Origin of the sequence: Arsukibacterium sp., assembly GCF_018402695.1 — a bacterium.
Lineage (GTDB): Bacteria > Pseudomonadota > Gammaproteobacteria > Enterobacterales > Alteromonadaceae > Alishewanella.
The window spans coordinates 1-112,143 of sequence record NZ_JAGYIM010000023.1 but is presented as its reverse complement, the minus strand read 5'-3'; the positions used below and the strand labels follow the sequence as shown (position 1 = coordinate 112,143).

Here is a 112,143-nt window from a genome sequence, read left to right as displayed (position 1 = left end):
CTCATTACTGGCACCGGCATATAACGAGGCGCGTGAGATAAACCCCAGCCGCCATGCCGCCATGCAGTTAGTCAGTGCTGTAAAGCCGCTGCTGGATAAAGTGTTGCCTGAGCAACAGGGCCGCTACAATGACGCTTATTCAATCCGCTCCTTTGGGGATACTTTCTCGAAGATGGGGATTAGCACGGTACTGGTGGAAGCGGGTGGTCAGTTTAACGACCCATTCCGCCAGCAGGCCCGGCAGATAAATGTGCAGTTGTATCTAAGCTGGCTCGATCTGATAAGTACTGGCCGTTACCGCGAATATGATTTAAGCGGCTACAACAGCATTCCGATGAATAACAGCGGCGGCATGAAAGATTTAATTATCAGTAATATCAACCTGCCAAAGGCTGATGGCAATGGCGTACTGGCAAAGGTAGATTTAGCCTTTACCGCCGGTGGTAATGGCCGGGGCCAGGTGGTGCTGGATGAAATAGGCGATGCCAGTATTTATGGTGGCTATTACACCCTGGATGCCAGCGGCATGCGCTACAGCGCTGGTAAAGCCTACCCGCTAACCGGACCGCTGACCTTAACGGCAGAGCGTTATGTTCAGCTGCTGGCCGATGGCTACAGCCATTTCAGCGGCGAAGCCGGTTTACTGAACAATAGTTCCGGCATGCCAGTGGCGGTAAACCCGCGAGGAGTGAATAAGCCCTGGCCACAACGCCGGTTAACCACCACTTTTCTGCTGAGTAAAGACAACGCGGTACAACTGGCCGTAGTAAATGGCCGGCTGATCAGGCTGGCCGATGCCAGCTTGCTTGATGCCTTTAGCGGTAATTAAGCCGCAATGGCAGCTTTAACCTTTACCAGCACAGAGCCGCTGCTGCCAGGCCAGCAGCGCGGCCAGTAATTTACGCACATTAGCCTGAATTTTCTCATCGGTTAAATCGCCGTCTGTATCGAAGGCGCCACTGAAGGCGTTGGCAAAAACTTCGGGCTGATTCAGCGGGTGCAGGTTCAGATAAACACAGACCTGGCGTAAGTGATACTGGGCCCGGCTGGAGCCCATACCGGCGGCTGAGCCCATAATAGCGACCGGTTTACCGCTTAGTAAATGATTGTCAGGTTCACGCGAGGCCCAGTCCAGCGCATTTTTTAACGCGGGCGCCAGTGAATAGTTATACTCCGGGCAAGCCAATAGTATTGCATCTGCTTCAGCCATTTGTTGCAGCAAGGTTTCTACTGCCGGCGGTTTGGCACCCAGGTCGGCATTGTAAAACGGCACCTCCATTAAATCGGCCAGGTGAATTTTCATACCCTCAGGGCAGTGAGCCATGGCGTAACGCACCAGCCCGCGGTTGGTGGATTTCGCCCGCAGGCTGCCACAAATTGCTAAAACATTAATGCTCATTTTAACTCCTTTTCGTTCAGACCGGTTTTCAGTGTAGTTCATTTGCGCCAGATGTCGTGCTCGATCCTGATTCGGATTAGCCGCCTGGGTTCAGCGCCGGTAAAGTTGGCGGGGCGACAATAGCCGTTATACTGTAGCCTGCTATTCTGATTACTATTTACGCTTCGGAGCCCACTATGCGTTACTCACTCAGCCTGCCTGGCAGCACCTTGTTTGTCAAAACGTTATCCACAGCAGGGTGCACAGCACTTGCTATGGTTTTACTAAGCGGCTGCCTGCCGGAATCGGCCCGTCCGACGGATGAGCCGGTGCAGCAACAGTCACCCACCCCGGCTGATACCAGCCAGAATGCGCTGGACTGGCCCGGCAGCTATCAGGGCGTGCTGCCCTGCGCCGACTGCCCGGGTATTAAAATGACTTTGCAACTGGATGCCAACCAACGGTACCGGTTGACTCGTTACTATCAGGAGCGGGCCGATGAGCCTGAGCAGACGGAAGGCGAATTTCGCTGGAGCAGCGATGGCCGGCAGATCCAGCTGGACGATGCGACCAATAGCCAGTTTCTGGTCGGTGAAAACCGGGTGTTACTACTTAGCCCGCAGGGTGAGCGGATAACAGGTGAGCTGGCAGATCAGTACTGGCTGGATAAACAGCAAGATGACACGCTGCAGGCGGTAGAGGAGGAATTAAATATTGCCGGTAGATGGCAACTGACCGAATTACTGCAAAAAAGTGTCGATGCCGACAACAACGTGTATTTGCAGTTTGACCAGGCGGGCCGGGTTAGCGGCTTTACCGGCTGTAACAGCCTGACTGGCGGTTATCAGTTGCAGGGACCACGGCTGAGCTTTACCCCGCTGGCCACCACCCGCAAAGCTTGCCTGCAAGACAACTTAGAGCCGCAATTGCTGGATGTATTAAGCAAGGTTGATAATATCAGTGTCGCTGGTGACGAGCTTAGCCTGAACCGGGCCAGGATGGCGCCGTTAGCCCGGTTTAGCAGAGTCATTGCCGCAGAGGATAAGTAACTGAGCTTAACGCCGGGACTTATAAACGCCCGACGCCAAGTTGTAGAGCAGGTGGTAAATCTAGTTGTAAATTAAATAGGGTTGGCGCTGCGCAGCGAAAGCCTGCAACGCGCTTTGCCAACTGGCGCGGATTTGCTGCTCGGTTAAGCCTTGTTCGATTTGCTGACGCAAGGTAGCGCTGCCGGCCAGTTTATCCATAAATTCCGGTGAGGTAAAAAAAGTGGCATTGTGTTCAGCAAATAACTGCTGCCAGTTGATTAAATAGCTTAAATCTAAACCGCCGGCCTTAATCTGGCGCAAGTCCTGGCCTTTGCTGGGGGTGTCTTTTAATGGCGGATTAAGCGCTGCGCCGGGTGTTGCCACCGGGGTAAAACTAAAATCTGCCAAACTAAATTTGTCATATCCGAGCACCTGAAACGGAAAGGGCGTGCCGCGGCCGACGCTTAACGGCGTTGCTTCAAAAAAGCCCAGCGACGGATACAGGGCAATAGCCTGGTCATTGGGTAAATTCGGGCTTGGCGGTACTGGCAGACTATAGGACATATCGCGCTGGTAATTTGCTACCGGTATAACGGTAAGATCAAGCTCTGCGGCCTGATTTATCCAACGCTCACCTTTGATCATTTGCGCCAGCTCGCCCACAGTCATGCCATGCAGCAGCGGGATAGGGTGCATACCAACAAAGGACTGAAAGGCTAAATCCAGTACCGGGCCATCCAGATAACGGCCATTCGGATTAGGGCGGTCCAGCACCAGCATCGCCACATTATGCTCAGCGGCGGCCTGCATCAGATAATGCATAGAACTGATGTAAGTATAGTACCGCACGCCCACATCCTGAATATCGAAAATAACCAGATCCAAAGCCTGCATTTGCTCAGCACTGGGTGCCTTACTGGCGCCATACAGGGACAACAGCGGGAGGCCGGTTTTACTGTCAACGCCGGAGCTGACGTTAGCGCCGGCATCATGGTCGCCTCTGAAGCCATGCTCCGGGGCAAAAATACTAACGATATTGACCTGGTTTGCCAGCAGCACATCTACCAGGTGCTGGTCGTCTACCAGTGAGGTCTGGTTGACCAGCAGGCCAACCCTTTTACCTTTAAGTCGCGGCAGATAGGCAGCCAGCTGTGCTGCACCCGGGGTAATTTGCGCCGGACTAACGGCTTGCGGCGAAGCAATTTGTTTACTGCATCCTGTCAGACCCGCCAGCCACAGCACAGTTAGTACACTCAACAGCAGCTTCATTGTCCGGCCTCCAGTGCTTTACTGACAAAACCTTTGCTATCGGCCAGTGCCTGCTGACAACTGGCCAGGTCCTGTCCGGTCAGTACCAGTAAAATGGCCAGCTTAGCGTTCATGTTAGCCTGGAGTAAGGCGGCGTTGGCGGTAACACTGTCGCAGTCAGTTGCCTGCATCACTATCCGCACCGCGCGTGCTTCCAGTTTCTGATTACTGGCGTGTAAATCGACCATCAGGTTCTGGTATACCTTGCCACTTCGCACCATAGCCGCAGTGCTGAGCATATTCAGCAGCATTTTCTGGGCAGTGCCGGCTTTCAGCCGGGTTGAACCGGTCAGAATTTCCGGGCCGGTTTCAGCGCAGATAGCAATATCGGCAGCGGTCAGAATAGGGCCGCTGGCATTGCAACTAATAGCGACAGTAGTGGCGCCCAGCTGACGCCCATAGGCCAGAGCACCTAAAACATAGGGTGTGCGACCACTGGCGGCAATGCCCACCAGCACATCGTCCGGACCGAAGTTGATGGCGCTCAGCTCTGCCACGGCCAGCTCCGGGCTGTCTTCAGCGCCTTCCACGGCCTGTTGAATCGCTTTGCTGCCGCCGGCAATTAATGCTACCACCTGACTGGCTGGTACGCTGAACGTCGGCGGGCACTCGGCGGCATCTAAAATACCGAGCCGGCCGCTGGTGCCAGCACCGAGGTATATTAAGCGGCCGCCACATTCAAAGGCCTGAACAATAGCATCGACGGCCTGAGCCACGTTGGGCAGACAAGGCGTAATGGCGGCGGCAACCGTGTGATCGGCCTGATTAATCAGACTGACAATGGCCAGGCTATTTAGCTGATCCAGTTTGGCAGAGGCTGGGTTTCGTGCCTCTGTGCTCATTCCGGCCAGCTGTTGCAGTAATTCAGATTGACTCATCAGACGCTCACTCCGTAAATTCAGGGTTATACATCAAGCTGTGCTGGTGCGGGCCAGTTGCCTGGCAGCCAGGATCAGGCCGCCATCCAGGGCATCACCGCGGGGGGCTTGTAACAGCTGGCTGATGTCATCGCTCAACAGGGGCTGGCTGCTGGCCGCCAGGCCGCCGAGTAACACCACCGGCAACTCGCGTTGGCCGCGGCAACAGTGAATAAGTTCAGCGATAGCAGCGGCTTGCTGGCGCAAAATCTGTTGGGCTAATGGGCAGTTGCTGTGGCTGAATACCAATGGTGCCAGTGCGGCAAAGTCGGTGGCGCTGGCTTGCTTTAACCAGGGCAGCACCGTGCTGACATGATCGCCGCAGTGCTGGCCCAGCGCCCGGGTTAGCGGGCTGGTCAGGCCCTCGTCACTGTCCAGTTGCCACAGCAACTGGCGTACGGCCAGCTTCCCCAGCCAGGCCCCACCCCCTTCATCGCCAATATTAAAACCCCAGCCACCGGTTTGCTGCTCGGTACCATCAGCAGACAAGCGCATTGCCACTGAGCCAGTGCCCAGCGCCACCATCACCACAGGCTGACCATTGTTCGCACCATACAGAGAAGTACGGGCATCGGTAGTCAGTTGCCAGGCAGCAAAATTAAGCTGCAGTTGCTGACAAAACGCACTGTACAATTGGGGGTTACCGGCACCAGCCAAACCAATACAGGCCATTACCTCATTCAGGCCAATACCGGCTTGCTGGCATAGTTGCAAACTCAGTTGGCGCACCGTGTTAATTGCCTGCTCCAGATTATTAGACAGCTGGGCGGGGCCACCTGCTACCTGCCATTGCCGGCCACTGACCACGTGCTGTAGTCGGGCCAGGGTTTTACTGCCTCCACCATCAACAGCCAGTAAATACATTTAATTCTCCAGATTGTTTGCTGCCGGCCCAGGTGCTACCAGCTGGGCTTCCGGCCGGGGCTTGCCTGTCAGGCAGACTAACCAGGCAACCAGCGTACCCAGACATAATTGCCAGGTAAAACCCAAATCCCAGCTGGCCAGGGTCGGGCTGATTAATTGCAGCAAATAGGGCTGCAGCAGTAAGGTGACAGTAAAACCTGCCAGCAGCGCCGCGGTAACGCTGGTGCTGTTGCCTCTTTGACTAAACAGCGCAGTAAAAAATACCCCCAGCAAACCGCTATATGAAAATACCATTACGCTTAGCGCAAAGGCCAGTAACGGCATATCAGAATATTGTTGCCAGTAAAAACACAGTACGGCCATGCCGGACAAGGTAACCGCTGTTAATAACATCGCCCACTGGCCCGCCCGGACATAGTGCCGGTCACTGGTCGCCGCCTTACGCCGCTGGCGCCAGGGTTGATATATATCGGCAACCAGCACTGACGCCATCGAATTTAAGCCAGAGGTAATGGTTGATAACGCCGCAGCAATAACACCGACCACCACCAGGCCACGCAAGCCTGATGGCATTTCATTTAAAACATAATACATAAAGACGGTAATTTGTTCACCGTTAAAGCTGCTGCTGTAGCTGGCATCGTTACTGAATACGTCGGGCCGCTGGTAGTAGATATACAATAATAAGCCAATCACTATAAACACCAGCATCACCGGAATTACCAGCAAGGCTGATGATAGCAGGGCTTTGGCGCCGCCGGCCGCTGTTTTGCAGGTCAGCACCCGCTGCGTCATGTCCTGATCGAGACCGAACGCCGCAATGTTCAGCAATACAAAGCCCGTTAACGCGGACCAGACAGTAAATACGCCACTGCTACTGAAGTCGGCCCGGAAATCAAACAGCTGTAACTTAGTGCTGCCGTCAGCCAGCGGTTCACTTAATACAGCGTATAAGCTGGCCAGATCCAGTTGCAGACTGCTGTACAGATAGCCCAGCACCACCAATGCCGCCGTAACGTAAACTGCGCATTGCATAGCGTCGGTGTAAATAACCGAGCGAATGCCGCCGGCCATGGTGCAGGCCAGACCGATAATGGCCAGCAATATAATAGCGGTGACCACGCTCCCCGCTTCAATATTACTGAATAACAACATGGCAACGGCCAGCGCGGCCATGTACAAGCGGGCACCACTGGCAAACACCCGGCCAAATAAATACATTTTACCGGCATGGTTTTTGGCTGTGGCATTAAAACGGCTTTCCAGCAGTTCGTATACTGTGGTGACTTTCAGCTGATAGTAGCGCGGGATCAGCCATTTAATGACCAGCAAGGTGGCGATAATGGCGCCGATGTTGCTGGCCAGATAGGTTAGATTGCCGCGAAAGCCCATGTCAGGGCCACCGAGGAAGGTGGCTGCTGACTGCGATGTCGCCAGTACCGATATCGCAACCAGAAAGGGCGGCATAGTGTTACCACCGAGAAAATAGTCACTGCTGTTATTCGCCTTGCGCCGGTTAACCCAGACGGCCAGCGCAGCCGAGTAGCAGGAAATAACTGAAAAATACCGTCCAGTCTAAAAACGTCAGTTGCATGGCAGCGTTCCCGAAGCGTGGTTTTACTGTTAATTTTTATTTAGCGGCGCGCCGGCACTGGCGGGCGTGGCTTTTTTTTGTTTTACTGCTGGCTGTTCTATAACAAAGGTTACTTTACCAAACGTTACCTTAACATAAGCGGAGTAAACAGTGTGTCGGATCAGAAAAATTGCTGGCGACGGTTGTTGCTGGGAAGTGGTATGTTGGCTGTTGCGCTGTCAGGCGGTTTGGCGATGAGTAATCAGACGCAACCTGAGCCGGCGCACACTCAACCGGAAGCTACTGGTCCCCAAGCCGCTTTAACCACAGCCAGTGTCCGGCAGATGCTGGGCCAGAAACTGATGCTTGACCTGCGTTACTACTGTCAGGAAGCCACTCCGGTTGGCCGCTGTCGCACCCCGTTAACCAGTCTGCCGCCAGAGCTGGCGCAGCTTATCAGTAAATATGATATTGGCGGGGTCATTTTATTTGCCGAAAACCTGGAAGACAGCCAGCAAATTATCGCGCTGAACCGGCAGTTGCAGCAAGCTGCAGCAAATTCTGAATTAAAGCTGCCACTGTTTATCGGTATTGATCAGGAAGGCGGGCGGGTGGCGCGCTTACCACGCCAGCTGGCTACGTCATTCAGTGGTAATATGGCAATTGGCGCGACTTATCCGCAACATGGAACCCATTTTGCAGAACTCACCGGTACCATCCTGGCCGATGAGCTGCTGGCATTGGGAATTAATGTCAATTTTGCGCCGACGGTGGATGTTAATGTTAATCCGGATAACCCGGTAATCAATGTCCGGGCCTTTGCAGAAGACCCGGCCACAGTGGCAGAACTTGGTGGCGCCATGACCGCGGCGATGCAACAGCGCGGCGTTATTGCGGCGCTGAAACATTTTCCGGGCCATGGGGATACCCACGTCGATAGTCATCTGGGCTTACCGCAGGTAGCGCATAGCCGCGAGCAGATTGATCAGGTTGATTTATTGCCGTTCAGCACCATTATTACCAAGCAACAGCCGGGTATGATCATGACCGCGCATATTCAGTATCCGGCGCTGGACAGCAGTACCTTTAGCGCCAAAGACGGCCAGCAGATGGTGAAGCCGGCCACCTTGTCGCGGGCAATACTGCATGATTTGCTGCGCCAGCAACTGGGTTATCAAGGTTTGATCGTCACTGATGCGCTGGATATGGCCGGCATCAGCCACTTTTTCAGTCCACATGATGCCGTTATTGCCACCTTCGCGGCAGGCGCCGATATTGCATTGATGCCGGTAAAGCTGCAGAGTCCGGCCGAACTGGCTGACTTAGCGGCTTTACTGACCACTCTGGAGCAGGCTGTGGTCAATGGCGAGCTTAAGCGCAATGAGTTGCAGGCGTCTTATCAGCGGATCATTAAGCTGAAGCAACAGTATCCGCTGATGCCAGAGACCACTGCAGCGGCACAGCTGGCAAAAGCCGATGCGTTGCTGGGCAGTCCGGCTCATCGCCAGGCTGAGCTGGCACTGGCTCAGGCGGCCATTACCCGGATCCCGGCAACGGAAAGCGATACTGCCGAAACGCTACCGGAACTTACCGGTAAACGGCTGCTGCTGATTATGCCTGATAGCAATAAAGCCGCGGCACTGAGCCTGGCATTGCAGCAACAAAGCCGCCAACCCCTTGATATTCAGAGCCTGAGTTTATTACAGGACGATCTGAGCAGCGCTACAGCACTGCTGGCTGCAGCCGATGTGGTGATCAGTGGCTTTATTACCCCGATGCCGTCACTGGCAGAAATTGGCGGCATGGATGATGTCAGTGCCCTGGGCCCGCTGGCTGCCCGTTATCAGCGCCAGCAGCAGGATTTTCTGAGCCTGCTGCGTCAGGTAGCGCAGTTACAACTTCCGCATGTATTTATCAGTCTGCGCGCGCCTTATGATGCTGCTGTTTATGGCCAGTACGCTGATTTGTCGCTGGCCAGTTATGCCTACAACAGCGAAGATAAGGCAATTGCCGCTGGCGACCCCGGTGCAACCTATACGGCGCTGGCCCGGGTGTTGCTGGGACTGGCCGAGCCAACCGGACGTTTACCGGTAACGGTAAAACCTGCCCCGGCTGAGAGCCCGGGGCAGACTACATTACAGAAGCCACAGCAGGCACCTTGATGCTGAGATGGCTGAAAGCCCATTGTGATGCCATTCTGGCAACCCTGCCAGCACAACGGTTGCTGGCACTGGATGCATTGCGCGGCTTAACCATTACCGCGATGATTCTGGTGAACAACCCGGGTAGCTGGAGTCATGTCTATGGGCCGCTACGCCATGCCGAGTGGCATGGCTGGACAGTGACTGATCTGATATTCCCTTTTTTATTGTTATTGTCGGCCTGTCGTTGCAATTCAGCCTGCGCCAGCAGCGCAGTCAGGCTAAAAGCAGTCAGGCCAACCGCCAGCTTATTCGCCATGCAGCAGTACGCAGCTTAAAGCTGTTTGGCCTGGGGCTGTTTCTGGCGCTGTTTTACTATAATTTTGCCGACCCGGCTTACAGTTACATTGAGCAGAAGCTGCAGACCCTGCGCTGGCTGGGAGTGTTGCAGCGCATTGGCCTGGTGTACTTCGCTACGGTATTGATAGTACTGTACTGCGGCACCCGCGGCCGGATAGCCTGGCTAACCGGGCTTTGTGCGGTGTACCTGTTGGGTATGTTGTACCTGCCTTATCAGGACAGTCAGGGCAATACCTTCAGTGGTTTGTTGTTATTCGGCAACAGCTTTGCAGCCTGGCTCGACCATACGCTGCTTGGTGCCAACACACTTATATTACCGCGAGGCTACGCCCTTTGCTTTTGACCCTGAAGGGATCTGGTCGACGCTGCCGGCCACGGCCAGTTGTTTAAGCGGTGTGCTGCTGGCACAGTGGTTACAAACCGAGCATAGCCTGGCCCACAAGCTTCGTGGCCTGCTGCTGACAGGCGTAATAGCCGTGTGGCTGGCCGAGTTATGGCATTTTAGTCTGCCAATTAATAAAAGCCTGTGGACCCCAAGCTTTGTGCTGTTAAGCACTGGCTACTGTGCTATCGCTTTAGCGGCCTGTACCTGGTTAAGTGATATCAAACGCTGGCGGCGCTGGAGTGCACCTTTTGTAGTATTTGGTGCCAATGCGATATTGTTTTATATGTTGGCCGGCATAGTGGCGCGGGCACTGGTGATGGTCCCGGTTGGCGACGGTTTACTGAAAGGCTGGTTGTTCAGCCAGATTTTTCAGCCGCTGTTTGGCGATCTGAATGGCTCACTGGCCTTTGCGCTGGTTTTTCTGGGGCTTTCTTATCTTTTCATGCACTGGTGTTACCGAAAAGGCTACATTTTTAAAGTTTAGTGGTGCAGCCAGGGGGCAGCATTTGCATTTTGAGCACCCTGCAGTAAGCTCAATAACAGAATAATAACTAAGTGACGTGTTTATGCGCCGTATTACCCTGCTAGTGGCATGGCTGTTGTTAACTGCCAAAGGGTTACTTTTTTTTGCCGCCGTGGCCAACGAGGCTAACTTGCCGGCCAACCGGCAACTGGTAGTGGGAATTTACCAGAACCCTCCAAAAATCTTGGTGAATGCTGATGGCACGCCGACCGGCATTTTTGGCGACTTGTTAACCCGCTTGCGCAACAGCAGAACTGGCAACTGAAACCGGTAAGTTGTGACTGGGCATACTGTCTGGAGCTGTTGGCAAGTGGTGACATTGATATCCTGCCTGATGTGGCGCACAGCCCGGACGCGGGCGCAGGACATGAGTTTCCATCAAACCCCTGTGTTATACAGCTGGTCAAGATTATACAGTCTGGCAGATCACAACATTAACGGCTTATCAGAACTAGCTGGCCGCCAGGTTGCCGTATTGGAGAACAGTTCACAGTATCATTTTCTACAGCAATACAGTCAGCAGCAGCAACTGGATATCGGGTTACAGCAGGTAAAATCGCTACAGGCAGCTTTTAATCTGGTGGCAGCCGGTGGCGCTGATTTTGCTGTGGCAAATCATCTGTTTGGTAATAGCCGGGCAGCAGAGTTTCAGCTGCAGGTAAATCCACTGCGGTTTGACCCGGTTGAGCTGTTTTATGCCACAGCTGCAGGCCGGAACCCGCAAATATTAAACGCTATCGAACGTCAGCTACAGCAATGGCAGGCTGATCCGCAGTCCTATTACTTTCAGACCATCAACCGCTGGAGTGAGCCGGGCTCTGCCGATAGAAATAGTGTGTCCTGGCTGCTGATCTGGTCGGCATTCAGCAGCCTGCTGTTGCTGCTAAGTGCAGCGGCATTACTTTGGTATCACAGGCGCAGCAAACGCCAGCTCAGTCAGCTGCAGCTAAGCCAGGACCGGCTGACCACGATCCTGAACAGTGTTGACGCCCATATTTATATTAAAGATAAGCGCTCGCGCTATCAGTACGTTAACCATAAGGTAGCAGAGCTGTTTGGCCGGCCACCAGCACAAATTATTGGTCATACTGACAGCCTGTTTTTTGATGCCAAAACGGTTAGCCAGCTGCAGGTTAATGACCAACGGGTGCTGGTGGATGGCGAGCGGATTGTCGAGGAAGAAATAAATACCACTGCTGACGGCAGCCAGGAGCACGTTTATTTGTCGGTAAAGCTGCCACTGCGCCATGCCAACGGTGAAATATATGCGCTATGCGGTATTTCAACCGATGTGACTGAGCATAAGCAAAATCAGGCTGCTATTCACCAGCTGGCGTTTTACGACTCACTGACGTCGCTGCCCAACCGCCGCTTATTGCTGGAGCGGCTGGAGCAGGCCTGGAGTCTGGCTGGCCGTATTCCCTGCCAGGGCGCGGTACTGTTTATTGACCTGGACCATTTCAAAGATTTAAATGACACCCTCGGCCATGCTGTCGGGGATGAGCTGTTGAGCCAGGTCGCCGGGCGGCTGGGCGAGCAACTGCGTAAAAGTGATACCCTGGCCCGCTTTGGCGGCGATGAATTTGTCGTGTTGTTAGCCGAACTGCAGCCACGGCCAGATTTAGCCGGTCAGCGGGTAGAGCTGCTGGCGATGAAGCTGATGGATATTCTCAACCAGCCGTTTCAGCTGGCAGAGCGTACTTATACAATTAGTGCCAGTATTGGTATTGCCATGTTCAGCGATGCAGACAATATTGATGAATTGCTGCAACGGGCTGATTTAGCCATGTACGATGCGAAAAACCGCGGCCGAAATCGTTACTGTTTTTACGACAGTAAACTACAGGCAAAAGTGTTGGCCCGCTCTGCACTGCATACCGGTTTGCGCCACGCGTTAAGTCAGCAGCAGTTTAGTCTGTATTTTCAACCGCAGTATCATAGCAATGGCCAGGTGCTGGGTGCTGAGGTGTTATTGCGCTGGTTTGATGCCGAACTGGGCCCGGTTTCGCCGGCCGAATTTATTCCCCTGGCCGAGGACAGCGGCTTAATTTTGCCAATCGGTGCCTGGGTATTGCAACAAAGTTGTCTGCAGCTGGCTGACTGGCAACATGACTCACAGAAGTCATACTGGCATCTGGCGGTTAACTTAAGTGTCCGCCAGCTGCATGATCCTAAATTTGTTGAGCTGGTGCGTAATACATTGCAGCAAAGTGGCGCTAATCCGGAAAATTTAGTGCTTGAGCTGACCGAAACTCAGTTGCTGGAAGATATAGAAGCGGTTATTGAAAAAATGCAGCAGCTTGGTCGGATGGGTGTACGCTTTTCGCTGGACGATTTTGGAACCGGCTATTCGTCACTTAGTTACCTAAAGCGCTTGCCGCTTAACCAGCTGAAAATTGATGGCAGCTTTGTCCGCGATTTACTGGACGACCCCAGTGATGAAGCCATTATCCGGACCATTCTGGCACTGGGTAATAGCCTGGAGCTAGCGGTTATTGCTGAAGGTGTGGAAACAGTAGAACAATACCTGGCCTTGCGACAGCTGGGTTGTCAGCAATTTCAGGGCTATCTGCTGGGACGGCCGGCGCCGGTTGACGAGTTAAGTACAGTGTCTAAAAGGCCGGGGCTGGAGCAATGAACGGGCGGTATCGCTAAACTCAGGGCATTAAGACCACAGCGCCAGCCGGCCCAGAAACAACTGGCCATGTTGCGACAATAACCAAATCAGTAAAATGCCATTGCCGATAATGACCAGTAAAAATTCTCTTTGAAACAAAAATTTACGTTTTTTGTGTGACAGTTTCTTCTGGGCCAGTAACGCGCCGGGCCAGCCCCCTATTAAGCTGAATAATTGCAGGCTCTGCTCAGGCAAACGCTGGCGCTGACGGGCTATCGCTGCCGCTTTGTCAGCCCGGTACAGCCAGTAAGTGAACAGACTGGCTTCTATATATAAAATAGGCAGCACATAAGGCAGGGTGCCAAACAGCAGGGCAATAACCACCAATACCAGAAAGGCACAACGGAAATACAAGGCAACATCCTGGGTGTAATCGAGATCAATGACCTCTGACTCAGGCGTGGGTGCAACTTTAGCGGGGGAGGCGATAACCTTGAGTTGGGTAGCAATAGGCCGGTCCTGCTTATCTTTCCCCAGGCTGAATTGCAGGCGGCAGCCTTCCGCCGGGCGGATTTTACTGTCAGTGAAATCACGGATATGGAAAAATAATTGCCGGCTGTTGTTATCCGGGGCAACGGGAACCGCTGTTTCGTTATCCGGCACAAACCTGTCCGGCACAACAAAACCGAAACCTTTATCGTCGCGCCAGTGCACCACTTTTCCGGTCAACTGTACTGGTTCTGTCAGCTGCATTGACTGTTACCAAATTGACTATAACCAAACAACCGCTGTTGCGATGGCCTGAGTGTATCAGAAGTTAACTGAACAGTGGTTTAACTAGTTAGGAAATACTCAGCCGCATAGATAAGTCGATAGCCTGAACATGCTTGGTCAGGGCACCGCTTGAGATAAAATCGACGCCGGTTGCGGCCAATTCTGTCAGGCGTTCAGCGGTAATGTTGCCCGATACTTCCAGCTTTGCCTGACCATTATTCAGTTTTACTGCTGCCCTGATATCGTTCATGCTGAAATTATCCAGCATGATAATGTCGGCGCCTGCCAGCAAAGCCTGCTGTACTTCGGCAAGATTCTCCGTTTCCACTTCGACCGGTTTACCCGGAAAGTTCTGTCGTGCCTGGGCCACTGCCGCCTGAATAGAGCCTGCGGCGGCAATATGATTTTCTTTAATCAAAAACGCATCAAACAAACCAAAACGGTGGTTTAAGCCACCGCCGCAGTGCACCGCATATTTCTGGGCAAATCGCAAACCCGGCAGGGTTTTTCGGGTATCCAGCAGCCGGGTATCGCTGCCGGCCAGCAACGTGGTATAACTGGCGGTTACCGTTGCGGTGCCGCTTAGCAACTGCAAAAAATTCAGGCCACTGCGCTCGCCAGTCAACAACAAACGGGCCGGGCCTGTCAGCCGGCATAGCAGACTGTCGGCAGCAACCTTGTCACCATCTTTCACCTGCCAAATGACAGTAACCTGACCACTGGCGGATAATTGGTTAAGCTGCCTGAAAACCTCATCTACCCAGGCAGTGCCGCAGACCACACAGGCTTCGCGGCTGATAATAGTGGCACTGGCCTGCTGGCTTGCCGGAATTAAGCTGGCAGTAATGTCGCCGTCCGTCAGCGGCAGAAAGCCTAAATCTTCGGCCAGCGCGCTTTGCACACTACGGCTTATTTCCTGAGCCAGAAAAGGATGATGGGGTGCTGCAGTGACTTGCTCTGTCATATTAATTTCGCTGAATTAGGGTCAGTTGGTTACCTTGCTGGCGGAATTCTAACTGGTTTAACGCACTCATGCCTAACAAAATCTCGGTACCTCCTAAATTGGGTACCACACTGGCGCTTACCTGTTGCAGCACGATATCGCCTAACTGTAATGACTCGATCTGGCTTAAATAGGCGGTAGTAATACCGTTGGCAGTAGCCACCTGAATTTGCCGGCCGCGGGGCAGACCGAGTTTTTCAGCGGTGCGCTGGGCAATGGCGACAGTGGTGGCGCCGGTATCGAGCATAAAGTCAACCGGCTGGCCGTTAAGCAATGCGGTACCAATATAATGACCCGCCCGGTTACGGATTAATACCGTGCTGATTTCGCCGCCACTGCCCTGAATGCTTTGCAGCTGCTGGTTCGGGTTATGCTTGCCGGTCAGGTAATCCTGAAAAAACAGAAACAACATAACCAGCAGCAGTAGCCAGGCTAACCAGCTAAAAGCGCTGGCAAAAGGCGTTCGTTGCTCGGGTGCTTGCATTCATTGGCCTCAACCTTGACAATAGTGCTCTAGCTTAATCACAGTAAGGGCTAAAGGCAAAAATTCCGATGAAAACTGCTACGCAGCCAAGGTGTCCACCGATCCTGCAACGGCCTTGCACGCACTTTGATGAGCGACCGGCCGGCGAGCCGGTAAGTTTACTGGTTATCCATAATATCAGCTTGCCAGCCGGCAACTTTGCCAATGCGCCCCAGCAGGGCAGCTATGTTGACCAGCTGTTTTGCGGCACGCTTGATTGGACTACTCAGCCCGATTTTGCCTCATTGCAAGGGGTCAGAGTCGCCGCGCACTGCGTGATTTGGCGTGATGGCCGTATTTTTCAGTATGTGCCTTTTGCCAAACGAGCCTGGCACGCTGGCAAAAGTGAGTTTGCTGGTCGGGCCAACTGTAACGATTATTCGATAGGTATAGAGTTAGAAGGCTGCGATAATATACCGTATACTGAGCAGCAGTATCAGAGCCTGATAGCCTTAAGCCATTACTTGCTGGCAAGCTATAAGCAGATTAGCCCACAGCGGATTGTCGGCCATTGTGATATCGCGCCCGGGCGTAAAACCGATCCGGGGCCGGCGTTTGACTGGGCGTATTACCGGGCCGCAATTCGGGCAGCAATAAAGGAGAGCAGGGAATGACGTTAATCAGTATGTTGCTGGCATTAATTATTGAGCGGCTGGCGGTGCGCAGCGACGCCTGGCAGGCTCAGCGTTATGTCAGGGCTTATTTGCGTTTTAGTCTTAGAACACCACTGGCCGGGTTGGCCCGAAATTCACTGGGGCAGTATTTATGGTTGCTTTTACCGGGTGCCGTGGTAGCGCTGGTGCTGTGTCTGGTAGACAACCGCCTGCTTACCCTGATAGTTAATACTCTGGTACTGCTGGTCGGTATTGGTTGCTGGCACTATCGGCAACTGTATAAACAATATCTGAATGCCCAAGAGCGTGGTGATGCCGAGGCTGCTCATCTGGCAATGCAGCAAATACGGACGGAAAGTGGCAGCAGTTTCGAGCAAAACAGCTATGGCCAGACCTTAATCTGGCTGAATTTCCGCTATTACGCGGCCACGGCATTTTGGTTTTTATTGTTGGGTGCTTTCGGGGTTATAACATATGCATTGCTGCGCCAGCTGCAGGAGCCGGTAACAGTGGCAGCGACGGAAACGGCAGCCACGGATGAGGCAGTGGTGTCAGCTTATGCCGAATTGCAGCCAGATAGCAGCGGCCCGGATGCTGTTCATTATATGACGTTCTGGGCGCAGTGGTTGCCAACCCGATTATTCGGCCTGGGCTTTGCTTTAGTAGGCTATTTTTCGCGGGCATCAAATGCCTTACTGGCTTACTTTATGGATTTTACCACCGACAACGAACAAGTGCTGACCGAGGTTGCAGTTGCTGCTGAGCCACTGGAGCAGGAACAAATTAACACCCTTGATGAGAGCAGCGCCATGGTGCAATTAGGTAAACGCAATATGCTGTTCTTTCTGGCCCTGGTCGCCGTGTTAACCCTAAGCGGCTGGTTACCCTGAGATGGCGCAGTCTGCAGAACAATTACTTCCTTACATCGCGGCAACCTTTGATCAAATGCCGTTCAACCGTTTGCTGGGGTTACAGGTAAGCCGGTTTGCCGATGACGAAGTTGAAGTACGTTTCCCCTGGGCTGAACAGCTGGTGGGTAATCCTATTCAAAAAATTTTACATGGTGGGGTGATTGCCACCGTGTTGGATGTCGCCGGCGGCATGATGGCCGTGGCCAGTGCCCTGGGCCGGTTCAGCGACATAGATCAAAGTGAGCTGGTGCAGCGATTTGGCAAAATGAGCACCATTGATATTCGCACTGACTACCTGCGGCCAGGCCGGGGAGAAACCTTTATTGCCACTGCCAGAGTGATCCGTGCAGGTAACAAAGTGGCAGTGTGCCGGATGGAACTGCATAACGAACAAGGCGTGCATATTGCACTGGGTACCGGTACTTATCTGGTTGGCTAAAGGCCAATTCTCTGAGGTTGCACAATGTCGTTAAGCAGGGAACAGAAGCTTGGTGGTGCTTTCGCCGCCAGCGCTTATACCCTTTGGGGCATCGCCCCATTATATTTTAAACAAATAGATTTTATTGCCGCCACAGAAATTCTGGTGCACCGGATTGTCTGGTCGTGCCTGCTATTATTGCTGGTGTTATTGGCGCTGAAGCAGGGCGCTCAGCTTATCCGGTTAATGCGCCAGCCAAAACTGATGCTCTGGCTATTGTTTACCGCGCTCATCCTGGGAGCCAACTGGGGGCTGTTTATCTGGGCGGTTAACAGCGATCATATGCTGGAAGCCAGCCTGGGCTACTATATTAACCCGCTGCTCAATGTTTTATTGGGCATGTTATTTCTGGGCGAACGGCTGAGAACTTTGCAGTGGCTGGCCCTTGGGCTGGCAGCAACAGGTGTGGTGATTCAGGTGGTTATCTTTGGCTCTATACCCTGGGTTGCGCTGGCGCTGGCCGGCTCTTTTGCCATCTACGGCTTACTACGTAAAAAACTGGCGGTAGAGGCGATAACCGGGCTGTTTGTTGAGTCTTTACTATTGCTGCCGCTGGCCTTATTTTACTGGTGCTATTATGCCGATAGCAGTGCGGTAAATATGTTGAATAACCCGCTTGGCCTCAATGTGTTATTGGTAGCTGCGGCCTTTGTGACGACTATTCCGTTACTGTGTTTTATTGCCGGTGCCAGACGCCTGCAATTGTCGACCATGGGCTTTTTTCAGTATATCGGGCCCAGCCTGATGTTTGTGTTTGGGGTCTGGTTGTATCATGAGCCCCTGCGACCGGCCAGTTTAATTACCTTTGGTTTTATCTGGCTTGCCTTGCTGATATACAGTTGGGATGCGTGGCGCCATCTGCGGCACCAGCGCAATATATTACGCAGCGCAGTATGTTAAACCAGACTGCAGAATAAGCTTGTTTAAGTAACAGGAGCATCTTATGCCTGGCCCGTTAGACTTAATTGCAGTTATCTGGTTTTTTATACTATGGATAGGCTACACCCTGTTTGCTAAACGTAAGGCCAAGGTGGTCAGTTGTTTATCGTTTGAGCTGCGCCGCAAGCGCACTGACTGGATGCAGAAAATGCTGACCCGCGACAACAAGATGGCTGATGTCGGATTAATCTCCACCCTGGAGCGCAATGTCACGTTTTTTGCCTCCAGTTCGCTGCTTATTTTAGCGGGTTTACTGACAGCCATGTCATCGGCTGAAAAGCTTAGTCTGATGTTGTCAAATTTGGTGCCTTGGGCTGACTATACCGAAGGCTCCGTCCAGCTGAAATTGCTGTTAATGACCTTTATCTTCGTTTTTGCCTTTTTTCAGTTTACCTGGTCATTACGTCAGTACGGTTTTTGTGGCGTGTTGATTGGTGCAGCGCCGGATGGCCGTGATTTAACAACAGATGATCAGGCCTTATATGCCAACCGGGCAGCCAAGGTTATTGACCAGGCCGGCCACTCGTTCAATTATGGTTTGCGCGCCATTTATTTCTCGTTGTCTGCCCTGTCGTGGTTTATTGACCCCATCTTGTTTATGATCAGCTCGGTGGTGGTGATGATAGTGATGAAACAGCGGGAATTTCACTCTAAGGTGCTGAAAGCTTTGCAAGAATGTTAAGCAGTGTCAGTCGTTCTGATCAGGCTAAGGACAGGTGATCAGGCTAAGGACAGGCACAGTGAGCAGATTGTTGACAGGCACAACTAGCAGATGGACAGGCACTGAGTAATTGTGGACAGGCACAACTAGCAAGAATAGGGCAAACGAGCTGTTCATTAGTTTACATGCAGGGCAATGCGGCCAAAGTCTCAGCAGCCAGTACTCGTTTGGTCAATACCTGCGCCTGATGCGAATTTTTCGCTCTTTTCAGCCATAACGTTCCCTGGGCTTCAGGTTGATGGCCGGTAAGATATGCGTTGCTGAGGTAATTGGTAATTGGTCAGGCGGTGTCGCGGTGGGCGCGTCGGCTAAAGTGTGTATTGTAGCGCGCTTCGAATTGGGTAGCCCGTGTCAGCCAGTCTTGCTGACTGAGATTAAGGCGTTGCAGGATGGGGGGTAGCGGTTTGGTTGTGCTACCGGGTTGGCTTGGCCGGATAGCGCGGCTGGTATAGTCCAGAAGCTCAAGATAGTCGTGCAGGCTGAACTGAATACCTTGTTGCGGTTGGTCAACTAGCGCCCCCTCGAAACGCAGCAAGGGCTTGAGGGCGTGGCTGAAGTGTTGCAGGCTGCCTTGCCGGGTTTGTTCAGCAATAGCGTGTGCTAAATCGAATGTGGGCGTCAGTCGCTCTTTGATGCTGGTGTAGTCTGAGCGCTCTGGTGTCTCGGCCATGTCGGCGCGAACCGGGTTCAGGTCGACATAAGCCATACAGGATAGCAGAGCCTCTTCGGTGAGCAGTGCCTGAGATTTGAATCTGGCCTCCCAGAAGTGGCCGGTGCAGCCATCTTCCTGATTGGCCTGACGGGCAATGGGCTCGTTGAGACATTTCATAAACCAACTGAGGCTGGTCAGGCGCTGGCGATAGACCTCGACACAACTGTTTACGGTGTCCAGCTCGGCGGCACTGAGAGCACTGCCGGCCAGATAACGTTGCACCAGCAGAGTTCCCTTAAAAGACTGGTCCAGCGCAACAGCACGTCTTGAGTCTTCCAGTCCTTTGCCTGCTCTGGCTGGAGTTTAACCACGATGTGCAAATGGTTAGACATAATGGCGTACGCACAAATGTCGATAGCAAACAGTGAGGCCAGCAGGCGAATGCGCTGTTCAATCCAGGCCCGGCGGTGTTCGTAATTTTCACCCGTCTCACTGTCAGTACCGCACAAAAAAGACCTGCGCACGCAGCGGGAGACGACATGGTAGTAAGGTGTTTCCTCGACGGCGATGAGGGCTTTGCGGGGTCTGGGCATACCGCACCTGATAACTGTTTAAATATACAGTAAAACTAGTTGTCGATTACCTGGCTGTCAAGATTTGGTGAGGGGAATGGTCTGAAGTCTGGATGGCTTGCTCTGTTATGTGCCTGTCCAGGTATAAGTTTTAACTCGGAGGCCGTACAAGGCCAATTAGGCTAGATGATTATCAGAGTGAATAATTTATTCACTCTGACCCTTTTTGCTGAGGGATTAGCGCCGTTCAAAGGCTTTTATTACCCGGGAGACACCGTCAACATTGCGGGCAATGTCTACCGCTTTATCTGCCTCAGGGCCTTGTACTAACCCCATTAAAAATACTTCGGCATTCTCGGTAACCACTTTAATATTCAGGCCAGCGACATCATCATCGGCCAGGAGCTTGGTTTTTACCTTGGTGGTGATCCAGCTGTCGCGGGTGCGGGTGGTTAACGACGTGCTGTTGCCAAGCCGGATCTGATTATGAATATCCCGTACCCCAGGGGTATCTTTTATCAGCAATTCTGCCTGTTGTTTAATCGTACTGTTGCTGACCTGGCCGGTCAGTAAAATAACGCCGTTGTAACTGGTAACATTGATGTTGCTGCCATCAGGGATGCTGTCTGCGGTACCTATTGCCCGTCTGGCCCGGATTACAATACTATTGTCGTCCAGTTGTGAGCCCAGGGTGCGCCGGTCATTTGCTGCGCTTGCCGCAGTTGCACCGCCGGCGACGACAGCGGCGGCACAGCCCTGCAATAAAACAATGGCGACAGTCAGTGCGATAAGTTTGCTGATGTTCATAGTTCTCCCTGCTGTGGAAACAGCGTAGTGTCAATTAGTTCGCAAATGCAATGCAGTAAAAAGGTGTAGCATTCAAATACCCGGGCCGATCGGTGCGCCGGTACTTTTAGTTCGACATCCTGTTGGTTCAGCAGGCCAGCAAGGTCGCTGTCGTTATCAATAGTTAGTGCCACCACTTTCATATCACTGGTGACCGCTGCTTCGACCGCTTTAATTAAGCTTTGTTCGGAGCCGGTAAGTGAAATAACCAGTAATACATCAGTCGGGCCGCCCAGTGCTCTTACCTGGCGGGCCAGATAGTCCTGATTAATATGGTTATTAGGGTGCAGGCTGGACACGTCATTTTGCAGAGCAAGTGCTGGCAAACAAGGACGTTCAGTTTCAAACTGGTCCAGTAGCAATTGAGCGAAATGACCAGCCAGGCCGTGACTGGCGCCGGCACCACAACAAAGCACCTTGCCGCCATTGATCAGGCTGTTAACGATAACCAGTGCACTGTTTTCAATCGGCTCGGCCAAGGCTTCGCTGGTGGCAATCATGGTCTGAATGTTTTCGCTGAAAAGCTGGCGAATATGTTCCTGCATTACCCTGTCCTTTTAACTGAACGCATTTTGCAGCCAGTTGTAATGAAAGGGCTCGCGCCCTTCAATTGCTAATACATCAATCCGGCATGGCTGACTCTGGCCGCCATGTTGCTGTAAATACCAGCGTACGGCCCGCAATAGTTTTTGCTGCTTGCTGTGCGTTACTGCTGCCAGCGCCCCGCCGAATGCCGCGCTGGCCCGGTATTTTACTTCAACAAACACCAGGTACTGCTCCTGGCGCATGATTAAATCAATTTCGCCGGCTTTGCACTGATAATTACGGCACACCAGGCTTAACCCCTGCTGCTGTAAATAGTCCAGCGCCAGTTGCTCGTAGTATTCCCCTTTGTTGTTCATCGTCAGCTATTCTTGCTCAGGGTTCCTGCACGGCAATTAACCGGTTATTACGATAGCGGGCCCAGCTTAAACGGCGTACCACACTGCCATCTTTATCCAGACTTAGCTGCCCGGTGAGGCCGGAAAATACCAGCGCCGGCAGATGCTGTTGCTGCTTCAGGCGGGCGATGAGCTGATAGGCATCGTGGCCCATTGCATACAAGCGCTGCAGTATTTCATCCTGATCAGTAAACAGCTGCTGATATTGCTCGCGCAGTTGCACACTGCTTTGCTCACCCAGCATCCAGGGCATTTCGGTAAAAGTCAGGCCATTTAAATCGCGTTGCTCATTGCGATCGAGGCTGGCGCTGAAACTGCGTGAACTCGCATAGACCGGCAGCCGCGGAGCGGTCTGATTTACCGACACATCGATATAAGGTTTGAATAACCGGGTTTGCATCGGATCCGCCAGCAGGTAAATGGCGTCGATGTCTAACCGGCTATGTGGCTCAGCTTCTAATTTAGTGTTAGCACTGACCAGGCTGCTGATACTGCGGATCCGGTCCTGGCTGCTATCGGTTTCCAGCAAGCTGCTGACAATCGCTTCCAGCTCTGCTTTGGCGCTGAACTGGTAGAGCTCTGGTGTCGGGTGGCCTAAGGCCTGCCACTGACTGGCGAAATGCTGCTGCATCCGCTGGCTGATATTATTACGGGCGCTAATCAGCACCGGCCGCTGGTAATTTTTCTGTTGAAACAGCGCCGCCATCTGGGCAGCTTCATCTTCCAGGCTTAACGCATAAAAAAAGTGATTATCTCTTTTTGGCTGGTCCGGATCGCGGCTGTTTAAAAACAAAGTAGGCCAGGGCCAGTCTTGTTGCTGGCTAATCAGATCAACCTGGTCCCGCAGCAGCGGGCCAATTACAAAATCTACCAGCTGTTGTTTTAAGGCGGCAGTGATGAGTTCCGGGCTTTGCTGGCTGTCGATAAAAATAAGCTGTGGGGCAGTTTCCTGTTCGCTGGCTGCGCTGATTAAGCCATATTGCAGGGCTTTGGCATGAGCGCGGAAATTGCCGGTTAACGGCAACAGCACGCCAATTCGTTGTGGCTGATATGGGGTTAAGCTAAGTAGTTGCTGCAGTGCCTGCGGCAACGCGTCCGGGCCCGGCATAAACGGATAACGCTGATGCCAGTCGGTCAGGGCCTGTTGCAGTGCCTGTTGCTGGCCAATATTAGCCCGGCTGAGCTCAGCCAGATTTAACCAGGCGATATTCCGGTTAGTGGCATTAGTACGCAGCGTGGCCAGGTTGCTCTGATTTAACGCAGTTAGTTGTTGCCACAATAAATTCCATAGTTCAGGGTAGTTGTCGGTGTTTTGTTGCTGCTGGTCCAATTGCAACAGCCAGCGGCTGGCTGCCAGGCTGCGTTGCTGTTTGGCATAAAACTGTGCTCCCTGCCACAGGTACTCACTGATATCGGCTTCTGGCAGGGTATCAAGGTTAGTGTTTTCCAGTAGGGCACTGGCGCGCTCCAGCTCATTATTCGCCAGATACGCTTGCAGCAACAACAAAATATTGCGCTGGCGTACCAGGGAATACTCGCTGTTTGCCAGGGTATGGGTTATGGCCAATGCCAACGGATACTGTTGCTGTTCCAGTGCCGCCCGGGCGGCGCGCAGCAGATGAATTTGCCGGGCCTCGCCCTGATAATCACGGGCTTTCTGATAAAGCTCAGTAGCATCTTCAACAATCGTTACCGGCAGTTCCTGCTCAGTGCTCAGCGCCGGGCGTTCCGGCTCAGGTTTTGGTTGCTGGGCGCAGCTGGCTAACAGGCCGCACAGGCTTAAAAATAGCAGTGGCTTTAATTTGCTGGAATTCACGTTGCACAGTACCATTAGGCTTTTAATAGGGCTATCTTACTTAGACTGCCCGCCAAGCTCAATTAAATAGCGAAATATGACCAAACAAACCGGATCTTTGTATGTTGTTGCCACACCTATCGGTAATTTAGCTGATATTAGCGAGCGCGCAATTGCTACGTTAAAGCAGGTTAGCTGTATCGCCGCTGAAGATACCCGCCATACCGGCAAATTGCTGGCACATCTGGGCGTGCAAACCCGAACCCTGGCGCTGCACGATCACAATGAAAAGCAGCGGGCAGCCAGTATTATTGAGCGCTGCCTGGCCGGAGAGGATCTGGCGCTGGTTTCCGATGCCGGGACGCCGCTGATCAGCGACCCGGGCTATAATCTGGTGCGGCAGTGTCGGGCCGCCGGGGTCAGAGTCGTGCCAATACCGGGCCCCAGTGCGGTTATTACGGCGCTGTGTGCTGCGGGCTTACCGACCGACAAATTTTTATTTATTGGTTTTCTGGCAGCAAAAAGCAGTCAGCGTCAGGCGCAACTGGCGGCATTGCCAGTCGATGTTGGCACTGTAGTGTGTTACGAAACCGCGCGGCGGATTCAGGCCTGTCTGGACGATGTAGCACTGGTGCTGGGTGCTGAGCGGGAACTGGTACTGGCCAAAGAGCTGACCAAAACCTTTGAAGCTTTTTGTCATGGCACGCCGGCGCAAATTCAGGCCTGGCTGAACGAGGACCCGCAGCGCTGTCAGGGTGAAATGGTACTGATGATTGCCTCCGAGCCCGCCAGAGCCGCCAGCGACATCAGCGAACAGGCGCAGCAAACCTTAAAAATTCTGCTGGCCGAACTGCCGGTAAAGCAGGCCGCAGCGTTAACGGCGCAAATTCATAACGAAAAGAAAAATGCCCTGTATAAGCTGGCCCTAGAATGGGCTGGCAGTTAACGTCGTTTCACGTATAATGCGCGCTGAGTTGGCCAAGACAATCGCTGCTTGCGTAAGCAAGGGGAGGAAAGTCCGGGCTCCACAGGGCAGGGTGCCAGGTAACGCCTGGGGGGCGTGAGCCTACGACCAGTGCAACAGAGAGCAAACCGCCGATGGCCCGCGCAAGTGGGATCAGGTAAGGGTGAAAGGGTGCGGTAAGAGCGCACCGCGCGACTGGTAACAGTTCGTGGCACGGTAAACTCCACCCGGAGCAAGATCAAATAGGCCCTCTATGGCGCGGCCCGCGTTGAGGGCGGGTAGATTGCTTGAGGCTCAGGGTGACCTGAGCCCTAGAGGAATGATTGTCACTCTGGCAACAGAGCACAGAACCCGGCTTAATGGCTAACTCACCTATTTAACAGATAACCGCGCCAAGGCTGATGCCTGGCGCGGTTTTTTTATGCCTGTCGATTGGCCTGAGTTTTTGGCCAGAAAAAAGCCCGCACAAGGCGGGCAAAAGGTACCAGGAACAACATGGGATCAGAAGTCGATACCAACTGAGAACTGAATTCTACGTGGCAGGTAGAAACTGCGGGCCTGACCGTAGTTTGCCTGATAGTCGTAGGGGTTCACGTTGTAGCCAGTCTGGCGGTCAAACAGGTTAAAGATATCAATCTGAAACTTCATGTTCAGCTTGTCAGTAACGGCAAAGTTCTGGGTGTAGTTTAAATCCAGTTGCCAGTGACTTGAGGTTCTGCGACTACCGGCTTTTTCAGCATAAGCGCTGGCCGCATAGTAAGCACTGGTAGGTGCATGGCCGTAATACTCTGCTGACCAGGTTTCCCAGGCTTGCCCTGATTGATACAACAGGTAAGCGCCGACATTAGCATTCCAGTCCAGGGTGTAGTAACCGAATACTTTCAGCAAGTGTGGTTTATCTGAACTTAAGGTGCCGTCTTTGTTATCCCAGGAGAACTTACCCGGTTCGTCATTGTAGAACGATGAGCCGATAAAGGTGTTGGCGTCATTATTGGTGGTGGTGTTGTCCTGGTCAAAGTTACCGGTGTAACGGCTCCAGACATAAGAGGCGTTAATGTAGGTCCGTTCGCCTATCCATTCTGCTTCAATGCTGGCTTCCCAGTATTTGGTATAACCGCCATCGACTTCGGCGATAACATAAGTTGAGCCACCAATTTCCTCGCGGTAGTCAGCCAGCTCCGGAATATACAGGCCCCGGGCGGCAATGTCGGCCGGCACCTGGCCATTACCATAGGTACCTGACAGCCGTGCGGCATTGGGTACATCTTCCCAGAAGTTAGAGCCTTTACGATGGCGGATATGGCCACGCAGATACAACTGGCTGCTCATGGCTTTAGTAGTACCAATCGTAAACTCATCAATCCGGCGGGGTTTTAAGCCATCGGCGAAAAACTTACCTGATGAAGAGCCACGGTATCTTTCCTCCACAAAGTCACCGTCTTCATCAAAATAAACGTCAGTGATCCGGCCGAGGGTAGAGCGGTCCCACGACGCGGCGCGGGCCAGCGAGTTCGCTTCCGGGTGATAGACAGCAAAGTTACCGAACACGGTATTTTCACCATCGTAGCGCCAGGTTACGCCCAGCCGTGGCTGGATCATGTCGTCCCAGTCCATGGTATACATTTTATATTTATTACCCGGCGCCAGTTCAAAGCCGGATAAATTATTGGCGTTTTCCCGCAAGCCCTGGCCATACAGGATATCTTTACTGATTAACACGCCGATATTGTACTCAAAGTCGCCGGCGGTAATTGTGTCGTTAATTTCCAGGTTGTAGGTTTTAACCGAAGACTCCAGCACGTTCAGGCCTTCACCGACGCTTGGATCAGCACCTACTATGGTAGCCTGATAAAATGCCCCGGGCACTGTGGTGCTTAAGCCCCCGAGATAGCCGATGGTGCCCCAACCGTTAGACACCCGGCGTAATTCTTCTGTTAATTCCGAGTACTTAAAGCCAATATGGAAGTTATGCCAGGCATTACCCAGCTCCATTTCCCGATCCAGGGCTATTTCAAAGCTGTCACGGCTAAATTTCACGTCATCAAATTGGTTGTAAGCACCAACCCGGCCACCCCCGGTGCGCGCACCGTCATCACCGATGTAACCATAGCGGTCAATCAGCATTTGCGCTGCAGCATTAAAGGCGGCATTTTCCGGCGTATCATCCCGTAAAATGGGCACAGAAAAACGGCCTTGCTGGTCAAGGTTATTAAGGCCTAGGCTGCTACCAATCACTGGCTCAAAACCCAGGATAGTGTCTGGGGTACTGGAGTCAACCAGCTCAAAACTATTAATATTAAAGGTTAGAGAGGTGTCACCATCAATCAGCCAGGAGCCATCCAGGGTAAAGATATCCTGTTCAGCTTTTGCGCCGACTGAGCCTTCATCACTGTCCAGCGTGCCAATTGAGTCACCAACCACATCCCGCTCTGAACTACGCTGGCTGATATTAAACAGTAAATCGTCGGTCGCTGCCCAGGTTAACTTACCGAAAAACTCGTCGCGGGTGCTGTTGAAGCTTTTCACCGGGCCGTAAGCGGTTTCTTTATTTACCCGGTCAACTTCCGGCCGGTAGTACGAGCCGTAAAAGTACAGCTTGTCTTTAATCAGTGGCCCACCGAAACCAGCGGTAATCCAGCTTTGATCGAGCTCATACGGGATATCACCGGTAATATCGGATACCATGCTTTTATCTTGCAGCTTGTATTCAACACTACCTTTGTATTCGTCGGTACCTGACTTAGACACCGTATCAATGGCAAAGCCGCCAGAGCGGTTAAAGCCGACCGCTTTAGCGCCACCACGGTCCATCGACACGTGTAAAACATCATGAGTTGACGGTTCTGACGCTAAGTTACCAAATAATGGCAAGGAGACATCCACACCATCGAAGCCATATTTGTTATCAACCCCAGAGCCACCGGCGGACGGGCCCAGCGTCGCATTTTCTGAATACTGCACACCCGGGATCAGTTTCAATAAATCCCGGTAATTCTGGCCAATTGGCAAACTCTCAATGGCAGTGGCACCCAGCGAGTTCGTTAAACTGGAGTTACCTTCACGGACGATAGTGCTGCCGACAATTTCAATTACTTCAATGTCGCTGCTGCTGCCATCAAGCTGGCACATCAACATTAGAGGTTTGCTCCAGCCGCACGTCAACTTCAGTCCGGCGTACTGAACCGTCGGCGGCAGTAAAGGTTAGTTGATAGCGGCCCGGGATTAACAGCGGCAGCGAGTAGCTGCCATCTGCTTTAGTTACCGCGGTGCGGGCACCGGGTAATACATTACTGGTTGCTGTTACTGTAACACCGGCCAGTGAGTCGCCGGTTTGTTCGGTGGTTACCTTACCACGGATACCGCCTACCTGTTGTGCCGCTACCGGTGCACAGGTCAGAATACCAGCCAGTACCATAGCGGTAACGGTCGCCGGGGAGCGAAAAGCGAATTGGGTTGCTTGCGCCAAACGACTTTTTATAAATTTGAGCTCGTTATACTTCATCAGTATCTCTCCTGGAGTTGCGTGTTGTAGCTGTCCGTAACAGGGTTCTGCTTGCCCTTTTTAATACCCGTTTATAGTTATAGTGCGAGGTGTTTATTTTCTGCACAAAATTAACATAGCAATAATTTTTTGGTTTTGAAAATAATTTATGCTAAAAATTATTATTAATTGGAATATTTGATTCTATTTGCAGCTATTATAAACATCAGCCAGCAGTTTTGGGGGGCTGATAAGAGGATGAAATGAAGCTAGGTTATTGGTTAATATTGCTTTTATGCCTGAGTAGCGGCGGTGTTCAGAGAAATGTTTATGCTGAGTCAGATATTCCTATGTTAAAAACCGAACAGTTAAATGCTGCCTACTGGCTGGCGAAGGTAGCAGATGCCGATAGGGTGTTATTATCCCAGCAGCAAATCAATACCAGAAATAACACTACCTTTGCCCGTCAACCAGAAATGACCAGACTGGCGGACGTGCCACAAACGTTATCCGCAACGACCCTAACTGCCATTATCAATCAAGCCAGTGCCTCGCCCGAACAGCCAAGGTATTATGCCGATGGCAATGCCGTAACTACTGCACAGTGGCAGGCCTACCGCTCCAATCTGAATAGCGACGCGCTACCAGCTGACAACCCTGTGCAGTTTGGCCTGGTGGTAAAGCGCACGGATTTACGCAGCATGCCGACCACCGACCGGGTGCACAATGAGCAGATGGCCCTGGACTTAGACCGTTTTCAGGAAACCGCCTTATTTCCCGGTGAAGCGGTTGCAGTGTTGCACCAAAGCCGCGATGGCAAGTGGCTGCTGCTGCAGAATTACCATTACACTGGTTGGGTGTACTCAGAAGATGTTGCCATTGGCAGCCGACAACAGGTGCTGGCATACAGTGAACAAACACCGTTTCTGGTGGTGACCGGTGCCCGCGCCTACACCAGCTATACGCCGGTGCAACCGGCTATTTCAGAACTCCTGCTCGACATGGGCAGCCGCTTACCGTTACTCACTACCCAAGATACCGGCCACAATGTGCATGGTCAGAACCCGCATGCCAGCCATATTGTTAAATTACCGGTGCGGAACAGCGATGGTAGCCTGGATTTCACCCCGGCACTGATTGCCCGCCAGCAGGATGTCAATATCGGTTACCTGCCGTATACCACAGCCAATGTGATAACCCAGGCGTTTAAGTTTCTCGGAGACCGCTACGGCTGGGGCCATGACTATGACAGTCGCGACTGTACCGGCTTTATAATTGAAATATACCGCAGCTTTGGTTTGCTGATGCCACGTAACTCTGGCCAACAGGGCGAGGGCAGCTATGGCCAGAATATCCGTTTTACGGCAGATAGCAGCCACAGTGACAAACTGGCGGCGATCAATGAGGCCAGCGCCGGTGACTTAATTTACCGGCCGGGTCATGTCATGTTGTACCTGGGCAGTGATAAGGGTGAGCCTTTTGTGATTCACTCGGTACATGATCTGGCCTATTTTACCGATCAGGAAGCAAAAAACGATGCCGACGCTTCGCCGGCACAGCCTGAGCTTTATCAGGGCATATTAAATGGGGTGGCAGTAACACCGTTAACCCCGCTGCGGCTTTCGGCTGACAGCAGTTATCTGGACAAAATATACGCGATTAAATCGTTGCGTTAACCGAGGCACCTATGAAAATTACCGATATCCGGCTGGGCATGCTTACCATACCACTGAAAACCCCGTTTAAAACGGCGTTGCGTACGGTGCAGCAAATTGAAGACGTGGTGGTAATGATTGAAACCGACACCGGCCATATTGGCTATGGTGAAGCGCCTGCCACGGCAGTGATTACCGGTGATATTCATGGCTCGATAATTGATGCCATTAAAAGTGTGTTAAAGCCGAAACTGGTGGGCCAGCAGATTGCCGATTTAAACCATATTATCCGCCTTATTCAGGGCGCCATAATGAAAAACTACAGCGCCAAAGCGGCAGTGGAAATGGCAGTGTATGACTTATTTGCCCAGCTGTATCAGGCGCCGTTGTATAAAATTCTCGGTGGGGGCGTTCCAAAAATAACAACAGACATTACCATCAGTGTCGATTATATCGACAAAATGGTCGCCGATTCCCTCAGTGCCATCGATCGCGGTTTTGAAACCCTGAAAGTAAAAGTGGGCAAAGATATCGGCGTTGATATATGAGCGGGTGAAAGCCATTTATGCTGCCGTTGCCGGCAAGGCATTAATCCGGCTGGACGCCAATCAGGGCTGGACCGCCAAAGAGGCGGTATATGCGCTGCGCAAATTAGAAGATGCCGGCGTGCGTCTGGAGCTGGTGGAGCAGCCGGTAAAAGCGTACGACTTAGACGGCTTAAAATACATAACCGAGCGGGTGCATACCCCGGTCATGGCTGATGAAAGCAGTTTTGGCCCGCGCGAAGTGATATGAGCTGATAAAAATGCGCGCCGCCGATATTATCAATATTAAGCTGATGAAAACCGGCGGAATTGCTAATGCCATTAAAATTGCCGATATCTGCTCGTTTTACGATATGCAGTGCATGATAGGTTGCATGCTCGAAGGCAGCATCAGCGTGGCCGCTGCGGTGCATGTTGCAGTAGCCAAGTCAGATGTTATTACTAAAATTGATTTAGACGGACCGTCGCTTTGTGCTTTGATCCGGTGCAAAGCAGTGTCAGCTTTAATGATGCTGACATTACCATTGGCAATGCGCCGGGGTTGGGGATCACCGCTATCGATGGTTTAAAAATGCTGTCCTGACTTAAATGTTTAGTGTTGAGTTATGAGTGTTGAGTTCGCTGATGCAGCTTAGGGCTTTTCCAGCAGGCCCAGTAATTCGGTGCTTTCGGTCAGCGCCAAATCGTTATTCTGCCACTGGCATAGCTGCAAATACAGCATATGACACAGATGCTGCTGCGCCAGCTGGGTTAAAATCGGGTTTAACCGAATATCTTCTTCGGCACTTAAGGTAAACAGGGTGATGTCGGCTGCCAGACTCTGGGCATTAGTTTTATAGCTGGTCAGCGAGATAATTTTCAGCTGGCGGCTTTTGGCATAGTGCTCCAGCTTTAATATGTCACTGTTCTGGCCAGAGTCGGATACCAGCAACAGTACGCTGGTGTCGGTTAAACTGCGGGCCAGCTGCAGCGCTAACGCCGGGTCGGCATGATGCAGCGCCAGCTTGCCCAGTTGCAGCAAGCCGGAACTGCATATCGGCGACCACTATTGCCGACTTGGCAAACCCGGCCAGCAGTATTTTATCGGCGCCTTGCAGTAACCGGGCGGCCTGCAGCAGGGTTTTTTCATCGTTAATGGTCAGCAAAGTTCGCAAATGTTGTTGCAGACTGAACTGCAACTGTTCGCCAATGCCCAGTAAGCTACCATCATCATTATTTTTATCAGCCTGATCCCGGTTCATCGTGCTGGCGGTCACTACCGCTTCGTTAATCGCCAGCTTTAAATCAGGATACCCTTTGTAACCTAGCTTCTGGCAAAACTTCACCACGCTGGACTGGCTAATACCTACCGCATCGGCTAGTTGCTGCGAGGAGTAATCGCGCAGCATATGGGCATTGTCCAGTATAAATTCGGCCAGCTTGCGCTCAATAACCGACATCTGGTCCAGCATGCCACGTATCTTCAGTAAACTCAGCATAGGCGGTGGTCTTAGGCTCAACCGGCCTGCTAGCCGGTTACAAAAATTAGTTATGCGATATGTAAATTTATATTGAATAATTTATTCAGCAATAGCAAGTTTTCTGATGAAAAAGCCAGCATAGGTAAATTTATTTGCAGCAACCCGGCCAATAAACCTTACAGCCTTCACCACTTTTCCCCACCAAAATCATCAACTTCATCAGAGCGCCCGATTTTACTGGATCTATATCGATCAACAGACTCGGTTTTTACCTTGACATTGGTCAAAGCAGAGCCCTAAACTGTATCGTTGTGGGGATTTGTGGGTAATTGTGGATCATTTTGGAATTTTCCAATCGATTCAGGCTGGCGCTGCGCTGAAAATCGCAGGCCGCTTAACCAGGCAGATAAGTTATGTTTCGTGGCTCATTTACACTGACATTGGATGATAAGGGACGGTTAGCGCTACCAGCGCGTTACCGCGAAACCTTGCTGTCTGAAAATCAGGGCCACTTGATCTGCACCATCGACTTGCACGACCCCTGCTTATTATTGTATCCGCTGGCTGAATGGGAAGAAATAGAAGAAAAACTGAAGTCCCTGTCCAGCCTGAACCCGCAGGAACGCCGTCTGCAGCGTTTATTACTCGGTAACGCCACCGACTGCGATATGGATAAAAGCGGTCGTATTTTAGTGCCGGCGCCACTGCGCCAGCACGCCGGTCTGGCCAAGAATATCCGGCTGGTCGGCCAGCTAAATAAGTTTGAAATCTGGGACGAAGCCGCCTGGCACGAGCGTTTAACCGCTGATATTGAACTGGAACAGGCTCAGGCAGGCACCGTTGAATTATCTGAACGATTACAGGACTTTGTACTGTAAATGACTAGCCACGCTCATATCTCTGTCTTGCTGCAAGAAGCAATTGACGGACTCGCAATTAAAGCCGACGGGATTTACCTGGACGGTACCTTTGGTCGTGGCGGTCATAGCAAAGAGATCCTTAATTTACTTGGCCCGCACGGCCGTTTATTCGCTATAGACCGCGACCCCGCCGCTATCGCTGCTGCAGCCCCACTGCAAGCTGATGCGCGTTTTCACATCACCCATACCCCCTTTGCCGCCCTGGCAACCGTGGCTGAGCAACAACAACTCAGTGGCAAACTTGACGGCATTTTGCTGGATTTAGGCGTGTCTTCTCCGCAACTGGATGACGCCGATCGTGGTTTTAGTTTTATGCGGGATGGCCCGCTGGATATGCGGATGGACCCCAGCAGTGGTTTATCGGCAGCCCAGTGGCTGGCGACTGCCGATGTCGAAGATATCAGTTTTGTGCTGCGTGAATACGGCGAGGAGCGGTTTGCCTGGCGGATTGCCCAGGCAATAGTGGCTGCCAGGGAAGAGACCCCCTTTACCCGCACAGCCCAGCTGGCGAAACTGATTAGCGACAGCGTGCCGAAAAGCCATAAAGAGAAAAAGCATCCTGCAACCCGTAGCTTTCAGGCCATCCGCATTTACGTTAACAGTGAACTGGAGCAGGTCAATCTGGCGCTGCATGCGGCTATGAGTGTGCTGAAGCCGGGTGGCCGCCTGGTAGTGATCAGCTTTCACTCGCTGGAGGACCGCCTGGTTAAACAGTTTATGCGCCGTTATTCCAAAGGTGAGCCGGTACCCCGTGGTATGCCGTTAACCGATGCCCAGTTGTCGAAGGCTATTCCGCTGAAACTGATCGGCAAAGCGATTATGCCCTCCGAGGCTGAGCTGGCGGTTAATCCGCGTGCGCGCAGTGCGGTGCTGCGAATTGCTGAAAAGCAGGATATCACCGGGGAGCAGCGGTTATGAGCCAAATTCAGCTGGAACGATTAATCTCCCAGGACTGGCGCCAACATAAGCTGGCCGGTGTGTTGCTGCTGGCTTGTATTGTTTCAGCACTGGCCGTGGTGTACCTGGCGCATTTAAACCGCCAGTTGACCATTGCTCAGGACGCGTACTATCAGCAGCGTGATCAGCTGGATACACAATGGCGCAACTTGCTGCTGGAGCAGCGTTCGCTGGCTGAGCACAGTCGGGTGGAGGATATCGCCAGACGGCGCTTAAATATGCAGCGACCCAGTGGTGAACGTGACATTATGGTGAGGCCGCAATGACAGCTAAACCACGCAAAAGCCAGGCCAAAGCCCGCCAGTATCCGTCAGTAATCAGCTGGCGTTTCGCGTTTGTAATGGTGATGCTGACGTCGGTGTTTGCTGCTTTGCTGGGCCGGGCTGCCTGGTTGCAGGTGGTGGAGCCTGAAATGCTGGTAACTCAGGGCGACCGGCGCAGTTTACGGGTAGAAGCCGATACGGTAATGCGTGGCATGGTGTTTGACCGTCACGGCGAAGCCCTGGCGGTGAGTGTGCCGGTCGAGGCCATCTGGGCCGATCCGAAAATTGTTATCGAGCGCAATGCGCCAGGTGACGAGCGGCGCTGGCATGCGCTGGCCGATATAATGCAAATGACCCCGCAGCAGTTATTAAGCCGGGTGGGTGATGATCCGAAACGGCGCTTTGTCTACCTGCAGCGTCAGGTGAACCCGGCTGTGGTCGATTACGTCAAAAAGCTAAAAGTGCCGGGCATTTACTTTCGCCAGGAATCGAAACGTTATTATCCGGCCGGCGAAGTGACCGCCCAGTTAATCGGCTTTACCAATGTTGATGATGTTGGGGTCGAAGGTATTGAAAAGCGCTTTAACGACTTACTGACCGGTACTGCGGGTCGCAAGGTATTTCGCAAAGATGCTAAGGGCCGGGAAATTGAAGTACTGAGCGGCAGGATGCCACCGCGCCGGCCAATTTGCAGTTGAGTATTGATCAGCGAATTCAGACAGTGGCTTATCGCGAACTGAAAAAAGCGGTGCTATCGCATGGCGCCACTTCCGGCTCGGCCGTAGTGGTTGATGTGGCAACCGGTGAAATTCTGGCGATGGTCAACAGCCCGTCTTTTAATCCGAATAACCGGCGCAATACCCCGGTGCATCGCTTTCGCAACCGCGCGATTACCGACACCTTTGAACCGGGGTCGACCATGAAGCCGCTGGCCGTTCTAAGTGCACTGGAATTTGGCAGTGCCAACCTGGATACGGTGGTCGATACCAGCCCTGGCACGATGCGAATTGGTGGCAGCTGGGTGCGCGACCCCAATAATTATAAAGAATTAGATTTAACCGGCATTATTCAGAAGTCCAGCAATATGGGTGTGGCTAAGTTGGTGCTGGATATGCCCCATCAGCACGTGCTCGGCTTGTATAACAATATGGGGCTGGGCGAAGAGACCGGCCTGGGTCTGGCAGGTGAGAGCAGTGGTATTTTCAGCTACCGTCAGCGCTGGTCTGATTTTGAACGCGCTACTTTTTCTTATGGTTATGGCCTGTCGGTTACTGCGGTGCAGCTGGCCCGCGCCTACGCCACTATGGCTAACGGTGGCGTTAACCGGCCGCTGAGCATTATTAAAAACAACGAGCCTTACCCGGGGCAGCGGGTTTTAGCTGAAAGGCATGCGCTGGCCATGCTTGAAATGATGGAAGCGAATATTGGCCCCGGTGGCACTGCGACCCGGGCCCAGGTTCACGGTTACCGGGTTGGCGGTAAAACAGGTACTGCCCGCAAAGCGGTTGCCGGTGGCTACGGTGATGATTATATCGCCTCGTTTGCGGGTGTCGGCCCGGTGTCTAATCCGCGGATTGTCACGGTAGTGGTGATCAACGAACCGGCCGGGGATTTTTATCATGGTGGTGAAATCGCTGCGCCGGTATTTGCCAGTATTATGGGCGCCAGCCTGCAGCTACTTAATGTTACGCCCGATGCTGATACCGGCCCGGCGCTTATCAGCCGCGCAGGAGGCCACAATGCCAACTAATCAGTTACATTTATGGCTGCCTGAACGGACGAAAAATCTGGCTGACCGGCCACTGCGCCATTTGCAGCTCGACAGCCGCCAGGTAAGCAGTGGCGATGTGTTTGTCGCCCTGCCTGGTACCCGTGAACACGGTAACAAGTATATTGATCAGGCACTGGCACAGGGCGCAGCGCTGGTGCTGACAGATGCTATTGATGCTGAACAGCAGCATGTTGAGGATGAAAGAGTGGTGGTGCTGTCTGATCTAGTGACGCAAATGCCCCAGCTGGCAGCCCGCTTTTACCAACAGCCTCAACAACATCTTCAGTTGGTCGGGATCACCGGTACTAACGGTAAGTCCAGTACCAGCTGCTTTATCAACCAGCTGGCCGAGCAATGTGAAACGCCGGCAGCCGTTATTGGTACCCTGGGTTATGGTCACTGGCAGCAACTGACGCCGTTGCTGAATACCACACCACATTACATTGAGATACAGAAAATTCTGGCTGAATTTGTCGCCCAAAAACGTCAGGTGGTGGCGATGGAGGTATCTTCGCATGCGCTGGTGCAACAGCGGGTGGCTGGTCTGCAGTTTCAGGTGGCGGTGTTTACCAACTTAAGCCGTGATCATCTCGATTACCATGGCAGCATGGCCGAGTATGGTCAGGCAAAAAGCTTGCTGTTCCAACCCGATATGAGCCGCTGTGCCGTGCTGAATGTTTCTGATCCGTTAGGGAAGGCACTGGCCAGTCGTAACGATACCCCGGTTTGGGCTTATGGAAAGGCAGAGGATTGTCAGGGGTATGCCCGTTTTTTGGGCTATCACCAGCTCACTGCTACTGAGCACGGTTTTCAATGTCTGCTTAACAGCCAGGCCGGCGAGCATAAGTTGCATCTGCCCCTGCTCGGCGAATTTAATATTCAGAATGCGTTGGCTGCCATTAGTAGCTTACTGGCACTGGGCTATGACGTAACTGAACTGCTGCATGCGGCCAGCAGCCTGCAACCGCTGGCCGGCAGAATGGAGCAATTTGTCTTTAGTCATGGCGTTACCGTGGTAGTTGATTATGCCCATACCCCTGATGCTTTGCAGCAGGCACTGCAAGCACTGCGTCAGCATTGTGCTGGCCGGCTATGGTGCGTTTTTGGTTGTGGCGGCGATCGTGACAAAGGTAAGCGACCGTTAATGGGCCAGTTAGCCCAGCAATATGCTGACCACTGCATTGTTACCTCAGATAACCCACGCAGTGAAGCGCCGCTGCAGATATGCCAGGACATCACTGCCGGCATGCAGGACGCGGATAATTACCGGATTGAACCTAACCGTCAGCTGGCCATTAAGCTGGCGCTGGTCAGTGCTCAGCAGGGTGACGTGATCCTGCTGGCAGGCAAAGGCCATGAAACTACGCAAATTATCGGGCACGAACAACAACGTTACGATGAGCGTGCTTATGTGCGGCAACTTATGTCGGAGATGGCATCATGATTACCCTAAGCTGTGCAGAAATAGCCAATTTATTACAGGGGCAGTTAATTGGCGACAATCACCCAATCAGCGACGTCAGCACTGATAGCCGAACGATAAGCGCCGGGGCGCTGTTTATTGCCTTAAAAGGCCCGAACTTTGATGGCAGCCGCTTTGTAGCCGATGTGATGGCCAAAGGCGCGGCCGCTATTGTGGTAGACCGGCCGCTGGATTGCGACATCAGTCAGATAGTGGTGGCCGATACCCGGCTGGCTCTGGGCCAGTTAGGGGCTGCAGTTAAAGCCCGTTTACAGCCGAAAACCATAGCGGTAACCGGCAGCGCAGGTAAAACCACCGTTAAAGAAATGCTGGCGGCGATACTCAGCCGCTGCGGTCAGGTGCTGGCCACCCAGGGTAATTTTAATAATGATATCGGCGTGCCATTAACGCTGTTGCGCTTAACAGCTCAAGACCAGTTATGCAGTTATGGAGCTGGGCGCAAACCATGCCGGGGAAATAGCCTATACCACCTCGCTGGTTAAACCTGATGTAGCCATTATTACCAACGCTGCCGCCTCACACCTGGAAGGGTTTGGTGATACCTACGGTGTTGCCCGGGCAAAAGGCGAAATTTTCTCTGGTTTAGCCGATGGCGGTATTGCCATTATGCAACATGACAGTGAGTTTACCGAATACTGGCGTAACCGCTGTAAGCATCTGAAAATTATTAGTTTCGCCAGTGACTACAAAACTGACAGCGCCGCAGATCATAGCGCTGCTGATATCCGGGCCGAGCAAATTAGCTTAAATAGCCAGGGCTGCGCTCAGTTTAAGCTGGTGTACGGCAATGAACAGATACTGGTGCAACTTAGTTTGCCCGGTAAACATAATATTGCTAATGCACTGGCTGCTGCTGCGGCTGCGCTGGCGGTGGGGGCCAGACTCAGTGATGTGCAGCTGGGGCTGGCGCAGATGGCCGGTGTAAAAGGTCGCACTAATATTATAGAACTTAACAGCAATATTAAGCTGATAGACGACAGCTATAACGCCAATGTTGAATCAGTAAAGGCAGCAATCGACTTACTGGCCAGTTATCCGGGCTATCGGGTACTGCTGTTGGGTGATATGGCTGAACTGGGAGCCAATGCTCGTTTATACCATGAAGAAATAGGTTTATACGCCAAAACTGCCGGGATTAATCTGTTATTCACCCTGGGTGTGTTATCACAGAGCGCAAGTGACTTGTTCAACGGACAAGGCTCACATTTCAGCTCGCGGCAGTCGATGTTAGACCGGCTGATACCGCTAATTAAAACCCAGCAGAATGTCACCATACTCGTTAAGGGCTCTCGTAGTGCGAAAATGGAGTTAGTAGTGCAGGACTTGCTAGAACGATGTCAGCAGGAGCGTAGCCCATGCTAGTGTGGTTAGCCGAATATTTAACCCAATACATTAGCTTTTTTAATGTGTTCAGCTATCTGACCTTCCGGTCAATCCTGGGCGTGTTAACCTCATTATTTTTGAGTTTGTATTTTGGTCCCCTGCTGATCGCCCGTTTGCAGAAAATGCAAATTGGTCAGGTCGTGCGCGGTGACGGCCCGGAAAGTCATTTTTCGAAAAAGGGCACACCTACCATGGGTGGGTTGCTTATCCTGGGCTCTATTCTGATCAGTACCTTGTTATGGGCAAACCTCAGCAATAAATATGTCTGGGTGGTGTTGTTTGTGCTGGTCAGCTTTGGTGCTATCGGTTTTATCGACGATTACCGTAAAGTGATCCGCAAAGACCCAAAAGGCCTGATTGCCCGCTGGAAATACTTCTGGCAGTCTGTTTTCGCCATTGTCACCGCATTGTTTTTGTATATGACAGCCGAGCGTCCCGCCGAAACGGCACTGCTGGTGCCCTTTTTAAAAGATGTGATGCCACAACTTGGCCTGTTGTTTCTGGCGCTCAGTTACTTTGTGATTGTTGGCACCAGTAACGCGGTTAACCTGACTGATGGTTTGGATGGCCTGGCAATAGTACCGACTATTATGGTGGCGGGTGCCTTTGCCATTATTGCTTATGCCAGCGGCAACGTTAACTTTGCCGGCTATCTGAATATTCCTTATCTGCCTTATGCCAGTGAGTTGGTGGTGCTGTGCGCTGCAATGATTGGTGCCGGCCTGGGTTTCCTCTGGTTTAACACTTATCCGGCGCAGGTTTTTATGGGTGATGTCGGCTCGTTAGCGCTGGGTGCGGTGCTGGGGGTGATTGCCATTTTAGTCCGTCAGGAAATTGTGCTGTTTATTATGGGTGGCATATTTGTGATGGAAACCGTGTCGGTGATTCTGCAGGTTGGTTCTTACAAGTTGCGCGGCCAGCGTATTTTCCGGATGGCACCTATTCATCATCACTACGAATTAAAAGGCTGGCCAGAGCCGCGGGTTATTGTCCGCTTCTGGATATTATCGATCATTTTTGTACTGGTGGGTCTGGCGACCCTGAAACTGAGATAACAAATGCATACTAACCTTAACGCCAAACGCATAGCGGTAGTGGGGCTGGGCCTGTCGGGTCTGGCCACAGTACGCTTTTTGCTGGCGCAAGGGGTAAAACCAGTATTGATGGACAGCCGCAGTAAGCCTGCCGGGCTGGAGCAGATTGCTGCTGACAAAGTGGACGGCATTTATCTGGGCGAATTTGACGCTAACCGTCTGGCGCAGATGGATATGATTATCGTCAGCCCCGGCCTGGCACTGAGCCATCCGGCCTTTCGCTTTGCTAAGGCCCAGGGCGTTGAAATTATTGGTGATATCGAACTGTTTGCCCGCTTTAATCAAAAACCGGTTATTGCCATAACCGGTTCTAATGGTAAATCGACCGTCACCACGCTGGTGGCTCAGATGCTGCAGCAAAGCGGTATTAAGGCGGTGGCTGCCGGCAATATTGGTTTGCCGGTGCTGGATGCAATCCGCCAGCAAGACACTGACGTTTTTGTGCTGGAACTCTCGAGCTTTCAGTTAGATACGACAACCAGCCTGCAAAGCCGGGCCAGTTGCTTATTAAATGTCAGTGCTGATCACCTGGACCGCTATGCCGATATGGCAGCCTACACCGCTTCAAAACAACGGGTATACCAGCACACACAGCTGGCGGTGTATAACCAGGCCGATCCGTTAACCTATCCAGGGGCCATGGCTGGTAACGCCGTTCCTCTGGCAATTAGCCTGGTTGATGCCGACTATGGTATTACCCTGTTAAAAGGTCAACCATGGCTGAATGTTGCCGGCGAGCCATTGTTGCCGGTTAATCAGTTGGCCATTACCGGCAGTCATAACCAATTTAACGCCCTGGCGGCAGCGGCCTTAGCGCTTAGCGCAGGCGCCAGCCGTGAAGCTATTGCTACCACCTTGCAACAGTTTAGCGGTCTGGCTCATCGTTGCCAGCTGGTGCTGGCTAATAAGGGTATCCGCTGGGTCAATGACTCCAAAGCTACAAACATCGGTGCCACCCTGGCGGCTATTGCCGGCCTGCGGCCTGCTATCAGCGGTAAGCTGATTCTGATTGCCGGCGGTGACGCCAAAGGCGCTGATTTGAGCGAACTGCAACCGGTACTGCAGCGTGATGTCAGCCACCTTATTACTCTGGGGCAGGACGGACCGGCTCTAGCTGCGTTACACCCACATGCCATTCAGGTAAAAGATTTGACCGCTGCGGTGCAGCAGGCAGCCAAACTGGCTCAGAGTGGCGATATGGTGCTGTTGTCGCCGGCTTGCGCCAGCCTGGATATGTTTAAAAGTTATGCCCAGCGCGGTGAGCTTTTCGCCAATGCGGTTAAGGAGCTGAAATTATGAAGCAGCTGGCTTTAACTGTATGGCAAAACCCTTGGCAAAGTCTTAGCGCTGCCTGGCAGCGCGATGATACAGCCCCTTATGACAAACTATTTTTAACGCTGTTGCTGTTAATTCTGGCTACCGGCGTGGTGATGGTGACCAGTGCGTCAATGCCGGTCGCCGAGCGGCTATTTAATAATCCGTTGCACTTTACTATCCGGCATATGGTGTATTTAGGCATCGGCCTGACCCTGGCAGTATTGGTGTTGCGGGTGCCGGTAAGCTGGTGGCATCGTGGCAACATGTGGCTGCTGCTGCTCGGTATATTGTTGCTGGTAGCGGTGTTGCTGTTCGGTCGCAATGTAAATGGCAGTACCCGTTGGTTATCGCTTGGCCCCATTGGCTTACAGGCTGCAGAGCCAGCAAAATTATTCTTCTTCGTTTATCTGGCCAGTTATCTGGTACGCCGGCACGAGGAAGTACGGGACAACCTGAAAGGCTTTTTAAAACCGCTGGCTGTGCTGTTCTTGTTTGCGGTACTTCTGCTGATGCAGCCTGATTTAGGCACCGTTATTGTAATGTTTGCCACTGCGGTAGCATTGCTGTTTTTAGCGGGCGCCAAAATCTGGCAATTCCTGTGTCTAATGGCCACCGGCATGATGGCAATTGGCGTGCTAATCGTTTACAGCGAATACCGTTGGAAGCGGGTAACCGCATTCCTCGACCCCTGGGCAGACCCTTTTGGCAGCGGCTACCAGTTAACCCAGTCGCTAATGGCGTTTGGTCGGGGCGGCTGGTTTGGCCAGGGTCTGGGCAACAGTATTCAAAAACTGGAATACCTGCCTGAAGCCCACACCGATTTTATTCTGGCCGTCATCGCTGAAGAAACCGGTTTTGTCGGCGTGGCAGTGTTAATGACCCTGCTGTTTGTACTGGTGTACCGTGCCCTGTGGATAGGCCAGCGCGCGCTGGCTAAACAATTAAGCTTCCACGGCTTTCTGGCTTATGCGCTGGCTATCTGGATTGGCTTTCAGGCTGCGGTAAATGTCGGTGTGGCCACCGGGGCGCTGCCAACCAAAGGTTTAACGCTGCCATTTGTCAGCTCAGGTGGCAGTAGTCTGATCATTATGTTAATGGCTGCGGCCTTACTGTTGCGGATTGATTTTGAAGTACGTTTAAAAGGCAAGCATGCGCTCAGTGGAGGCAAACATGGCTAAACCACTGGCATTAATTATGGCCGGTGGCACCGGCGGTCATATTTTCCCGGCGCAGGCGGTAGCACAGGCGTTAGCTGCCGAGGGCTGGGATATTGCCTGGCTGGGCAGCAGTGACCGGATGGAGGCTCAGCTGGTACCGGGTTTCGGCTGGCCGTTTTACGGTATCAAGGTTGCGGGCCTGCGCGGTAAAGGGCTGACCAGCAAAATCAGCGCGCCCTGGATGCTGCTAAAAGCCCTGTGGCAGGCAGCAAAAGTATGCCGTCAGCTTCAACCCACCCTGGCGCTGGGTTTTGGCGGCTATGCCAGTGGGCCCGGTGGCCTGGCAAGCTGGCTTAACGGTACACCATTGTTAATTCATGAGCAAAATGCTGTCGCCGGTAGCACCAATAAATTACTGGCCCGGTTGGCGAAGCTGGTGCTGGTCGCATTTGACAACGCCTTCAACGGCCATCAAAAGCGCCAGTTAGTCGGTAACCCTATCCGTGCTGAATTACTGCAATGCCGCGCCGGCCGCCAGGCAAGCAGCGGCCTGAATATATTAATAGTGGGGGGCAGCCTGGGTGCCCGGGCGCTGAACAAAGCGCTGCCGGCTCAGCTTACTGAACTGGCTAAAACCGGCAGTATTGCTGTGCGCCATCAAACCGGCAGCGCGATGCACGCCGAAGTAACAGAGGCTTATCAGCCACTTATCGCAAGCGGCTGCGAGGTGCAGGTCAGTGCCTTTATTGACGATATGGCTGCGGCGTATCGCTGGGCCGATGTGCTGATTTGCCGCTCCGGCGCCCTGACGGTCAGCGAAGTGGCTGCGGTAGGTGTCGCAGCGGTTTTTGTGCCGCTGCCAGGTGCCATTGATGACCACCAGACCGCCAACGCCAGAGTACTGGCCGACCGTGCTGCTGCGGTGCTGCTGCCACAGCAGCAATTAGAACAACAGGGGGTGCAGCCAATAATGCAGCCCTGGTTAACCGATAAAACGCCGCTGCAGCAAATGGCGCAGCGTGCCCGAACTCTGGCAACAACCGATGCGGCATCACATATTGCTGCTTTATGCCGGCAAGTAACAGGACAAGTAGTATGATTACCACCCTGCAACATAAAAAACAGGCCATGCGCCGGGTAGAGCGGATCCACTTTGTTGGCATCGGCGGTGCCGGTATGGGCGGTATTGCTGAAGTCTTGTTAAACGAAGGGTACAAGGTTACCGGTTCTGATCTGGCGTCTAATCCGGTGGTTGAACGGTTGGTGTCACTGGGCGCGGAAGTTAAATTTGGCCACCATGCCAGCCAGATAGACGGTGCCAGTGTGGTGGTGGTTTCCAGTGCCATCAAAGCGGCTAACCCTGAGGTGGCAGCGGCGCTGGCCCAGCGTATTCCGGTGGTGCGCCGGGCCGAAATGCTCGGTGAGCTGATGCGTTTTCGCCACGGCATCGCCATAGCCGGTACGCACGGTAAAACCACCACTACCAGCCTGCTGGCGTCTATTTTCGCCGAAGCCGGCACCGACCCAACGTTTGTAATTGGTGGCTTACTGAATTCAGCCGGCTCCAATGCCCGGTTAGGTGCCGGTCGTTATTTAATTGCCGAAGCAGATGAAAGCGATGCGTCATTCCTGCATTTACAGCCAATGGCGACGGTGATCACCAATATTGAAGCTGATCATATGGACACCTATGAAGGGGACTTTGAAAAGCTGAAAGACACCTACCTGGAATTTTGTCATAACCTGCCGTTTTATGGCATGGCGGTGTTGTGCATTGACGATAAAGTATTGCGTGATCTTATCCCATCGATAGGCCGCACCGTGCTGACCTATGGTTTCAGCGATGATGCCGACTATAAAATCACTGAATTCAGCCAGCAGGGCACCCGCAGCTTTTTTGTGATTACTGACCCTGCCGGTAACCAGCGCGAAGTTCAACTGAACTTGCCGGGTAAACACAATGCCTTAAACGCCACCGCAGCTTTTGCGCTGGCCGCCGATGAAGGGATCAGCGAGCAGGCCATTCTGGCTGCACTGGGTAAGTTTGAAGGTATTGGCCGGCGTTTTCAGCAATACGGTGAGTTTGATAGCGGCCGCGGCAAAGTACTGTTAATTGATGACTATGGTCATCACCCGACTGAAGTGGCCGCTACTATTGCTGCGGTGCGCAGTGCCTGGCCAGAGCGACGGCTGGTGATGGCCTATCAGCCACACCGCTTCAGCCGCACCCGCGATTTATATGAAGATTTTACTCAGGTGCTGTCCAGTGTCGACAAACTGTTATTGCTGGAAGTGTACTCTGCCGGCGAAGCGCCAATTGCTGGCGCTGACAGCCGCAATTTATGCCGCTCTATCCGGGCTCGTGGTCAGTTAGAGCCGGTATATGTGGCTGAGCCGAAAGCGCTGGCCGGTGCGCTGGCCGAGGTGTTGCAAGATGGCGATGTCGTGCTGACCCAGGGCGCCGGCAATATTGGCAGTCTGGTGAAGGAGCTGGCGGCAACCCGGCTGGACATTAACAAATTGAAGCAATTGTCGGAGGGTGCAGCATGAGCAACTTTGGCAAAGTCGCCGTGATGTTTGGCGGGCATTCTGCCGAGCGTGAGGTGTCGCTGCGCTCAGGCAAAGCGGTGCTCAGCGCTTTACAGCAAGCTGGCGTTAATGCCGTGGCCTTTGATCCGGCGGAACAGCCGTTAACGGCGCTTATGAGCGAAGTAAAAGCTGAGCGGGTATTTATTGTGCTGCATGGCCGCGGTGGCGAAGATGGCACCATGCAGGGTGCCTTGCAGTTGCTGGGCCTGCCTTATACCGGCAGTGGCGTGCTGGGATCGGCGTTGGCCATGGATAAAATTCGCTGCAAGCGGTTATTTTTAGCGCAGCAGCTGCCGACAGCGCCGTTTGCTGTGGTGCACAACGACACTATTGACTATGCCGGTTTACTGCAGCAGCTGGGCGGCAAGGTAATGGTTAAGCCCGCCAATGAAGGGTCGAGTATTGGCATGAGCGCGGCCAGCACGGCAGCGGAGCTGGAGCAGGCCATCGGCGCAGCGCTGAAATATGACAGTGAAATTTTAGTCGAACGCTGGATTAACGGCCGCGAATTTACCATTTCGATTCTGGGCGATACGGTGCTGCCGGTAGTGGAAATGCGCACGCCGCGGGCCTTTTACGACTATGAGGCAAAATATCAGGCTAACAGCACCGAGTATTTATGTCCGGCACCATTAACCGCAGAGCAAACCACCGCCATGCAAGCCGATGCGCTGGCTGCATTTAAAGCAGTGGGTGCGTCGGGCTGGGGCCGGGTTGATTTAATGCTGAACGAGCAGGGCGAACACTTTTTACTGGAAGTCAATACGGTACCGGGCATGACAGAAAAGTCGCTGGTGCCGATGGCGGCAAAAGCCGCCGGCTTAAGTTTCAGTGAGCTGGTGCTGCGCATTTTGCAGCAAACACTAGACAGTAAAACAGAGCAAGGTAACTAGATGAGCTTGCGTCAGTACTTCAGCCAACTAAACCACAGGCCGGGCTTTATCGGCGGTCTGTTGTTTTTCGTGCTGGCACTGGCGCTGCTGAGCTGGGGTGGAGTCCAGGTTTATAGCTGGCTGCAAAGCCAGCAGGGTGCACCGATTAAACAGGTGCGGTTATATGGCGATTTTACGCATATTCAGCAGGCAGCGCTGCAGCAGCAGTTGCAACAGGAATATGTCGGTAATTTTTTTCGGGTGGACGTTGATCAGGTGCAGCAGTTCCTGCAGCAACAACCCTGGGTGTATCAGGCAGCCGTGCGCAAACAATGGCCCGATACGCTGGTGGTGGTTGTGACAGAGCAGCAGCCGGTCGCAGTCTGGAATCAGCAGCACTTGCTCAATAATAAAGGGGAGTTATTTATCGCCCCGCTAAGCGAGCTGATCCCGGCCTTGCCCCGGCTCCACGGCCCAGAGGGCAGTGAGCAGGATGCCCTGACAATGTTTCGCCATATGCAAGCGTTGCTGCAATTGCATCAGTTTAGCGCTGAGCAACTGTGGTTAACCGAGCGGTTTTCCTGGCGGCTGCAATTACAGGATGGCCTGGCACTGCAGCTGGGGCGGCAGGACACCATGAAGCGGTTGCAACGTTTTATTGAGCTGTACCCGGTCATGCAAGGCCATCGGGAACAGGAATTAGCTGAAGTCGATTTGCGCTATGACACCGGCATTGCCGTGCGTTATGCCAATACGGAGCCAAAGAGAAAAGCATGACAAAGTCGATAGAACGAGATTTGATCGTAGGGTTAGACATCGGAACTGCTCAGATAAAAGCGGTAGTGGGCGAGATCACCCCGGATAACCGGCTCAGTATTGTCGGCGTGGGTACCCATGCCTCGCGCGGTATGGATAAAGGCGGCGTTAATGACCTTAATCTGGTGGTACAAGCCGTGCAACGGGCCATTAATGAAGCCGAACTGATGGCTGATTGTCAGATTTCATCAGTGTATTTAGGTATCACCGGCAAACATATCCGCTGCCAGAACGAAAGCGGCATGGTGCCGATTAATGATACTGAAGTCACCGCCGACGATGTCGCCAGCGTGATTCACGCCGCAAAGTCGGTGCCTATCTCGGCAGAGAGACGCATGCTGCACGTGTTGCCGCAGGAGTTCTCGGTTGATATGCAGGAAGGCATTAAAAGCCCGATTGGCATGTCAGGCGTAAGAATGGAAGCCAAAGCTCACATTATTACCTGCGCCAACGATATGGCGAAAAACATTGAAAAGTGTGTCGAGCGCTGCGGTTTAGCGGTCGATCAGCTAATTTTTTCATCGCTGGCCTCCAGCTATGCGGTATTAACCGAAGATGAAAAAGAGCTGGGGGTTTGTGTGGTCGATATGGGCGGCGGCACCATCGATTTATCCATTTATACCAATGGTGCCTTGCGCCATACCGCCGTTATTCCGGTAGCCGGCAACCAGGTTACCAGTGATATTGCCAAAATCTTTCGCACGCCAATCAGCCATGCAGAAGATATTAAAGTGCAGTACGCCTGTGCCCTGCGCAGCATGGTAGGCAAAGAAGAAAGTATTGAAGTACCCAGTGTCGGTGGCCGGCCGGCGCGGTCAATGTCACGCCATACCCTGGCCGAGGTTATCGAGCCGCGCTACCACGAATTATTCGAGCTGGTGCTGGAAGAAATTCGCAGCTCCGGCCTTGAAGAGCAAATTGCTGCTGGCTTAGTGTTAACCGGCGGTACCTCGAAAATGGAAGGTGCAGTAGAGTTTGCCGAAGACGTGTTTCAGATGCCGGTCCGGGTTGGCCAGCCGATGCATGTCAGCGGTTTGAAAGAGTATGTACAAGACCCGGCCTACGCCAGCGTAGTTGGGTTGTTGCTGTATGGCAAGGATGTCCGGGCCCAGCAAAAAAACGCGGCCCAAAGCCGCGATCCAGTTAGCAGCTTGCTGAAAAAAATCAGCAGCTGGTTCAAAGGTGAGTTTTAAAGAGCGTAAAAACGGAGAGAGAGCTATGTTTGAGTTAATGGAAAACCACAGCCAAGAAGCTGTAATTAAAGTAATAGGTGTTGGCGGCGGCGGCGGTAACGCAGTCGAGTATATGGTTGCCAGCAATATCGAAGGCGTGGAGTTTGTCGCGGCGAATACCGACGCCCAGGCGCTGCGTAATTCGTCTGCCAATGTTACCTTGCAATTAGGTGCCGGTGTCACCAAAGGTTTAGGTGCCGGTGCTAATCCGGAAATCGGCCGGCGTTCAGCGGAAGAAGACCGCGAAACCATCAAGAAAACCCTGCAGGGCGCGGATATGATTTTTATCGCAGCCGGCATGGGCGGTGGTACCGGTACCGGTGCGGCGCCAATCGTGGCTGAAGTCGCGCGCGAGCTGGGTATTTTAACGGTTGCCGTAGTCACCAAGCCGTTCCCGTTCGAAGGTAAAAAGCGTACAGCTTATGCCGATGAAGGTATTCTGGAGCTGAGCAAATATGTTGACTCGCTGATCACCATCCCGAATGACAAGCTGTTAAAAGTATTAGGTAAAGGCACCAGCCTGCTGGATGCGTTTAAAGCGGCTAACAACGTGTTGTTGGGCGCCGTGCAGGGTATTGCCGAATTAATTACCCGGCCCGGTTTGATCAATGTCGACTTTGCTGACGTACGTACTGTTATGTCTGAAATGGGCACTGCGATGATGGGTACCGGCCGCGCGTCAGGCCCGGATCGTGCTGAAGAAGCTGCCGAGCAGGCTATTTCCAGCCCGTTGCTGGAAGATATCGACTTGTCTGGTGCCAAAGGCATTCTGGTTAACATTACTGCCGGCCTGGATATCAGCATTGAAGAATTCGAAATTGTCGGTAATGCGGTTAAAGCCTTTGCCTCTGAAAACGCTACTGTCGTAGTGGGTGCGGTTATCGACCCGGAAATGCACGACGAGCTGCGGGTAACGGTAGTAGCGACCGGTATTGGTGCCGATCGCCGGCCCGATATCAGCCTGGTACCAAGTCATCGTGCTGAGCCGGTACAAGCCTATGTGCAGCAGGGTAATACTATGCGTCATGCGGCACCGGCGGCTAATCTGCAAAAAGACGAAGCCGTGCAGACTAAAACCCAGCCGGAAAGCAAAGGTGGTATCGATATTTTTGATATCCCGGCGTTTTTACGCAAGCAGGCAGATTAAGCCGCCTGCTGTGGCCGGCAGTAAAATGTCTGGCGTACGCCTGGTGAAGAGAATAATATTAGCAACAGTTGAAGTTAAGCTGCTGTTCAGTTGCTATTAGGCACCATAACTGTCTGCAGAATTAGCCAGTAAATTGGTAAAACTGCTGAAGTTGTGCTAAGCTTCGCCGCCATTTTGTGATTGCTTAAAATTTGAGCAGGAAGAAATTATGATTAAACAACGTACCGTCGCTAAAACAGTCAGTACTATTGGTGTAGGGTTACACAAGGGTGAAAAGGTTACGCTCACTCTCCGGCCTGCACCTGACAACACGGGCATTATGTTCCGTCGTGTTGACCTGGATCCGATAGTCGACTTTAAAGTTACCCCAGAAATGGTTGGTGACACGGTAATGTGTACCTGTTTGATCAACGAGCAAGGCGTGCGCCTGTCTACCACCGAGCATTTAATGGCTGCGGTTGCCGGCCTGGGTATCGACAATCTGATTATTGAAGTCGACTCAGCTGAAATCCCGATTATGGATGGCAGCGCCAACCCGTTTGTATACCTGTTGCTGGAAGCCGGCATCAGCGAGCAGAAACTGGCAAAGAAATTTATTAGAATTAAGCGCACCGTGCGGGTGGAAGACGGTGACAAGTGGGCTGAAATCCGGCCACATCACGGTTTTAAAATCGACTTTGCCATCGACTTCGACCACCCGGTTATTGCTGAAACCACGCAGCGGATGCAAATGGACTTTTCGGCTGCCGGCTTTATTAAAGATATCAGCCGCGCCCGTACTTTTGGCTTTTTGCATGATATCGAGTACCTGCGGGCCAACAACCTGGCGTTAGGCGGCAGTTTCGACAATGCCGTGGTACTGGACGAGTTCCGGGTATTAAACCAGGACGGCCTGCGCTACGAAGACGAATTTATCAAACATAAAATTCTCGACGCCATCGGTGATTTATATATGGCAGGTTACAGTGTGCTGGGCGAGTTTATCTCGTACAAAACCGGCCACGCCTTAAATAATCAGCTATTATGCGCCGTTTTAGCCGAGCAGGAAAACTGGGAATTTGTCAGCTTTGAAGATAAAGCCCACATGCCTATTTCCTATCTGGCACCGCAACTGGCCTGATATTTACTTTCCCATTAAAAAAAATGGGTCAGAGTGAATAAACTAAAGCAATAAAAGGGTCGGAGTGAATAATTTATTCACTCCGACCCTTTTTATTTGGCCAATAGCCGGGCCAGTGCTTGTTTTACTTTGTCGTCGCTGTGTTCCAGTGCCTGTTGCAGTGAGGCGCGGGCGCTGTCCGATAAATCAGATTGTTTAGTATTAGCAGGCGCTTTGGCCGGGGTTTTTATTTCCGGCCGGGCAATCTGGCCGTGTGGCGACACTTCAATATCGATTCCGGCTAAATCAGGCAAGATTTTTTGCCTGAAATTGTCTAGAATGGCATCGCGCTGCATCTTTAACCGGTTAGCCCAGCCTGGCGATTGACATAAAATAACCGCCCGCCCGGCATTAATGCTCGACACCTGACAAAAACTCAGTTGTTCCAGCTGCAAAATATGGCATAGCTCGGTATTTAATTTGCGAACAAGTTCATACTGTTGCTGCATCAAAGCCAGCGAGCTCTGGCCAAACAGCTTGGTTAAATCTTCGGGTTTATGGCTATAGCGTTTCATCAACAGCTTACTTAACGGGCTTAACAGCAGGCCGGTTTAGTGTAACAGGTTTTATCGGTGCTGCCACAGTTCGCCGGGCTTGAAACTTACCCCGGTTGGCACCATATTCTGCCAATAGCCGCTTTACCGGCAGGCAGTAAATCACAACGACAATAAATAACTGGCCTGGCCAGGGCTGCAAAGCAGTTTTAACTTAAATGGTATCTGGATAATGTTTGGAAAATTTTTCGCCAAATTAGTTGGCAGCCGTAACGACCGTTTCCTGAAGAAACAGCAGAAGTACGTCAAGCAAATTAATGCTCTGGAAGCCGAATACCAGGCATTGTCCGATGAAGCCTTAAAGCAGAAAACGGCTGAGTTTAAGCAGCGGGTAGCAGACGGCGCCACGCTGGAAGACATTTTACCCGAAGCGTTCGCTACGGTGCGTGAAGCCAGCACCCGGGTGTTTAAAATGCGCCATTTCGATGTGCAGTTGCTGGGCGGTATAGTGCTGCACCAGGGGCGTATTTCTGAAATGCGTACCGGTGAAGGTAAAACCCTGACCGCGACCTTGCCGGCTTACCTGAATGCGTTAAGCGGCAAAAGCGTGCACGTTATTACCGTTAACGACTATCTGGCACGGCGCGATGCCGAAACTAACGAGCCGCTGTTCAGCTTCCTTAGGCTTAACCGTCGGCGTTAACGTGCCGGGCTTACCCCATCAGGCCAAACAACAGGCGTATCAGGCCGATATTACCTACGGCACCAATAACGAATTTGGTTTTGACTACCTGCGCGACAATATGGCGTTCTCGCCGCAAGACCGGGTGCAGCGCGATTTAGCCTTTGCCATTATCGATGAAGTTGACTCAATTTTAATTGACGAAGCCCGTACCCCGCTGATTATCTCCGGCCCGGCGGAAGACAGCTCCGCGCTGTATAAACAAATTAATACCCTGGTGCCGCAACTGGAAAAGCAGGACAAAGAAGACGAAGAGGGTAATCATGGCGATGGTCACTTTACCGTTGATGAAAAAGCCCGCCAGGTATATTTAACCGAACAAGGCCAGATCAAAGTAGAAGATATGCTGCGCGAAGCCGGGATGATCGGCGAAGAAGATACCTTATTCTCTGCTGCCAATATTACCCTGTTACACCATGTGTATGCTGCGCTGCGGGCGCATCAGCTGTTTAAGCGCGATGTCGACTACGTGGTAAAAGACGGCGAAATTGTTATTGTTGACGAGCACACCGGCCGTACGATGGAAGGCCGCCGCTGGTCAGAAGGTCTGCACCAGGCCGTCGAAGCCAAAGAAGGCGTGCGTATTCAGAACGAAAACCAGACCCTGGCCTCTATTACCTTCCAGAACTATTTCCGTTTGTATGACAAACTGGCCGGTATGACAGGTACTGCTGATACTGAAGCCTTTGAATTTCAGCAAATTTATGGTCTGGAGACCATTGTTGTGCCGACCAACCGCCCTATGGTGCGTGACGATATGGCCGACCTGGTTTACCTCACCGCTGAAGATAAGTACAACGCCATTATTGAAGACATTATCAAGGCCCGCGATGCTAAGCGGCCGGTGCTGGTAGGTACTGCCTCGATTGAGAGCTCTGAATACCTGTCTAATTTACTGAACAAAGCCAAAATTAAGCATCAGGTACTGAACGCCAAGTTTCACGCAAATGAAGCGCAAATTATTGCCGATGCCGGCCGTCCGGGCACCGTTACCATTGCTACTAACATGGCAGGTCGGGGTACCGACATTGTGCTGGGCGGCAGCTTGCAATCTGAATTAGCGGCGCTGGAAAATAAAACCGACGAAGCTGTCGCGAAAATTACCGCCGACTGGCAACTGCGCCACGATGAAGTTATCGCGGCCGGTGGCTTACATATAATAGGTACCGAGCGCCATGAATCACGCCGTATCGACAACCAGCTGCGCGGCCGTTCAGGCCGCCAGGGCGATCCGGGTTCTTCACGTTTTTATCTGTCGCTGGACGATGCGTTAATGCGCATTTTCGCCTCCGACCGGATGGCTGGCATGATGCGCCGCTTAGGCATGGAAAAAGGCGAAGCCATTGAACACCCGTGGGTTAGCCGCGCCATCGAAAATGCCCAACGCAAAGTAGAGGCCCGTAACTTCGATATCCGGAAGCAATTACTGGAGTTTGATGACGTCGCCAATGATCAGCGCAAAGTAGTATACGAGCAGCGTAACGAATTGTTAGATGCCACTGACATCAGCGAGACCGTCAACGCCATTCGCGAAGATGTGGTCGACTCAGTGATCAGCCAGTATATTCCGCCACAATCATTAGATGAAATGTGGGATATTCCGGGGCTGGAGCAGCGCTTAAAAGCCGACTTTGCCTTAGATCTGCCAGTTAGCCAATGGCTGGCTGATGACAAAAAACTGTTTGAAGAAAAACTGCGCGATAAAATTCAGCTGGAATTTAGCGAAGGCTACAAGCACAAAGAGCAGATGGTTGGGGTAGAAGTACTGCGCCAGTTTGAAAAAGCCATAATGCTGCAAAGTCTCGACACCCACTGGAAAGAGCATTTAGCCGCGATGGACCATCTGCGTCAGGGCATTAACCTGCGTGGTTACGCCCAGAAAAACCCGAAGCAGGAATACAAACGCGAAGCTTTGAATTGTTCTCAAATATGCTGGACGAGCTGAAAACAGACGTTATCGGTATTCTAAGCCGGGTTCAGGTTAAAGCGGCTGAAGATGTCGAAGCTGTTGAAGAGCAACGCCGCAAGGCCGATGCGGTACCGCATAACTATCAGCATGACGAAGCCGGCCAGATGGGTGGTGCCACGGCAGCCGCCCCGGCGCCTGCAGCAGCTGGCGCAAATGCCATGCCGACACCGGTAGTGCGCGATGGCGACAAAGTGGGGCGCAACGATCCATGCCCCTGTGGCTCAGGTAAAAAATATAAACAGTGTCATGGCAAACTCAGCTGATGCTTTGCCAGGCACAGCTAACATGGGCAGCCAGCAAGCTGACACCCTGCCGCAACTTCATGTGGCAGTGGGCGTTATTCTCAAGCAAAAGCAAGTATTGCTGGCGCTGCGCAGCAGCAAGCAGCATCAGGGTGGTAAATGGGAATTCCCGGGCGGTAAAGTCGAGCAGGGCGAAACTGTCGAAGCCGCGTTAGACCGTGAGTTAACAGAAGAACTGGCTATCACCGTAACCCAGGCTGAACCTTTTATGCTGCTTAACTATACCTATCCGGAGCGTCAGGTCACGCTGGATATCTGGCTGGTTACCGATTTTACGGGTACCCCACAGGGCTGGAAGGCCAGCCACTGCAGTGGGTTGACATCAGCGACCTTGGCCACTATCACCTTTCCCGATGCCAACCAGCCAATAGTGCAGCAATTACAACAGCGCTTTTTGTAACGGCGGCGCTTGCTATTTTTAATAAAGGTGCCCTGGTATTTACGTTTTATCTGCCGTTAAACTGGCCAGCGCATCACTAAAGCCCCGTAATGAAAACTTCAGCTGGCGTGGGCTTTGCTCGGTTACAAACAGCTGTACCGTGTAGGCAGCGTTATCCTGCAGTTGTTTTACTATGGCCGGGCTTAATACCAGCAATACTTTACAACCCTCTGGCAAGCATACGGTTACCGGTACTCTGTGCTTGTTTTCGCCAATATCAATTGCCACGCCCGGTGGCAGATAGATACCCAGTGGTAAATTAAGCTGCAATACAGGATCACTGCTTTCGTTAACATACGAAATCTGGCTGGAGTAAATAATGGCCGGTTGTTCAGGGTTTTGCAGACCCTGGGCAATAACACATTGGGTTTTACATACCGACCGCCAGTCGCCAAATTCAGTTACTTCAGGTTTAGTTTCAGCAGCACTAGCAGCTGAACAGGCCAGAGCCGACAGCAGCAGGAAAGTTGTGGAAACAGTTTTTCGAATTAAGGGCGGGTAAGATTTAAAGGTTGCCATGATTTTATTCCATTAAAAAGGCTTGTTGGGCTAAGCGCTGTTACTCGTTAAAAAATAAAGCCCTGCAATACAGCAAGGCTTTATCAGTACATACAATAACAACAGTACTTATATTGCTGTTATTGCTGTGTTCAGTATAACTGAGTTACAGCTTAGCATAGCGTTGGCGACGGGCAAACAGTGCCAGTAAACCACTTGCAAACAGCAGCGCGCTGGCAGGTGCTGGTACAGCAACCGGGTCGTCTGGATCAATAATTACCGTACCACCAACTCCGGCAAAACCGAAAATATAGGTTGGGGTAATTTCGCCGTTGGCATCACCAAATCCATCCTGATCTGCGTCTAAACCAGACCAGCCCAGTGAATACACCTCAGCGCCAACACTGGCTAAAGCACTTAACGCTGCGTTGCGGTTAGCCGCGCCACCATAGAAAATTTCAAAGGTGTAGCTTTCACCGGCCAGTAAGGCACCAAAATCAAAATCGAAGTTAGAGCCAATATCATCCGGCCCGGCAGCAGTGAAATCACCGGTATTGCCAAAAATAGAGGAACAGGAAACAGTTGGATCTGAGCTACAGAAACCATTCTCGTTTGCAGCTAATACGGCGCTGGCGCCTGCGGTACCGCCAATGGTGACAAACTCGTCAAATGGGGTAGGTGAGGTATCCCAGTCAAAGGTACGACGGTACAGCAGCTCAGCAATATCGGCGCCGCTGATATTTTCAATGGTTACTGCTACCCGGTATAAGTTGTCACTTTCTGCTGCCAGGGCAAAATCGTGGGTTATTTGCAGCAAGCCACCCATGGTAGTTACTGAGGTGGCTGTTGAAGCCGTGCTGTCAAAACTCACCAGGCTAAGGCCCGACGGCGCACCAAAACTATTGTTAGCAGAGCCCGCTATGCCGTCAGCTGCTACACCCCAACCCTCACACAAGCAACCATGGTAAGTTGATTCGTACTCCAGGCCATCGTCTAAATAACGTAAACCAACACCGGTTAAACCGGTGACATCAGCCACCCCACCGCTGACATTAAGCTGGCCGTAATCATCGACGCCAAGCTTTACATTACCATCCGTTATAATCATTGAAGCCTGGCTTGCACCTGCCATGCCTAATAAGGCCGCTGCTGCAGCCAGTTTTAAAAGTTTCATAAGTTTCTTCCTGAAAGTTATTCATTATAGATTTATTACAGCGACTGTTTGTCACAACAGCAACTGGAAGCACAAAATATGCCAATGAACAAACTATTGAAAAAATGAGGCTTTTTGTTGTACCTATTATAAAAATGTAAAATAATGTGACGAAATAGGATGGTTTACTAATATTTAATTTTTAAAAAACTGGTTATCCTGAGCAATAAACTCCTGCTCCAGCTCGGCCAGATACTGTTCTGATAAGTCAGCATCTATAGGCGCTTTATCCGGAATACGATGGTTCTCAGCAGCCCAGTCACCTAAATCAATGAGTTTGCAACGCTCAGAACAAAATGGCCGGAAGGTAGCACTGGCATCCCAGATCACCGGTGTAGTGCAAGTAGGGCATTTAACGGTAGTTGGCATAGCTTACTCTGTTTAAAACTTGAAAATCCGGTGGGTAGTATAGCAGATAAGTGAGATGCTAAAAGGGCTGCCAATGAGCGAGAGTCTGATTGTCCTAAACAAACCGTTGAAGCCCTGGACGGGCGGACAAATGCGTCGGGAGCGCATTTGAACAGCTATGCTGGCCCGCAGGGTAAACTTCATGGATGAAGTTTATAAAGAACCACAGGGACGTATTTATGGCGTGTTTGTGTGGGCAATTAGGCTCGACCTGCTGAGCTAAACTTTCGGGCTAACAACACGCCAATTGAAATTGCTGGGATTTAGCAGCGGCGCTGCGGGCACTGTCGGCGTCCAGCTGCATAAAGCGGATAGCATAACGATACTTATTGCCACTTACCGTCGGGTAAATGCCTTCGCCGGCCGGGTATTTAATCCGCAGCAACTCATACTGCTCAGCATTTTGCTGATAAAAACCATTGTCGGCCAGCACATCCTGGTAATGGCTGCGCTCCCGGATAAAGGTTAATACATACCGAATAGCCTGCTCGGCCAGCGCCACCTGTTGCAGCCAGTCTTCTGCCTGCGCCTGGCGTTCGGCCAGCGGTAAACTAAACCAATATTGCAGCTGGGGCATATCAAAGTAACAACAACCACCAGGAATACTGAAACGCTGGCGCAGTGGCGCTAAAAAGTTGTCGTCTTTCAGGCCGCCGAGCAGCTTGCCGCTGCGTAACAGCTCTGACTGCATCCGCACCGCGGCCTGCAACATAGTTTGTAACTTAGAATCAGACACCGACGGATGCTGCGACCAAACCACCAACTGGCTTTCACAGCGTTCAATATCTTTAATTAAATCGGGGCGGACATCGTTGCGGTCCATTACTTCAATTAACGCAAACAGGCTGGTAAAAAAACTTTGCTGCTGGTTTTCATCAGCCAGCGCTAACTGGCTGTGCACCTGTTGAAATAAAAACTCCAGGCGCAAATAGGTGCGGATTTTCTCGTTCAGCGGATGCTCGTAAATAATCTCGGTGGTGTTCGTCATAAGAACAATTGGCCTGTTTTAAACTTAACCGAACCTGCGGGCCCGGTTATCTTTCAGCATTTAGGTTAAACTCTGCATGTTAGTGATAAATTGTCTGCCCGGGCTAACCCTCTGTCAAAGCTAAGCCTTTGTCAAAGCTAAGCCTTTGTCAAAGCTAACCCTTTGCCAAATCTAAATAATGCTGATGTAACTGCTGCACCTGCGGTTGTAGGCAGCTTCGCCGCCGCATGTCGACCGTTATTATCGACAATATCATCAGCTAAGGCTAAGCGTTCTGGCCGGCTGATCTGGCTGGCAATAATCGCCTGCACCTGCTTCGCAGTAGCCCCGGCATTAACCTTATCGCGACTTAGAGTACGCGACAGCTGGTTTCGTTCAGTTATATCTACCACTAATACCCGGTCAACCAGCTTATTCAGCTTATTCTCCAGCAGCAGCGGGGCAATTAACAGCACATAGGGCGCTGGCGGCAGGTTGGCTAACTGCTGCAGCATCTCAGTGCGAATGGCCGGGTGCATCACGCTATCCAGCCACTGTTTGGCTGCCGGGTCATTAAAAATTAACTGGCGCAGCAGCGGCCGGTTTAACGTTTGCTCTGCTGTCAGTAACTGCGGCCCGAAATGCGCGGCTATTTTCGCCAGTAGCGGGCTGCCTTTAGCCGACTATTTCGCGGGCGACCAGATCAGCATCGACCGAGGGTATACCAAGCTGGTTAAACAAGCTGGCGACGGTCGACTTGCCCGAGCCAATACCGCCGGTTAAACCAACAATAAAGCGCGGTTCTTTATCAACTGCTTTGCTGTCAGCGGTCTTGCCACAGCTGAGCTTGCGCACGGACTGCTAGGCCAAGGTAACTCAGGTAGGCATTGGTTAACTGCTCACCCCACAGCAAGGCAATAAAACCAGCCGCAGCAATGTAAGGGCCAAACGGAATGGGTGTGGCCTTATCGCGGCCCTGAATGGCCAGCATGCTGGCACCAATTACCGCGCCGACTAACGACGACAATAAAATAATCAGCGGCAGCTGTTGCCAGCCGAGCAGGGCGCCAAAAATGGCCAGTAATTTAAAATCGCCATAACCCATACCTTCCTTACCGGTCAGCAGTTTAAAGCCCCAGTACACCAGCCATAAACTCAGGTAGCCGGCAGCGGCGCCAATAATGGCTTGGGCAGGATTAACTAAAGCTGAATCGGTCAGGCTAAATAGCAAGGCCAGCCATAATAGCGGCAGGGTCAGGCTATCAGGTAACAGCATGGTATCGATATCAATAAAACTGAGCGCTATTAAGCCCCAGGTCACAAATATCAGCACCAGCGCCAGGGTGCCAAAGCCATATTGCCAGGCCACTAAGGCCGACATGACAGCGGTTAACGCCTCTACTGCCGGGTAACGGCTGCTTATTGGCGCTTTACAGTGCCTGCAGCGGCCTTTTAACAGTAACCAGCTAAGTACCGGAATATTATCGCGCGCGGCAATTGGCGTATTACATGCAGGGCAGCGCGATCGCGGCACCGCCAGGTTAAAGCGCTCAGGTGTTGCTGCTGTCTTACTGTTCGCTATGTTTGTGTCGGTGTTGGCATTGAAAATACGCCTGATATTCCTGTTGCCACTCGCGCTCCATCATTTTCGGCAGCCGGTATACCAGTACATTTAAAAAACTGCCAATTAATAAACTCAGCAGCGCGACTAAGGTGATAAACAGCCAGTTATGCTGGCTTAAATAGCTGGCAAATTCCGCCATTATACAATCGAACCCATCTGGAAAATGGGCAGGTACATGGCAATTATTAAGCCGCCGATTACCACACCTAGTACTGCCATAATCATTGGCTCGAGCAGCGCGGTTAAACCATCAACGGCATCATCCACTTCCTGCTCATAAATATTGGCGACTTTCTCCAGCATACCATCTAAAGCACCGGACTCTTCGCCAATTGAGACCATCTGAATAACCATTTCCGGAAACTGGTCGGTTTGTTTCATCGGCTAGATACATCTGGGTGCCGGACGACACTTCTTCCCGGACATGCATAATGGCATTGCGATAGACTTCATTGCCTGATGCGCCGGCGGCTGATTCCAACGCTTCTATTAAAGGCACGCCAGCGGCAAAGGTAGTCGATAAGGTTGCGGGCAAAGCGCGCCACTGCCGCTTTATTTAAAATATTGCCGATAACCGGCGCCTTTAGAATCAACCATCGGCCATGGTCCTGAACTTCAAGTTATTGACATAAGTCTTTTTAACCACATAGCCAAAGACAAAAATACCTGCGAGCACCACCCACCAATACTGCTGCATCATTTCTGAGATACCCAGTACTAATTGAGTGAACGCCGGTAATTCAGCACCAAAACCGGCAAAAATTTCAGCAAACTGCGGCACTACAAAAATCAATAAAACTGAGGTTACTATAGCGGCCACTACCAGTACCGCTACCGGGTAAAACATGGCTTTTTTAATTTTTGATTTAAGCGCTTCGGCTTTTTCTTTATAAATCGCTATGCGGTCAAAAATCCGGTCCAAGCGCACCGGATTGCTCACCTGATTTCACTAAATCGCAATAGAGCTCATCAAAATACTTCGGGTGCTCACGTAGCACTTCTGACAGCGGCAAACCCGACTGAATTTTTACCGAAATTTTCTGCATTAAAGTGCGCAGGCTTTTATTATCGGCCCCATTGGCAATTAAATCGACACTTTGCACCAGCGGCACGCCGGCACCGAGCATGGTAGCAATCTGGCGGGTGACCACTGCAATATCCATAGCGGTAATTTTTCTCACCGCTAAATAAAGATTTCGGTTTGCGTTTAACTTTAGAAGGGGTAATGCCCTGCTGGCGCAACAGGGCTTTGACTTCGGCAATACTATTGCCTTTTAGCTCGCCATCGGCTTTTTTACCGCGGCGGTTTACCCCTTTATATTGGTATATTTCCAGCTCTTTAATTTTAAATTTTTGTGCCTGAGCCATACTAATTGTCCTGTTGCAGCGCCAGGGCGCCGGATGTAAAATTTTTAGTCACTTGTCACTTGTCACTTGTCACTTGTCACTTGTCACTTGTCACTTGTCACTTGTCACGTGCTAACCTTTAGTCACCCGGTTTACTTCCGCCAGGCTGGTTACCCCGGCGGCGGCTTTTATCAGCCCCGACTGACGCAGGTTATTAATGCCTTCTTTTTGCGCCTGGGTGGCAATATCCAGTGAGTTACCATCGGCCATTATAATATCGGCCATTTTGCCGCTAATCGGCATGACTTCGTAAATGCCGACCCGACCTTTATAACCATTAGTGCAATGATCACAACCGACCGGTTTAAAAATAGTAATGCTGGCCAACTGATCTTCGGTAAAACCCTGGCGCAGTAATTCCTGCTCGGGCAGTTTTTCCGGTGCCTTACACTGCGGGCAAAGCCGCCGCGCCAGGCGCTGGGCAATAATTAAACTAACCGAACTGGCAACGTTATAGGCCGGCACGCCCATATTTAATAAACGGGTTAAGGTTTCCGGGGCCGAGTTAGTGTGCAAGGTCGATAACACTAAGTGACCAGTCTGAGCCGCTTTAATGGCTATTTCGGCGGTTTCTAGGTCGCGGACTTCACCGACCATCACTACATCAGGATCCTGGCGTAAAAACGATTTCAGTGCAGCGGCGAAGGTGAGGCCAGCGCGCGGGTTTACCTGCACCTGGTTAATCCCGGTGAGGTTAATTTCGACCGGATCTTCGGCGGTGGAGATATTAGTCTCACTGGTATTCAGAATGGCGAGACCAGTGTAAAGGGATACCGTTTTACCGCTACCAGTCGGCCCGGTAACTAAGATCATGCCCTGTGGCTGGGCCAGTGCCGCTAAATAGCGCTGTTTCTGAATATCTTCATAGCCTAATACGTCTATCCCCAGCATAGCGCTGTCGGAATCGAGAATACGCATTACAATTTTCTCGCCCCATAAGGTCGGCAGGCTGCTGACCCGAAAATCGATCGATTTTTTAGCCGACAGTTTTAACTTAATCCGGCCATCCTGTGGTACCCGCTTTTCGGCGATATCAAGCCGCGACATTACCTTTAACCGCGCCGATAGCCTGCTGGCCAGCGCCACTGGCGGGTTAGCCACTTCATGCAGAATGCCGTCTATCCGAAAGCGAATGCGGTATAGTTTCTCATAGGGCTCAAAGTGCAGGTCCGAGGCGCCTTTACGAATGGCATCCGAGCAGCATTTTATTAATAAAGGCAATAATCGGCTGGTCTTCTTTATCGGTCTGAACCCCACCTCTCATCTTCGTGCTCTTCGACTATGCCTAACGAACCTAAATCCCAGTCGGCGGCATCGCCAGCCAGGTTAAAACTGCTATCAAACAGCTTTTCAATCAGCTTTTGCAGCTTATCAAACTCAACCACCACCACTTCAGCATTTAAGCCGGTATTGAATTCAAAGTCTTCTATTGCTGCGATATTAGTCGGGTCAACCACTGCCAGGTACATATTGCGGCCGCGTTTGGCCAGCGGCAGCATATCGTTTTTACGAACCAGCTTTTCATTGCGTAGGTCTTCCGGCACTGACACCAGGTCGTAATAATCGAGGTCAATACTCAGCGCAGAGCTTACCTGAGTGGCCATTTCTGCCAGCCGGGCTGAGCCTATCAGTTTTTCATTAATTAGTAATTCCGGCAGGGTGCGGTAATTGCCGCTTTTTTCACTAATCGCTTTAGTGGCCTTATCACTATCGATAATGCCTTGCTGCAACAAGCGCTTTAATAGGGTGGAATTTGCATTAACCGCCATACAGCGTAAGGTTCCTGATATGCTATTAATTTTTCGTGAATCTGTTGATTATGCCAGCATTTAGCGGTTATTCAAGTTTATAGTTTTCTGGGTTCTATTCAGCTAGGTTTGTAAGAATTGAGGTAGAAAAATTATAAAGCCAGCGTTGTAGCTGGCTTTATGTCTTCGTGGATCAAACCACTACTTTACGCTAATTTGAAATTAGATACGGCACTCAGCTGGAACAAAATTGTTTGAAGCAGCATTGTCAACAGCACATGTCCAAACAACGGTACGATCAGCATTAACGGTCGGAGTATTAGTAAGTACAACGCTTCCAGCACGAGCTGTACTGGTTACAGTTAACACGCCATCTGCACAAGTCATTGAAAGAGTATTCTGAGTTGCGGTTGCTATAGGTGTAACACCATTACAGCTTGTAGCATCAACAACACCATTGTCGTTAACGATATTTTCAGTAACTGTTACTTTAGCAGCTGACATCAAGTTGATTGGTTCAGCAATACGTCCACGAACTGTGTAATCTTGGTAAGCTGGCAGTGCTACTGCAGCCAAAATACCGATAATCGCTACCACGATCATTAATTCAATTAAGGTAAAACCTTGTTGTGCACGTTTCATAATTTTACATCTCCTGAGGATTTAATTAGCCGTTGGGCTACCGTCTATTTTGGTTATTTTTCAGGGTTGCGCAAGCTAATTGTTAATAAATGAACGAAAAATATCTAAGCTATTATTGGCATTAGAAAAATAGTTTTTTTCGGGCTATTTAAGTCATTAAATTTAATAGTACAAAGGTATTAGTTTTAAAATTAATTTTGCGGCTGTTTTGCTTCTGTGTTGGAAAAAGGGCCAGATTTTGGCCGCAGGATCTTGTTGATTGATCGTGCCGGATTGAACAAACCGAACCTGGGATCGGGTTAAAATGCGGCTTTTAGCTCAGCAGAAATTGGGGTCAGAACACAATTAATTCAAATCCCCCTGTGGTCCCCCTTTGTTAAAGTGGGACGGGTTAGGTTCCCCTCTTTAGCAAGGAGGGGCAGGACGGAGGACTTAAAGACAGATCACTCATCATACTTATGGGCGCTAAACAGCTGCTGCGCGGCCAGCCAGACATCGCCGACTTCGCCGGTGCCAACGGTATGCTCGTTTACTTTGAGTACCGGGGCAATTTCTTTGCTGGAACTGGTGAGCCAGATTTCGTCGGCGGCAAACACTTCCTGCTCAGAAATATCCCGCTCTTCTACTTGCATGTTGCTGTGTTTGCGCAAAATATTCAGCAGCAATAAGCGGGTAATGCCGGGCAGTAATTTAGTGGTAAGCGGCGGGGTGGCGATAACGCCATCTTTTATTACAAACACATTGACTGCGGCGCCCTCGGTTAAGTTACCGTCTTTGTCAAACAGCAGAATTTCCTGGGCACCACTGGCGTAGCCTTGCTGATAATGCAGCACATTACCCAGCAGTGACGTTGATTTAATATGGCAGCGCTGCCAGCGTAAATCCTGGCCGGTTACCACGTTATAGGTGGTGGCTTTGCTTTTATCGGCGACGGGTTCGGCGGCGATGGGGAAAGCATAGGCAAACACGGTGGCTTTAATATTGGCCGGAAAGGCATGGTTGCGCTTGCTGTCGGTGCCGCGGCTAACCTGAATATAGACCGCCTGGTTGTCGCCATTGGTTTGCTGGTTGTCGGCCAGCAGGCGCTGGCAAATGGCTTGCCAGTCGCTAAGGTTTAGCGCCGGGTCTATCGAAAGCTGAGCTAAACCGTCCTGCATGCGGGCAATATGCGGCTTAAAGCCAACAAAGCGGCCGTTATAGCTGGGGATAACTTCGTAAATGCCGTCGCCAAATAAAAAACCGCGATCCATAGGTGAGATTCTGGCCTCTGCGGCCGGAATAAAATCACCATTTAAATACACTATGCTCATGCTGTTCTCACTTTAAAAACGGTTTTTCGGAAACGACTACGCAGCACTGAAACCGAACCGGCTTACCCACACCAACACGCCGTGAATACATCCCTGTAGGCTCGATTCGGCCGTCCAGGCCTGCAACGGTCGGCTTAGGGTAAGTCGATTCTATTTCTGGCAAATCTTCAAAAGCTTTTGCAAATCACTAATCAGTTGCTCGCCTTCGGTATGTGCCAGGCCATCTTCGGTTAAGGTATTGAGCCGGGTTACGCCATCGACACTGCCATGGGCCGATAAAAACTGCAAAATGGCCAACGGGGCGGCATCGGCCAGTAAGTTGCGGCCCTGCAATACCGACACCATGGCAATAATACCCCAGGCGGCCCAGTTAGACACGTCGGCTACTACTAGTTCGTCACATTCGGTTACTGCCGGGGTAATATTCAGCTGACCAAGAAAGCCGCCATATTGCCCATGCCAATTTCATTGCCGCCATCACCAATACCAATAGTCGGGCAGCTGGCCAGGCTTAAAAAGTGGTCGAAACTGGCGCAGCGCGCGGTAATATCTTCGCCGCGCATATTGGCGTAGCGGTTGTCGCTGGTAAAGCCGGGCCGTTCAATTGAAATAATTAACTGCGGTTGCAGTTCAGCCAGCGCCGCCACTGCAATGCCCGGCAGGTTGTGTTGCTGATTAACGCTGATTTGATAAGTACGGTAACGGCTGGCCAGCACCGAACAGAGCGGGTTACCGCTAACCAGTATTGGCCTGGCGCCCAGTTGCTCCAGCAATTGATACAGGGCGATGGCGCCGACCGGGCCGTCGGTTTCAAAGGTATCGAGTACCGGAAAGCCGGTGCCGATTAACACCGTGCCGCGGCATTGGTTAATCAGTCTGGCCGCACGCAAGATATAGCCGGGCCGCAACTGTTGCTGCAGCAATTGCATACCGCGCAAATTGCGCGCTACTAATAACTGTTCAATTTGCTGGCTAACCAGTAGCAAATCAGTTGTGCTCATCTGCTGCTCCGCCCTGGTTTCTACATGTTTGCTAACTGCCGCTGAAAGCGGGCCTGGGCCAGCAACAGGGCATTATGTGCCTGCTGCGGGTCGGTTTTAACAAACTGCAATACGGTGCCGGCCGGGGCCTGGGCCAGTTGCCAGCAATCGAGCGATAACACGCTGCCAATTTTCGGGTAGCCACCGAGGGTCTGGCGGTCATTTAACAGCACGATTGGCTGGCCGTCGGGCGGAATTTGCACCGCGCCATAGCTTATGCCTTCGGATAACAGGCTTTGGCTGCTGCAGCTGATGGCCGGGCCGCTGAGCTTAACGCCCATCCGGTCGGCTTTTGGCGTTATGGTATAGCTATTAAGATAGAAACGCTGGCGCTGAACCGCGCTGAACATCTGGTGCTGATAGCCTTCAATAAGGCGCAGACTCAGGCCTTTGCTAAAGTCGAAGTTTGGTTGTATAGCCACTGGTAATTGCCGGGCTGGCAATGTTGTACCGCTTGTCAGCGGTAGCTTATCGCCCGCCTGCAGCTTAGCGCCGTTCTGGTGAAGGCCACCTATACCTTCGCGCATTACCGTGGCGCTACTGCCAAACTGCGGGGTAATGTTAAAGCCACCGGCAACCGCCAAATATGCCCGCAAGCCCAGGCTTGCCATGCCTAATTCGATTATATCGCCGCTGTGCACGTGATGGCTTTGCCACAACGCTTTTGGCTGGCCATTTACGGTAACCGTTACACTGGCCCCGGTAACGGCAAAAGTTGCAGTGCAATGGGCCTGCAATTGCAAACCGCCGATACTGCACTCTAATAAACTGGCATTAGCGCTGTTACCTACCAGGGCGTTCGCCCAGTTAGCCGAGCCGGCATCGAGCGGGCCACCGTTGGTGAGGCCAAGCGGACTCTGGCCAAAACGGCCGGCGTCCTGAATAAGACTCAGCACGCCGGGGTTAATAACCTCGAAATGGCTCATAGCTCGCCACCCAGAGCTAAAAACTCGGCTTTGCTGATAGCGACAAACTGTACTTCATCGCCGACTGCCACCGGCATAGCCGGATGCTGCTGTGGCTGAAACATCGGGGTGGGGCACAGGCCAATTAAGTTCCAGCCACCGGGAGATACCGCCGGGTAGACTGCAGTCTGGCGGTCGGCAATGGCAACGGCGCCGCGCGGCACTCTGGCCCTGGGGGTTTTTAAGCGGGGCATCGTTAGTTTTTCAGCCACTTCGCCGAGGTAAGCAAAGCCCGGGGCAAAGCCGATGGCATACACCCGGTACAGCTGTTGCTGATGCAGTTTAATCACTTCAGCAACACTAAGCTGTTTGGTTTTGGCAATAAGCGCCAGATCGGGGCCGCTTTGTTCGCTGTAATATACCGGTAGCTCTACGCGGCGGCCGGGTTTGCTGCTACCTGCTGTCAGGGCGCTCAGCGCCTGCTGCAGCCACTGCTTAACAGCGAAATGATCAGTACTAAAGGGGTTAAATACCACCATAATTGAGGCATAAGAAGGCAGCAGTTCCAGTAAATGTGGGCCCAGCGCGTGGCGGATCAGCGGCCCAGCCTGCTGCACTAAGCCGGCAATATCAGCCGCCATTTTTTGCTCAAAATACACCATCACCGCGTTTTCGCTGGCGACGGTTAAGCTATACAGAGGCTTACTGGTGTTCATGTTTGGGCGCGGCTTAGCAAAGCACGAATTTGCGCCACCTGCGCAATGGCGCCCGGGTTGTCGCCATGCACGCACAGGGTGTCGGCGTTTAATGCCAGGCGCTGGCCGGTCGCGGTGGTAACACTGCCATCGTTAATCAGTTCGCTTACCTGGGCCAGTACCTCGCTGCCATGCAGCACGGCACCATTTTCACTGCGTGGGGTAAGCTTACCCTCATCGGTGTAGCGGCGGTCGGCAAAGGCTTCAAACAACAGTTCAACCTTAAGCTCGCTTGCCTGTTGCTGATAGCGCTGACGGTTGTTATCGGCCAGCAGCATCAGTTTTAACGGTTTATGGAAACTGGCGATGGCCTGCAACACCGCCTGCCAGACTGCCGGTTTGCTCATCATATCGTTATACAGCGCCCCGTGCGGTTTAACGTAGCTTAAGCTTAAGCCGTGACACTGCGCCATGCCGTCCAGTGCCGCTACCTGATAATGGATAAGGTTGATTATTTCATTATGCGAGCAGTGCATGCTGCGCCGGCCAAAGCCGTTTAGATCAGGATAAGCCGGGTGGGCGCCAATGGCCACGCCATGCTGTTTGGCCAGTTGCAGGGTGCGCTGCATTACATCCGGGTCGCCGGCATGAAAGCCACAGGCAATATTGGCCTGGTCGATATAGGGCATAACCTGGCTGTCGAGGCCCATGGTCCAGCTACCGTAGCTTTCGCCTAAATCGCAATTAAGTAGCATGCTGCCTCCCGCAGTTGAGATTGCTGTGGCGATAAAGTATCTGTTTACTCAACGATAAAAGGCTTCAACTTTACCTTTTAAGGTCATTAGCAGCGGTTGGCCGCGCCGGTCGAGTGCTTTGGTGGCTGCGGCTTTAACCCAGCCCTCACTGATGCAGTATTCTTCGACATCAAAGCGCTCTTTGCCGTTTAGCTTAATACCGACATCGTACTGAAAAATCTGTTCTACGTAATGTTTGCTGCGCGGGTTAACAGAGAGGCGGTCGGGTAATTCCGGGCGGGCCTGCTTGTCGTTCGCTGGCAAGGTCTTTCGTTGAAGTGTCGTTCATGGCTGTGATCTGCATAAAATTAAAGTAAGCCATTGTAGGCAAAGCCGGCACTCTGCTCAATAGCGCTGGCAGTAAACAAGCTAAAAGACTTTTATCGCGGATATGACCTGCTAACATAAACTCATTGTCTGGCGCTGTGCCGGGTTTATTGGCGTTGCGGCCAATGCAAGTTTGCAATTTGCTGAGTTTAAGTTATTACTTAATTGTTAACTTAAGGCCAGCACCATGAGCAGCGACGCAGCGCCAGCGCAAACTTCCGTAAAGTCCGGACCGAAACGGATTGCCGGCCTGATATTGCTGATGGCTGCCTTGCTGGCGCTGGTTGTGTTTGGCTATTACCGTTACGCCCAGGCCCGCGGCAGTGTGATCAACCAGGATTACTTTCGGGTGCTGGCCGAAGCCAGCAGTACCTTTACTGAAAACCTGATTAAGTTACAAAGCTTATACGACTATCAGGAGAGCGAAACGGCAATCCGCGCCTTATTCCCCAGTTATAAAGTCACCAAGCGGCAACAATTCAGCGCTGAGTGTCCGCAGCAACAAGTTGCTGAGGCCAATACTGCCTGCCCGGACTACACCAACCGCTACTGGCTAACCCAGGATAAGGTGCAATTACGCTGGTACCAGTGGCCGGATAAAAACACAGTCAATTATCTTGAAGCCGAAATTCAGCATGCTGATTTTTGCCAGAGCCAGAGCGCGGCTTTAGTCAGCTGCTGTTCGTCACCGAAGACAGCCAGGTGCTGGCCAGCACCGGCGGTGAAACCACAATTTCTTTTGTTAATCTGACCAGCGTAACCGAAGCGCTCAGTAAGCAGCAGTTCAGTGACTTTTTCAGTGAGGTAACCGACAGCAGTGAACGGCCAGAGCCGCGCCTGCCCAGCTACAGCGTGCATTTGGATATGAAGCTGTCTTATGGTGATTACCGGTTGTTTATTTATCCGATGCGACTGGCCGCAGGCCTGGTGGCGGTAGATTATGCGGCGGATGACAAGGCCGTATCGCAATTATATCTGGTTGGTTTATTGCCCCGGCAGCAACTGGCAGAGCAGGGTAGCGGCTATTGGAACATTCCGTTATTGTTTGCCACCCTGGTTAGCCTGACCTTTGTCTGGTCGGTACTGCGGATGTATCTGCAACCGAAAAACCAGTCAGTTAACCGGCTGTACAGCAGTTTTTGTTACCTGGTAGCGTACGGTTTTTTTGCGGTGTTGCTGGCGTTGATTTTCAGCTATCTGACCGTGACGGTTTGGCAACAAAGCCGTCAGCAACAGGCGCAGGACTATGTTGAGCAACTGAGGGCCAGCTTAACCACCGATATTAACGCGGTATTTACCGGGCTACAGGCGTACCGCGAGTATTATCAACAACACTGGCAAGGTAGCCCGGCCTATGCAGAACTGCTGCAACCGGTACGTGATTTGCAAAAAGTGAACTACCCGCAGTTACTTGCTGATTGTCCGCCTGCTGAGTTAGTGTTCGATTTTTACCCACCCGCTATGCACGTTACGGCAGACCCGCCCTGTTCACTGCGCACCTTTTACCGGCGGGATAAGGTGGTGACACCCAGCCGTTTATTGTCTGTTACGGTGCTGGATGCCGCAGGCCGTTCCAGCCTGCCATCGGCGTATTATCTGGAGAATAATGCGGCACCGAAAATTTATGATTTGTCGCACCGCGATTATTTTAAACGGGTACGCAACGGCAATGGCTGGCAGCTGAATTTGGCGGGCCGGCGGTTTGATAATGTTTATATTCAACGATTGCTGAACATTAATAACGGTACCCGCGGCACGACCATATCTATGCCGCTGATGGCTGAACCTGATGCTGGCAGCAGCGCAGATGCCGGTTTTGTGCTGGTTGCCGATGTGGTGCTGCCTGCGGTTAGTCTGGCAGCGCCATCAGCCAATGGCCTGCAGTTTATGATAGTGGAACGGCGCAGCGGTAAGGTGCTGTATCACAACGACAACAGCCGTACTTTTGTCGAGAATATTTTTTATATTGGCAGCGAAAATAATCTGCTAAGTCAGACGATTAAATCGGGTGAGCCAACCGGAAATGATGTCAGAGCAGGCCTGGCAGGCTTTTATCATGGCCAGCCCGGCAATTTTATTCTGGCCGGCACGCCGGTCGATGACTGGGCACTGGTGCTGTTTTACCCGCAGGATCATGTCGATGCGATTATGAGTAACCAGTTCCTGATATTCAGTGTCAGTATGATCGTGTTCTTTTTATTGTTGATCGCGGGTTTGCAGTTGTTGCGACGGCTGATTAACAGCAAGCAGGTAAAAAACCGGCTGGCGATACCGCTGGGGTTTGACAGCCGGCGGTTACTGCTGCTGGTGTCGTTGGTCTGGGGCTTAGTGTACGGCTTTTTTGCGCTGCATACTGCGTTGCAGCTGACGCTGCCCTCAGCCCAGCTGCAGCAGGTGTCACCCTGGTTACGTGTTGGCTTATTGCTGTTAATTGTTGGCTAGCTGCATCTTGTTCTTACGCCAGCGTAAACCGCAGGCGCCGGTGATCAGGCCTGTGGCCAAACTGATTATTGCCGGCGGTGTTGCCCTCATCAGCATACTGCCTTTCAGTTATCTGTCGTATATCAGCAACGTGCCGCAGCAGGCGTTGCAAGCCCATTATGCCAAAATGCAATGCATCGAATTTAACCGTGAGCGGGCCGAGCTGCACGAGTTTGCATTAAACCGCTTTCCAAACTCGATTACTGAGCAGCGCTTAAAGCCGTGGCAATTGCTGCCGGTTAACTGGTCTTATGCTGATTTTCAGCAACGTTGTGCTGGCGTCAGTAGCAGTGGCCTGCCAGACGATTACCCGAAGCTCAGTACTATTATTGGTAATACCTATTTATGGCAGTGGGTAAAAACCTTTCTGGTCAGGGTTGCGCCGCTTGACCCCGCCAATGACGCAGTGCAGCAGTTACACGACAGTGGCAACAGCCCTAAATCTGCCGGGCAGCTGCTGGGCCTGAGTTTGCGCTTTTTACTGCCATTGCTGTTATTTCTGATGTTATGGCAGCTGTATGTGCGACGGGTGCTGTGGCAGAGACTGGGTTATGACAGTGACTTTTTGCGCCATATCCACCGGTTATGCAACCAGACACAGCCGGTAGCCGCTAAACGTTTGGTCGCCGGATTGCATTTGCAGCTGACAGCGTGCCCACCTGCCGGTGTTAATTTGCAGACGCTGTTAAAACATGTGCAGTTGGCGGATAGCGGCGACAGCAGTAATACCCTGTTGCAGCCAGGCTTTAAGCAACTTTACCGGCAAAGTGCCATCTTGCAGCACGATGATCAGTTGCAGTTGCAAAATATGTCGATAATGGTGCAGCAGAGCAAAGCGGGTGGACCACTGCAGGTCACACTGAGCCAGATAGATACCTGTCTGGATGGCCCGCGCCGGCGGCAGCAGCTGTTAGCACTGATCACAGAATTTAAAACTCTGACTTTGCTGGGGCAGCTTAGCGAATTTAACTTAGTGATGGGCTTTAATACGCTTCAACGATTGACGATAAAAGATGACCTGGCAGCGGCCGGTGAGCGGATAATGGAACAAACCGAATATCTGGCCTGGTCGGAATGCCTGCTTAATTTTAATGTGCAGCTGCCAGCAACGCTGGCGGAACCATTAGATACCGATATGTTGCAGCAGGAGATAAATGCCTATCCGCTGCTTGGCCCCTTGCCGGTAAGTACAGAACAGTTAAACCAGCAGCATGCTGAACCACAGCCAGGCATCTGGCGAGGTAACGGCGGCCTTAGCACCCGCCAGTGGGCAACCCTGAATTTTATTCTGCAGCATGCCGATGCCTTGTATCGGTATAAATGGGAAAGCTGCAGTAACGAAGAAAAACTGGCGCTGTTTAATCTGGCCAATGGTCATCAGCTTAATCCGTTAAATTGCCTGATGATTGAGCACCTGGCCATTAATGGCCTGCTGCGGGTAAATCGCGGCCGCTTAGCGTTGGTAAACCGCAGTTTCCGCCAGTTTGTGCTAAATGCTGAACCATCTGAAACTTTGCGCCAGCTGGTAAAAGTGGGCGAAGCCGGGGTTTGGAAAAACTACCGGCTGACGTTTGCCATCGTGGTCATTGTGATCGTTGGTGGCATAGCGTTAACGTCTGGCCAGTCGTTACACATTGTTGCCGCCTCTATTGCCGGGGTACTGGGCAGTATTATCAGCGTGTTCAGCAGCGGCAGTACCTTGCGCAACTATTTTAAAAGCTGAGAGAATAACTTTTTCGTTATGTTCACAGTATCGATAACTTACTGTTAGGGATATCTAACACCAGCATATGGCCGGGACTGTGGGTAATACAAAAATCCACTTTGGCATTGGCAATAGCGACCTGGGGTGTTACGCCACAGGCCCAGAATACCGGCACTTCGCCCGGTTTTATTGTTACGGCATCACCAAAATCGGGTTTAGTAATATCACTAATGCCAATAGCGGCCGGATCACCAAAGTGCACCGGCGCGCCGTGTACCTGTGGAAAGCGTGAGCAAATTTGAATAGCCCGTATGGCATCGGCCGGTTTCATCGGCCGCATACTGACCACCATGCCGCCATGAAATACCCCGGCTGGCACACAGGGTATAGTAGTGCGGTACATAGGCACGTTTACTTGCTCAGTAATATTGCGGATTTCCAGGCCATCGGCCAGCAGTGACTCTTCGAATGAAAACGAGCAGCCAATGAGAAAGGTAACGAAATCATCCCGCCAGTAATCGCTGATATCAATCACTTCATTAGTTAGCTCGCCCCGCTGGAAAACCCGGTATTTGGGCAGGTCGCTGCGAATATCCAGCTGCTCTGCCAGGGCTGGCATATCGGTGGCACCGGGCAGCGCGGCCATACCCAGCAATGGGCATGGCTTGGGGTTAAAGTGACAGAACTGCAAAAAGTCGGCGGCATATTGCTTAGGTAAGATGGCCATATTGGCCTGGACGAAGCCGGGCGCTAAGCCTGAAGTGGTGCCGCTGAACTGGCCACTGCGGCACTGCTGGCGCAGATGCAGCGGACTTAACTGTTGTAACTCTTTCATTTGGGGTTTCCTTCAGGCATTGCCATAAATATCTTTGTTTGCCAGCCAGCGCCGGATAAGTTGCTGACTCGCCGCCGGGTCCTGTTGCCACAATTTGGCAGCCAGTTGCCGGGCATGTGGAATAAGCTCGGCATCGCGGCTGAGATCAGCAATTTTAAACTGCAGCAAGCCGGTCTGGCGGGTGCCGAGCAGCTCGCCCGGGCCACGAATTTCCAGATCGCGCTGGGCAATCACAAAGCCATCGTTAGAGTCACGTAATACGCTAAGCCTGGCCTGAGCCGTTTTTGATAAAGGCGCATGGTACAACAACACACAATGTGACACTGCACTGCCGCGACCCACCCGACCGCGCAACTGGTGCAACTGCGCCAGGCCGAGCCGCTCGGGGTTTTCAATAATCATTAAACTGGCATTAGGGACATCTACCCCGACTTCAATAACTGTAGTTGCGACCAGTAAGTCGAGCTCGCCACTGCTGAAGCGCGCCATAATATCTTGTTTTTCATTACTTTTAAGCCGGCCATGTACCAGGCCAACATTAAGTTCTGGTAAGGCATTGGCCAAACTGGCGGCGGTGTCTTCCGCCGCCTGACACTGCAGCACTTCAGACTCTTCTATAAGGGTACACACCCAGTATACCTGGCGTTTATCCTGTAAAACGCCGTTCCGCACCCGTTCGATGATGTCCTGGCGCCGGCTGTCAGGGATCGCGACCGTGGTTACCGGAGTGCGGCCGGGTGGTAATTCGTCGATGACTGATGTATCCAGATCAGCATAGGCCGTCATGGCCAGCGTGCGTGGAATTGGAGTGGCGGTCATTACCAATTGATGCGGATAGACCCCGGGCATCCCGCCTTTTTCCCGCAGGGCTAAGCGTTGGTGCACGCCAAAACGATGCTGCTCGTCAATGATAATCAGTGCCAGCTTGCAAAAGCTGACACTTTGCTGAAATAACGCATGGGTGCCCAGTACCATCTGGGCGCTGCCATCAGCCAGCTGGTTAAGTACTTCATCCCGTGCTTTACCTTTGGTTTTACCCCCCAGCCACGCGACATGGATGCCGAGCGTGCTAAACCAGTTACTGAAATTAGCCGCATGTTGTTCGGCCAGCAATTCAGTCGGGGCCATTAACGCCACCTGATAACCCTGGCCTATTGCTGTTAGTGCGGCCAGCGCCGCAACCAGGGTTTTGCCGGAGCCGACATCCCCTTGCACCAGGCGCAGCATGGGTAGTGGCTTTGCTAAATCCTGCCTCAGCTCGGCTACCACCCGTTGCTGGGCGCCAGTAAGCGTAAACGGTAAGCTGGCTAAAAAAGTCTGCTCTATGTCTGGTGTATGGGGCAGGGCAACTGCCCGTTGTTGCTGGCTTTGACTGCGCAGCTGGTTCATGCTCAGTTGCTGGGCAACCAGCTCTTCCAGGATCAGCCGCTGTTGTGCCGGATGGCGGCCTTGCTCCAGCAGGCTAAGCTGGGCATCGGGCGGGGGCCGGTGAATGTACGCCAGGGCGTCGGCCAGTGACCAGGGGGTACTGAGTAAGTTTGGCGGCAGGTATTCTGCCGGGGTATAGCGTTTCAGGTAATCAAGTGCTGTGTCGGTGAGTTTGCGCCAGCTGGCCTGCTTGATACCTTCCGTGGTCGGGTACACGGGGGTAAGGGTTTCAGCTACCTGTTGTAGCTGGTCATCCTGTTGTACCCGGTATTCCGGATGGAGCATTTCAATGCCCCGTGGGCCACGTTTTACTTCACCAAACAGCCGCAGTTTAACGCCGGGGGTTACCGCGTTCTTCTGGGCCGCACTGAAGTGAAAAAACCGGCAGGTTAAAAACCCGCTACCGTCGGTTACCTTTACCAGCCAGCTACGTCTTTTGCCAAACTGGATCTCGCTAGTTACTACTTCAGCCAGCACGGTGGCATGAATAGCCGGCATTAAGTCGGCAATCGGATAAATCCGGGTGCGGTCTTCGTAGCGCAGGGGCAAATGAAACAATAAGTCCTGCACACTGGCGATGCCAAGCTTGTCCAGGCGCTCTGCCACTTTGGCACCTACGCCTTTGATCAGGCTGATGCTGAGGCTATCCAGTCGGGTATGTGGCAAAGGGATCTCTTACTGTAGCGGAAGCATGTTTTTAGTGTAAACCGGGAACGGACAGAGGCAAAGTATTAATCTGTTTAGGGCGTGTTGACGTTTAAGGTTGTTGAAGTTTAAGCTCTTTCACATCAGGTCGGTTTTCCGGGTTGCGGATAAGCCGTGCGACGGTACCGTCATCAATCATGGCTTTTAAATGCTGTTGCAGCAAGGACTTTAACGCGGCATTCGGGCTATTTCTGGCAAGAGCCAGGTGAATATTATCAGGGGTATCATCGCTGAAATCGAGCGGCGCAATTTTAAAACGTTGCTGATAACTGCTGATAGCGTTGATGGCTTCAGTAGTGCTGATAGTAGGCGCAACGATACCATCAATTCGCTTACGCAAAAGCATTTCCAGCGCGACCTCTATGCTGTCTACCTGAGCAATATGGCGTGACTCTTCGGCTATCAGCGCCATGGTGGCCGGGTTGTACAAGTAGTGGCGTAAGGTTGCCAGCGTCAGGCTCCGCAACTGGGTTTTACTGTCAATCAGCCGCTGGTCGGCTTTTCGCATAAATAAGCTTTCTGCCACATTGTTACTGTAAGGCAGCAAATACATAAACTGGCTGCGCTCATCGCTGTATCTCAGGTTACTCATCAGGTCGACCTCACCCTGTTCCATCAGCTTTAAACAGCGGGCGAGGTTAGTGCGGGGGGTAAAACTCAGCTTAAACCCAGCCCGGTCCGCCAGTTCCTGCATTAATACCACAGACGGACCGGTAGGCGTGTCGCTGATATCGTACTCGTGAAAATACGGAAAGTGATCCAGACACCAAACCAGAGTGGGGCGCTCAATAAGCTGTGGCTGAATTTCGGCCACCGCAGGTTGGGGGGGCAGCCAAAACCACAGCACCAGCGCTAACAGGTGGCACTTTATTGTTGTTTTGAGCATCAGTGGGTAGACGGCACTTCCATCACGCCGTCAATTTCAATTTGGGCGTTGCGAGGTAACGCACTGACCTGAACCGCCGCTCTGGCCGGATAAGGTTCAGCAAAGTACTCACTCATGATCTGGTTAACAGTGGCGAACTGGCCCAGATCAGTCAGGAAAATATTCACCTTAACCATATTATTCAGGTTACCACCGGCCGCTTCACAGACTGCGGTGAGGTTTTTAAATACCTGATGCGTTTGCTCGGCAAAATCTTCTGACACCATCTGCATCGTCGCAGGGACCAGCGGGATCTGACCTGATAAATAGACAGTGGTACCAATTTTTACCGCCTGGCTGTAAGTGCCAATAGCAGCAGGGGCTGCTTCAGTGCGAATAATGACTTTCGACATAAAATTATTTCCTTCTGTAAACTTTTTGCACGTCTGGCATGACCCGGATTTTCCGCATGACATTGGCCAGATGCACCCTGTCCTGCACCGACAGGGTAATTTTAATCACATATTCACCGGTATCGCGGTCGTCAGTAACCAGATCCTGAATATTTGAGTTTTGGCTGGCAATAAGGGTAGTCAGCTTCGCCAGTACACCCTGGCGGTTAATAATAAATACCCGGATATCGCACAAAAACTGCTTATCGCTGGTGTTATCCCAGCGAATTGGGAAAAACTTGGCAGGGTCGCGCTCCCAGCCTTTAATATTACGACAGTCGCTGCGATGCACATTCAGGCCTTTGCCCGGGGTGGCGTTGGCGACAATTTCATCGCCCGGAATTGGCCGGCAGCATTTGGCAAACGTGACCAGCATGCCCTCAGAGCCAACAATAAAGGCATTGCTTTTTGGCAAGGGAGAGCTGTTTTTGCCGCTGGTATCATCAGCTTCAAACTCACCCAGTAAGCGCCGGGCAATCGCCACCGGTAACTGGTTGCCCAGACCAATTTCGCTGCACAGCGCATCGAAGGATTGCTGGTGGACGTTTTTTAATACCTGCTCAATCCGCTCAGAGGCAATGTCTTCCAGTTTTACTTCTCCCAGCGCCGAAGTGAGCAGCCGCTTACCCAGGCTGATTGCTTCATTTTGCTGCTGGCGTTTTAAATAATTCCGAATTCCCAGAATGGCCCGGCTGGTCACGACATAGTTCAGCCAGTTGGCATTCGGCTTGCCGCCAGGACTGGTTATGATTTCAACGGTCTGGCCGGTTTCCAGTGGTTTGCTGAGTGAATAGGGCCGGCGATCTATTTTGGCCCCGACACAGCGGTTACCGACATCGGTGTGCACGGCATAGGCAAAATCTACTGCGGTGGCGCCAATGGGCAGCTCGACAATTTTACCTTTTGGGGTAAATACGTAGAGTTCTTCCGGATAAAGCTCTGATTTGACGTTCTCGACAAACTCGTAACTGGTACCGGCACTTTGCTGCAGCTCCAGCAGGCTTTGCATCCAGCGATGCGCCCGGATTTGCGCTGTGGTGTCCTGGTGCTCACCGTTGGATTTATACATCCAGTGTGCAGCAATACCCTTGTCGGCCATTTCGTCCATTTCACGGGTACGCATCTGAATTTCAACCGGAATACCGTGTGGGCCGATTAGTGAGGTATGCAGCGACTGATAGCCATTTTGTTTCGGGATGGCAATATAGTCTTTAAAACGTATTTCAATCGGCTTGTACAGGTTGTGGACCAAACCAAGGATGCGGTAGCAGTTATCAATAGAATTGACCACCACCCGAAAGGCATAAATGTCCATGACGTCATTGAACATCAGCTCTTTATTTTTCATTTTGCGGTAAATACTGTACAGGTGTTTTTCCCGGCCACTAACATCGGCTTCAATACCGGCATCGCTGATCCTGCCCCGAATTTCATTCTGCACTTTTTCCAGCAACTCGCGGCGGTTGCCACGGGCCAGTTTTACTGCACTGCCCAGTGCCCGGTAGCGCATTGGGTAAAGTGCCTGGAAGCCGAGATCTTCCAGTTCATTTTTAATATTATGAATACCAAGACGGTTGGCAATGGGGGCATACAGCTCGAGCGTTTCTTTGGCAATCCGCCGGCGCTTTTCCGGACGCAAGGCGCCGAGGGTGCGCATATTGTGGGTGCGGTCGGCCAGTTTTATCAGAATTACCCGGATATCCTGGGTCATCGCCATAAACATTTTTTGCAGGTTTGTGGCTTCAAATTCCTGATAATCTTTGAATTTAACTTTATCGAGCTTACTGACCCCCTGTACCAGTTCGGCAACGGTGTCACCAAACAGCCGGGCTAAATCTTCTTTGCTGTATTCGGTGTCTTCAATAACGTCATGCAGCAGCGCGGCCATCAGGGTTTCATGGTCCATCCGCATTTCAGCCAGAATGCTGGTAACCGCTACCGGGTGAGTAATATAAGGTTCGCCGCTGGAGCGGGTTTGCGGGGCATGCGCGTCGCGCGCGACAACATAGGCCTGCTGCACCAGACTGACCTGCTCGGCAGGCAGATAGGCGGAAATTTGATTTTTCAGGCCTTCAAATAAATACACAAACGCTCCCAAACTTCGACAGCTGAAAATTCATGATGCTGGTTAGTTAAGAATATACGTCTAAAACACGCAGATGCCAACGGCTAAAGCGCCGCTGGCAATATTTGGCAGGGGACTTTTACTGATCAGAACCGATAATTGCGGCAACAGCGGCCATTTCAGTTGCCTCTTGCTGCATCTGGTCGCGTTTTTCCTGTTCATCAAGAATGCTGTTAGTAATAAAACCCTGTTCAATTTCACGCAGCGCCACCACGGTAGGTTTGTCGTTTTCACGATCAACCATGGGCTCTTTGCCTTCCACTGACAGTTGACGGGCACGACGGGCCGCAACCAGAATTAAATCGAAACGGTTACCAATTTTATCTACTGCATCTTCAACTGTTACGCGAGCCATTCGCCACTCCGGAGTGTTCAGGTATATTACAAGACCGCATAGTTTACGCTATTTTGCTGGTTTCGCCAACAGTTGTTGCATTAACTGTTGGTGCCGGCTTTGCTGTGACAACAAGCTGTTGCGCTGGCTTAATACGATGTGGGTTAACTCGCGCAGCGCCTGGTTAAAGTCATCATTAATAATCAGGTATTCGTATTCATCAGCATGCTGCATTTCACTTTGCGCCTGTGCCATTCGTTTGGCAATAACCTGTTCGCTGTCCTGCCCCCGCTGCACCAACCGTTGCTGCAACGCTTCCATACTGGGTGGCAGAATAAAAATACCCAGGGTGCCTGGCGCTTGTTCGCGAATTTGCCGTGCACCCTGCCAGTCAATATCCAGGAACACATCTATACCCTGGCGCAGGTTGGCGACAATGGCGCTGCGTGAGGTACCGTAATAATTGCCAAAAACTTCAGCCCACTCCAGAAATTCGTTGTCGGCTATCAGCTTTTTAAACTGCTCCACACTGATGAAGTGATAATGTACACCATCAATTTCACCAGGTCGTGGCTGGCGGGTAGTATGGGAGACGCTGACCTGCATATCAGCATGGTTTTTCAATAAGGCATTGATTAAAGATGATTTTCCAGCCCCGCTGGGCGCCGAGACAATAAAAAGGTTACCGCTGAGTTCTTGCATCGCTACACTCGGATAGGGCCAGAGGCCAGAATAAATAAAGGGCAATTTTAGACTGTCCGCCGCTTGGGCGCAAACCCAGGCCTGCTGCTTTGTTTAACAGGCGTTCAGCGCTTTGGTTTTGCTTTGACTGACAGGGTCAGGGTGAAGCTGGCCATTGGCTCTGCACCATGCAGACTGGGGCAGGTTACTACTACCGTAACCGGTTTATTAATCCGCTCGCCACTTGCCAGCGATTCATCCAGCATCTGATCAATTGTCTCACCATCGTTGCTGGTAAAATGAACGGTAGCTTCAGGACGTTTTAAAAACTGGCCCTGCACATCTTTAAACGCAAAGTTAGCATTAACGCCGCGGGCTTTGGCTTTAGAAAATACCAGGAATGCACCCGCCAGATCGGCGCCAATAGCCAATGCGCCGAAATAGACGCTGCCAAGATGATTTTTAGTACGCCAGCTATGTGGCATGGTCACCTCAAGCGTGCTGTTGCTGATCCGGACAATTTTGGGTGAACAAAAACCAATGAGTGGAATATAGCGCCAGGCGAACAGCCTGAGCCCCCAGTTTGCTTTAAACAATGACATGATAAACCTGCTTTATTGCCAATACTTTATCGAGCTTAGCACTGGTAAGACCAATAGCGCAACACTACCGTTGAGAGGCTAAAAAGCACCATTCGTCAGCTTTTGGTAAAAACTGGCACAGGCTTTTTAGTAGAGTAACAGCTATTATCAGGGTGTAAACAGAGCAAGGAGCCGGTTTGGTGTTCAGATATTTTTTGGCGGCAATACTCATGTCGATGTTGTTGACAGTGAGTACCGGCCTGAAGGCAATGCCCGGTGCGCTGGATAAGGCATCGATATTACACCGGGGCTGGTCAGTGGAAGCCGGTCTGCCGCAAGTGTCTGTCGCCGCCATGGCACAGGATAAGCAAGGTTATATCTGGCTGGGTACCCAGGGAGGGCTGGCCCGGTTTGATGGCCATCAGTTTACGGTTTTCAATACCGCTAATACCCCAGAGCTGCAGTCCAATTTAATTACTGCACTATATTTAGATAGCGAAAACCGGCTGTGGATTGGCACCGTCAATGGTTTAAGCTATTACCACAATAATGAATTTACGGCCATTGATATCAGCGATATTAAACCCGGTTCAATTACCAGTTTTGCTGAATTAACCGATGGCCGTTTTTTTATCGGTGCCAATAAATTATATCAATGGCAGCAACAACAATTGCTACCGGTGACAGAACATAACGGACCGGTTTTCCAGCTTAAGCAACAGGACGATACGTTATGGATAGGTGGCCAGCATGGGTTTGCTGCCTATCAGCAGCAACAGTACCGTTGGTACCCGGCACCAGCCGCAACCGAGGAGTTACAGGTTACAGAACTGGCTGTGAGAGGAAGTGTTGTTTTTCTTGGAACTAATAACGGTTTGTTTAGTTGGCAGCAGGGTCGTTGGCAGGCTCTGGAATTACCGGGTGCGGCGCCGGACAGCCGCATTGAACTGATGTATCAGGATAAACAGCAGCAATTGTGGGTCTCGACGCTCAATGGTTTATATCAGGTGTTACCGGGCCAGATAATGCAGGTGCAGCAAGCCGGCGCGCCAGACAAGCCGTTCAGATGGATTGAAAGTATACTGGAAGATCAGCATCAGAATGTCTGGCTGGGTAGCCGGACCCATGGGGTTATCCGGTTGCGCAACGCACTGACAGAGCGCTACAGCACCGAAGCCGGTATACCTGACCCCTTTAGTTGGGCCGTGCTACCCTGGCAGCGGCATCTGATGGTGGGCACCAGTCAGGGTATGGCATTGCTGCGGGATGGCGAATTTCAACCGTTACTGGCTAATCAGCAGTTACCCAGTCCGTATGTCTATAGTTTGTTGCATCAGCAGAATGATCTTTGGGTGGGTACCCGGGCCGGTTTGAGTTTGCTGGATGCAGAAACTCTGGCCTGGCAGAAGAATTTCCCACAAACTGCTCATCTGCTCATCACCACTTTGGTAGCAGAGCAGCAACGGATTTGGGTAGGCAGCAATGGTGGCTTGTATGTACTGGAGAATGGTGAATTAACTCAGCAGGGATCACGCCACCATTAAACGAATTAAGTATCAGGGCATTGTTTGCGGACAGTATCGGCCGGTTTTGGGTAGGCACCGAATCAGGGTTATATTTGCGGGATGCAGAGCAGTTTCAACCTGTGCTCGACATACCTTTAGCCAATAGATTTATCAGTGTTATTACCGAGTTTGCCGATGGCAATATGCTTATTGGCAGCTTTGATCAGGGTTTTGTTTTAGGTAAGCCAGGCGAATGGCAGCATTTTACGCAGCAAAATGGTTTGCCCGGCAATGGTGTTATGCATGCCGAACTGGTAAACGATAAACTGATTATCAGTAACTTTGAAGGTTTTTACCGGCTGGATTACCCGGCGTTGCAACAAGGTAAAATCAGTAAACTATATATGTTAGTTGATGACCGTCAACCAGAGGCTGCCACGGACTCGCATCGCTGTTGTAATGGTGCTGGTAGCAATAAAGGTGCGGTTCATCAGGGACGGATCTGGTTTCCAACCCTTAATGGCATTATTGGCTTGCGGTTAGACCGTCTGAACAGCTATGCGCCGGTGCCGGTACCGGTGTTGGAAAGTTTAACTGCTGGCAATCAACTATTTAATGGAGATGCAGCTAAATTAGCCCCAGAGCAGCGGGACTGGCATTTCCGGTTTAGCGCACCTTATTACTATCAGGCATCATCGATTGATACGCGTTATCAACTGGAAGGCTATGAACAAAACTGGATTGATGCCGGTAGCCGGCGTGAGGCGTTTTACACTAATTTGCCGCCGGGTAACTATCGGTTTAACGTGCAGGTTAAAGTGGCCGGCGATTATCGCTGGAGTGACGCCGCAACGATGGATATTCAGTTACAACCTTACTGGCATGAAACCATAACTGCGCGCTTGTTGCTACTGGGACTATTGCTGGCGTTGTTCTGGTTGGTGTATCGACTGAGGTTAGCTTCACTGGCTAATGCCCGCAAAGAGTTAAGCCGGCAGGTTACAGAGCGGACTCAGGAGTTATACCAGGCCAACCTGAAGTTACAACAAATGAGTATGCAAGATGCCCTGACCGAACTGCACAACCGGCATTATCTTGATATAAATATCGATGCAATGCAGGCCCGGGCGCAGCGCAGTGAGCAGCCGCTGGCCTGGATTCTGTTAGATTTAGATTACTTTAAACGAATTAATGACCGTTACGGCCACCAACTTGGTGACAGTGTGTTAAAACATTTTGCCGGCATTCTGCAGCAACATAGCCGCAGTAATGACCATCTTATTCGCTGGGGCGGCGAAGAGTTTCTGCTGGTACTGGAGCAAAGTAGTGAGGTTCAGCATTATATTGAACGGCTGCAACAACTGGTGCACAACTATCCGTGGCAACAACAGCTGGGCGCACCGGTTAATATTACCTGCTCAATTGGCGCCATCATTCAGCCGCCGGGCTGGGATTGGCAATATAGTCTGTATTTAGCTGATGCAGCGCTGTATAAGATTAAAAATTCTGGCCGGGCAGATTACATGCTGTTACAACCCTGCGCCGATGCCCCGGCCAGTATAGCCAATAACGATAAGCGAGCAGAACTGGACGAGCTACTTGCCAGACACTGGCTGACAGCCAGCCGGGGTAAGCAGCTGGCTGAAGTTTAAGCTGGCAAAGCTATTCTACGTTCTGGATCTGCTCGTTGATTTAAAATAATTTTTATTTTAAATCATGAAGATAGTTTATATTTGTTGGTGGTTTTTTAGTTTTACCTGCCATTTTATCCACCATTTTACGCCTGCTTGATTTGTCGCTCAAATAACAGGAAACATCTCGTGCTACTACAGGCATGCCAAACGTTTAGAGGTGTCTTTATGAAGTCACATAATTCGTTTTGCTTTACTTAAAACAAGTTGCGTAATGCCCAGAATACCTTTGCCGTGGTGATTGTTGCCCACGCTTATGTGAGTTAGGTTGACTATTAGATGTACATTTTATTACCTAATTAGTGCTTTTTTGTGCACTGTTAGGTTGAAGATTTTGCTGCTTAGGTCTACACTTTTTAACCAATATTGTTATTTTTCGTGTGCTTTATGTCAAAAGCTGACAAATTACTACTGGTTTTTGCCAACGCGGTTAAGGCTGGCGGTGGCATTCATAGTGCTGCAGAGCTTGCTTTTATGCTGGGAGAGCCATACACGCCTGCCTTTACGAAATTTCTGGCTGACCGGGTGAAAAAAGGGCAGCTTAGGAGAGTGGCCCAAGGGCTGTACGAAAGTGTGTTAACACCGCCAGAGCCTGAAACTGCAATCTATAAAATCATCAAAAAACTGCGCAGTGATGAACTGAATTATATTAGTCTGGAAAGTCAGTTAAGTTCAACCGGTGACATTTCGCAAGTGATAATGGATAGGGTTACCGTGGTGACAAAAGGCAGAACCGGCACCTTTACCACGCCTTATGGCGTGATTGAGTTTACCCACACCAAAAGGCCAGTCGAGCAGATTGCCGCCAATCTGTATTTTGACCCTGATATTAAAATGTATCGTGCCAACACCGAACAAGCGCTTGCCGACCTTAAGCGTTGTCAGCGCAATTTGCATATGCTGGTGAATGAATAGTGAGAGTATCAGGATGCTAAAACAACAACTTCGTCAAATTGTGCAAGCGAATCCAGACTATGCCGCCATTACCCCTGTTATTGAGAAAGAGATCCTGCACCACGACATTATGGCGGTATTGATCAAGCAAGGTGCGATGCAAAGCCTGACCTTTATTGGCGGGACCTCCTTGCGTATGTGTTACAACAGTACCCGCTTATCAGAGGATCTCGATTTTAACGGTGGCCATAATTTCAAGCCGGCAGATTTTGACGGCCTGGAAGCTGACATTCAAAAGTATATTCAGGACAAATATGAAACTGAAGTGTGGGTAAATAAACCTTCAGCAGCCAATCAGGGCGATACCGTTTCCTGGAAAATCAGTATCGTTAAAGAGGCAAATCGCCCAGACTTACCCCGGCAAAAAATGCATATCGATGTCTGTGCTATTCCTTCATTCGACATTGAAAAAAGGCCCTTGTTAAACCATTACAACATCGTGGTACCCACAGAAGGGATCCTGGTGCCGGTGCAATCACTGCAGGAAACACTGGCAGATAAATTTATCGCCGTCGCTTATCGGGCAAGAAGAATTAAGCCTCGCGATATTTGGGATATCGTCTGGATCAAACAACGTGGCATAGCGCTGTCAAAACAGCTGGTAGAAAAAAAATTAGCGGCAAGAAACAAACATAAAGACGACTTTAGAACAGCGCTCGAGCTGCAAATCAATAAGCTGCGACAAGATGATGAAGTTAGAGCCGATTTTAATATGGAAATGAGCCGTTTTATTCCAAGCCAGATCAAAGCGCGTACGGTAGACAACCCTGAATATTGGGCTTATGTGCAATCGGAGGTTAGTGCTACAGCCGCAGAGTTATTGGGTAGCAGTTTACCTAAGAATAAGTTTGATATGGGAATGTAAAGCTTGCTGAACTAAAACTTGGCTTTCTGAGGCTTAGGTGATTAGCCTGGCTATTCACCTCACTGAATGAGCAGATTAGTTAACGTATTCATCTCAACAAGGTAAACCCGGTAACTGCCTGCCGGCATTTAGTTAAATTGGTTAAAATGGGGTGTCTGGCGAAAACAGCTTTTGGTGTCTGGAATACCAGGTATTTGATCTCGCAAAAGCAGGTTCGTAGTTGAACCTGCTTTTGTAATTGGATGATAGCTCACGTTATTCAACGTTCTGAATTTGCTCTCTCATCTGCTCAATTAACACCTTAAGCTCAACCGCCGCATTGGTTATTTCGGTACTGATGGCTTTGGATGACAGCGTATTCGCTTCGCGGTTAAATTCCTGCATCATAAAATCTAGGCGACGGCCGCAGGCGCCACCTTTTTTCAGGGTGTGGCGGGTTTCTTTAATATGGGCATCGAGCCGGTCGAGCTCTTCGGCGACGTCAGATTTTGACGCTAAAAACGCCATTTCCTGCTCTAAGCGGCCTTGCTCAATATCGGCTTTAATGTCGTTTAAACGGTTCAGAATACGGTCGCGCTGCCATTGCATAGCTTGTGGTAAATGTGTGCGGACAAAAGCCACTTGCTCGCCAATCGCCGTTAAGCGCTGCTGGATCATCTGCTCTATTGCATCGCCCTCACGGCCGCGGCCTGCCAGAAAATCCTGCAGGGCGGCATCAAAACCGGCCAGCAGTTCGCCCTGCATGGCGTCTAAATCGTCAGTCGGGGTTTCCATTACGCCGGGCCAGCGCAGAATGTCGGCAATATTTAATTGTGCCTGTGGTGCTTTTTGCAGTAGTTGCTGGGCTTTTTGCAGCAATTGTTCGGCAAATTCTTCGTTTAAGGTCAGTTCGCCAGCCGCCTGATTTGCATGATAACGCAGATTTACTTCGATTTTGCCACGTTGCAGGCTGTTACGCAGTTTGTCGCGCAGCAGGCTTTCTAAGCCGCGAAACTGCTCTGGTAAGCGGAAATAACTTTCCAGGTAACGCTGGTTTACCGAGCGGATTTCCCACTGGGCGGTGCCCCAGCTGGCTTTGGTTTCGTGGCGGGCGAAGGCGGTCATGCTGTGGATCATAAAAAGCTCTCAGGCGAAAAATAAAACCAGAGTATACCGCAGGCGCATCGAATTTGGCGAATAGATGGCCCTCAACAGCTATACAACCTATAATAGCGGCCATCGTTAATTTCAGGAGTGCAGCTATGCGTCCAAGTGGCAGAACCGCCAGTCAGATCCGTCCCCTTACTTTTACCCGTCAATTTACCGCTCATGCTGAAGGCTCAGTACTGGTTGAGTTTGGTAATACCAAGGTAATTTGTACCGCCAGTGTAGTAGAAGGTGTACCGCGTTTTATGAAAGGTCAGGGCAAAGGCTGGGTTACCGCTGAGTACGGCATGCTACCACGCGCCACCCACACCCGTAATGACCGCGAAGCGGCGCGCGGCAAACAAGGTGGCCGCACCATGGAGATTCAGCGTTTAATTGGCCGGGCGCTGCGCACTGCGGTCGATTTAAAACTACTGGGTGAGAATACCATTACTATCGACTGTGACGTGATTCAGGCTGATGGTGGCACCCGCACGGCGTCGATTACCGGTGCTTGTGTGGCGCTGGTTGATGCGCTGAACTTTATGCGGGCCAAGGGCACCATTAAAACTAACCCGTTAAAATATATGGTAGCGGCAGTTTCGGTGGGCGTATACAAAGGTACGCCGGTAGCCGATTTAGATTACGCCGAAGATTCTAATGCCGAAACCGATATGAATATTGTGATGACCGAAACCGGCAAAATTATTGAAGTACAGGGCACGGCCGAGACTGAGCCCTTCAGCTTTGATGAAATGCAGCAGATGATGGATTTGGGGCGCCATGCTATCCGGGAAATTATTGAAGAGCAAAAACGGGTACTGGCTTAAGCAGGGGGCAGAACAAGCATGAAGCAGTTTCAACGAGATTTTATTGAATTTGCCCTGGCCCGTCAGGTATTGAAGTTTGGCCAGTTTACACTGAAATCGGGCCGCACCAGTCCGTATTTTTTTAATGCCGGTTTATTTAATACCGGTAGTGATCTGGCGAAACTAGGCCGTTTTTATGCGGCGGCGTTGCAGGATGCGGCAATTGAGTTCGATGTGCTGTTTGGCCCTGCCTATAAAGGTATTCCTATCGCTACCACCACAGCAGTAGCACTGGCGGATCACTATAACCGCGACGTGCCATATTGCTTTAATCGCAAAGAAGCCAAAGCCCATGGCGAGGGTGGCAACTTAGTCGGCTCACCGCTGCAAGGGCCGGATTATGCTGGTAGATGATGTAATTACCGCCGGTACCGCGATTCGCGAATCGATGCAGCTGATTCAGGCGCAGGGCGCCGAGCTTAGCGGCGTGCTGGTCGCGCTGGATCGGCAGGAACGCGGCCAGGGTGAGTTGTCAGCCATTCAGGAAGTGGAACGTGACTTTAATACTAAGGTTGTGGCCATTATCAGCCTGCCGGATTTAATCAGCTATTTAGCCGATAAGCCGGAGATGGCGGAGCATCTGGAGGCGGTGAAAGCTTATCGGGCGCAATATGGGGTTAAGGTAACTTAGAAAGTTACAGAGCGAAGGGCAGGGAGTAGATAGCTGATTACAGAGTGCCGGGTCAGGAAATGCTTTTGATGGCTCACCGTAGTGTAAGGTATCAGGTAATGCTTACGGAACAGCGGCATGGATGCCGCGCAGGCTGAAGGGGCACAGGGATGTGATCCTTGAAGCCGGTGCAGTAAGCGTTACCTGGTGCCTTACGTTATTTAACACTATTCCGAAAGCGCACCTGGCGCCGCGCTTTTTTTCTAGTTAAATAACGCCTGCTGCAATAGCGCCCACTGATTTTGCCAGGCGGCGGTGGGCAGGCGTTTAAAGCCCGAGCGGACAAACTGGCTTATTTTACCCTCTACTGTTGCCAGCAACAGGTTAGCCAGTTCGCCTTCATCAATACTAAACCCTTTACCTTCACGCAATTTGCGCTCGCGCAGGGTTTGCTTAAACTGAGTTTCCAGCTTTTCAAACAGCGCAGCTACCCGCTCCAGTAACCGTTCCTGCTCGCCCTGCAGGGCATCGCCGCTAAGAATGCGGCAAAAGCCGGGGTTACGCTCGGCAAATACCAGAATTAATTGCAGCATTAGCGCTATGCGGCTTTGGGTATCTTTATGCTCATCTGAAATGCTGTTTATTCTGGATAACAGGGTATCTTCAATAAACTCAATTAAGCCTTCAAACATCCGGGCTTTGCTTGGGAAATGGCGATAAAGCGCCGCTTCTGATACGCCAACCTTTTCCGCTAAAGCGGCAGTGGTAATGCGCTGGCCGTTATTGCTTTGCAACATGGCGGCTAACGCCTGCAAAATATCTTCTTTTCTGTTGCCGCGACGCGGTGTTGACATAGCTGTTCCTGAAAATAAACTTATATAGTACCTACTGCTCTTACAGCCGATAGCATTATGTTCGGTGTAAGGCTCGTCCAGCCCGTATGCGTCTTTCGCCGCCTTCAAGGATCACATCCCTGTGCCCCTTCAGGCTCCGCGGCATCCATGCCGCTGCTCAAAACGCACACTGGCCTCCCGAGCTTTCAAGTTTGGTGGTAAACAAGTGTGTTGCCTGGAGGTTTTACATACAATCCTAGGCAAACTAGGGTTAACTAACTTTTACCCGAGTGACCAAAGCCACCTTCACCACGCTCAGAGGTGTCAAAGCTATCAACCACAGTAAACTCGGCCTGCACTACTGGCATAAATACCAGCTGGGCAATCCGGTCGCCCGGTTCAATGCTGAATGTTTGCTGGCCACGGTTCCACATGGATACCATTAACGGCCCCTGGTAGTCAGAGTCAATTAGCCCCACCAGATTGCCCAGTACTATGCCGTGCTTATGCCCCAACCCAGAGCGCGGTAAAATGGTCGCGCATAAGTTAGCGTCGCCAATAAAAATCGAGATACCGGTTGGAATTAATACCGTCTGGCCTGGCTCCAGGGTTAAGGTTTGATCCAGGCAGGCGCGTAAATCGAGGCCGGCTGAGCCCGGAGTGGCATAAGCCGGCAGCGGGAACTCATTGCCAATACGGGGGTCGAGGATCTTCAGCTCAATCGCTTTATTCATTTGTTCGCTTCACTTGTGGTCTGTTGTTGAGATAAAAATTGAGAAAACTGGTTGGAAATCAGTTCGATAAGGCTGGTAGCCAGTGCCGCTTTACTTTGCAATTCAAGCACTTGCTCGCCACCTTGCCAGAGTGCGGTTATTGCATTTTGGTCGCTGTTAAAACCTGCGTCGGGCTGCGATACATCGTTGGCGCAAATCATATCAAGTTTTTTCTTTGCCAGCTTTTGCCGGGCATAGTTTAAGACATCCTGAGTTTCAGCAGCGAAACCTACAGTAAAGGGCCGTTGTTTCGCCAGGCCAGCAACTGCAGCAATAATATCGGGGTTTTTAATCAGAGTAAGCTGCAACTGCTCATCGGCGCCTTTTTTCAGTTTATTGGTGGCCACTTCCGCGGCCCGGTAGTCTGCTACAGCGGCGCAACCAATAAAGATATCGCTGTTAACCGCCGCTTTTAATGCGGCCTCAAACATCTGCTGCGCACTTACCACATCTATCCGCTTAACCCCTACTGGGGTAGCCAGTTGCACCGGGCCACTAATTAGTGTGACATTCGCTCCCAGCTCAGCGGCGGCAGCAGCTAAGGCAAAGCCCATTTTGCCTGAGCTGTGATTTGATAAATAGCGCACCGGGTCCAGTGCTTCCCGGGTAGGGCCAGCTGTAATGGTAAAGCGCCGGCCGCTCAATGGCGCAGCAGGTCCCTGAGTATTTTCAATCAGGGTTTGCTCGATTAGCGCCACCAGCTCCAGCGGTTCCAGCATCCGGCCATAGCCAATATCGCCACAGGCTTGCTCACCGGCTCCCTGGACCATAAATGTGAAATTTATGTTTTTTTAGTGTTGCTAAGTTTTGCTGGGTAGCTATATTGTTATACATCTGCTGGTTCATGGCCGGCGCCACCGCAACCGGTGCGGCAGAGGCCAGCACACAGGTAGTCAGTAAATCGTTGGCCATACCATGGGCCAGTTTGGCAATAACATCGGCTGATGCCGGGGCGACCACGATAAGGTTAGCCCATTTGGCCAGCTCTATATGGCCCATGGCCGCTTCTGCCGCCGGATCGAGCATGCTGGTGCTGACCGGGTTACCGGACACGGCTTGTAAGGTAAGCGGGGTAATAAACTGCTGGGCGGCGTCAGTCAGGATCACTCTGACCTCGGCACCACGCTCTTTTAAGCGGCGGACTAAATCGGCACTTTTGTAGGCGGCTATGCCACCACTAATGCCCAGTAAAATACGTTTTGCTGCCAGAGTCTGCTGCATAAATACCTAAAGCTGGTCCTGAAATCATTGGCATAAGATAACACGGAACGTAAAAATCAGCATCAATTCAGGGAGGATTCAGATGGCAATTTCTGACTGGCCATTAACCGAACGACCGCGGGAAAAGCTACTGCAACTGGGGCCTAAGGCATTGTCTGATGCAGAGCTGTTGGCAATATTTCTGCGTACCGGGGTCAGTGGCTGTGATGCGGTAACCCTGGCCCGGCAGTTACTAAACCATTTTGGCTCGTTGCGCCGCTTAATGGGCGCCAGTCAGCATGAGTTTTGTCAGGCTAAGGGCCTGGGTGAAGCTAAGTTTGTGCAGTTACAGGCCGTATTAGAGCTGAGTAAGCGCTACATGCAGCAGCAATTGCAGCGGGAAACGGTGTTTACTGAGCCGGCATTGGTGAAAAAATTTTTATCACACACTATTGGCCATGAACAGCGTGAAGTGTTCTTACTACTTTACCTTGATAATCAGCATCGTTTAATTGCCAGTGAACCCCTGTTTATGGGCACTATTGATGCGTCGCCGGTGTATCCGCGTATTGTAGTTCAGCGCGCTTTAGCGCATAATGCCGCCGCCGTTATATTGGCTCATAATCATCCTTCCGGGGTGGCCGAGCCAAGCCGCGCCGACAGGGCAATAACGGAGCGCCTGACCCAGGCCATGGCGTTGGTAGATATTAAAATACTGGACCATTTTGTGGTGGGCGATGCAGAAGTTGTCTCTTTTGCAGAACGCGGCTGGCTTTAACAACTTGCTGTCGAAATGCTGGAACAATACAGGCAGATCGCCAACGGATCTGACTTAAGTGCCATTTAAATTCTCTTGAGTTTAATGGGGCTTTCGTGTATAAAGTGCGCCCTCATCCATTTTCGGGGCAACCTTCAAGGCCAGAAGGGTGAATGATAGCTCGAGCTGACGTAATTTTGGAGAAATATAGACATGTCTAGAGTATGCCAAGTAACTGGCAAAGGTCCGATGGTAGGTAACCGTCGTTCGCACGCCAACAACGCGACAAAGCGCCGTTTCCTGCCTAACCTGCAAACTCACCGTTTCTGGGTTGAAAGCGAAAACCGTTTTGTTACTTTACGTACGACCACCCGTGGTATGCGTATTATTGACAAGAAAGGTATCGACGCTGTTTTAGTAGACGTTCGTGCCAACGGTCACAAGGTTTAAGGAATTAACTCATGCGCGATAAAATCCGTTTAGTTTCTTCTGCCGGTACTGGTTTCTTCTACACAACTACGAAGAACAAACGTACCATGCCAGAAAAAATGGAAATTAAAAAGTTCGATCCTAAAGTGCGCAAGCACGTGATTTTCAAAGAAGCGAAAATCAAGTAATCGACCTGAAAACCCGGCCAACGCCGGGTTTTTGCTTTTTACACCCCGCCTAAGTTACTATGCCGCTGCGCCTAAGCAGACCTGCGCCTGTGCAGAAAGGTATCGTTATGTTAAAACTCTCACGCCGCAACTGGAACAACGTCCTGATTTTTGCCGTCCTGATTCTGATGTTTGTGCTGTATGGCATTCCACAACGTTTACAACAAAAAATGGCGGCCGAGCACCGGTTAATTCCGGCAGACAGCGAGCTGTTAATGGTTGGTTTTGCTAATCAGCGTTTAGTCAAAGCCGGGCCACAATGGCAATTACAACCGGCAGTAAATAATGTGGATGCAGCCCAGTTGGCGCTGGCCTGGCAGCACAGTCAGTTAATACCAGTGGATACTGTGCCAATGCAAAGCCGGGTGCCGCTGGCACAGGCCAGTGTGCAACTGGTCGGGGAGAGCAGCCCCATCATCTGGCTACTGTATCCAGACGATGACCCGGATACCAGCCAATACTTGTTGCAACAGGCCGGGCAAAGCCAGTTTTATCAACTTAGCGCGCAGCAGGCCCGCCAACTTTTTTTGCTGGAGAATTAACATAGATGCCAGAATTACCCGAGGTAGAAGTTTCCCGGTTAGGTATTAGTCCGCATTTAGCAGGCCAGCAGCTGCTGAGCGTGGTGGCGCGACAGCGCCAGCTACGCTGGTGGATCCCGGACGAGGTAGTGCAGCAAGCCAACCAGCCGATCCTGGCCGTGCAGCGTCGCGCCAAGTATTTACTGATTACGTCTGGCTGGCAGGCGATATTATTCTGCATTTAGGGATGTCGGGTCATTTAAAGGTTGTAGCCAGTAACACGCCGCCGGTTAAGCATGATCACCTGGATTTAGTATTATCGAATGACAAAGTGCTGCGGTTAAACGATACCCGCCGCTTTGGTGCGGTATTGTGGCAAGCTAAAGGCGAGGTGCATCCGTTGCTGGCTGCACTGGGGCCAGAACCACTAACAGAGGATTTTAGCGCTCAAACCCTGATTGATGCCTGCGCTAAACGCTCTGCTGCCATCAAACTGGTATTGATGGATAATAAAGTGGTAGTTGGCATAGGTAATATCTACGCCAACGAAGCATTGTTTAAAGCTGGCATTTTACCTACTGCACCTGCCAATACAGTGTCACCGGATAAGCTGGCATTACTGAGTACGGTAGTAAAAGAAACCCTGGCCGCCGCCATAGTGCAGGGCGGCACCACGTTAAAAGATTTCAGCCAGGCCGATGGTAAGCCTGGCTACTTTAAACAACAGCTATTGGTTTATGGTCGCGGCAACCAGCCTTGTCTGCAATGCCAACAGCCATTGTCCGAGATAAAGCTGGGCCAGCGTACCACGGTATATTGCAGCCTGTGCCAGCGCTGATGGCGCTGTTAAAAGCGCCGTTTGGCAGTAACCCGCCACTGCCAGTTGCCCAGCTCCGGGTTGTCGGTTACCGGGCGGGTTAAGTCGATATGGACCATGGTGCCGCGGCTGGAGTGAGTCGATAACAACCGCACGCCGACGCCTACACCATAAAGAACGCTATCGTCTATCTCACTTTCACCACGCTGTTCGGCGCCCCAGCTGCGGCCTGCATCGGCAAAGCCGGCAAAACCGACATCGAAAATATGCAGAATATTCCAGTCGGTATAGTACCGGTACTCGGCCGTGGCGACCATCCGGTTGTCACCCCGCTGATAGAATAGCGGGAAGGCGCGTAAGCCGGTATCACCGCCCAGATATAATGCCTCATCTTCGAATAAATCCTGACCACGTTGTAAATCAAGAATACCGACCACACTGCTTTGCCGGCTTAGCTGATACACCAGCTGCCAGTGGGTACTAAGCAGTTGCTGGCGCAAATCAGCCATTTTCAATCCGTGGTAACGAACGCTGCCCAGCAGCCATAAATCACTTTGCAGTGACCAGGCTTTTTCAATGGCCGCATCCACTTGCCAGCCATTGGCGTCTGCCCCCAAACCTTTTTGCACATGACCTAATCGCAGATATGCCTGCCAACCCAGATTAATATCTTCAACCCGGTTAAACTGATTAATGTTGTAAAGCTTGCGATACTGGTCTTCCAGTAACTGGTACTCTACCCAGACCCTTGATAAGTTGCGCTCTGCCGGTAACTCAAACAGTGTGTCGGCATTTTCAGTAAAACTAACATCTTCCAGGGTTACACCGCTGTTCAGGCGATGAATACGCTTACTGTTGCCAGCTAACCTCAAACCAACGAAGCTGCTAAAACCCTGCTGGGTACGGTCGTACTGATTCACTTTTTCACCCAATACATAATCAGTAATTTGCTGTTTGTCTTTACTGACATCAAAACTAACAGCCCAGGGCGAGCTCAGGCGATAAAATGGCCGCTGAATATTGACCTGATAGCTTTCGCCGTCAGAATTATTAGCATAGCGGGTTAATGCCTGCCAGTGGCTGCCCATTATATTCGGGCTGGCAAAGCTGAACAGGTAACCAGTACGCTCAGCGTCTTTAGCATAATCCAGTTGTAGCTGATTACCGGTGCCCAACAGGTTATCTTCGGCGATACCTATCGAGTATTCGGTTGACCCACCCTCGCTGGAGAAGTCTATCTTGGGCAGTAACGACCAGTTATCCCAGGTTTTTACTAACACTTCAACGGTGTTGGTGGCAGGACAATAGTGACTTACCTCAACATCTGCATCGCGAATGTAGCTGCGGCCCCGCAGAATACGTTCGGTTTCCGCCAGTTCTGCCAGGTCTAACGGACTTTGCGGGGCAAACAGCAAATCGTTGGCAATGGTGACTTCTTTAGAAATAATATGGCTGTAGTTGGCAAAACGATGCAACCAAAAGGTACCGGGTTCAGACAGATCGAACACATTTTGCTGCTCGAAATGAATAGCGCTTATTGTCAGGCCGGCTTTTTGCAAATCCGCTTCATCAAATAAAGTGGTGCAACTGGCATTAGTGTCGGCGCGGGCCTGCTTAACCAGAGCCCCGGCAAGCAACATAATAATAACGACTGACATTCGACAAAACATCATACTGCTTAATCCTTGTGCTCAGCTGACGCTGTGCGGTCAGCCGCAGTATTGATGGTAAGTGGGGCAGAACCCTGACCAAACACCACGGTGCGTTGCGGGAATGGGATTTCTATCCCTGCCCGGTCAAAGGCAATTTTAACTTCTTCCTGAATACTGTTACGTAAATCGCGAAAGTTCTCCCGTTTGGTCCAGACACTAAACTGAATACTCAGCGATGATTCAGCAAAACCATTAAAAATAAACAGTGGTTCAGGTTCATCCAGACTGAGTGGATTATCATCTGCCACTTGCTGCAATATTTGACGTACTTTACTGATATCCTCTTTATAGGCCACGCCAATCATCAAATCAAACCGGCGGATGGGGAAGCGGGTCAGGTTAATCATTTCTGTTTTAATCAGGCTTTCATTGGGAATACGCACATACAGGTTGTCAAAAGTGCGTAGTTTGACTGACAGTAAATCGATTGATAATACTTCACCGGTGGTGTTGCCAACCTGGATAACGTCCCCCAGCTGAAATGGCCGTTCACCAATCAGGAATAAACCGCTGATCAGGTTTGACGCAGAAGTTTGCGAAGCGAAACCAATAGCGACTGATAACACCCCGGCCGCGCCCAGCAGTACGCCCAGCGAAAATCCCAACTGGCGCAATGCTGAGGCAAAAAACAAGGCCAGAACCAGCCAGTAAACCAAACGCTTAAACAATACGGCATGATGTTGCGAGAAGTTACGGATAACCAATTTTTGTACACCACGGCTGGCCAGGCTGGCCAACAATAAGCCTGCCGCCAGCAGAATGGCTGCCTGCAACATATTAACCATCTGTTCAGACCGCAAAAAGGCGGTAATTTGCTCCATTAGTGCCAGCTCCTGTTAGTCATTGAACATACCGGTGAAGGCTCGAATCAGCCCTTGTTTTTCAATATGTTGCCGTGGCTCGGCTACCCGGGCCGCCGCAGTCACCCCTGCCGGTAACTGCTTGCTTATTTTAAAACGGGTAAGCGCATGATTGCCGTCGTGTTGCAGGGTTATCGGGTCTGTCCACAGCGTGCCGTCATTTAACCCATACAAGGCGAGGTAGGGTACCGGAATGCTTAATTTATCCAGCACCAGCATGGTATCGGCATTATTTTCAATAGTAACAGTGGTAACAGCACGATGTGGCCTGGCAGGCAGTTCAGCCCGGTTGTGGCGGGCCTGGGTTTTGTCGGCGTAACACAGTTCACCGTGCAGGGTCGATGGTCCAAACCAAGTGTCGGATAAGCGCTGGCTGGCAATATCAGTCAGCTTACACTCAGGCTGTTGCAAGTTTACCTCAACAACCACCGGCGAGCTGATGTAAAACACCACTTGCTGGGCCGGAGGAATACTGAGCTGAGTACGGGTTTTTACTACGACCGGCCGGTCAAGTAACTTTGGTGTTAAACAAAACCGGGCCGGGCTCTCCCGGAATACAAAGCGCTGCAGGTTATCTAACTGGGGTAACTGTTTGAGAGGTTGGCTTGACAACTGATAGCGGTCGTCCTGTTCCGAAGGCCTGGCAGAACCCAGCCACCACTCGGTATCCAATCTTTGTAAAAACAGCGTCAGGGGCCCAAGCGTATATTGCCAGCACTGGCCGCACTCCAAAGCAAGTGGCAGCCACCAGGGGCTAAGCGCCGTTGTATTATTACTGTGTTGTGGTTGCATATCCTATCCGGTAATTGAGCCTCGGCTTTGGCATAGTAGCAGAGCACAGGTGAGTATAATGTTAATTTTTTCGATGCCCCGCTTGTTATCCCGGGCAGCAGATTTTAAAATGATGGTTAAATTCTGCTTAATAAGCAATATGTTATTTTGCTTAAACTAGCAATGGTGGGCTGTGTCAGCTCGGGGTATCATGGTTTCAGTTCCCTGCATAAGCCTGCAGCCAGTATGCCGGCTGCTTTATGAAATTACGCTTAATAAGCTTACCCTGTAATTCGCAGGAGATAGCAATATTGACGCCAGACCAGAGTTAAGAGGGTGTTATGGAGTTACCTGTACTGATAAACCGGCTGCGCTCAGCGCTGGAAAATAATACGGTGCAGTTACTGCAGGACCAGCTGGAAGATGTCCATCCTGCCGATTACGCCGCGGCGATTACCGAATTTTCCCTTGAGCACTTATGGATACTGCTGGCGGCACTGCGCCGGGCAGAGCAGGCAGAGGTGTTTGGATACTTACCGGCAGAAGCGCAGGTTGCGTTGGCTATCCAGGTAAGCCGGCGCAAGCTGGCACCGATAATCCGTCAAATGTCATCTGATGAACGAGCCGATCTGTTTAACCGCTTAAACGCCGAGCAGCGTGAAACCTTGTTACCGGCTCTGGCACAGGCAGAGCGCGAGGACTTACTGCGGTTATCCAGTCATCAGGAAGGCACCGCCGGCGCTATTATGACATCGGATTACGCGATACTGGCACCGGATATTAACGTACGGGATGCGCTCGATGTATTGCGCCGCGAAGCACCCGATAAAGAAACCATTTATTCCGCTTATGTGGTTAACAGTGACCGTAAACTGATTGGTGTGGTGTCACTCCGCGAGCTCATTCTGGCCCCAGCTACCATGCTGGTGGACGAGCTGATGAATCATGACCCTATTTATGCCACTGTGGCGATGAAACAGGAGCAGGTCGCGGCGATGGTGGCGAAATATGACTTACTGGCGTTGCCTATTCTGAACGCGGAACAGCAGATGGTCGGTATTGTCACTTACGATGATGCGATGGATGTTGCGGCAGAAGAGGCGACTGAAGATTTTCATAAAACCGCCACTATAGGCAAGCTGGAGGGCAATGTTAAAGATGCCAGCATTGGCCTGTTATACCGCAAACGGGTGTTCTGGCTGGTAGTGCTGGTATTTGGCAATATTTTCTCTGGCGCCGGCATCGCTTATTTTGAACAGACCATTGCCAGCTATCTGGCCTTATTGTTTTTCCTGCCACTGTTGATTGCCAGTAGTGGCAACGCCGGCGCTCAGTCAGGTACATTGATGGTGCGGGCCCTAGCAACCGGCGATGTTAAATTACGCGACTGGGGCTCGCTGTTGGCCAAAGAGTGCCTGGTAGCCGGTTTACTCGGCTTAACCATGTCATTTGCCGTAGTTTGGCTCGGCTGGTGGCGTGGTGGTTATGATATTGCCATAGTAGTAGCCGCCACCATGATGCTGGTGGTGATGGTCGGCAGTTTGGTCGGCTTATCGTTACCCTTTTTACTCAGCCGCTTAAAACTCGACCCAGCCACCGCCAGCGGCCCGTTAATTACCTCTATTGCCGACGTCGCCGGCGTGGTGTTGTATTTCTCCATCGCCACCTGGTATCTGGGGTTATGATTTTTGCAGGTAATATTGAATTAGTTAAAGCAAGAATTTTCATCTTTACAACTAATAAATTATCGTTGCAAATAACCACCCTGCATGTAAACTCGCGATGCATTTTAAAGGAGGTTATATGCGCAATGTAGTAAAAAAAATAGCTTTGGCTTCAGTCTTAACAACAGCTGCTTTTGCCGGCGCTGCCCAGGCTGAGATGTATTTTGAACTGGGTGCAACACAAATATCGGCAGATATTGAAAGTGAAAGTATCAGTCATTTTGGGGCGACTGGTGTGATAGGAACTACGCTACAAGCCACAGAAAAGTTCGCACATAAAGTAGAAGCATTAGCCATTATTGGTTTAAATTCTGACAAGTTATATGGTGTTGATGTAAAACTGCAATCATTAATTGGTGCAGCCTACCGTCCAACTATTAAACTAAACGATTCAGTTGAGCTGCATGCCCGGTTAGGGGTGTTCAATGGCCGCGTTAAAGCCAGTGGCTTTGGCATGAGTGAGTCAGATTCAAGCACTGAAGCAGGTTTTGGTGTGGGTATCGATTTTAAAAAGTTGTCTTTGTCATACTTAAATGTTGATGACACAAATTTTGTTACTGCAACTTTCCGTTTCTGATAACAGTTTTTAGGTTATCACGACAGTTAATTTCAGAATCTTTCCCTATTTAAAAGCCTGACATATCGGGCTTTTTTAGTTTTTGGTTTTTAGTTTTATATGGGACGAGCGGCCATTTTACCTATATATCGTTTTAAGCAGCTGCAAAGAGTCGGGCTTGCATACTCTTAGGCTGCAAGCAACAGCGGTTAATCCCAGAAACTGCCCTCGGTTTTAGCCTGTAGCCAAAAAACCACTATGGCAATAACCATCTGCCAGGCCATCGCCTTGCAAGTCTATCTGGCTCCATTCCCCAATTTGGCTAAGCACGAAAACCTGCTGATTGCAGGCTAAGGTTGTTTTAATTTCAAAGCCGGTGCCCGGTCCGGCCCGCAGCCGCAGACCGTCACGCGCGGTAACTCGGGCTTGTACAACGCAATGGCCGGGCGACAGCACAGCATAAGTGTTATCAGCAGAAGCTTCGGGCGGTAAGGGGGGCCGGGCTGGCAGGCCTGGGGGTAATGGTGGCGCTGGGGGTAAGCCCTGCCAATTACTGATAGCCTGCTGCAGGTTTTCGGCCCAGCTACTGTCACCGCCGACCGGATAATTACCAGCTTGCAGCTGAGTAAGCTTAAGGTCCTGCATCTGTAAATGCGGCAGCTCCCAGCTAAGCGGCTGCAGGCCATGTTTAGCGGCCAGTTGATGTAACTGCTGCCACCATTTTTTGCGCTCGCCGCTGTCATCCCAGCTCCATCTGCCATCGATATACAATACAAAATCTGCGGCAACACCGTATTGATGCAGGGAACGCCAGGCATCGGCGTTGGTGACCCGGGGGCCAGGTTTGCTGCGGCCCTGACTATAGAGTTCACGCTGACGCTGGGGCGAGCGAAAACCTTCAAAGACCTGAAAAGGCAAGCTGGCATGTGCCAGATCCTGCAACAACAACTCAACTTTGTGCCGGAAAACCGGGTGCAGATGCTCCGGTGCGGTATCTCTGCTCATTGCTTTGCTCCTGGATAAGCCTCATATGAAGCATTGAGGCTGATAATGAGTATAGCTGCCGTTTCGTAAATGCGATGAAGTGTTAAGCAGCCGGCTTGCTCCGCCAGATGAAAAGCTTTACACTTGCGCCGCAACCAAGGGGTGCAACTGCGCTTATTTAGAAGTGAGTGCAGATGCTGAGATGCTTACGGGCAAACCCTTAGAACCTGATCCGGATTATGCCGGCGGAGGGATGGTGCTAACTCCTCAAGCTGGTGTGATCTCTGTTTTATTAAATGGAGTGTCATACGACAATGCGTTTTTCCCCATCTCTAGTTACCTCAGCAGTATTTGCAGCGTTGGCTGCCAGTAACGTTGCTTTGGCCGACAATTCCCAAACTGCTGCTACTATTGAGCGTATTACGGTGCAGGGTGACTTACGCCAGCAAAGCGCAGGCCAGCTTGCCGGCAGTCTGTCTGTGGTTACCGAACAGGATTTGCAACGCCAGTCGGTGCAACATCTTGATGAGCTGCTAAACCAGTTTGCTAATATTAACTACAGCGCAGGTGCATCGCGTGGCCGCTATATTCAGGTGCGCGGTATTGGCGAGCGCAGTGAGTTTGTCGATACCATTAACCCCTCGGTCGGTATTCTGATAGATGGCATTGATTATTCCGGGTTGGGGATTAGCGGTATAAGTGATATTGCCCAGTTTGAAGTATTTCGGGGCCCCGAGGCCACCCGCTTTGGCGCCAATGCGCTGGCCGGCATGCTGAACCTGACTACAAAGGGCCCCACCGAGAGGGCAGAGGGTAAAGCCAGCCTGACTGTCGCCAATTACGACAGCTATCAACTGGCTGGTCAGTTCAGTAATGCCATCAATTCACAATGGGGTTACAGCTTGTCGCTGGAGCAGCAGGTGTCTGATGGCTTTATTGAAAACCGCTTTCTTGATCGGGACGATACTAACAATATTGACGAGTTAACCGGACGTTTTAAATTAGCTTATCAGCCAACCGACACGCTAAAGCTGCAACTGGTTAGCCACTTTGTTGACCAGGATAATGGCTATGACGCGTTTTCGCTGGACAGAGACCGTACCACGCTGTCTGATCAGCCCGGCCAGGATAAATTGCGTAGTAAGGCGCTGGCGCTGCAGGCAGATTACCGTGGTTTACCCTTCGCCAGATTACAGGGCCAGCTTAGCTGGCTGGATGCCGCCTCAGATTACGGTTTTGATGAGGACTGGAGCTATGTTGGCTTGCACCCGGATGAGTATTCAACGACTGATCGCTATTTGCGTGATCGTGAGCAGTTAACCCTGGACTACCGGTTAGTTTCTACCGATGCCGGTCGGCTTGGCGAAAGCGACTGGGTGTTGGGCATTTATGCCGCCAGCAAAGAATTTGATCTGACTCGTCAGTTCTGGAACTGGGATTTATGGCAGGCCGATAGCTTTGCCAGTGCGCTTAGTCGCAGTAACCTGGCATTGTATACCGAGCTGAGCACCCCGCTCACTGAGAGGTTAACGCTGGTGTCTGGTCTGCGCTTAGAACGTTATGAAGATGAATACAGCGATAGCAGTACCAACCGGATCGATAACAGTGACACCATGTGGGGCGCAAAACTAAGCCTGAATTATCAGCCTAACGCTCAGGCCCTGATTTATCTGCTTGCATCACGGGGCTATAAAGCGGGTGGGGTTAACGGTGATGCTCTGGCCAAAGCCGCTGATGACAACTTAACTGAGTTGCTTAGCAAAGCCAGCTTTGCCCCGGAAACCCTGTACAACGCCGAGTTTGGGGTAAAAGGCACGGCACTGGATCAGAGCCTGGTAACCCGGGTTGCCGCATTTTACATGTGGCGCGAGGATATGCAGGTAAAAGGCTGGTTAAACCCTGACAGTGGGCCGCAATTTGCCGGCTTTATTGATAATGCCGGTAGTGGCCGGAATTACGGTGTTGAAGTTGAAAGCCGCTTGCAAGTCAATCCACAATTGGCGCTGATAATAAACGCCAGCTGGCTGAAAACCAAACTGGGTAACTATGTCACTATTGATGGCGATGATTTCAGTGGCCGTGAGCAGGCCCAGGCGCCACGCTTTGGCTACAATGTGGCGGCAGACTGGTACCTGAGCGACGAGCTGACATTCAATGTTGGCCTGCAGGGTAAAGACAGCTATTACTATTCTGATGGTCACAATCAACGCTCCAGCCGCTATGAGCTGCTAAACCTGCGGCTAAGTTACCAGATGCAGCAATGGCAGCTGGCAGTATGGAGCCGCAATGTGCTCGATCAGGATGTCGGTGTGCGTGGCTTCTACTTTGGCAATGATCCGCGTGACGGCTACGAGCCGCATTTATATGAGCAGTTTGCCGAACCGCGCCGGATAGGGCTTAGTGCCAGCTACCAATTTTAATTTTACGACTACGTAACAGGAGTTGTTATGAAATTATCAGTAGAAATCAGTAAATACCCACTGGCCGAAGACTATATCGGCCCGATAAAGGGTTTTATTGAGCAGCTGAATCAGTATCCGGATATCCGGGTGATCACCAATACTATGAGCACTCAGATATTTGGCGATTATGATGAGGTAATGCAGGCCCTGCAAAGCTGTATTAAGGCGTCTTTTGCCCAATACGGTAAGGTGGTGTTTGTCTGTAAGTTTATTCATGGTGATTTACAGCCATGATGGTGTGGCTCAGTAATGCGCTGGATGAATGGCAGTTAATGCATAGCCTGGAGTTGCTGGCAACGTTGCTGGCGTTGGCCTATGTGATACTGGCCCTGCGTCAGAGCCTGTGGTGTTGGCCAGCGGCCTTACTGAGCACGATATTGTTTACCCATATAATGTGGGATTCGGCGTTGTTGTCCGACGCCTTGCTGCAACTGTACTATGCCGCGATGGCAATGTATGGCTGGTGGCGCTGGCAACAGCTTAAGCAGCAGCATCAGGGCCATAATACGGTATCTGAATGGCCCTGGCGCCGGCATTTACAGTTAATTGCGGTTACCGGCGCTGTTGGTTTACTGCTGGGATACCTGATGGCAAATTATACCCATGCTGATTTTGCCTATCTGGATGCGCAGACCACAGTGTTCAGTGTGATGGCTACCTGGCTGGTTGCCCGTAAACTGGTGTCGAACTGGTTGTACTGGGTAGTAATTGATGCAATCTCAATTTATGTTTATGCCCAAAAACATCTGTATTTTCTGACCCTGTTGTTTATGCTGTATACCATTATTGCGTTAGCGGGATATTTTATATGGCGGGCAAATTACCAGCAGCAGCCGCAACTGGCGGTGCCAGGCAGATAACTGCGCTGTGCCGGCATCTGGAGTTTTTTGCCGGCCATCCGCCGCATGCCATTTCAGCACTGTCCAATGGTGATCTCAATCTTAACTACCGGGTGGAAACATGTCGGGGCAGTTATGCCGTGCGACGTTATCCTGCCAGCAGCAGCGGCGTGTGCCGCCAGCAGGAGTTGCGGTGTCAGCATGCGGCGGCGGTAGCGGGTATTGCGCCAGCGCCCCTTTGTCTGAATAATCATTTGCAGGTGCTGATAAGCGAGTTTATTACAGATGGCCGTGCCTTTGAGTTCACCGGACAAAGGGTCCCATTGCTGGCTGCGACTCTGGCAAGGTTACACCAATTGCCTGTCCAGACAGCGGTTTTACAACCAGTTCAGTACCTAGTTCAGTCAGTTCAGCATCTCAGCCATTCTTTTGCGCGTGCCGATGAAGTGTTATTTGAACAATTACTTGAAATAGCAAAGGAATATCAGTCTTTTACAGATGACCTGGTGTTATGCCATTTGGATTTGCATGCCGGCAATATGCTGTGGGCAAATGATGCACTCTGGTTACTGGACTTTGAATACGCGCAGCTGGCAGACAGTTGTCTTGATTTGGCTGCGATATCTTTGAATTTTCAGTTGTCTGACGTGTCGGAGCAAAGCTTGCTGGTAGCCTACCGGCAACAAAGAACCAACGGTATTGCAAGCTCAGCACAGCTTAAGACCAAACTGGCGTTGGCCAAAATCGTCTTCTGCGGTTTTTGCTGGTTGTGGTATCTGCATCTGTCAGAAAAACTGCCCGGGTGCCAGGCACTAAGCCGGCACTGGCAACAGCAGCTAATCCAGCAGTTGCAACTACAAACCTCCTAACCGCTCTGCCAGTACTTTATAACGTTTGACATCATCTTCATTAAATAGTGGCTTGCCACTTTCGTCCTGCTCTGTAGCAACCAGCAAATTCTCTCTGGCTAATCTTTCGACCCGAATGTCCGGGATTCCAAGAAACTCAGCAACCTGTTGTACCGACATGAGTGACATAGCATTATCCTGATAAAAGTTAAGATCCTAGTAATAACCTATTCAGGCCCTTTTTTGAATTAAAAAAAGCGCAACCGTTAAAAAAATTTTGCCGGTATTTCAGCGGCTGCCACACCGACTTTAATAGACATTCCGGCTACTTACCGGTATAAATATTGCTAAAAATCCTATTAAGTTTTGATTCACTGCCGGTAGCAACCCGGTTTCATTTTTCAGGCGGTTGCACTCTGGTCAGGTTGATGACAGGCAGTACGCTTAACCTGCAGGCCACAAATTGCAGTTTTTTTCAGAATTTGGCCTTTTTGTAAAGGAAGCAACGACGCTATGACATTGTTATGGATACTATTACTTCCCCTGCTGGGTACCCTGGTGCCGGTATTAACCGCCAACTGGCGACGCAGTGCCTGTGCCATGGCAACCGCCATTCCGCCCGCTATCGCGCTGATGATATTGCTGTATCACGGCAGTGCTGTATTTGCTGGTGAGAGTTTGCGCTATACCCTGGGCTGGATACCCTTACTGGGATTAGATGTCAGTATCCGGCTGGATGGCCTGGCCTTTTTATTCAGTTTGCTGATCCTGGGCATTGGTTTACTGATCATTTTATACGCCCGCTACTATCTATCTGAACAAGACTCTATGCCCCGGTTTTATGCCTATCTGATGCTGTTTATGACCGCAATGATGGGTATTGTCTTGTCTAATAATGTGTTACAGCTGTGGTTGTTCTGGGAACTTACCAGCATCAGTTCATTTTTACTGATCAGTTACTGGTGGCATAAATCGGAAGCGAGGCGGGGTGCCAGAATGGCTCTAACCGTTACCGGCGCTGGTGGTTTGTGTCTATTGGCGGCATTGTTGTTGCTGGGGCAAATCACCGGCAGTTATGATCTGGATGTTATTCTGGCCAGCGGTCAGGTTATACAGCAGCATGGCTGGTACCCGCTGGTTCTGGTGCTGTTTTTACTGGGTTGTTTTACCAAATCAGCACAGTTTCCCTTTCACTTCTGGTTACCTAATGCTATGGCCGCACCTACCCCGGTAAGTGCTTACTTACACTCAGCGACCATGGTTAAAGCCGGTATATTTTTGCTGGCGCGATTTTATCCGGCAATGGCCGGCACCGATTTATGGTTCTTGCTGGTCAGTATTACCGGCTTAACGACGCTGTTAGTCGGCGCCTATCTGGCGTTGTTTAAACACGACCTGAAAGGCTTGCTGGCTTACTCTACTATCAGCCACCTGGGGTTAATTACCTTGTTATTTGGGATGGGGACTGATTTGGCGGCAGTGGCCGGGGTGTTTCATATTATTAACCATGCCACCTTTAAAGCCTCGTTGTTTATGGCAGCCGGAATTATCGATCACGAATCAGGCTCGCGCGATATGCGCAAATTAAACGGCCTGTGGCACTTTATGCCGATTACCGCCACGCTGGCCATGGTCGCTGCTGCGGCGATGGCGGGGGTGCCTTTACTGAATGGCTTCCTGTCAAAAGAAATGTTTTTTGCTGAAACCCTGCATCAGCACTTACTGGGCTCGTTGTCGTGGATAATTCCGGTACTGGCAACAGTGGCAGCCATTTTCTCCGTCGCTTATTCCATGCGTTTTATCCATGATGTGTTTTTTAATGGTAAGCCAAAGGGGCTGACAAAAACCCCGCATGAGCCTCCTCGCTATATGCGGATGCCGGTTGAAGTATTAGTGGTGCTCTGCATTCTGGTCGGGGTTGCACCGGGTTATATCGTCGGCGATTTGCTGCATGCTGCGTCGCTGGCAGTATTAGGGACGGCTGTACCTGAGTACAGCCTGGCTATCTGGCATGGTCTGAACCTGCCATTGCTAATGAGTGTAGTGGCACTGGCCGGTGGTGCATTAATTTACATTAACCGTAAGCACTTATTCGATTTTCAGAATACCTTGCCCGGGGTTGATGCCATCAATACTTTTGAGGCGGCCATGAAAGTACTGGCTAAGCGTTGTCAGCAAATCTACAGCTGGCTGGATAATGGCTCATTGCAGCGATATCTGGTGTTTTTACGTGATGTGCATAGTAGTGTTGGCGGGTCACTGCCACTGGCAACCTGACACGCTGTTTGGGTGGTCGTCCTGAACTGCCGGTTGCCGATGCCGTTAATACGCCGCCGGTGCCGCGATGTTGTTAATCAGTGCCTTTGCTACCGTGGTTTTTCACCGGCAGCGGGTGGTGGCGCTGTTGATGATTTCGGTGGTGGGGTTAATGGTATCCATTGCCTTTACCCGTTTTTCAGCGCCTGATCTGGCGTTAACCCAGCTGTCGGTAGAAGTTGTTACTATTATTCTGTTAATGCTGGCGCTATTTTTCTTACCCCATAAAACACCGAAGCAATCCAGTCCAACCCGGGTGATTAGGGATATTGGTCTGGCAAGTATGGTGGGGGTCGTTATTGGCAGCATCAGCTATGCCATTATGACCCGGCCCTTTAATACCATTTCAGATTATTTCCTGGCTAATGCGAAAACCGGCGGTGGTGGTACTAACGTGGTCAACGTTATTCTGGTCGACTTCCGGGGTTTTGATACCTTTGGTGAAATTGCGGTGTTGGGTATTGCGTCGCTGGGTATATTTAAACTACTGACCCGTATTCCGGTGTTTAAGCCAAGCAGTGATGGGGAAGGGCGGCCCTGGGCGCTGGAGCGTCATCCGGTGTTGCTGGCCACGGTTTCTCAGAGCTTATTGCCGCTGGCCCTGATGGTTTCGGTATTTATCTTCTTCCGCGGCCACAATTTACCCGGTGGCGGTTTTATTGCCGGCCTGGTAACGGCTGTGGCGTTAATTTTGCAATATATTGCCCATGGCGTGGAATGGGTAAAAAGCCGGATGAATATTGAGTATCAGCGGGTGGTGGCGGTTGGTCTGATGGTGGCATTAATTACCGGTGTCGCCAGCTGGCTGTTCAATAAGCCGTTTTTAACATCCTGGTTTGATTATTTTGATATCCCGCTACTGGGTAAAATTGAGCTGGCCAGCGCCATTGCGTTTGATGCCGGGGTTTATATCACAGTAGTTGGGTCGACCCTGCTGATCCTGGCCAGCCTGGGTAAGATGACCACCAGCCACCGGCCAGTGCATACGGAGACCATTTAATGGAAAGCTTACTTGCAGGTTGTATTGGTTTCCTGACCGCCTGTGGCGTGTTTTTGCTACTTCGAGGCCGCACTTTCCCGGTGGTGGTCGGGCTGACCATGCTGGCGTATGCCGTTAACCTATTTTTGTTTTCATCAGGACGCCTGACATTACAGGGCGCTGCGGTGCTTGGTACGACTGAAACCTATGCTGATCCGCTGCCACAGGCACTGGTACTGACCGCAATAGTTATAGGCTTTGCGATGACCGCTTATCTGGTGATCCTGGCAATCCGGGCCCGCGCTGATTTGGGCAATGATCATGTCGATGGCAAATTGCCGGAAAATGAAAGTAGTCGCAAGGAGAGCCGTTAATGTCGCATCTGATTATCGCGCCCATTTTACTGCCAATTTTTACTGCGCTGCTAATTATGCTGCCACCTATTCACTACTCGCCAATGCGCCGGCGCTGGGTCAGCATGATATCTACCGTCATTTTGCTGATACTGACCGTGTGTCTGTTGTGGCAGACGCAGGCGGAAGGCATTTCATTTTATGCATTAGGCGCCTGGCAGCCTCCTTTTGGGATTATTCTGGTCGCGGATATTTTTAGTGTCAGTATGGTGTGTTTAACATCGGTACTGGCGCTGGGCGCCATTTGCTATGGCAGCGCTGGTGAGGATGAAAGGGGCTCGTTTTTCCATCCATTATTTCAGTTTCAACTGATGGGTATCAATGGGGCTTTCTTAACCGGCGATTTATTTAACCTGTTTGTGTTTTTTGAAGTGCTGCTGATTGCGTCCTATGGGTTACTGGTGCATGCCGGTGGTAAAAACAAAACCAAGGCGGCAGTGCACTACGTGGTGCTTAATCTGGCGGGGTCGGCAGTATTTCTATTCTCGCTGGGTATCTTGTACGGCACCCTTGGCACCCTGAATATTGCCGATATGGCGGTTCAGGTCGCGCAGTTACCAGCTGAAAACCTTATGCTGGTGAAATCCGGCGGCTTATTGCTGTTAATTGTATTTGCACTGAAAGCGGCAATTTTACCATTACAGTTCTGGTTGCCGGCAACCTATTCGGCAGCGTCGCCGCCGGTTGCTGCGCTGTTTGCTGTTATGACTAAAATTGGTATTTATGCCTTGCTAAGAGTTTATACCACTATTTTTGGGGAGCAGGCCGGGCCCTTGGCCGGGATGGCGTCTGACTGGCTATGGCCCTTTGGCCTTGCCACTATTATGCTTGGTGCCATTGGTGTGCTGGCCAGTCAGGATTTCAGAAAGCTGGTGGCAAATCTGGTTATTATTTCGGTTGGTACTCTGGTTACCCTGGTTGCTTTGCAAAACTCAGCAGCCACCTCAGCGGTACTTTTCTACACCGTGCATTCCACTTTAGTGTGCGGCGCCTTGTTTTTACTTGCTGATTTAATCGGTGCCCAGCGGGGTAAAGCCGGTGACCGACTGGTACCGGGCCGGCGAATGGCCCAACCGGCTTTGCTGGGTACCATGTTTGTGGCGGCGGCAGTCGCAGTCGCCGGTTTGCCACCGCTGTCAGGTTTCGTCGGCAAGCTGATGATTCTGCAGGCAGCAAGTTCACCTTTGCAGCAGGTTTTGCTGTGGTCTGTGGTGCTCGTCAGTAGTTTAATGGTACTTATTGGTTTATCTCGCGCCGGCAGCATTTTGTTCTGGCGGGTCAGTGGCAATGAAGCTGGGCCGGAACGGGTATTACCATTGCAAGCCTTTGCTTTAGGCTGGTTGCTTCTGGCTGCACCGTTGATGGTGGTTTTTGCCGGACCGCTGACAGAGCTGTCATTTGCTGCAGCTGAGCAAATGCGTGATATTCAAGGTAGTATTGCAATCATTCTGGGTGATGCGGCACCTGTTGGAGAACAACCATGAGAGTAACGCCACGTTTTAGCTGGTTACCTACACCCTATCGCAGCTTACTGTTGCTGCTGGTCTGGCTGTTATTGAATCAGAGTGTCGCTGTGATTCATCTGTTCTTTGGTACTATTCTGGCATTAATTATCCCCTGGATAAGTGCCAAGTTCCGGGATCCGCAGCCATTAATTGAGCGGCCATTACTGGCGCTGCGTTATATTTTACGGGTGTTTGGCGATATCATCACCGCCAATGCCCAGGTTGCTGTGCTGATCCTGGGGCCTCAGCGCAGGCTGAACCCGGCTTTTGTACGGATGCCATTAGACTTACAGCATGATTTACCGATTACTATTCTGGCCAGCACGGTATCAATGACCCCGGGAACCGTTAGCGCGGATGTTTATCCGTGTCATGACACTGAACCCAATGCCGGCGAAATAACCCAGCGCTGGCTGTTAATTCATGTGCTGAATTTAGAAGATGAGGCAGAGTTAATTGCTACTATAAAAAGCCGTTATGAAACGCCGCTGAAGGAGATATTTCAATGTTAGAGAATGTCATATTTCTGGTGTTTGGCATGATCAGCCTGGCATTGCTGCTGAATTTATGGCGGCTGCTGATAGGTCCAAGTTTGCCAGACCGGATCCTGGCACTGGACACCATGTTTATCAACAGTATCGCACTGATTATCTTATACGGGCTGTTAATGGGCTCGCCGTTGTATTTTGAAGCGGCGCTGCTAATTGCGATGCTGGGTTTTGTCAGCACCGTTGCCGTTTGTAAGTTTTTATTGCGCGGCGATATAATCGAATAGGAATAGTGAAATGCATAATTGGATGGAGTGGGCTGTCGCGTTTTTCCTGTTTCTCGGCGGTAGTTTTGTATTAATTGGTTCCATTGGCTTAAGCCGGATGCCAGACTTTTTTATGCGGCTGCATGGTCCGACTAAAGCCACAACGTTGGGGATGGGCGGTATATTACTCGGCTCAATTTTCTACTTCAGTCTGCAGCAAAGCATTAGTGTCCATGAGTTACTTATTACTATTTTTCTGCTGATTACCGCCCCGATCAGTGCGCATATGCTAATTAAAACGGCACTGCATCACCAGCTAAAGGCAATTGATAGGACCCGGGGCGAGCGTGAACTGAAGCAGGGACAACAGGAAGGCAGCCCGAATATAAAAAAGGCAATGCCAGAGAATAAACGGAGTAAGGGATCTTAGGCTTGCAGTGGCTACTCTCCAAAGCCTTGTTCAATAAGGGAGACAACGGCATTTAGTGCGGCCTGCGCATCGCTGCCCTGTGCTGTAACCTGCAAGGTTTTGCCTTTACTGCTCGCCAGCATCAGTAATGCCAGGACACTGCAGGCGTCAGCTGTTTTATCTTCACAGACTAATTCAATGTGTGATTCAAACTGCTGGCACAACTGGGCTAACTTAGTTGCGGCTCTGGCATGTAATCCAAGCTGATTAACAATAGTGACATTGCGGCTAAGCTTAGTGGCCATGATGGCGTACCAGCTCCCGGTGCCTGATTTGTACATCTTCCCGCTGGCTGCGATAGCTTTCCGCCAGGTTTTCAGCAATGTAAACTGAACGATGCTGGCCGCCGGTGCAGCCAATAGCAATAGTCAGGTAGCTGCGGTTATTGCGCTCAAGGTGCGGCAACCAGCTACTGATAAAGCTATTAATCTGCCAGGTATATTTTGCCACTACGGCTTGCGACGCCAGGTAATCTTTTACCGGCTGATCCAACCCTGTTAACGGCTTTAATTCAGGTTCCCAGTGCGGATTAGGCAGAAAACGGGCGTCAAAAACGAAATCAGCGTCCTTGGGAATGCCATATTTAAAACCGAATGATTCAAATAGCATCACCAGTCTGCCGGTTTTCTGGCCAAGGATCCGCTCGCGCAGTTGTTCTGCTAACTGGTGGACATTCAGCTCAGTAGTATCAATATACAAATCGGCACGGCTGGAAATAGGATCGAGTAATTGTTGTTCGCGGGAAATCGCTTCATCCAGCGACATGGCCTGATGTGATAGTGGGTGCAAGCGCCGGGTTTCACTAAAGCGTTTAATTAAACTGGCATGGTCAGCGTCGAGATACAGAATGGTCAGGTCTAATTTTCGCGGCAGATAGGACAAAATATCTGCCAGTTCATCCGGGTCCTGTGGCAAGTTACGAACATCAATACTGACGGCAACCCGCTCGTACTGGCCCATCACCGTCGTTGCCAGTGTCGGTAACAAATTTACCGGAATATTATCGACACAATAGTAGCCGAGATCTTCTAATACTCTTAACGCGACTGACTTACCGGAACCTGAGCGACCGCTGACAACCAAAAGTTTCATGATGCGCTCATTACCTCACTGGCGTCGATGATCAACTCATACAGATGCTCGTCAGACTCAGCATGCCTGATTTTCCGGGTGAGTTCTTTCTGGCTTAACAAACGGGCGATACCGGCCAGGGTCGTTAAGTGAGCCTGACACTGTTCTTCCGGGATCAGGATGGCACAGAAAATATCAACCGCCTGATTATCGATAGCGTCAAAAGCAATGGCATCTTTGGTCACCACGAATACCAGAATGGGCTGGGTAACCGTTTTAAGCTTGCCATGTGGAATGGCTATGCCCCCGCCAATACCGGTCGAACCCAGCTTTTCACGGGTCATTAACGCTTCAAGGATAGTGTACTCGCTTATTTCGGGTAAGCGCTGATGCGCCAGCTCGGCAATATATTCGAGAATTCGTTTTTTGCTGTTAAAAAGAACTGCACTCTTGGTGCAGTTCTCGGCTAGCATAGCGCTTAAGTTGATCATAGTTGACTTAGTGTCGGGCCACTTTTTCTTTATGTTTAATAACTTGCCTATCGAGCTTGTCTATTAACTGATCGATAGCCGCGTACATATTTTCATCTTCCGATGCAGCAAAAACCTCACCGCCGTTTAAATGCAGCTTAGCTTCAGCAATTTGTTTCAATTTTTCCACGTTTAGGATGACATGTACATTGTTAATGTGATCAAAATGACGTTCCAGCTTGGCGAATTTATTGTCTACGTACTCTTTTAATGCAGTGGTAATTTCTACATGACGACCCGTTAAGTTGATTTGCATAGACGTTTTCCTTCTGTTTTGCCGACCTAAACCAAGGTCTTGCGTTGATTCGATGGCGGAATAAACAAAGCTTC

116 protein-coding genes, 1 other RNA gene, 8 pseudogenes and 1 riboswitch (1 of these 126 only partly in view) are annotated in these 112,143 nt (G+C 51.3%); of the genes and pseudogenes, 66 read left to right on the top strand and 59 right to left on the bottom strand.

Annotated features, from left to right (window positions below; all coding sequences use genetic code 11):
• Positions 1–829: the 3' portion of a M14 family zinc carboxypeptidase gene (locus tag KG631_RS15595; protein WP_214000585.1), read on the top strand. The gene continues 599 nt to the left of window position 1, outside the view; 829 of the gene's 1,428 nt are visible here — the last part of the coding sequence; the start codon falls outside the window, past its left edge; the stop codon is at positions 827–829.
• A gap of 15 nt (positions 830–844) precedes the next feature.
• Here the strand turns inward: KG631_RS15595 and KG631_RS15590 are convergent, their stop codons facing one another.
• Positions 845–1,399: an NAD(P)H-dependent oxidoreductase gene (locus tag KG631_RS15590; protein WP_214000584.1), complete on the bottom strand. Its 555-nt coding sequence runs from the start codon at positions 1,397–1,399 to the stop codon at positions 845–847.
• A gap of 176 nt (positions 1,400–1,575) precedes the next feature.
• Here KG631_RS15590 and KG631_RS15585 point away from each other — a divergent pair, with 176 nt between their 5' ends.
• On the top strand, positions 1,576–2,427 hold the full coding sequence (locus KG631_RS15585) for an META domain-containing protein (RefSeq protein ID WP_214000583.1): 852 nt from the start codon (positions 1,576–1,578) through the stop codon (positions 2,425–2,427).
• 60 nt (positions 2,428–2,487) lie between these two features.
• On the opposite strand, the gene KG631_RS15580 is transcribed toward KG631_RS15585, so the two are convergent.
• The 4 genes from KG631_RS15580 to KG631_RS15565 are packed head-to-tail and all read right to left on the bottom strand — an operon-like array spanning position 2,488 to position 6,962.
• The gene (locus KG631_RS15580) at positions 2,488–3,675 is read right to left on the bottom strand and encodes a DUF1343 domain-containing protein (RefSeq protein WP_214000582.1); all 1,188 of its coding nucleotides are present in this window, start codon (positions 3,673–3,675) and stop codon (positions 2,488–2,490) included.
• Positions 3,672–4,592 (bottom strand): N-acetylmuramic acid 6-phosphate etherase, encoded by a 921-nt coding sequence (gene murQ, locus KG631_RS15575; protein ID WP_214000581.1) that lies wholly within the window; start codon positions 4,590–4,592, stop codon positions 3,672–3,674. Before murQ ends, KG631_RS15580 begins: the two co-directional genes overlap by 4 nt.
• Before the next feature lie 33 nt (positions 4,593–4,625).
• Positions 4,626–5,495, bottom strand: a complete 870-nt coding sequence (locus KG631_RS15570; RefSeq protein WP_214000580.1) for a BadF/BadG/BcrA/BcrD ATPase family protein — start codon at positions 5,493–5,495, stop codon at positions 4,626–4,628.
• The gene (locus KG631_RS15565; RefSeq protein WP_301003898.1) at positions 5,496–6,962 is read right to left on the bottom strand and encodes a sodium:solute symporter; all 1,467 of its coding nucleotides are present in this window, start codon (positions 6,960–6,962) and stop codon (positions 5,496–5,498) included.
• Between the two features lie 279 nt (positions 6,963–7,241).
• Between KG631_RS15565 and KG631_RS15560 the strand changes: the two genes are divergently transcribed.
• The 6 genes from KG631_RS15560 to KG631_RS15550 all read left to right on the top strand — a co-directional run bounded on the left by KG631_RS15560 (position 7,242) and on the right by KG631_RS15550 (position 13,115).
• Positions 7,242–9,230: a glycoside hydrolase family 3 N-terminal domain-containing protein gene (locus tag KG631_RS15560; protein WP_365869226.1), complete on the top strand. Its 1,989-nt coding sequence runs from the start codon at positions 7,242–7,244 to the stop codon at positions 9,228–9,230.
• The gene (locus KG631_RS19060; protein WP_301003897.1) at positions 9,230–9,547 is read left to right on the top strand and encodes a hypothetical protein; all 318 of its coding nucleotides are present in this window, start codon (positions 9,230–9,232) and stop codon (positions 9,545–9,547) included. Before KG631_RS15560 ends, KG631_RS19060 begins: the two co-directional genes overlap by 1 nt.
• Positions 9,457–9,912 carry a hypothetical protein gene (locus KG631_RS19055; protein ID WP_301003896.1) on the top strand — a complete coding sequence of 152 codons (456 nt, stop codon included), beginning with the start codon at positions 9,457–9,459 and terminating at the stop codon, positions 9,910–9,912. The genes KG631_RS19060 and KG631_RS19055 overlap by 91 nt, the downstream gene beginning before the upstream one ends.
• Positions 9,866–10,438 carry a hypothetical protein gene (locus tag KG631_RS19050; protein ID WP_301003895.1) on the top strand — a complete coding sequence of 191 codons (573 nt, stop codon included), beginning with the start codon at positions 9,866–9,868 and terminating at the stop codon, positions 10,436–10,438. The genes KG631_RS19055 and KG631_RS19050 overlap by 47 nt, the downstream gene beginning before the upstream one ends.
• A gap of 82 nt (positions 10,439–10,520) precedes the next feature.
• Positions 10,521–10,742 (top strand): hypothetical protein, encoded by a 222-nt coding sequence (locus KG631_RS19045; RefSeq protein ID WP_301003894.1) that lies wholly within the window; start codon positions 10,521–10,523, stop codon positions 10,740–10,742.
• A 69-nt stretch (positions 10,743–10,811) separates the two neighbouring features.
• Complete coding sequence (locus KG631_RS15550) at positions 10,812–13,115, top strand: EAL domain-containing protein (RefSeq protein ID WP_301003921.1); 2,304 nt, start codon at positions 10,812–10,814, stop codon at positions 13,113–13,115.
• Positions 13,116–13,142: 27 nt separating this feature from the next.
• Here KG631_RS15550 and KG631_RS15545 read toward each other — a convergent pair whose 3' ends face one another.
• The 3 genes from KG631_RS15545 to KG631_RS15535 all read right to left on the bottom strand — a co-directional run bounded on the left by KG631_RS15545 (position 13,143) and on the right by KG631_RS15535 (position 15,355).
• Complete coding sequence (locus tag KG631_RS15545) at positions 13,143–13,847, bottom strand: DUF1294 domain-containing protein (RefSeq protein WP_214000579.1); 705 nt, start codon at positions 13,845–13,847, stop codon at positions 13,143–13,145.
• Positions 13,848–13,935: 88 nt separating this feature from the next.
• Positions 13,936–14,832 (bottom strand): carboxylating nicotinate-nucleotide diphosphorylase, encoded by an 897-nt coding sequence (nadC, locus tag KG631_RS15540; protein ID WP_214000578.1) that lies wholly within the window; start codon positions 14,830–14,832, stop codon positions 13,936–13,938.
• Position 14,833: 1 nt separating this feature from the next.
• A complete protein-coding gene (locus tag KG631_RS15535) occupies positions 14,834–15,355 on the bottom strand; it encodes a retropepsin-like aspartic protease (RefSeq protein WP_214000577.1) in 522 nt (173 codons plus the stop codon).
• Positions 15,356–15,423: 68 nt separating this feature from the next.
• Here KG631_RS15535 and ampD point away from each other — a divergent pair, with 68 nt between their 5' ends.
• Genes ampD through KG631_RS15510 form a run of 5 tightly spaced genes read left to right on the top strand, consistent with a single transcriptional unit; the run spans position 15,424 to position 19,018 of the window.
• Entirely contained in the window at positions 15,424–16,008 is a 585-nt protein-coding gene (gene ampD, locus KG631_RS15530) for a 1,6-anhydro-N-acetylmuramyl-L-alanine amidase AmpD (protein WP_214000576.1), read from the top strand.
• Positions 16,005–16,898 carry a regulatory signaling modulator protein AmpE gene (ampE, locus tag KG631_RS15525; RefSeq protein ID WP_214000575.1) on the top strand — a complete coding sequence of 298 codons (894 nt, stop codon included), beginning with the start codon at positions 16,005–16,007 and terminating at the stop codon, positions 16,896–16,898. Before ampD ends, ampE begins: the two co-directional genes overlap by 4 nt.
• Position 16,899: 1 nt before the next feature.
• The gene (locus KG631_RS15520; protein WP_214000574.1) at positions 16,900–17,358 is read left to right on the top strand and encodes a thioesterase family protein; all 459 of its coding nucleotides are present in this window, start codon (positions 16,900–16,902) and stop codon (positions 17,356–17,358) included.
• Between the two features lie 24 nt (positions 17,359–17,382).
• Positions 17,383–18,297: an EamA family transporter RarD gene (gene rarD, locus KG631_RS15515; RefSeq protein WP_214000573.1), complete on the top strand. Its 915-nt coding sequence runs from the start codon at positions 17,383–17,385 to the stop codon at positions 18,295–18,297.
• Positions 18,298–18,340: 43 nt separating this feature from the next.
• Entirely contained in the window at positions 18,341–19,018 is a 678-nt protein-coding gene (locus KG631_RS15510; protein ID WP_214000572.1) for a DUF599 domain-containing protein, read from the top strand.
• A gap of 319 nt (positions 19,019–19,337) precedes the next feature.
• Here KG631_RS15510 and KG631_RS15505 read toward each other — a convergent pair whose 3' ends face one another.
• The 6 genes from KG631_RS15505 to KG631_RS15485 form a co-directional block, all read right to left on the bottom strand.
• Positions 19,338–19,991, bottom strand: a complete 654-nt coding sequence (locus KG631_RS15505; protein ID WP_365869221.1) for a hypothetical protein — start codon at positions 19,989–19,991, stop codon at positions 19,338–19,340.
• Positions 19,937–20,302, bottom strand: a complete 366-nt coding sequence (locus KG631_RS19040) for a transposase (RefSeq protein ID WP_301003893.1) — start codon at positions 20,300–20,302, stop codon at positions 19,937–19,939. The genes KG631_RS15505 and KG631_RS19040 overlap by 55 nt, the downstream gene beginning before the upstream one ends.
• Before the next feature lie 216 nt (positions 20,303–20,518).
• Entirely contained in the window at positions 20,519–21,088 is a 570-nt protein-coding gene (gene dolP / locus KG631_RS15500) for a division/outer membrane stress-associated lipid-binding lipoprotein (protein WP_214000571.1), read from the bottom strand.
• On the bottom strand, positions 21,085–21,672 hold the full coding sequence (locus KG631_RS15495; RefSeq protein WP_214000570.1) for an SIS domain-containing protein: 588 nt from the start codon (positions 21,670–21,672) through the stop codon (positions 21,085–21,087). Before KG631_RS15495 ends, dolP begins: the two co-directional genes overlap by 4 nt.
• A gap of 12 nt (positions 21,673–21,684) precedes the next feature.
• Complete coding sequence (locus KG631_RS15490) at positions 21,685–22,029, bottom strand: YraN family protein (protein ID WP_214000569.1); 345 nt, start codon at positions 22,027–22,029, stop codon at positions 21,685–21,687.
• 16 nt (positions 22,030–22,045) lie between these two features.
• Positions 22,046–23,884 carry a penicillin-binding protein activator gene (locus KG631_RS15485; protein WP_365869218.1) on the bottom strand — a complete coding sequence of 613 codons (1,839 nt, stop codon included), beginning with the start codon at positions 23,882–23,884 and terminating at the stop codon, positions 22,046–22,048.
• A gap of 76 nt (positions 23,885–23,960) precedes the next feature.
• On the opposite strand from KG631_RS15485, the gene rsmI reads away from it, so the two are divergent.
• A complete protein-coding gene (gene rsmI / locus KG631_RS15480) occupies positions 23,961–24,809 on the top strand; it encodes a 16S rRNA (cytidine(1402)-2'-O)-methyltransferase (protein ID WP_214000567.1) in 849 nt (282 codons plus the stop codon).
• Between the two features lie 24 nt (positions 24,810–24,833).
• Positions 24,834–25,202, top strand: an RNA gene (gene rnpB, locus KG631_RS15475) — RNase P RNA component class A.
• Between the two features lie 126 nt (positions 25,203–25,328).
• On the opposite strand, the gene KG631_RS15470 is transcribed toward rnpB, so the two are convergent.
• Together KG631_RS15470 and KG631_RS15465 are read right to left on the bottom strand one after the other, a co-directional pair.
• The gene (locus KG631_RS15470; protein WP_214000566.1) at positions 25,329–27,962 is read right to left on the bottom strand and encodes a hypothetical protein; all 2,634 of its coding nucleotides are present in this window, start codon (positions 27,960–27,962) and stop codon (positions 25,329–25,331) included.
• Positions 27,943–28,329, bottom strand: coding sequence for a carboxypeptidase-like regulatory domain-containing protein (locus KG631_RS15465; protein ID WP_214000565.1), 387 nt, complete (start codon positions 28,327–28,329; stop codon positions 27,943–27,945). The genes KG631_RS15470 and KG631_RS15465 overlap by 20 nt, the downstream gene beginning before the upstream one ends.
• Positions 28,330–28,658: 329 nt before the next feature.
• On the opposite strand from KG631_RS15465, the gene KG631_RS15460 reads away from it, so the two are divergent.
• Genes KG631_RS15460 through KG631_RS19025 form a run of 4 tightly spaced genes read left to right on the top strand, consistent with a single transcriptional unit; the run spans position 28,659 to position 31,077 of the window.
• Positions 28,659–29,984: an SH3 domain-containing protein gene (locus KG631_RS15460; protein WP_301003892.1), complete on the top strand. Its 1,326-nt coding sequence runs from the start codon at positions 28,659–28,661 to the stop codon at positions 29,982–29,984.
• Between the two features lie 11 nt (positions 29,985–29,995).
• A complete protein-coding gene (locus KG631_RS19035; RefSeq protein ID WP_301003891.1) occupies positions 29,996–30,511 on the top strand; it encodes a hypothetical protein in 516 nt (171 codons plus the stop codon).
• On the top strand, positions 30,501–30,758 hold the full coding sequence (locus KG631_RS19030) for an enolase C-terminal domain-like protein (RefSeq protein ID WP_301003890.1): 258 nt from the start codon (positions 30,501–30,503) through the stop codon (positions 30,756–30,758). Before KG631_RS19035 ends, KG631_RS19030 begins: the two co-directional genes overlap by 11 nt.
• 10 nt (positions 30,759–30,768) lie before the next feature.
• On the top strand, positions 30,769–31,077 hold the full coding sequence (locus tag KG631_RS19025) for an enolase C-terminal domain-like protein (protein ID WP_301003889.1): 309 nt from the start codon (positions 30,769–30,771) through the stop codon (positions 31,075–31,077).
• A gap of 62 nt (positions 31,078–31,139) precedes the next feature.
• Here KG631_RS19025 and KG631_RS19020 read toward each other — a convergent pair whose 3' ends face one another.
• Positions 31,140–31,439 carry a hypothetical protein gene (locus KG631_RS19020; protein WP_301003888.1) on the bottom strand — a complete coding sequence of 100 codons (300 nt, stop codon included), beginning with the start codon at positions 31,437–31,439 and terminating at the stop codon, positions 31,140–31,142.
• The gene (locus KG631_RS15450; protein ID WP_301003887.1) at positions 31,408–31,986 is read right to left on the bottom strand and encodes a MurR/RpiR family transcriptional regulator; all 579 of its coding nucleotides are present in this window, start codon (positions 31,984–31,986) and stop codon (positions 31,408–31,410) included. Before KG631_RS15450 ends, KG631_RS19020 begins: the two co-directional genes overlap by 32 nt.
• Before the next feature lie 395 nt (positions 31,987–32,381).
• Between KG631_RS15450 and mraZ the strand changes: the two genes are divergently transcribed.
• The 18 genes and pseudogenes from mraZ to lpxC all read left to right on the top strand — a co-directional run bounded on the left by mraZ (position 32,382) and on the right by lpxC (position 50,089).
• On the top strand, positions 32,382–32,846 hold the full coding sequence (gene mraZ / locus KG631_RS15445; RefSeq protein ID WP_214000563.1) for a division/cell wall cluster transcriptional repressor MraZ: 465 nt from the start codon (positions 32,382–32,384) through the stop codon (positions 32,844–32,846).
• Entirely contained in the window at positions 32,847–33,806 is a 960-nt protein-coding gene (gene rsmH / locus KG631_RS15440; RefSeq protein WP_214000562.1) for a 16S rRNA (cytosine(1402)-N(4))-methyltransferase RsmH, read from the top strand.
• Entirely contained in the window at positions 33,803–34,111 is a 309-nt protein-coding gene (gene ftsL, locus KG631_RS15435) for a cell division protein FtsL (protein ID WP_214000561.1), read from the top strand. Before rsmH ends, ftsL begins: the two co-directional genes overlap by 4 nt.
• On the top strand, positions 34,108–34,806 hold the full coding sequence (locus KG631_RS19015) for a hypothetical protein (protein WP_301003886.1): 699 nt from the start codon (positions 34,108–34,110) through the stop codon (positions 34,804–34,806). Before ftsL ends, KG631_RS19015 begins: the two co-directional genes overlap by 4 nt.
• The gene (locus KG631_RS19010; RefSeq protein ID WP_301003885.1) at positions 34,803–35,858 is read left to right on the top strand and encodes a penicillin-binding transpeptidase domain-containing protein; all 1,056 of its coding nucleotides are present in this window, start codon (positions 34,803–34,805) and stop codon (positions 35,856–35,858) included. The genes KG631_RS19015 and KG631_RS19010 overlap by 4 nt, the downstream gene beginning before the upstream one ends.
• Positions 35,848–37,323: a UDP-N-acetylmuramoyl-L-alanyl-D-glutamate--2,6-diaminopimelate ligase gene (murE, locus tag KG631_RS15425; RefSeq protein WP_214000560.1), complete on the top strand. Its 1,476-nt coding sequence runs from the start codon at positions 35,848–35,850 to the stop codon at positions 37,321–37,323. Before KG631_RS19010 ends, murE begins: the two co-directional genes overlap by 11 nt.
• A pseudogene (locus tag KG631_RS19005) lies at positions 37,320–38,166 on the top strand (Mur ligase family protein); the annotation flags it as partial. The gene murE and the pseudogene KG631_RS19005, both read left to right, overlap by 4 nt.
• 108 nt (positions 38,167–38,274) lie before the next feature.
• A complete protein-coding gene (locus KG631_RS19000) occupies positions 38,275–38,724 on the top strand; it encodes a cyanophycin synthetase (protein ID WP_301003919.1) in 450 nt (149 codons plus the stop codon).
• Positions 38,718–39,800, top strand: a complete 1,083-nt coding sequence (mraY, locus tag KG631_RS15415; RefSeq protein ID WP_214000559.1) for a phospho-N-acetylmuramoyl-pentapeptide-transferase — start codon at positions 38,718–38,720, stop codon at positions 39,798–39,800. Before KG631_RS19000 ends, mraY begins: the two co-directional genes overlap by 7 nt.
• Positions 39,801–39,803: 3 nt before the next feature.
• Positions 39,804–41,138: a UDP-N-acetylmuramoyl-L-alanine--D-glutamate ligase gene (gene murD, locus KG631_RS15410; protein ID WP_214000558.1), complete on the top strand. Its 1,335-nt coding sequence runs from the start codon at positions 39,804–39,806 to the stop codon at positions 41,136–41,138.
• Positions 41,135–42,334 carry a cell division protein FtsW gene (ftsW, locus tag KG631_RS15405; RefSeq protein WP_214000557.1) on the top strand — a complete coding sequence of 400 codons (1,200 nt, stop codon included), beginning with the start codon at positions 41,135–41,137 and terminating at the stop codon, positions 42,332–42,334. Before murD ends, ftsW begins: the two co-directional genes overlap by 4 nt.
• Complete coding sequence (murG, locus tag KG631_RS15400; RefSeq protein WP_214000556.1) at positions 42,327–43,412, top strand: undecaprenyldiphospho-muramoylpentapeptide beta-N-acetylglucosaminyltransferase; 1,086 nt, start codon at positions 42,327–42,329, stop codon at positions 43,410–43,412. The genes ftsW and murG overlap by 8 nt, the downstream gene beginning before the upstream one ends.
• Positions 43,409–44,863: a UDP-N-acetylmuramate--L-alanine ligase gene (gene murC, locus KG631_RS15395; protein WP_214000555.1), complete on the top strand. Its 1,455-nt coding sequence runs from the start codon at positions 43,409–43,411 to the stop codon at positions 44,861–44,863. Before murG ends, murC begins: the two co-directional genes overlap by 4 nt.
• Complete coding sequence (locus KG631_RS15390) at positions 44,860–45,795, top strand: D-alanine--D-alanine ligase (protein ID WP_214000554.1); 936 nt, start codon at positions 44,860–44,862, stop codon at positions 45,793–45,795. The genes murC and KG631_RS15390 overlap by 4 nt, the downstream gene beginning before the upstream one ends.
• Positions 45,796–46,551 carry a cell division protein FtsQ/DivIB gene (locus tag KG631_RS15385; protein WP_214000553.1) on the top strand — a complete coding sequence of 252 codons (756 nt, stop codon included), beginning with the start codon at positions 45,796–45,798 and terminating at the stop codon, positions 46,549–46,551. It begins immediately after the preceding gene.
• On the top strand, positions 46,548–47,783 hold the full coding sequence (gene ftsA / locus KG631_RS15380; protein ID WP_214000552.1) for a cell division protein FtsA: 1,236 nt from the start codon (positions 46,548–46,550) through the stop codon (positions 47,781–47,783). The genes KG631_RS15385 and ftsA overlap by 4 nt, the downstream gene beginning before the upstream one ends.
• A 25-nt stretch (positions 47,784–47,808) precedes the next feature.
• Positions 47,809–48,969 carry a cell division protein FtsZ gene (gene ftsZ, locus KG631_RS15375; protein ID WP_214000551.1) on the top strand — a complete coding sequence of 387 codons (1,161 nt, stop codon included), beginning with the start codon at positions 47,809–47,811 and terminating at the stop codon, positions 48,967–48,969.
• Positions 48,970–49,177: 208 nt separating this feature from the next.
• Positions 49,178–50,089, top strand: coding sequence for a UDP-3-O-acyl-N-acetylglucosamine deacetylase (gene lpxC / locus KG631_RS15370; protein WP_214000550.1), 912 nt, complete (start codon positions 49,178–49,180; stop codon positions 50,087–50,089).
• Positions 50,090–50,181: 92 nt separating this feature from the next.
• On the opposite strand, the gene KG631_RS15365 is transcribed toward lpxC, so the two are convergent.
• Complete coding sequence (locus KG631_RS15365) at positions 50,182–50,643, bottom strand: DciA family protein (protein WP_214000549.1); 462 nt, start codon at positions 50,641–50,643, stop codon at positions 50,182–50,184.
• A gap of 211 nt (positions 50,644–50,854) precedes the next feature.
• On the opposite strand from KG631_RS15365, the pseudogene secA reads away from it, so the two are divergent.
• Positions 50,855–53,596, top strand: a pseudogene (gene secA / locus KG631_RS15360) (preprotein translocase subunit SecA).
• Positions 53,580–54,035, top strand: coding sequence for an 8-oxo-dGTP diphosphatase MutT (gene mutT / locus KG631_RS15355; protein ID WP_301003884.1), 456 nt, complete (start codon positions 53,580–53,582; stop codon positions 54,033–54,035). The pseudogene secA and the gene mutT overlap by 17 nt, the downstream one beginning before the upstream one ends.
• Positions 54,036–54,074: 39 nt before the next feature.
• Here mutT and KG631_RS15350 read toward each other — a convergent pair whose 3' ends face one another.
• The 19 genes and pseudogenes from KG631_RS15350 to KG631_RS15280 all read right to left on the bottom strand — a co-directional run bounded on the left by KG631_RS15350 (position 54,075) and on the right by KG631_RS15280 (position 67,589).
• Positions 54,075–54,593 carry an invasion associated locus B family protein gene (locus tag KG631_RS15350; protein WP_214000548.1) on the bottom strand — a complete coding sequence of 173 codons (519 nt, stop codon included), beginning with the start codon at positions 54,591–54,593 and terminating at the stop codon, positions 54,075–54,077.
• 145 nt (positions 54,594–54,738) lie between these two features.
• Positions 54,739–55,746, bottom strand: coding sequence for a hypothetical protein (locus KG631_RS15345; protein WP_214000547.1), 1,008 nt, complete (start codon positions 55,744–55,746; stop codon positions 54,739–54,741).
• Between the two features lie 174 nt (positions 55,747–55,920).
• A complete protein-coding gene (gene yacG, locus KG631_RS15340) occupies positions 55,921–56,154 on the bottom strand; it encodes a DNA gyrase inhibitor YacG (RefSeq protein WP_214000546.1) in 234 nt (77 codons plus the stop codon).
• 271 nt (positions 56,155–56,425) lie between these two features.
• Positions 56,426–57,181: a cell division protein ZapD gene (gene zapD, locus KG631_RS15335; RefSeq protein ID WP_214000545.1), complete on the bottom strand. Its 756-nt coding sequence runs from the start codon at positions 57,179–57,181 to the stop codon at positions 56,426–56,428.
• A gap of 137 nt (positions 57,182–57,318) precedes the next feature.
• Positions 57,319–57,786: a dephospho-CoA kinase gene (coaE, locus tag KG631_RS15330; protein WP_301003917.1), complete on the bottom strand. Its 468-nt coding sequence runs from the start codon at positions 57,784–57,786 to the stop codon at positions 57,319–57,321.
• Positions 57,787–57,835: 49 nt separating this feature from the next.
• On the bottom strand, positions 57,836–58,015 hold the full coding sequence (locus KG631_RS19295; RefSeq protein WP_365869207.1) for a dephospho-CoA kinase: 180 nt from the start codon (positions 58,013–58,015) through the stop codon (positions 57,836–57,838).
• Positions 57,984–58,541, bottom strand: a complete 558-nt coding sequence (locus KG631_RS19290) for an A24 family peptidase (RefSeq protein WP_365869247.1) — start codon at positions 58,539–58,541, stop codon at positions 57,984–57,986. Before KG631_RS19290 ends, KG631_RS19295 begins: the two co-directional genes overlap by 32 nt.
• A 33-nt stretch (positions 58,542–58,574) precedes the next feature.
• A pseudogene (locus tag KG631_RS19285) lies at positions 58,575–58,694 on the bottom strand (prepilin peptidase); the annotation flags it as partial.
• 34 nt (positions 58,695–58,728) lie between these two features.
• Positions 58,729–58,923 carry a hypothetical protein gene (locus tag KG631_RS19280; protein WP_365869205.1) on the bottom strand — a complete coding sequence of 65 codons (195 nt, stop codon included), beginning with the start codon at positions 58,921–58,923 and terminating at the stop codon, positions 58,729–58,731.
• A pseudogene (locus KG631_RS15320) lies at positions 58,923–60,152 on the bottom strand (type II secretion system F family protein). Before KG631_RS15320 ends, KG631_RS19280 begins: the two are co-directional and overlap by 1 nt.
• 111 nt (positions 60,153–60,263) lie before the next feature.
• Positions 60,264–61,960: pseudogene (pilB, locus tag KG631_RS15315) on the bottom strand (type IV-A pilus assembly ATPase PilB).
• Positions 61,961–62,161: 201 nt separating this feature from the next.
• Positions 62,162–62,581 (bottom strand): pilin, encoded by a 420-nt coding sequence (locus tag KG631_RS15310; RefSeq protein WP_214000544.1) that lies wholly within the window; start codon positions 62,579–62,581, stop codon positions 62,162–62,164.
• Between the two features lie 443 nt (positions 62,582–63,024).
• Complete coding sequence (locus tag KG631_RS15305) at positions 63,025–63,891, bottom strand: D-amino acid aminotransferase (protein ID WP_214000543.1); 867 nt, start codon at positions 63,889–63,891, stop codon at positions 63,025–63,027.
• A 150-nt stretch (positions 63,892–64,041) separates the two neighbouring features.
• Complete coding sequence (locus tag KG631_RS18990; RefSeq protein ID WP_365869203.1) at positions 64,042–64,269, bottom strand: glutamate cyclase domain-containing protein; 228 nt, start codon at positions 64,267–64,269, stop codon at positions 64,042–64,044.
• A gap of 47 nt (positions 64,270–64,316) precedes the next feature.
• Positions 64,317–64,892, bottom strand: coding sequence for a glutamate cyclase domain-containing protein (locus tag KG631_RS15300; RefSeq protein ID WP_301003883.1), 576 nt, complete (start codon positions 64,890–64,892; stop codon positions 64,317–64,319).
• A 20-nt stretch (positions 64,893–64,912) separates the two neighbouring features.
• Positions 64,913–65,857 carry a biotin-dependent carboxyltransferase family protein gene (locus tag KG631_RS15295; RefSeq protein WP_214000542.1) on the bottom strand — a complete coding sequence of 315 codons (945 nt, stop codon included), beginning with the start codon at positions 65,855–65,857 and terminating at the stop codon, positions 64,913–64,915.
• On the bottom strand, positions 65,854–66,552 hold the full coding sequence (gene pxpB / locus KG631_RS15290) for a 5-oxoprolinase subunit PxpB (protein ID WP_214000541.1): 699 nt from the start codon (positions 66,550–66,552) through the stop codon (positions 65,854–65,856). Before pxpB ends, KG631_RS15295 begins: the two co-directional genes overlap by 4 nt.
• Entirely contained in the window at positions 66,549–67,286 is a 738-nt protein-coding gene (locus tag KG631_RS15285; RefSeq protein WP_214000540.1) for a 5-oxoprolinase subunit PxpA, read from the bottom strand. Before KG631_RS15285 ends, pxpB begins: the two co-directional genes overlap by 4 nt.
• A 48-nt stretch (positions 67,287–67,334) precedes the next feature.
• Positions 67,335–67,589: a DUF3297 family protein gene (locus KG631_RS15280; protein ID WP_214000539.1), complete on the bottom strand. Its 255-nt coding sequence runs from the start codon at positions 67,587–67,589 to the stop codon at positions 67,335–67,337.
• A 250-nt stretch (positions 67,590–67,839) separates the two neighbouring features.
• On the opposite strand from KG631_RS15280, the gene KG631_RS15275 reads away from it, so the two are divergent.
• Genes KG631_RS15275 through KG631_RS15265 form a run of 3 tightly spaced genes read left to right on the top strand, consistent with a single transcriptional unit; the run spans position 67,840 to position 71,856 of the window.
• On the top strand, positions 67,840–68,403 hold the full coding sequence (locus KG631_RS15275; RefSeq protein WP_214000538.1) for a hypothetical protein: 564 nt from the start codon (positions 67,840–67,842) through the stop codon (positions 68,401–68,403).
• Complete coding sequence (locus tag KG631_RS15270) at positions 68,298–70,094, top strand: hypothetical protein (RefSeq protein WP_214000537.1); 1,797 nt, start codon at positions 68,298–68,300, stop codon at positions 70,092–70,094. Before KG631_RS15275 ends, KG631_RS15270 begins: the two co-directional genes overlap by 106 nt.
• Positions 70,095–70,146: 52 nt before the next feature.
• A complete protein-coding gene (locus KG631_RS15265; protein WP_214000536.1) occupies positions 70,147–71,856 on the top strand; it encodes a hypothetical protein in 1,710 nt (569 codons plus the stop codon).
• A gap of 22 nt (positions 71,857–71,878) precedes the next feature.
• Here the strand turns inward: KG631_RS15265 and KG631_RS15260 are convergent, their stop codons facing one another.
• From KG631_RS15260 to KG631_RS15225, 8 genes are all read right to left on the bottom strand, one after another.
• On the bottom strand, positions 71,879–72,673 hold the full coding sequence (locus tag KG631_RS15260; protein WP_214000535.1) for a putative hydro-lyase: 795 nt from the start codon (positions 72,671–72,673) through the stop codon (positions 71,879–71,881).
• Positions 72,674–72,685: 12 nt separating this feature from the next.
• Positions 72,686–74,767 carry an ATP-dependent DNA helicase RecG gene (gene recG / locus KG631_RS15255; RefSeq protein WP_214000534.1) on the bottom strand — a complete coding sequence of 694 codons (2,082 nt, stop codon included), beginning with the start codon at positions 74,765–74,767 and terminating at the stop codon, positions 72,686–72,688.
• 91 nt (positions 74,768–74,858) lie between these two features.
• The gene (locus KG631_RS15250; RefSeq protein WP_214000533.1) at positions 74,859–75,692 is read right to left on the bottom strand and encodes a transporter substrate-binding domain-containing protein; all 834 of its coding nucleotides are present in this window, start codon (positions 75,690–75,692) and stop codon (positions 74,859–74,861) included.
• Positions 75,692–76,084: a RidA family protein gene (locus KG631_RS15245; protein WP_214000532.1), complete on the bottom strand. Its 393-nt coding sequence runs from the start codon at positions 76,082–76,084 to the stop codon at positions 75,692–75,694. The genes KG631_RS15250 and KG631_RS15245 overlap by 1 nt, the downstream gene beginning before the upstream one ends.
• Before the next feature lie 4 nt (positions 76,085–76,088).
• The gene (spoT, locus tag KG631_RS15240) at positions 76,089–78,209 is read right to left on the bottom strand and encodes a bifunctional GTP diphosphokinase/guanosine-3',5'-bis pyrophosphate 3'-pyrophosphohydrolase (RefSeq protein ID WP_214000531.1); all 2,121 of its coding nucleotides are present in this window, start codon (positions 78,207–78,209) and stop codon (positions 76,089–76,091) included.
• 118 nt (positions 78,210–78,327) lie between these two features.
• Positions 78,328–78,603, bottom strand: coding sequence for a DNA-directed RNA polymerase subunit omega (rpoZ, locus tag KG631_RS15235; protein WP_214000530.1), 276 nt, complete (start codon positions 78,601–78,603; stop codon positions 78,328–78,330).
• 48 nt (positions 78,604–78,651) lie between these two features.
• Positions 78,652–79,284, bottom strand: coding sequence for a guanylate kinase (gene gmk, locus KG631_RS15230; RefSeq protein ID WP_214000529.1), 633 nt, complete (start codon positions 79,282–79,284; stop codon positions 78,652–78,654).
• A gap of 104 nt (positions 79,285–79,388) precedes the next feature.
• On the bottom strand, positions 79,389–79,865 hold the full coding sequence (locus KG631_RS15225; RefSeq protein WP_214000528.1) for a DUF4442 domain-containing protein: 477 nt from the start codon (positions 79,863–79,865) through the stop codon (positions 79,389–79,391).
• 179 nt (positions 79,866–80,044) lie between these two features.
• Here KG631_RS15225 and KG631_RS15220 point away from each other — a divergent pair, with 179 nt between their 5' ends.
• The 4 genes from KG631_RS15220 (at position 80,045) to KG631_RS15205 (ending at position 84,859) form a co-directional block, all read left to right on the top strand.
• A complete protein-coding gene (locus KG631_RS15220; RefSeq protein ID WP_214000527.1) occupies positions 80,045–81,388 on the top strand; it encodes a two-component regulator propeller domain-containing protein in 1,344 nt (447 codons plus the stop codon).
• A gap of 20 nt (positions 81,389–81,408) precedes the next feature.
• Complete coding sequence (locus tag KG631_RS15215) at positions 81,409–83,001, top strand: GGDEF domain-containing protein (protein WP_214000526.1); 1,593 nt, start codon at positions 81,409–81,411, stop codon at positions 82,999–83,001.
• Positions 83,002–83,427: 426 nt separating this feature from the next.
• Complete coding sequence (locus KG631_RS15210; protein WP_214000525.1) at positions 83,428–83,955, top strand: hypothetical protein; 528 nt, start codon at positions 83,428–83,430, stop codon at positions 83,953–83,955.
• The gene (locus KG631_RS15205; RefSeq protein ID WP_214000524.1) at positions 83,948–84,859 is read left to right on the top strand and encodes a nucleotidyl transferase AbiEii/AbiGii toxin family protein; all 912 of its coding nucleotides are present in this window, start codon (positions 83,948–83,950) and stop codon (positions 84,857–84,859) included. The genes KG631_RS15210 and KG631_RS15205 overlap by 8 nt, the downstream gene beginning before the upstream one ends.
• 255 nt (positions 84,860–85,114) lie before the next feature.
• Here KG631_RS15205 and KG631_RS15200 read toward each other — a convergent pair whose 3' ends face one another.
• Entirely contained in the window at positions 85,115–85,975 is an 861-nt protein-coding gene (locus KG631_RS15200) for a YicC/YloC family endoribonuclease (RefSeq protein ID WP_214000523.1), read from the bottom strand.
• A gap of 125 nt (positions 85,976–86,100) precedes the next feature.
• Here KG631_RS15200 and rph point away from each other — a divergent pair, with 125 nt between their 5' ends.
• Both rph and pyrE read left to right on the top strand, forming a co-directional pair.
• Positions 86,101–86,814 (top strand): ribonuclease PH, encoded by a 714-nt coding sequence (gene rph / locus KG631_RS15195; protein ID WP_097112337.1) that lies wholly within the window; start codon positions 86,101–86,103, stop codon positions 86,812–86,814.
• A gap of 18 nt (positions 86,815–86,832) precedes the next feature.
• Positions 86,833–87,484: pseudogene (gene pyrE / locus KG631_RS15190) on the top strand (orotate phosphoribosyltransferase).
• A gap of 242 nt (positions 87,485–87,726) precedes the next feature.
• Here the strand turns inward: pyrE and slmA are convergent.
• The 3 genes and pseudogenes from slmA to coaBC all read right to left on the bottom strand — a co-directional run bounded on the left by slmA (position 87,727) and on the right by coaBC (position 90,290).
• Entirely contained in the window at positions 87,727–88,317 is a 591-nt protein-coding gene (slmA, locus tag KG631_RS15185) for a nucleoid occlusion factor SlmA (RefSeq protein ID WP_214000522.1), read from the bottom strand.
• 254 nt (positions 88,318–88,571) lie between these two features.
• On the bottom strand, positions 88,572–89,030 hold the full coding sequence (gene dut, locus KG631_RS15180; RefSeq protein WP_214000521.1) for a dUTP diphosphatase: 459 nt from the start codon (positions 89,028–89,030) through the stop codon (positions 88,572–88,574).
• Positions 89,027–90,290, bottom strand: a pseudogene (gene coaBC, locus KG631_RS15175) (bifunctional phosphopantothenoylcysteine decarboxylase/phosphopantothenate--cysteine ligase CoaBC). The gene dut and the pseudogene coaBC overlap by 4 nt, the downstream one beginning before the upstream one ends.
• An 82-nt stretch (positions 90,291–90,372) precedes the next feature.
• On the opposite strand from coaBC, the gene radC reads away from it, so the two are divergent.
• The 5 genes and pseudogenes from radC (at position 90,373) to mutM (ending at position 93,041) form a co-directional block, all read left to right on the top strand.
• On the top strand, positions 90,373–91,047 hold the full coding sequence (gene radC / locus KG631_RS15170) for a DNA repair protein RadC (RefSeq protein ID WP_214000520.1): 675 nt from the start codon (positions 90,373–90,375) through the stop codon (positions 91,045–91,047).
• A 192-nt stretch (positions 91,048–91,239) separates the two neighbouring features.
• The gene (gene rpmB, locus KG631_RS15165) at positions 91,240–91,476 is read left to right on the top strand and encodes a 50S ribosomal protein L28 (protein ID WP_026349251.1); all 237 of its coding nucleotides are present in this window, start codon (positions 91,240–91,242) and stop codon (positions 91,474–91,476) included.
• Between the two features lie 11 nt (positions 91,477–91,487).
• Positions 91,488–91,643 carry a 50S ribosomal protein L33 gene (gene rpmG / locus KG631_RS15160; protein ID WP_008219722.1) on the top strand — a complete coding sequence of 52 codons (156 nt, stop codon included), beginning with the start codon at positions 91,488–91,490 and terminating at the stop codon, positions 91,641–91,643.
• Positions 91,644–91,750: 107 nt separating this feature from the next.
• The gene (locus KG631_RS15155; RefSeq protein WP_214000519.1) at positions 91,751–92,224 is read left to right on the top strand and encodes a hypothetical protein; all 474 of its coding nucleotides are present in this window, start codon (positions 91,751–91,753) and stop codon (positions 92,222–92,224) included.
• A 5-nt stretch (positions 92,225–92,229) separates the two neighbouring features.
• Positions 92,230–93,041, top strand: a pseudogene (mutM, locus tag KG631_RS15150) (bifunctional DNA-formamidopyrimidine glycosylase/DNA-(apurinic or apyrimidinic site) lyase).
• Positions 93,042–93,049: 8 nt separating this feature from the next.
• On the opposite strand, the gene KG631_RS15145 reads toward mutM, so the two are convergent.
• The 3 genes from KG631_RS15145 to KG631_RS15135 are packed head-to-tail and all read right to left on the bottom strand — an operon-like array spanning position 93,050 to position 96,384.
• Positions 93,050–94,693, bottom strand: coding sequence for a BamA/TamA family outer membrane protein (locus tag KG631_RS15145; RefSeq protein WP_301003879.1), 1,644 nt, complete (start codon positions 94,691–94,693; stop codon positions 93,050–93,052).
• A 5-nt stretch (positions 94,694–94,698) separates the two neighbouring features.
• Positions 94,699–95,553: a mechanosensitive ion channel family protein gene (locus KG631_RS15140; RefSeq protein WP_214000518.1), complete on the bottom strand. Its 855-nt coding sequence runs from the start codon at positions 95,551–95,553 to the stop codon at positions 94,699–94,701.
• Between the two features lie 15 nt (positions 95,554–95,568).
• Positions 95,569–96,384 carry a DUF432 domain-containing protein gene (locus KG631_RS15135; RefSeq protein WP_214000517.1) on the bottom strand — a complete coding sequence of 272 codons (816 nt, stop codon included), beginning with the start codon at positions 96,382–96,384 and terminating at the stop codon, positions 95,569–95,571.
• A gap of 320 nt (positions 96,385–96,704) precedes the next feature.
• Between KG631_RS15135 and mgtE the strand changes: the two genes are divergently transcribed.
• Entirely contained in the window at positions 96,705–98,048 is a 1,344-nt protein-coding gene (gene mgtE, locus KG631_RS15130) for a magnesium transporter (RefSeq protein WP_214000516.1), read from the top strand.
• A gap of 118 nt (positions 98,049–98,166) precedes the next feature.
• On the top strand, positions 98,167–98,664 hold the full coding sequence (locus KG631_RS15125) for an outer membrane beta-barrel protein (protein WP_214000515.1): 498 nt from the start codon (positions 98,167–98,169) through the stop codon (positions 98,662–98,664).
• A gap of 213 nt (positions 98,665–98,877) precedes the next feature.
• Here KG631_RS15125 and KG631_RS15120 read toward each other — a convergent pair whose 3' ends face one another.
• Positions 98,878–99,648, bottom strand: a complete 771-nt coding sequence (locus KG631_RS15120) for a M15 family metallopeptidase (RefSeq protein ID WP_214000514.1) — start codon at positions 99,646–99,648, stop codon at positions 98,878–98,880.
• A 127-nt stretch (positions 99,649–99,775) separates the two neighbouring features.
• Positions 99,776–99,898: riboswitch (TPP riboswitch) on the top strand.
• Between the two features lie 43 nt (positions 99,899–99,941).
• On the opposite strand from KG631_RS15120, the gene KG631_RS15115 reads away from it, so the two are divergent.
• Genes KG631_RS15115 through KG631_RS15100 form a run of 4 tightly spaced genes read left to right on the top strand, consistent with a single transcriptional unit; the run spans position 99,942 to position 103,797 of the window.
• On the top strand, positions 99,942–102,047 hold the full coding sequence (locus KG631_RS15115; RefSeq protein WP_214000513.1) for a TonB-dependent receptor: 2,106 nt from the start codon (positions 99,942–99,944) through the stop codon (positions 102,045–102,047).
• Positions 102,048–102,074: 27 nt separating this feature from the next.
• Positions 102,075–102,323 (top strand): YkoF family thiamine/hydroxymethylpyrimidine-binding protein, encoded by a 249-nt coding sequence (locus KG631_RS15110; RefSeq protein ID WP_214000512.1) that lies wholly within the window; start codon positions 102,075–102,077, stop codon positions 102,321–102,323.
• Positions 102,320–102,949: a nicotinamide riboside transporter PnuC gene (gene pnuC / locus KG631_RS15105; protein WP_214000511.1), complete on the top strand. Its 630-nt coding sequence runs from the start codon at positions 102,320–102,322 to the stop codon at positions 102,947–102,949. The genes KG631_RS15110 and pnuC overlap by 4 nt, the downstream gene beginning before the upstream one ends.
• The gene (locus tag KG631_RS15100) at positions 102,898–103,797 is read left to right on the top strand and encodes a phosphotransferase (RefSeq protein ID WP_214000510.1); all 900 of its coding nucleotides are present in this window, start codon (positions 102,898–102,900) and stop codon (positions 103,795–103,797) included. The genes pnuC and KG631_RS15100 overlap by 52 nt, the downstream gene beginning before the upstream one ends.
• Here KG631_RS15100 and KG631_RS15095 read toward each other — a convergent pair.
• Positions 103,783–103,965: a helix-turn-helix domain-containing protein gene (locus KG631_RS15095; protein WP_097112354.1), complete on the bottom strand. Its 183-nt coding sequence runs from the start codon at positions 103,963–103,965 to the stop codon at positions 103,783–103,785. The genes KG631_RS15100 and KG631_RS15095 overlap by 15 nt on opposite strands.
• A gap of 324 nt (positions 103,966–104,289) precedes the next feature.
• On the opposite strand from KG631_RS15095, the gene KG631_RS15090 reads away from it, so the two are divergent.
• The 7 genes from KG631_RS15090 (at position 104,290) to KG631_RS15060 (ending at position 110,173) form a co-directional block, all read left to right on the top strand.
• On the top strand, positions 104,290–106,053 hold the full coding sequence (locus KG631_RS15090; RefSeq protein WP_214000509.1) for a proton-conducting transporter membrane subunit: 1,764 nt from the start codon (positions 104,290–104,292) through the stop codon (positions 106,051–106,053).
• A gap of 67 nt (positions 106,054–106,120) precedes the next feature.
• Positions 106,121–107,092, top strand: coding sequence for a hydrogen gas-evolving membrane-bound hydrogenase subunit E (mbhE, locus tag KG631_RS15085; protein ID WP_214000508.1), 972 nt, complete (start codon positions 106,121–106,123; stop codon positions 107,090–107,092).
• Positions 107,092–107,445 (top strand): Na+/H+ antiporter subunit C, encoded by a 354-nt coding sequence (locus KG631_RS15080; RefSeq protein ID WP_214000507.1) that lies wholly within the window; start codon positions 107,092–107,094, stop codon positions 107,443–107,445. Before mbhE ends, KG631_RS15080 begins: the two co-directional genes overlap by 1 nt.
• Positions 107,445–108,968, top strand: coding sequence for a monovalent cation/H+ antiporter subunit D (locus KG631_RS15075; RefSeq protein ID WP_213995735.1), 1,524 nt, complete (start codon positions 107,445–107,447; stop codon positions 108,966–108,968). Before KG631_RS15080 ends, KG631_RS15075 begins: the two co-directional genes overlap by 1 nt.
• Positions 108,965–109,501 carry a Na+/H+ antiporter subunit E gene (locus KG631_RS15070; protein ID WP_213995736.1) on the top strand — a complete coding sequence of 179 codons (537 nt, stop codon included), beginning with the start codon at positions 108,965–108,967 and terminating at the stop codon, positions 109,499–109,501. Before KG631_RS15075 ends, KG631_RS15070 begins: the two co-directional genes overlap by 4 nt.
• Positions 109,495–109,764: a K+/H+ antiporter subunit F gene (locus KG631_RS15065; protein ID WP_097112359.1), complete on the top strand. Its 270-nt coding sequence runs from the start codon at positions 109,495–109,497 to the stop codon at positions 109,762–109,764. Before KG631_RS15070 ends, KG631_RS15065 begins: the two co-directional genes overlap by 7 nt.
• Before the next feature lie 10 nt (positions 109,765–109,774).
• Positions 109,775–110,173: a Na+/H+ antiporter subunit G gene (locus KG631_RS15060; RefSeq protein ID WP_213995737.1), complete on the top strand. Its 399-nt coding sequence runs from the start codon at positions 109,775–109,777 to the stop codon at positions 110,171–110,173.
• An 11-nt stretch (positions 110,174–110,184) separates the two neighbouring features.
• Here the strand turns inward: KG631_RS15060 and KG631_RS15055 are convergent, their stop codons facing one another.
• The 4 genes from KG631_RS15055 to hpf are packed head-to-tail and all read right to left on the bottom strand — an operon-like array spanning position 110,185 to position 112,069.
• Positions 110,185–110,457, bottom strand: coding sequence for an HPr family phosphocarrier protein (locus tag KG631_RS15055; RefSeq protein ID WP_213995738.1), 273 nt, complete (start codon positions 110,455–110,457; stop codon positions 110,185–110,187).
• The gene (rapZ, locus tag KG631_RS15050) at positions 110,447–111,304 is read right to left on the bottom strand and encodes an RNase adapter RapZ (protein WP_213995739.1); all 858 of its coding nucleotides are present in this window, start codon (positions 111,302–111,304) and stop codon (positions 110,447–110,449) included. Before rapZ ends, KG631_RS15055 begins: the two co-directional genes overlap by 11 nt.
• Positions 111,301–111,774, bottom strand: a complete 474-nt coding sequence (gene ptsN, locus KG631_RS15045) for a PTS IIA-like nitrogen regulatory protein PtsN (RefSeq protein WP_097112363.1) — start codon at positions 111,772–111,774, stop codon at positions 111,301–111,303. Before ptsN ends, rapZ begins: the two co-directional genes overlap by 4 nt.
• Positions 111,775–111,781: 7 nt before the next feature.
• Positions 111,782–112,069, bottom strand: a complete 288-nt coding sequence (gene hpf, locus KG631_RS15040; protein WP_019675250.1) for a ribosome hibernation promoting factor — start codon at positions 112,067–112,069, stop codon at positions 111,782–111,784.
• Positions 112,070–112,143: the final 74 nt, after the last annotated feature.

Excerpts from the sequence above, each read along its gene's own strand:
- KG631_RS15510 (WP_214000572.1), top strand. The coding sequence starts at position 18,341 with ATGCCTGGCCCGTTAGACTTAATTGCAGTTATCTGGTTTTTTATACTA.
- KG631_RS15520 (WP_214000574.1), top strand. The coding sequence starts at position 16,900 with ATGGCGCAGTCTGCAGAACAATTACTTCCTTACATCGCGGCAACCTTT.
- ftsW (WP_214000557.1), top strand. The coding sequence starts at position 41,135 with ATGAAGCAGCTGGCTTTAACTGTATGGCAAAACCCTTGGCAAAGTCTT.
- ftsZ (WP_214000551.1), top strand. The coding sequence starts at position 47,809 with ATGTTTGAGTTAATGGAAAACCACAGCCAAGAAGCTGTAATTAAAGTA.
- dut (WP_214000521.1), bottom strand. The coding sequence starts at position 89,030 with ATGAATAAAGCGATTGAGCTGAAGATCCTCGACCCCCGTATTGGCAAT.
- KG631_RS15535 (WP_214000577.1), bottom strand. The coding sequence starts at position 15,355 with ATGCAAGCACCCGAGCAACGAACGCCTTTTGCCAGCGCTTTTAGCTGG.
- KG631_RS15305 (WP_214000543.1), bottom strand. The coding sequence starts at position 63,891 with ATGAGCATAGTGTATTTAAATGGTGATTTTATTCCGGCCGCAGAGGCC.
- KG631_RS15110 (WP_214000512.1), top strand. The coding sequence starts at position 102,075 with ATGAAATTATCAGTAGAAATCAGTAAATACCCACTGGCCGAAGACTAT.
- KG631_RS15205 (WP_214000524.1), top strand. The coding sequence starts at position 83,948 with ATGAATAGTGAGAGTATCAGGATGCTAAAACAACAACTTCGTCAAATT.
- rapZ (WP_213995739.1), bottom strand. The coding sequence starts at position 111,304 with ATGAAACTTTTGGTTGTCAGCGGTCGCTCAGGTTCCGGTAAGTCAGTC.
- KG631_RS15295 (WP_214000542.1), bottom strand. The coding sequence starts at position 65,857 with ATGAGCCATTTCGAGGTTATTAACCCCGGCGTGCTGAGTCTTATTCAG.
- KG631_RS15055 (WP_213995738.1), bottom strand. The coding sequence starts at position 110,457 with ATGGCCACTAAGCTTAGCCGCAATGTCACTATTGTTAATCAGCTTGGA.
- KG631_RS15250 (WP_214000533.1), bottom strand. The coding sequence starts at position 75,692 with ATGCTCAAAACAACAATAAAGTGCCACCTGTTAGCGCTGGTGCTGTGG.
- ftsA (WP_214000552.1), top strand. The coding sequence starts at position 46,548 with ATGACAAAGTCGATAGAACGAGATTTGATCGTAGGGTTAGACATCGGA.
- KG631_RS15285 (WP_214000540.1), bottom strand. The coding sequence starts at position 67,286 with ATGCTACTTAATTGCGATTTAGGCGAAAGCTACGGTAGCTGGACCATG.
- KG631_RS19290 (WP_365869247.1), bottom strand. The coding sequence starts at position 58,541 with ATGTCGGCCTTAGTGGCCTGGCAATATGGCTTTGGCACCCTGGCGCTG.
- KG631_RS15570 (WP_214000580.1), bottom strand. The coding sequence starts at position 5,495 with ATGTATTTACTGGCTGTTGATGGTGGAGGCAGTAAAACCCTGGCCCGA.
- KG631_RS15345 (WP_214000547.1), bottom strand. The coding sequence starts at position 55,746 with ATGAAACTTTTAAAACTGGCTGCAGCAGCGGCCTTATTAGGCATGGCA.
- KG631_RS15550 (WP_301003921.1), top strand. The coding sequence starts at position 10,812 with ATGTGGCGCACAGCCCGGACGCGGGCGCAGGACATGAGTTTCCATCAA.
- KG631_RS15465 (WP_214000565.1), bottom strand. The coding sequence starts at position 28,329 with ATGAAGTATAACGAGCTCAAATTTATAAAAAGTCGTTTGGCGCAAGCA.
- rpmB (WP_026349251.1), top strand. The coding sequence starts at position 91,240 with ATGTCTAGAGTATGCCAAGTAACTGGCAAAGGTCCGATGGTAGGTAAC.
- KG631_RS19045 (WP_301003894.1), top strand. The coding sequence starts at position 10,521 with ATGCGCCGTATTACCCTGCTAGTGGCATGGCTGTTGTTAACTGCCAAA.
- KG631_RS15245 (WP_214000532.1), bottom strand. The coding sequence starts at position 76,084 with ATGTCGAAAGTCATTATTCGCACTGAAGCAGCCCCTGCTGCTATTGGC.
- KG631_RS15080 (WP_214000507.1), top strand. The coding sequence starts at position 107,092 with ATGGAAAGCTTACTTGCAGGTTGTATTGGTTTCCTGACCGCCTGTGGC.
- KG631_RS15095 (WP_097112354.1), bottom strand. The coding sequence starts at position 103,965 with ATGTCACTCATGTCGGTACAACAGGTTGCTGAGTTTCTTGGAATCCCG.
- KG631_RS15545 (WP_214000579.1), bottom strand. The coding sequence starts at position 13,847 with ATGCAGCTGACAGAACCAGTACAGTTGACCGGAAAAGTGGTGCACTGG.
- KG631_RS19060 (WP_301003897.1), top strand. The coding sequence starts at position 9,230 with ATGCTGAGATGGCTGAAAGCCCATTGTGATGCCATTCTGGCAACCCTG.
- KG631_RS15260 (WP_214000535.1), bottom strand. The coding sequence starts at position 72,673 with ATGAAAGAGTTACAACAGTTAAGTCCGCTGCATCTGCGCCAGCAGTGC.
- KG631_RS15385 (WP_214000553.1), top strand. The coding sequence starts at position 45,796 with ATGAGCTTGCGTCAGTACTTCAGCCAACTAAACCACAGGCCGGGCTTT.
- murC (WP_214000555.1), top strand. The coding sequence starts at position 43,409 with ATGATTACCACCCTGCAACATAAAAAACAGGCCATGCGCCGGGTAGAG.
- KG631_RS15310 (WP_214000544.1), bottom strand. The coding sequence starts at position 62,581 with ATGAAACGTGCACAACAAGGTTTTACCTTAATTGAATTAATGATCGTG.
- KG631_RS15390 (WP_214000554.1), top strand. The coding sequence starts at position 44,860 with ATGAGCAACTTTGGCAAAGTCGCCGTGATGTTTGGCGGGCATTCTGCC.
- KG631_RS15075 (WP_213995735.1), top strand. The coding sequence starts at position 107,445 with ATGTCGCATCTGATTATCGCGCCCATTTTACTGCCAATTTTTACTGCG.
- KG631_RS15070 (WP_213995736.1), top strand. The coding sequence starts at position 108,965 with ATGAGAGTAACGCCACGTTTTAGCTGGTTACCTACACCCTATCGCAGC.
- zapD (WP_214000545.1), bottom strand. The coding sequence starts at position 57,181 with ATGACGAACACCACCGAGATTATTTACGAGCATCCGCTGAACGAGAAA.
- ampE (WP_214000575.1), top strand. The coding sequence starts at position 16,005 with ATGACGTTAATCAGTATGTTGCTGGCATTAATTATTGAGCGGCTGGCG.
- KG631_RS19040 (WP_301003893.1), bottom strand. The coding sequence starts at position 20,302 with ATGCCCAGACCCCGCAAAGCCCTCATCGCCGTCGAGGAAACACCTTAC.
- hpf (WP_019675250.1), bottom strand. The coding sequence starts at position 112,069 with ATGCAAATCAACTTAACGGGTCGTCATGTAGAAATTACCACTGCATTA.
- KG631_RS15065 (WP_097112359.1), top strand. The coding sequence starts at position 109,495 with ATGTTAGAGAATGTCATATTTCTGGTGTTTGGCATGATCAGCCTGGCA.
- KG631_RS15495 (WP_214000570.1), bottom strand. The coding sequence starts at position 21,672 with ATGCAGGAACATATTCGCCAGCTTTTCAGCGAAAACATTCAGACCATG.
- KG631_RS15155 (WP_214000519.1), top strand. The coding sequence starts at position 91,751 with ATGTTAAAACTCTCACGCCGCAACTGGAACAACGTCCTGATTTTTGCC.
- KG631_RS15590 (WP_214000584.1), bottom strand. The coding sequence starts at position 1,399 with ATGAGCATTAATGTTTTAGCAATTTGTGGCAGCCTGCGGGCGAAATCC.
- KG631_RS15060 (WP_213995737.1), top strand. The coding sequence starts at position 109,775 with ATGCATAATTGGATGGAGTGGGCTGTCGCGTTTTTCCTGTTTCTCGGC.
- KG631_RS15580 (WP_214000582.1), bottom strand. The coding sequence starts at position 3,675 with ATGAAGCTGCTGTTGAGTGTACTAACTGTGCTGTGGCTGGCGGGTCTG.
- rsmI (WP_214000567.1), top strand. The coding sequence starts at position 23,961 with ATGACCAAACAAACCGGATCTTTGTATGTTGTTGCCACACCTATCGGT.
- yacG (WP_214000546.1), bottom strand. The coding sequence starts at position 56,154 with ATGCCAACTACCGTTAAATGCCCTACTTGCACTACACCGGTGATCTGG.
- KG631_RS15225 (WP_214000528.1), bottom strand. The coding sequence starts at position 79,865 with ATGTCATTGTTTAAAGCAAACTGGGGGCTCAGGCTGTTCGCCTGGCGC.
- rpmG (WP_008219722.1), top strand. The coding sequence starts at position 91,488 with ATGCGCGATAAAATCCGTTTAGTTTCTTCTGCCGGTACTGGTTTCTTC.
- KG631_RS15125 (WP_214000515.1), top strand. The coding sequence starts at position 98,167 with ATGCGCAATGTAGTAAAAAAAATAGCTTTGGCTTCAGTCTTAACAACA.
- KG631_RS15470 (WP_214000566.1), bottom strand. The coding sequence starts at position 27,962 with ATGTTGATGTGCCAGCTTGATGGCAGCAGCAGCGACATTGAAGTAATT.
- KG631_RS15200 (WP_214000523.1), bottom strand. The coding sequence starts at position 85,975 with ATGATCCACAGCATGACCGCCTTCGCCCGCCACGAAACCAAAGCCAGC.
- KG631_RS15585 (WP_214000583.1), top strand. The coding sequence starts at position 1,576 with ATGCGTTACTCACTCAGCCTGCCTGGCAGCACCTTGTTTGTCAAAACG.
- murG (WP_214000556.1), top strand. The coding sequence starts at position 42,327 with ATGGCTAAACCACTGGCATTAATTATGGCCGGTGGCACCGGCGGTCAT.
- KG631_RS15365 (WP_214000549.1), bottom strand. The coding sequence starts at position 50,643 with ATGAAACGCTATAGCCATAAACCCGAAGATTTAACCAAGCTGTTTGGC.
- KG631_RS19035 (WP_301003891.1), top strand. The coding sequence starts at position 29,996 with ATGAAAATTACCGATATCCGGCTGGGCATGCTTACCATACCACTGAAA.
- rsmH (WP_214000562.1), top strand. The coding sequence starts at position 32,847 with ATGACTAGCCACGCTCATATCTCTGTCTTGCTGCAAGAAGCAATTGAC.
- KG631_RS15350 (WP_214000548.1), bottom strand. The coding sequence starts at position 54,593 with ATGGCAACCTTTAAATCTTACCCGCCCTTAATTCGAAAAACTGTTTCC.
- mgtE (WP_214000516.1), top strand. The coding sequence starts at position 96,705 with ATGGAGTTACCTGTACTGATAAACCGGCTGCGCTCAGCGCTGGAAAAT.
- murE (WP_214000560.1), top strand. The coding sequence starts at position 35,848 with ATGCCAACTAATCAGTTACATTTATGGCTGCCTGAACGGACGAAAAAT.
- KG631_RS19025 (WP_301003889.1), top strand. The coding sequence starts at position 30,769 with ATGCGCGCCGCCGATATTATCAATATTAAGCTGATGAAAACCGGCGGA.
- rarD (WP_214000573.1), top strand. The coding sequence starts at position 17,383 with ATGTCGTTAAGCAGGGAACAGAAGCTTGGTGGTGCTTTCGCCGCCAGC.
- slmA (WP_214000522.1), bottom strand. The coding sequence starts at position 88,317 with ATGTCAACACCGCGTCGCGGCAACAGAAAAGAAGATATTTTGCAGGCG.
- ampD (WP_214000576.1), top strand. The coding sequence starts at position 15,424 with ATGAAAACTGCTACGCAGCCAAGGTGTCCACCGATCCTGCAACGGCCT.
- ftsL (WP_214000561.1), top strand. The coding sequence starts at position 33,803 with ATGAGCCAAATTCAGCTGGAACGATTAATCTCCCAGGACTGGCGCCAA.
- KG631_RS15275 (WP_214000538.1), top strand. The coding sequence starts at position 67,840 with ATGAGCAGCGACGCAGCGCCAGCGCAAACTTCCGTAAAGTCCGGACCG.
- KG631_RS19000 (WP_301003919.1), top strand. The coding sequence starts at position 38,275 with ATGGCCGGTGTAAAAGGTCGCACTAATATTATAGAACTTAACAGCAAT.
- rpoZ (WP_214000530.1), bottom strand. The coding sequence starts at position 78,603 with ATGGCTCGCGTAACAGTTGAAGATGCAGTAGATAAAATTGGTAACCGT.
- murQ (WP_214000581.1), bottom strand. The coding sequence starts at position 4,592 with ATGAGTCAATCTGAATTACTGCAACAGCTGGCCGGAATGAGCACAGAG.
- KG631_RS15100 (WP_214000510.1), top strand. The coding sequence starts at position 102,898 with ATGGCGGGCAAATTACCAGCAGCAGCCGCAACTGGCGGTGCCAGGCAG.
- KG631_RS15115 (WP_214000513.1), top strand. The coding sequence starts at position 99,942 with ATGCGTTTTTCCCCATCTCTAGTTACCTCAGCAGTATTTGCAGCGTTG.
- mraZ (WP_214000563.1), top strand. The coding sequence starts at position 32,382 with ATGTTTCGTGGCTCATTTACACTGACATTGGATGATAAGGGACGGTTA.
- KG631_RS15140 (WP_214000518.1), bottom strand. The coding sequence starts at position 95,553 with ATGGAGCAAATTACCGCCTTTTTGCGGTCTGAACAGATGGTTAATATG.
- ptsN (WP_097112363.1), bottom strand. The coding sequence starts at position 111,774 with ATGATCAACTTAAGCGCTATGCTAGCCGAGAACTGCACCAAGAGTGCA.
- KG631_RS15460 (WP_301003892.1), top strand. The coding sequence starts at position 28,659 with ATGTTAAAAACCGAACAGTTAAATGCTGCCTACTGGCTGGCGAAGGTA.
- radC (WP_214000520.1), top strand. The coding sequence starts at position 90,373 with ATGGCAATTTCTGACTGGCCATTAACCGAACGACCGCGGGAAAAGCTA.
- mbhE (WP_214000508.1), top strand. The coding sequence starts at position 106,121 with ATGTTGTTAATCAGTGCCTTTGCTACCGTGGTTTTTCACCGGCAGCGG.
- mutT (WP_301003884.1), top strand. The coding sequence starts at position 53,580 with ATGGCAAACTCAGCTGATGCTTTGCCAGGCACAGCTAACATGGGCAGC.
- KG631_RS19015 (WP_301003886.1), top strand. The coding sequence starts at position 34,108 with ATGACAGCTAAACCACGCAAAAGCCAGGCCAAAGCCCGCCAGTATCCG.
- KG631_RS15490 (WP_214000569.1), bottom strand. The coding sequence starts at position 22,029 with ATGAACAACAAAGGGGAATACTACGAGCAACTGGCGCTGGACTATTTA.
- nadC (WP_214000578.1), bottom strand. The coding sequence starts at position 14,832 with ATGACAGAGCAAGTCACTGCAGCACCCCATCATCCTTTTCTGGCTCAG.
- KG631_RS15120 (WP_214000514.1), bottom strand. The coding sequence starts at position 99,648 with ATGAGCAGAGATACCGCACCGGAGCATCTGCACCCGGTTTTCCGGCAC.
- KG631_RS15210 (WP_214000525.1), top strand. The coding sequence starts at position 83,428 with ATGTCAAAAGCTGACAAATTACTACTGGTTTTTGCCAACGCGGTTAAG.
- rph (WP_097112337.1), top strand. The coding sequence starts at position 86,101 with ATGCGTCCAAGTGGCAGAACCGCCAGTCAGATCCGTCCCCTTACTTTT.
- dolP (WP_214000571.1), bottom strand. The coding sequence starts at position 21,088 with ATGAACATCAGCAAACTTATCGCACTGACTGTCGCCATTGTTTTATTG.
- KG631_RS19280 (WP_365869205.1), bottom strand. The coding sequence starts at position 58,923 with ATGGCGGAATTTGCCAGCTATTTAAGCCAGCATAACTGGCTGTTTATC.
- KG631_RS15135 (WP_214000517.1), bottom strand. The coding sequence starts at position 96,384 with ATGCAACCACAACACAGTAATAATACAACGGCGCTTAGCCCCTGGTGG.
- pnuC (WP_214000511.1), top strand. The coding sequence starts at position 102,320 with ATGATGGTGTGGCTCAGTAATGCGCTGGATGAATGGCAGTTAATGCAT.
- KG631_RS15145 (WP_301003879.1), bottom strand. The coding sequence starts at position 94,693 with ATGATGTTTTGTCGAATGTCAGTCGTTATTATTATGTTGCTTGCCGGG.
- KG631_RS15565 (WP_301003898.1), bottom strand. The coding sequence starts at position 6,962 with ATGCCGCCCTTTCTGGTTGCGATATCGGTACTGGCGACATCGCAGTCA.
- lpxC (WP_214000550.1), top strand. The coding sequence starts at position 49,178 with ATGATTAAACAACGTACCGTCGCTAAAACAGTCAGTACTATTGGTGTA.
- mraY (WP_214000559.1), top strand. The coding sequence starts at position 38,718 with ATGCTAGTGTGGTTAGCCGAATATTTAACCCAATACATTAGCTTTTTT.
- KG631_RS15450 (WP_301003887.1), bottom strand. The coding sequence starts at position 31,986 with ATGCTGAGTTTACTGAAGATACGTGGCATGCTGGACCAGATGTCGGTT.
- gmk (WP_214000529.1), bottom strand. The coding sequence starts at position 79,284 with ATGCAAGAACTCAGCGGTAACCTTTTTATTGTCTCGGCGCCCAGCGGG.
- pxpB (WP_214000541.1), bottom strand. The coding sequence starts at position 66,552 with ATGAACACCAGTAAGCCTCTGTATAGCTTAACCGTCGCCAGCGAAAAC.
- KG631_RS15300 (WP_301003883.1), bottom strand. The coding sequence starts at position 64,892 with ATGAGCACAACTGATTTGCTACTGGTTAGCCAGCAAATTGAACAGTTA.
- murD (WP_214000558.1), top strand. The coding sequence starts at position 39,804 with ATGCATACTAACCTTAACGCCAAACGCATAGCGGTAGTGGGGCTGGGC.
- KG631_RS15090 (WP_214000509.1), top strand. The coding sequence starts at position 104,290 with ATGACATTGTTATGGATACTATTACTTCCCCTGCTGGGTACCCTGGTG.